Origin of the sequence: Acidimangrovimonas sediminis, assembly GCF_002871005.1 — a bacterium.
Classification (GTDB): Bacteria; Pseudomonadota; Alphaproteobacteria; order Rhodobacterales; family Rhodobacteraceae; genus Acidimangrovimonas; species Acidimangrovimonas sediminis.
Map to the genome: position 1 here is coordinate 56402 of NZ_PHSN01000013.1, position 112589 is coordinate 168990.

Annotated in this window: 106 protein-coding genes (2 of these 106 running past the window's edge); 38 read left to right on the forward strand and 68 right to left on the reverse strand. The window is 69.0% G+C overall.

Annotated elements, in window-relative coordinates; translation table 11 throughout:
- On the forward strand, positions 1-277 hold the final stretch of the coding sequence (gene murJ, locus CVV76_RS12690) for a murein biosynthesis integral membrane protein MurJ (RefSeq protein ID WP_102225031.1). The gene continues 1265 nt to the left of window position 1, outside the view; only the last 277 of its 1542 coding nucleotides appear in the window; its start codon lies off the left edge, out of view; it ends in the stop codon at positions 275-277.
- Positions 278-294: 17 nt separating this feature from the next.
- Here the strand turns inward: murJ and CVV76_RS12695 are convergent, their stop codons facing one another.
- On the reverse strand, positions 295-993 hold the full coding sequence (locus CVV76_RS12695) for a rhomboid family intramembrane serine protease (RefSeq protein WP_102225032.1): 699 nt from the start codon (positions 991-993) through the stop codon (positions 295-297).
- 122 nt (positions 994-1115) lie between these two features.
- Between CVV76_RS12695 and trpS the strand changes: the two genes are divergently transcribed.
- Positions 1116-2165, forward strand: coding sequence for a tryptophan--tRNA ligase (gene trpS, locus CVV76_RS12700; RefSeq protein ID WP_102225033.1), 1050 nt, complete (start codon positions 1116-1118; stop codon positions 2163-2165).
- Between the two features lie 60 nt (positions 2166-2225).
- On the opposite strand, the gene CVV76_RS12705 is transcribed toward trpS, so the two are convergent.
- Positions 2226-2780 carry a L,D-transpeptidase gene (locus CVV76_RS12705; protein WP_102225034.1) on the reverse strand — a complete coding sequence of 185 codons (555 nt, stop codon included), beginning with the start codon at positions 2778-2780 and terminating at the stop codon, positions 2226-2228.
- Between the two features lie 470 nt (positions 2781-3250).
- Here CVV76_RS12705 and CVV76_RS12710 point away from each other — a divergent pair, with 470 nt between their 5' ends.
- The 3 genes from CVV76_RS12710 to CVV76_RS12720 all read left to right on the forward strand — a co-directional run bounded on the left by CVV76_RS12710 (position 3251) and on the right by CVV76_RS12720 (position 5896).
- Positions 3251-4129, forward strand: a complete 879-nt coding sequence (locus tag CVV76_RS12710) for a branched-chain amino acid aminotransferase (protein WP_102225035.1) — start codon at positions 3251-3253, stop codon at positions 4127-4129.
- A gap of 178 nt (positions 4130-4307) precedes the next feature.
- Positions 4308-4763 carry a universal stress protein gene (locus CVV76_RS12715; RefSeq protein ID WP_102225036.1) on the forward strand — a complete coding sequence of 152 codons (456 nt, stop codon included), beginning with the start codon at positions 4308-4310 and terminating at the stop codon, positions 4761-4763.
- A 149-nt stretch (positions 4764-4912) separates the two neighbouring features.
- Positions 4913-5896 (forward strand): aldo/keto reductase, encoded by a 984-nt coding sequence (locus CVV76_RS12720; protein ID WP_102225037.1) that lies wholly within the window; start codon positions 4913-4915, stop codon positions 5894-5896.
- Between the two features lie 111 nt (positions 5897-6007).
- Here the strand turns inward: CVV76_RS12720 and CVV76_RS12725 are convergent, their stop codons facing one another.
- The 8 genes from CVV76_RS12725 to CVV76_RS12760 all read right to left on the reverse strand — a co-directional run bounded on the left by CVV76_RS12725 (position 6008) and on the right by CVV76_RS12760 (position 14789).
- Positions 6008-6535 carry a copper chaperone PCu(A)C gene (locus CVV76_RS12725; RefSeq protein WP_102225038.1) on the reverse strand — a complete coding sequence of 176 codons (528 nt, stop codon included), beginning with the start codon at positions 6533-6535 and terminating at the stop codon, positions 6008-6010.
- Positions 6536-6571: 36 nt separating this feature from the next.
- Positions 6572-6943: a hypothetical protein gene (locus tag CVV76_RS12730; RefSeq protein WP_146010289.1), complete on the reverse strand. Its 372-nt coding sequence runs from the start codon at positions 6941-6943 to the stop codon at positions 6572-6574.
- A 231-nt stretch (positions 6944-7174) separates the two neighbouring features.
- The gene (rpmB, locus tag CVV76_RS12735) at positions 7175-7462 is read right to left on the reverse strand and encodes a 50S ribosomal protein L28 (RefSeq protein WP_102225040.1); all 288 of its coding nucleotides are present in this window, start codon (positions 7460-7462) and stop codon (positions 7175-7177) included.
- A gap of 298 nt (positions 7463-7760) precedes the next feature.
- The gene (gene meaB, locus CVV76_RS12740; RefSeq protein WP_102225041.1) at positions 7761-8741 is read right to left on the reverse strand and encodes a methylmalonyl Co-A mutase-associated GTPase MeaB; all 981 of its coding nucleotides are present in this window, start codon (positions 8739-8741) and stop codon (positions 7761-7763) included.
- A 95-nt stretch (positions 8742-8836) separates the two neighbouring features.
- Positions 8837-9562, reverse strand: coding sequence for a 4'-phosphopantetheinyl transferase family protein (locus CVV76_RS12745; RefSeq protein ID WP_102225042.1), 726 nt, complete (start codon positions 9560-9562; stop codon positions 8837-8839).
- Positions 9559-10749 carry a glycosyltransferase gene (locus tag CVV76_RS12750; RefSeq protein WP_233192847.1) on the reverse strand — a complete coding sequence of 397 codons (1191 nt, stop codon included), beginning with the start codon at positions 10747-10749 and terminating at the stop codon, positions 9559-9561. The genes CVV76_RS12745 and CVV76_RS12750 overlap by 4 nt, the downstream gene beginning before the upstream one ends.
- Positions 10727-13078 carry a GumC family protein gene (locus CVV76_RS12755; RefSeq protein ID WP_158243148.1) on the reverse strand — a complete coding sequence of 784 codons (2352 nt, stop codon included), beginning with the start codon at positions 13076-13078 and terminating at the stop codon, positions 10727-10729. The genes CVV76_RS12750 and CVV76_RS12755 overlap by 23 nt, the downstream gene beginning before the upstream one ends.
- A 259-nt stretch (positions 13079-13337) precedes the next feature.
- Entirely contained in the window at positions 13338-14789 is a 1452-nt protein-coding gene (locus tag CVV76_RS12760; protein ID WP_146010290.1) for a hypothetical protein, read from the reverse strand.
- Positions 14790-15051: 262 nt separating this feature from the next.
- Between CVV76_RS12760 and CVV76_RS12765 the strand changes: the two genes are divergently transcribed.
- Entirely contained in the window at positions 15052-16776 is a 1725-nt protein-coding gene (locus CVV76_RS12765; protein WP_102225046.1) for a hypothetical protein, read from the forward strand.
- A gap of 6 nt (positions 16777-16782) precedes the next feature.
- Here the strand turns inward: CVV76_RS12765 and CVV76_RS12770 are convergent, their stop codons facing one another.
- Positions 16783-17979 (reverse strand): polysaccharide pyruvyl transferase family protein, encoded by a 1197-nt coding sequence (locus tag CVV76_RS12770; protein ID WP_158243149.1) that lies wholly within the window; start codon positions 17977-17979, stop codon positions 16783-16785.
- A gap of 124 nt (positions 17980-18103) precedes the next feature.
- Here CVV76_RS12770 and CVV76_RS12775 point away from each other — a divergent pair, with 124 nt between their 5' ends.
- Positions 18104-19348 carry a glycosyltransferase family 4 protein gene (locus tag CVV76_RS12775; protein ID WP_102225048.1) on the forward strand — a complete coding sequence of 415 codons (1245 nt, stop codon included), beginning with the start codon at positions 18104-18106 and terminating at the stop codon, positions 19346-19348.
- Between the two features lie 73 nt (positions 19349-19421).
- On the opposite strand, the gene CVV76_RS12780 is transcribed toward CVV76_RS12775, so the two are convergent.
- The 5 genes from CVV76_RS12780 to CVV76_RS12800 all read right to left on the reverse strand — a co-directional run bounded on the left by CVV76_RS12780 (position 19422) and on the right by CVV76_RS12800 (position 24984).
- Positions 19422-19667 (reverse strand): MoaD/ThiS family protein, encoded by a 246-nt coding sequence (locus tag CVV76_RS12780; protein WP_102225049.1) that lies wholly within the window; start codon positions 19665-19667, stop codon positions 19422-19424.
- A 17-nt stretch (positions 19668-19684) separates the two neighbouring features.
- Positions 19685-21925: a xanthine dehydrogenase family protein molybdopterin-binding subunit gene (locus CVV76_RS12785; RefSeq protein ID WP_102225050.1), complete on the reverse strand. Its 2241-nt coding sequence runs from the start codon at positions 21923-21925 to the stop codon at positions 19685-19687.
- A 1-nt stretch (position 21926) separates the two neighbouring features.
- Positions 21927-22403: a (2Fe-2S)-binding protein gene (locus CVV76_RS12790; RefSeq protein ID WP_102225051.1), complete on the reverse strand. Its 477-nt coding sequence runs from the start codon at positions 22401-22403 to the stop codon at positions 21927-21929.
- Positions 22400-23257 (reverse strand): FAD binding domain-containing protein, encoded by an 858-nt coding sequence (locus CVV76_RS12795; RefSeq protein ID WP_102225052.1) that lies wholly within the window; start codon positions 23255-23257, stop codon positions 22400-22402. Before CVV76_RS12795 ends, CVV76_RS12790 begins: the two co-directional genes overlap by 4 nt.
- Before the next feature lie 362 nt (positions 23258-23619).
- Complete coding sequence (locus CVV76_RS12800; protein ID WP_102225053.1) at positions 23620-24984, reverse strand: phosphohexomutase domain-containing protein; 1365 nt, start codon at positions 24982-24984, stop codon at positions 23620-23622.
- Positions 24985-25244: 260 nt separating this feature from the next.
- Between CVV76_RS12800 and CVV76_RS12805 the strand changes: the two genes are divergently transcribed.
- Both CVV76_RS12805 and CVV76_RS12810 read left to right on the forward strand, forming a co-directional pair.
- A complete protein-coding gene (locus CVV76_RS12805; RefSeq protein ID WP_102225054.1) occupies positions 25245-26183 on the forward strand; it encodes an alpha/beta hydrolase in 939 nt (312 codons plus the stop codon).
- Entirely contained in the window at positions 26180-26947 is a 768-nt protein-coding gene (locus CVV76_RS12810) for a class II aldolase and adducin N-terminal domain-containing protein (RefSeq protein WP_102225055.1), read from the forward strand. Before CVV76_RS12805 ends, CVV76_RS12810 begins: the two co-directional genes overlap by 4 nt.
- 279 nt (positions 26948-27226) lie before the next feature.
- On the opposite strand, the gene CVV76_RS12815 is transcribed toward CVV76_RS12810, so the two are convergent.
- From CVV76_RS12815 to CVV76_RS12835, 5 genes are all read right to left on the reverse strand, one after another.
- Positions 27227-28864, reverse strand: a complete 1638-nt coding sequence (locus CVV76_RS12815; RefSeq protein ID WP_102225056.1) for an ABC transporter ATP-binding protein — start codon at positions 28862-28864, stop codon at positions 27227-27229.
- Entirely contained in the window at positions 28857-29675 is an 819-nt protein-coding gene (locus CVV76_RS12820; protein WP_102225057.1) for an ABC transporter permease, read from the reverse strand. The genes CVV76_RS12815 and CVV76_RS12820 overlap by 8 nt, the downstream gene beginning before the upstream one ends.
- Complete coding sequence (locus tag CVV76_RS12825) at positions 29672-30628, reverse strand: ABC transporter permease (RefSeq protein WP_102225058.1); 957 nt, start codon at positions 30626-30628, stop codon at positions 29672-29674. The genes CVV76_RS12820 and CVV76_RS12825 overlap by 4 nt, the downstream gene beginning before the upstream one ends.
- A 4-nt stretch (positions 30629-30632) precedes the next feature.
- On the reverse strand, positions 30633-32222 hold the full coding sequence (locus CVV76_RS12830) for an ABC transporter substrate-binding protein (RefSeq protein ID WP_102225059.1): 1590 nt from the start codon (positions 32220-32222) through the stop codon (positions 30633-30635).
- Between the two features lie 303 nt (positions 32223-32525).
- Complete coding sequence (locus CVV76_RS12835; RefSeq protein WP_102225060.1) at positions 32526-34532, reverse strand: CocE/NonD family hydrolase; 2007 nt, start codon at positions 34530-34532, stop codon at positions 32526-32528.
- A gap of 266 nt (positions 34533-34798) precedes the next feature.
- Here CVV76_RS12835 and betC point away from each other — a divergent pair, with 266 nt between their 5' ends.
- On the forward strand, positions 34799-36310 hold the full coding sequence (gene betC / locus CVV76_RS12840) for a choline-sulfatase (RefSeq protein ID WP_102225061.1): 1512 nt from the start codon (positions 34799-34801) through the stop codon (positions 36308-36310).
- 105 nt (positions 36311-36415) lie between these two features.
- On the opposite strand, the gene CVV76_RS12845 is transcribed toward betC, so the two are convergent.
- Positions 36416-36988: an NADPH-dependent FMN reductase gene (locus CVV76_RS12845; RefSeq protein WP_102225062.1), complete on the reverse strand. Its 573-nt coding sequence runs from the start codon at positions 36986-36988 to the stop codon at positions 36416-36418.
- Between the two features lie 313 nt (positions 36989-37301).
- Between CVV76_RS12845 and CVV76_RS12850 the strand changes: the two genes are divergently transcribed.
- From CVV76_RS12850 to CVV76_RS12860, 3 genes are read left to right on the forward strand one after another with little or no spacing between them, the layout of a single operon-like run.
- Positions 37302-38297: an ABC transporter substrate-binding protein gene (locus CVV76_RS12850; RefSeq protein ID WP_102225063.1), complete on the forward strand. Its 996-nt coding sequence runs from the start codon at positions 37302-37304 to the stop codon at positions 38295-38297.
- Positions 38298-38313: 16 nt separating this feature from the next.
- Positions 38314-39108: an ABC transporter permease gene (locus CVV76_RS12855; protein WP_102225064.1), complete on the forward strand. Its 795-nt coding sequence runs from the start codon at positions 38314-38316 to the stop codon at positions 39106-39108.
- A gap of 10 nt (positions 39109-39118) precedes the next feature.
- A complete protein-coding gene (locus tag CVV76_RS12860; protein WP_102225065.1) occupies positions 39119-39889 on the forward strand; it encodes an ABC transporter ATP-binding protein in 771 nt (256 codons plus the stop codon).
- A 208-nt stretch (positions 39890-40097) separates the two neighbouring features.
- Here CVV76_RS12860 and CVV76_RS12865 read toward each other — a convergent pair whose 3' ends face one another.
- A complete protein-coding gene (locus tag CVV76_RS12865; RefSeq protein ID WP_102225066.1) occupies positions 40098-40502 on the reverse strand; it encodes a c-type cytochrome in 405 nt (134 codons plus the stop codon).
- Between the two features lie 169 nt (positions 40503-40671).
- On the opposite strand from CVV76_RS12865, the gene CVV76_RS12870 reads away from it, so the two are divergent.
- From CVV76_RS12870 to CVV76_RS12880, 3 genes are all read left to right on the forward strand, one after another.
- Positions 40672-41094, forward strand: a complete 423-nt coding sequence (locus CVV76_RS12870) for an OsmC family protein (protein ID WP_102225067.1) — start codon at positions 40672-40674, stop codon at positions 41092-41094.
- A 43-nt stretch (positions 41095-41137) separates the two neighbouring features.
- A complete protein-coding gene (eno, locus tag CVV76_RS12875) occupies positions 41138-42412 on the forward strand; it encodes a phosphopyruvate hydratase (RefSeq protein ID WP_102225068.1) in 1275 nt (424 codons plus the stop codon).
- A 342-nt stretch (positions 42413-42754) separates the two neighbouring features.
- Entirely contained in the window at positions 42755-43435 is a 681-nt protein-coding gene (locus CVV76_RS12880; protein WP_102225196.1) for a haloacid dehalogenase type II, read from the forward strand.
- Between the two features lie 6 nt (positions 43436-43441).
- Here CVV76_RS12880 and CVV76_RS12885 read toward each other — a convergent pair whose 3' ends face one another.
- A complete protein-coding gene (locus tag CVV76_RS12885; protein ID WP_158243150.1) occupies positions 43442-43852 on the reverse strand; it encodes a globin domain-containing protein in 411 nt (136 codons plus the stop codon).
- A gap of 154 nt (positions 43853-44006) precedes the next feature.
- On the opposite strand from CVV76_RS12885, the gene CVV76_RS12890 reads away from it, so the two are divergent.
- The 3 genes from CVV76_RS12890 to CVV76_RS12900 all read left to right on the forward strand — a co-directional run bounded on the left by CVV76_RS12890 (position 44007) and on the right by CVV76_RS12900 (position 45970).
- Positions 44007-44459 carry a cupin domain-containing protein gene (locus CVV76_RS12890; RefSeq protein ID WP_102225070.1) on the forward strand — a complete coding sequence of 151 codons (453 nt, stop codon included), beginning with the start codon at positions 44007-44009 and terminating at the stop codon, positions 44457-44459.
- A gap of 228 nt (positions 44460-44687) precedes the next feature.
- Complete coding sequence (locus CVV76_RS12895; protein WP_102225071.1) at positions 44688-45266, forward strand: nitroreductase family protein; 579 nt, start codon at positions 44688-44690, stop codon at positions 45264-45266.
- Complete coding sequence (locus CVV76_RS12900) at positions 45263-45970, forward strand: EI24 domain-containing protein (protein ID WP_102225072.1); 708 nt, start codon at positions 45263-45265, stop codon at positions 45968-45970. The genes CVV76_RS12895 and CVV76_RS12900 overlap by 4 nt, the downstream gene beginning before the upstream one ends.
- On the opposite strand, the gene CVV76_RS12905 is transcribed toward CVV76_RS12900, so the two are convergent.
- Together CVV76_RS12905 and mce are read right to left on the reverse strand one after the other, a co-directional pair.
- On the reverse strand, positions 45939-46235 hold the full coding sequence (locus tag CVV76_RS12905) for a DUF1467 family protein (RefSeq protein WP_102225073.1): 297 nt from the start codon (positions 46233-46235) through the stop codon (positions 45939-45941). The two genes, CVV76_RS12900 and CVV76_RS12905, sit on opposite strands and share 32 nt — an antisense overlap.
- A gap of 84 nt (positions 46236-46319) precedes the next feature.
- Positions 46320-46724 (reverse strand): methylmalonyl-CoA epimerase, encoded by a 405-nt coding sequence (gene mce / locus CVV76_RS12910; RefSeq protein WP_102225074.1) that lies wholly within the window; start codon positions 46722-46724, stop codon positions 46320-46322.
- A gap of 261 nt (positions 46725-46985) precedes the next feature.
- On the opposite strand from mce, the gene CVV76_RS12915 reads away from it, so the two are divergent.
- The gene (locus CVV76_RS12915) at positions 46986-47759 is read left to right on the forward strand and encodes a response regulator (RefSeq protein ID WP_102225075.1); all 774 of its coding nucleotides are present in this window, start codon (positions 46986-46988) and stop codon (positions 47757-47759) included.
- A gap of 52 nt (positions 47760-47811) precedes the next feature.
- Here CVV76_RS12915 and CVV76_RS12920 read toward each other — a convergent pair whose 3' ends face one another.
- Complete coding sequence (locus CVV76_RS12920; RefSeq protein WP_233192854.1) at positions 47812-48312, reverse strand: L,D-transpeptidase family protein; 501 nt, start codon at positions 48310-48312, stop codon at positions 47812-47814.
- Between the two features lie 8 nt (positions 48313-48320).
- Positions 48321-49412: a GTP cyclohydrolase II gene (gene ribA / locus CVV76_RS12925; protein WP_102225076.1), complete on the reverse strand. Its 1092-nt coding sequence runs from the start codon at positions 49410-49412 to the stop codon at positions 48321-48323.
- Between the two features lie 185 nt (positions 49413-49597).
- Here ribA and CVV76_RS12930 point away from each other — a divergent pair, with 185 nt between their 5' ends.
- Positions 49598-50284, forward strand: coding sequence for a response regulator transcription factor (locus tag CVV76_RS12930; RefSeq protein ID WP_102225077.1), 687 nt, complete (start codon positions 49598-49600; stop codon positions 50282-50284).
- Between the two features lie 463 nt (positions 50285-50747).
- The gene (locus CVV76_RS12935) at positions 50748-54341 is read left to right on the forward strand and encodes a hydantoinase B/oxoprolinase family protein (RefSeq protein ID WP_102225078.1); all 3594 of its coding nucleotides are present in this window, start codon (positions 50748-50750) and stop codon (positions 54339-54341) included.
- A 137-nt stretch (positions 54342-54478) separates the two neighbouring features.
- Here CVV76_RS12935 and CVV76_RS12940 read toward each other — a convergent pair whose 3' ends face one another.
- Positions 54479-55174, reverse strand: a complete 696-nt coding sequence (locus CVV76_RS12940; protein ID WP_102225079.1) for an ABC transporter ATP-binding protein — start codon at positions 55172-55174, stop codon at positions 54479-54481.
- Entirely contained in the window at positions 55167-56453 is a 1287-nt protein-coding gene (locus tag CVV76_RS12945; RefSeq protein WP_199178596.1) for a lipoprotein-releasing ABC transporter permease subunit, read from the reverse strand. The genes CVV76_RS12940 and CVV76_RS12945 overlap by 8 nt, the downstream gene beginning before the upstream one ends.
- Before the next feature lie 251 nt (positions 56454-56704).
- Here CVV76_RS12945 and CVV76_RS12950 point away from each other — a divergent pair, with 251 nt between their 5' ends.
- Positions 56705-57517 (forward strand): hypothetical protein, encoded by an 813-nt coding sequence (locus CVV76_RS12950; protein ID WP_102225080.1) that lies wholly within the window; start codon positions 56705-56707, stop codon positions 57515-57517.
- Here the strand turns inward: CVV76_RS12950 and CVV76_RS12955 are convergent.
- From CVV76_RS12955 to CVV76_RS12975, 5 genes are all read right to left on the reverse strand, one after another.
- Entirely contained in the window at positions 57507-58706 is a 1200-nt protein-coding gene (locus tag CVV76_RS12955; RefSeq protein ID WP_102225081.1) for a PQQ-dependent sugar dehydrogenase, read from the reverse strand. The two genes, CVV76_RS12950 and CVV76_RS12955, sit on opposite strands and share 11 nt — an antisense overlap.
- 192 nt (positions 58707-58898) lie before the next feature.
- A complete protein-coding gene (proS, locus tag CVV76_RS12960) occupies positions 58899-60236 on the reverse strand; it encodes a proline--tRNA ligase (protein ID WP_102225082.1) in 1338 nt (445 codons plus the stop codon).
- Positions 60237-60412: 176 nt separating this feature from the next.
- On the reverse strand, positions 60413-60973 hold the full coding sequence (locus CVV76_RS12965; RefSeq protein WP_102225083.1) for a helix-turn-helix transcriptional regulator: 561 nt from the start codon (positions 60971-60973) through the stop codon (positions 60413-60415).
- The gene (locus CVV76_RS12970) at positions 60973-61662 is read right to left on the reverse strand and encodes a cytochrome b/b6 domain-containing protein (RefSeq protein ID WP_102225084.1); all 690 of its coding nucleotides are present in this window, start codon (positions 61660-61662) and stop codon (positions 60973-60975) included. The genes CVV76_RS12965 and CVV76_RS12970 overlap by 1 nt, the downstream gene beginning before the upstream one ends.
- A 1-nt stretch (position 61663) precedes the next feature.
- The gene (locus CVV76_RS12975; RefSeq protein ID WP_102225085.1) at positions 61664-61939 is read right to left on the reverse strand and encodes a PepSY domain-containing protein; all 276 of its coding nucleotides are present in this window, start codon (positions 61937-61939) and stop codon (positions 61664-61666) included.
- A gap of 252 nt (positions 61940-62191) precedes the next feature.
- Between CVV76_RS12975 and CVV76_RS12980 the strand changes: the two genes are divergently transcribed.
- The 4 genes from CVV76_RS12980 to CVV76_RS12995 all read left to right on the forward strand — a co-directional run bounded on the left by CVV76_RS12980 (position 62192) and on the right by CVV76_RS12995 (position 68070).
- Entirely contained in the window at positions 62192-63364 is a 1173-nt protein-coding gene (locus CVV76_RS12980) for an AI-2E family transporter (protein ID WP_102225199.1), read from the forward strand.
- A 2-nt stretch (positions 63365-63366) separates the two neighbouring features.
- Positions 63367-64038, forward strand: coding sequence for a P-loop NTPase family protein (locus tag CVV76_RS12985; protein WP_102225086.1), 672 nt, complete (start codon positions 63367-63369; stop codon positions 64036-64038).
- Between the two features lie 151 nt (positions 64039-64189).
- The gene (locus CVV76_RS12990; protein WP_102225087.1) at positions 64190-66364 is read left to right on the forward strand and encodes an RNA degradosome polyphosphate kinase; all 2175 of its coding nucleotides are present in this window, start codon (positions 64190-64192) and stop codon (positions 66362-66364) included.
- 137 nt (positions 66365-66501) lie between these two features.
- Complete coding sequence (locus tag CVV76_RS12995; protein WP_102225088.1) at positions 66502-68070, forward strand: Ppx/GppA family phosphatase; 1569 nt, start codon at positions 66502-66504, stop codon at positions 68068-68070.
- A gap of 4 nt (positions 68071-68074) precedes the next feature.
- On the opposite strand, the gene CVV76_RS13000 is transcribed toward CVV76_RS12995, so the two are convergent.
- The 26 genes from CVV76_RS13000 to htpX form a co-directional block, all read right to left on the reverse strand.
- Positions 68075-68494 carry a hypothetical protein gene (locus CVV76_RS13000; protein ID WP_146010291.1) on the reverse strand — a complete coding sequence of 140 codons (420 nt, stop codon included), beginning with the start codon at positions 68492-68494 and terminating at the stop codon, positions 68075-68077.
- 46 nt (positions 68495-68540) lie between these two features.
- On the reverse strand, positions 68541-69590 hold the full coding sequence (locus CVV76_RS13005; protein ID WP_102225090.1) for an endonuclease/exonuclease/phosphatase family protein: 1050 nt from the start codon (positions 69588-69590) through the stop codon (positions 68541-68543).
- 100 nt (positions 69591-69690) lie between these two features.
- A complete protein-coding gene (locus CVV76_RS13010; RefSeq protein WP_102225091.1) occupies positions 69691-70374 on the reverse strand; it encodes a molecular chaperone DjiA in 684 nt (227 codons plus the stop codon).
- 31 nt (positions 70375-70405) lie between these two features.
- Positions 70406-70894 carry a GNAT family N-acetyltransferase gene (locus tag CVV76_RS13015; RefSeq protein ID WP_102225200.1) on the reverse strand — a complete coding sequence of 163 codons (489 nt, stop codon included), beginning with the start codon at positions 70892-70894 and terminating at the stop codon, positions 70406-70408.
- Between the two features lie 2 nt (positions 70895-70896).
- Positions 70897-71520 carry a VOC family protein gene (locus tag CVV76_RS13020; RefSeq protein ID WP_102225092.1) on the reverse strand — a complete coding sequence of 208 codons (624 nt, stop codon included), beginning with the start codon at positions 71518-71520 and terminating at the stop codon, positions 70897-70899.
- A gap of 118 nt (positions 71521-71638) precedes the next feature.
- Entirely contained in the window at positions 71639-72334 is a 696-nt protein-coding gene (locus CVV76_RS13025) for an ABC transporter ATP-binding protein (protein ID WP_102225093.1), read from the reverse strand.
- Positions 72334-73050 carry an ABC transporter ATP-binding protein gene (locus tag CVV76_RS13030; protein ID WP_102225094.1) on the reverse strand — a complete coding sequence of 239 codons (717 nt, stop codon included), beginning with the start codon at positions 73048-73050 and terminating at the stop codon, positions 72334-72336. The genes CVV76_RS13025 and CVV76_RS13030 overlap by 1 nt, the downstream gene beginning before the upstream one ends.
- Before the next feature lie 10 nt (positions 73051-73060).
- Positions 73061-73996 (reverse strand): branched-chain amino acid ABC transporter permease, encoded by a 936-nt coding sequence (locus CVV76_RS13035; protein WP_102225095.1) that lies wholly within the window; start codon positions 73994-73996, stop codon positions 73061-73063.
- Positions 73993-74916, reverse strand: coding sequence for a branched-chain amino acid ABC transporter permease (locus CVV76_RS13040; protein WP_102225096.1), 924 nt, complete (start codon positions 74914-74916; stop codon positions 73993-73995). Before CVV76_RS13040 ends, CVV76_RS13035 begins: the two co-directional genes overlap by 4 nt.
- An 11-nt stretch (positions 74917-74927) precedes the next feature.
- Complete coding sequence (locus tag CVV76_RS13045) at positions 74928-76238, reverse strand: ABC transporter substrate-binding protein (RefSeq protein WP_102225097.1); 1311 nt, start codon at positions 76236-76238, stop codon at positions 74928-74930.
- A gap of 103 nt (positions 76239-76341) precedes the next feature.
- Positions 76342-77730, reverse strand: a complete 1389-nt coding sequence (locus tag CVV76_RS13050) for a hypothetical protein (protein ID WP_102225201.1) — start codon at positions 77728-77730, stop codon at positions 76342-76344.
- A gap of 40 nt (positions 77731-77770) precedes the next feature.
- Positions 77771-78370, reverse strand: coding sequence for an MOSC domain-containing protein (locus CVV76_RS13055; RefSeq protein ID WP_102225098.1), 600 nt, complete (start codon positions 78368-78370; stop codon positions 77771-77773).
- 21 nt (positions 78371-78391) lie between these two features.
- The gene (locus tag CVV76_RS13060; protein ID WP_102225099.1) at positions 78392-79168 is read right to left on the reverse strand and encodes a methyltransferase domain-containing protein; all 777 of its coding nucleotides are present in this window, start codon (positions 79166-79168) and stop codon (positions 78392-78394) included.
- 183 nt (positions 79169-79351) lie between these two features.
- Positions 79352-81259 carry an ATP-dependent zinc metalloprotease FtsH gene (gene ftsH, locus CVV76_RS13065; RefSeq protein WP_102225100.1) on the reverse strand — a complete coding sequence of 636 codons (1908 nt, stop codon included), beginning with the start codon at positions 81257-81259 and terminating at the stop codon, positions 79352-79354.
- 88 nt (positions 81260-81347) lie between these two features.
- A complete protein-coding gene (tilS, locus tag CVV76_RS13070) occupies positions 81348-82625 on the reverse strand; it encodes a tRNA lysidine(34) synthetase TilS (RefSeq protein ID WP_233192859.1) in 1278 nt (425 codons plus the stop codon).
- Positions 82622-83578, reverse strand: coding sequence for a tol-pal system protein YbgF (ybgF, locus tag CVV76_RS13075; protein WP_102225101.1), 957 nt, complete (start codon positions 83576-83578; stop codon positions 82622-82624). Before ybgF ends, tilS begins: the two co-directional genes overlap by 4 nt.
- Before the next feature lie 29 nt (positions 83579-83607).
- On the reverse strand, positions 83608-84150 hold the full coding sequence (pal, locus tag CVV76_RS13080) for a peptidoglycan-associated lipoprotein Pal (RefSeq protein ID WP_102225102.1): 543 nt from the start codon (positions 84148-84150) through the stop codon (positions 83608-83610).
- Positions 84151-84262: 112 nt separating this feature from the next.
- On the reverse strand, positions 84263-85612 hold the full coding sequence (tolB, locus tag CVV76_RS13085) for a Tol-Pal system beta propeller repeat protein TolB (protein ID WP_102225103.1): 1350 nt from the start codon (positions 85610-85612) through the stop codon (positions 84263-84265).
- Positions 85613-85696: 84 nt separating this feature from the next.
- Positions 85697-86935, reverse strand: coding sequence for a cell envelope biogenesis protein TolA (locus CVV76_RS13090; protein WP_102225104.1), 1239 nt, complete (start codon positions 86933-86935; stop codon positions 85697-85699).
- A gap of 11 nt (positions 86936-86946) precedes the next feature.
- Positions 86947-87486, reverse strand: a complete 540-nt coding sequence (gene tolR, locus CVV76_RS13095; RefSeq protein ID WP_102225105.1) for a protein TolR — start codon at positions 87484-87486, stop codon at positions 86947-86949.
- A 1-nt stretch (position 87487) separates the two neighbouring features.
- On the reverse strand, positions 87488-88186 hold the full coding sequence (tolQ, locus tag CVV76_RS13100) for a protein TolQ (protein ID WP_102225106.1): 699 nt from the start codon (positions 88184-88186) through the stop codon (positions 87488-87490).
- Positions 88187-88280: 94 nt separating this feature from the next.
- A complete protein-coding gene (gene ybgC / locus CVV76_RS13105; protein ID WP_102225107.1) occupies positions 88281-88694 on the reverse strand; it encodes a tol-pal system-associated acyl-CoA thioesterase in 414 nt (137 codons plus the stop codon).
- Complete coding sequence (argC, locus tag CVV76_RS13110; protein ID WP_102225108.1) at positions 88691-89620, reverse strand: N-acetyl-gamma-glutamyl-phosphate reductase; 930 nt, start codon at positions 89618-89620, stop codon at positions 88691-88693. Before argC ends, ybgC begins: the two co-directional genes overlap by 4 nt.
- Before the next feature lie 60 nt (positions 89621-89680).
- The gene (locus CVV76_RS13115) at positions 89681-90325 is read right to left on the reverse strand and encodes a hypothetical protein (protein WP_102225109.1); all 645 of its coding nucleotides are present in this window, start codon (positions 90323-90325) and stop codon (positions 89681-89683) included.
- A gap of 202 nt (positions 90326-90527) precedes the next feature.
- Positions 90528-91553: a Holliday junction branch migration DNA helicase RuvB gene (gene ruvB, locus CVV76_RS13120; protein ID WP_102225110.1), complete on the reverse strand. Its 1026-nt coding sequence runs from the start codon at positions 91551-91553 to the stop codon at positions 90528-90530.
- 161 nt (positions 91554-91714) lie between these two features.
- Entirely contained in the window at positions 91715-92698 is a 984-nt protein-coding gene (gene htpX / locus CVV76_RS13125; protein WP_102225111.1) for a zinc metalloprotease HtpX, read from the reverse strand.
- 268 nt (positions 92699-92966) lie between these two features.
- Here htpX and CVV76_RS13130 point away from each other — a divergent pair, with 268 nt between their 5' ends.
- The 3 genes from CVV76_RS13130 to CVV76_RS13140 all read left to right on the forward strand — a co-directional run bounded on the left by CVV76_RS13130 (position 92967) and on the right by CVV76_RS13140 (position 99103).
- On the forward strand, positions 92967-95246 hold the full coding sequence (locus CVV76_RS13130) for an NADP-dependent malic enzyme (RefSeq protein ID WP_102225112.1): 2280 nt from the start codon (positions 92967-92969) through the stop codon (positions 95244-95246).
- A gap of 264 nt (positions 95247-95510) precedes the next feature.
- Positions 95511-97403 (forward strand): propionate-CoA ligase PrpE, encoded by a 1893-nt coding sequence (gene prpE, locus CVV76_RS13135; protein ID WP_102225113.1) that lies wholly within the window; start codon positions 95511-95513, stop codon positions 97401-97403.
- 314 nt (positions 97404-97717) lie between these two features.
- Complete coding sequence (locus CVV76_RS13140) at positions 97718-99103, forward strand: sigma-54-dependent transcriptional regulator (protein ID WP_102225114.1); 1386 nt, start codon at positions 97718-97720, stop codon at positions 99101-99103.
- Between the two features lie 38 nt (positions 99104-99141).
- On the opposite strand, the gene CVV76_RS13145 is transcribed toward CVV76_RS13140, so the two are convergent.
- Positions 99142-99903, reverse strand: coding sequence for an NAD kinase (locus tag CVV76_RS13145; RefSeq protein WP_102225115.1), 762 nt, complete (start codon positions 99901-99903; stop codon positions 99142-99144).
- A 223-nt stretch (positions 99904-100126) separates the two neighbouring features.
- Here CVV76_RS13145 and glyA point away from each other — a divergent pair, with 223 nt between their 5' ends.
- Both glyA and CVV76_RS13155 read left to right on the forward strand, forming a co-directional pair.
- A complete protein-coding gene (gene glyA / locus CVV76_RS13150; RefSeq protein ID WP_102225116.1) occupies positions 100127-101425 on the forward strand; it encodes a serine hydroxymethyltransferase in 1299 nt (432 codons plus the stop codon).
- Between the two features lie 255 nt (positions 101426-101680).
- Positions 101681-102313, forward strand: a complete 633-nt coding sequence (locus CVV76_RS13155) for a 50S ribosomal protein L25/general stress protein Ctc (protein WP_102225117.1) — start codon at positions 101681-101683, stop codon at positions 102311-102313.
- A gap of 73 nt (positions 102314-102386) precedes the next feature.
- Here CVV76_RS13155 and CVV76_RS13160 read toward each other — a convergent pair whose 3' ends face one another.
- Positions 102387-102809 (reverse strand): carboxymuconolactone decarboxylase family protein, encoded by a 423-nt coding sequence (locus tag CVV76_RS13160; RefSeq protein WP_233192861.1) that lies wholly within the window; start codon positions 102807-102809, stop codon positions 102387-102389.
- A complete protein-coding gene (locus tag CVV76_RS13165; RefSeq protein WP_102225118.1) occupies positions 102766-103173 on the reverse strand; it encodes a MerR family transcriptional regulator in 408 nt (135 codons plus the stop codon). The genes CVV76_RS13160 and CVV76_RS13165 overlap by 44 nt, the downstream gene beginning before the upstream one ends.
- Positions 103174-103339: 166 nt before the next feature.
- On the opposite strand from CVV76_RS13165, the gene pth reads away from it, so the two are divergent.
- Complete coding sequence (pth, locus tag CVV76_RS13170) at positions 103340-104047, forward strand: aminoacyl-tRNA hydrolase (RefSeq protein ID WP_102225119.1); 708 nt, start codon at positions 103340-103342, stop codon at positions 104045-104047.
- Positions 104044-105090 (forward strand): DUF2332 domain-containing protein, encoded by a 1047-nt coding sequence (locus CVV76_RS13175; RefSeq protein ID WP_102225120.1) that lies wholly within the window; start codon positions 104044-104046, stop codon positions 105088-105090. The genes pth and CVV76_RS13175 overlap by 4 nt, the downstream gene beginning before the upstream one ends.
- A gap of 49 nt (positions 105091-105139) precedes the next feature.
- Here the strand turns inward: CVV76_RS13175 and hisG are convergent, their stop codons facing one another.
- The 3 genes from hisG to hisS are packed head-to-tail and all read right to left on the reverse strand — an operon-like array spanning position 105140 to position 108514.
- Positions 105140-105862 carry an ATP phosphoribosyltransferase gene (gene hisG, locus CVV76_RS13180; RefSeq protein ID WP_102225121.1) on the reverse strand — a complete coding sequence of 241 codons (723 nt, stop codon included), beginning with the start codon at positions 105860-105862 and terminating at the stop codon, positions 105140-105142.
- Positions 105859-107001, reverse strand: coding sequence for an ATP phosphoribosyltransferase regulatory subunit (locus CVV76_RS13185; protein WP_233192863.1), 1143 nt, complete (start codon positions 106999-107001; stop codon positions 105859-105861). Before CVV76_RS13185 ends, hisG begins: the two co-directional genes overlap by 4 nt.
- Position 107002: 1 nt before the next feature.
- Positions 107003-108514 carry a histidine--tRNA ligase gene (hisS, locus tag CVV76_RS13190; protein ID WP_102225122.1) on the reverse strand — a complete coding sequence of 504 codons (1512 nt, stop codon included), beginning with the start codon at positions 108512-108514 and terminating at the stop codon, positions 107003-107005.
- 126 nt (positions 108515-108640) lie between these two features.
- On the opposite strand from hisS, the gene CVV76_RS13195 reads away from it, so the two are divergent.
- The 3 genes from CVV76_RS13195 (at position 108641) to trpB (ending at position 111138) form a co-directional block, all read left to right on the forward strand.
- The gene (locus CVV76_RS13195) at positions 108641-108844 is read left to right on the forward strand and encodes a SlyX family protein (protein WP_332888544.1); all 204 of its coding nucleotides are present in this window, start codon (positions 108641-108643) and stop codon (positions 108842-108844) included.
- A 296-nt stretch (positions 108845-109140) separates the two neighbouring features.
- The gene (locus CVV76_RS13200; RefSeq protein WP_102225123.1) at positions 109141-109779 is read left to right on the forward strand and encodes a phosphoribosylanthranilate isomerase; all 639 of its coding nucleotides are present in this window, start codon (positions 109141-109143) and stop codon (positions 109777-109779) included.
- A gap of 126 nt (positions 109780-109905) precedes the next feature.
- Positions 109906-111138: a tryptophan synthase subunit beta gene (gene trpB / locus CVV76_RS13205; protein ID WP_102225124.1), complete on the forward strand. Its 1233-nt coding sequence runs from the start codon at positions 109906-109908 to the stop codon at positions 111136-111138.
- 166 nt (positions 111139-111304) lie between these two features.
- On the opposite strand, the gene CVV76_RS13210 is transcribed toward trpB, so the two are convergent.
- On the reverse strand, positions 111305-111679 hold the full coding sequence (locus tag CVV76_RS13210; RefSeq protein ID WP_102225125.1) for a DUF2237 family protein: 375 nt from the start codon (positions 111677-111679) through the stop codon (positions 111305-111307).
- Positions 111680-111926: 247 nt separating this feature from the next.
- Here CVV76_RS13210 and CVV76_RS13215 point away from each other — a divergent pair, with 247 nt between their 5' ends.
- Positions 111927-112589, forward strand: the 5' portion of a protein-coding gene (locus tag CVV76_RS13215; RefSeq protein WP_146010292.1) for an AbrB family transcriptional regulator. It continues 471 nt past the right edge of the window; 663 of the gene's 1134 nt are visible here — the first part of the coding sequence; the start codon lies at positions 111927-111929; its stop codon lies beyond the right edge, outside the window.

Here is a 112589-nt window from a genome sequence, read left to right on the forward strand (position 1 = left end):
GCTGCTGATGGCGGGCGCCCGCGGCATGGGCCCCGCCGCCAGCTTCGACGAGAGGTTCCGCGCCCGCGCACCGCGCATCGTGCTGGCCTCGGGGGCGATGGGCCTGTGCCTGTTCCTGGCCGAGATGGTGATGCGCGATCTCTTCGTGATGGCGGGGATCAAGTACCTCGCCCTGATCGCCCTGATCTGCGTGGGGGCGGTCAGCTACTTCGCCGCCGGCGCGGTGATCGGCGCCTTCAAGCTGGCCGACTTCCGCTCCGCCCTGCGGCGGGGCTGAGGCCCCGCCCGCCGCCCTCAGCGGCGGCGCAGCCGGTTCAGCGCCCGTTGCCAGCCTCCGGGCACCAGGACGAACGAGATCAGGAAGCCGGTGGCAAAGCCAGCAAGGTCGGCGATCCAGTCCTGCCCGGCGCCGAAGAACACGCCGAAGATCAGCTGGATCCCCATCAGCATCCCGATCAGCGAGAACGCCCCCCATTGCGACTGGCCCTGCGCGCCGAGGCGGGTCCAGAGCAGGAAGGTGAAGGCCCCGATCAGCCCGTAATCGGCCGGGTATCCCCCGATCAGCGGCATCGGCGACGCGGCGAAAAGCGGCGCGGCGAAACCATAGACGACGGCGGCCACGATGGCCGAGGCGAAGAACACCACGAGGACAGCCCAGGGGCGGAACACCTCGCCGACGAACTTGCCGAGCGCCAGCAGGAACACGGCGACAAAGATCGTGTGGGTGGGGCTTGCATGGACGAAGGGATAGGTCACGTAGCGCGCCATCGCCTCGAACGGGAACTGCCCGGCCGAGAGCATTGCGTGCTGCAGCTGCGCGAAGAACGAGAAATCCTGGATCGCCTGAAGCCGCCAGCCCACGCCGTCGGGCCCGCCCGCCATGCCGCTGGCACCGAGGTCGACGACGACCTCCATCGCGGCGATCGGCAGCAGAAGCAGCCAGACCGACCAGGGGACCGGGTTGAACGGCGCGGCGTTATGATCGTGATGCATGGGCTTCCCTGCTCTGTTGGCCGGGGTTCGTTCCCCCCTGCGCTTCTTTGGTGCGTGTGTTGACGCCTGTCGGCCCCGGAGATATGCGAAACGGGCGCAAAATTCCAGACGGAGATACACGAATGACGGATGCGGTCCAGGCGCCCGGCGCCGAAAGCCGGTTCACGCCGCGGGTGTTCTCGGGGATCCAGCCCTCGGGCGGGCTGACCCTTGGCAACTACCTCGGCGCGCTGAAGCGCTTCGTGGAGATGCAGGACGAGGGGACCGAGACGGTCTATTGCCTCGTCGATCTGCATGCGATCACCGTCTGGCAAGACCCTGACAAGCTGCGCCATCAGACGCGCGAGGCCGCGGCGGCCTTCATCGCGGCGGGGATCGACCCCACCCGCTCGATCCTCTTCAACCAGTCCCAGGTCTCGGCCCATGCCGAACTTGCCTGGATCTTCAACTGCATCACGCGGCTGGGCTGGATGAACCGGATGACCCAGTTCAAGGACAAGACCGCGGGGAAGAACGCCGAGAACTCGTCGCTGGGGCTTTATGCCTACCCGTCGCTGATGGCGGCGGACATCCTGCTTTACCACGCGACGCATGTCCCGGTGGGCGAGGACCAGAAGCAGCACGTGGAGCTGACCCGCGACATCGCGGCCAAGTTCAACCACGACTACAAGGTCGATTTCTTCCCGATCACCGAGCCGGTGATCGAAGGCGCCGCCACCCGGGTGATGAGCCTGCGCGACGGCACCAAGAAGATGTCCAAGTCCGATCCGTCGGACATGAGCCGGATCAACCTGACCGACGATGCCGACACCATCGCGCAAAAGCTGCGCAAGGCCCGGACCGACGCCGAACCCCTGCCGTCGGAGGCCGCGGGGCTGAAGGACCGGCCCGAGGCGCGCAACCTGGTCAACATCTTCTCGGCACTGTCGGGGCAGAGCGTGGACGCGGTGCTGCAGGAATTCGGCGGCCAGGGCTTCGGCGCGTTCAAGCCGGCGCTGGCCGAGCTGGCGGTGGCGAAACTCGCACCGATCTCGACCGAGATGACGCGGCTGATGGCCGACCCGGCCGAAATCGACCGCATCCTCGGCCAGGGCGCTGACCGTGCCGACGCCATCGCCCAGCCGATCCTGGCGAAGACGCTGGACATCGTGGGGATGATCCGGTCCCGCTGATCCCCCCGGGCGGTGCGTTCGTAGGGTGCGTTTGAACGCACCCTACCCCGGGCCCGGCGGTCAGAGCACCTTCACCGGCATGCCGATCCGCGCCAGCGGAAACAGCTCGGCTATATGGGCATTGCTGAGCGAGATCCCCGTGCCGACCTGCGGCAGCTGCGCGCTTTCGCCCCGGCCGTGGATCCTGACGCCCTGCCAGTCGAGATAGAGCGCGTGACTGCCCAGCGGGTTGTCCGGCCCGGGTGGCACGATCCCCGCGCGGCCCGCGACGCTCCCGCCCGGGCCGCCGGCCGTGGCACCACCAGCACCCGCCGAGGGGCGCCAGGTCGGCCCCTCGACCTTGCGCACCACCTGCGCCACGCCCCGGCGCAGCGCACCGCCCCCGTCCGCCGCGATCGGGTAGAGCCGGTGCACCGCCCCCTCGGCCGTCCAGAAATGCAGCGCGCCGCCGCGGGTATCGGCCAGGATCGCCCCGTTGGCGAGCGAATCGAAATGGTCCTGCCAGTGCACCGGGCCCGTCACGGCCCCCGCCTTGTAAGGCGTCGCCAGTGCGGCGAAACCCGTCGCCACCATGCCGAGAAGCCCCCGGCGGCCGAACTTGCGTCTGCCTGTCATCACCCGCTCCTTTCGCTTCGGGTCAAGTTGCCGCACCAAGAAGTGGGGGTGCGCCCGATCCGTGCAAGTCACGCCCTCGCGCCGCATCGCGGCATGGGCGGGAGAGCGCCGGCCCTGCCCCCTGCATGCGCGGCGCACCGCCCGGATCGGCCCGGATCGGCCCGTCGCATGCCCCCCACATCCCTTTGCGCCGCCGCGATAAGGAATTGTCACGAAACGGAATCCATTCTGTCATCCCGGGGATTCCCGGCCACGCAAAGCTGGGGCCGGTCCGCCGCCAGACCTGCCGGCGAACCGCCTGTCCCCTCCGGCGGCGCCCGTTCCCCGCGTCCGCCGATTGCCCCCGGCCCGCTGCCAGTCAAGCCGCCGGGGGCGCTTTTTCCGCCTTGGCGCCACGGCGTCCGCGCGCTCTGGACCCCCGGCGCCTGCAGTGATTAACTCCGCCCGTTCGCGAGAGAGGGAGACACGCCATGGCCACCGGAGCCAATATCCGCACCTATTTCCAGGGCACCTGGCACGAGGGCGACGTCGCCGTGATGCGCGCGGGCGACCACGGCGCCTGGCTCGGCACCACCGTATTCGACGGCGCACGCATGTTCGAGGGCGTGACCCCCGACCTCGACCTCCACCTCGCCCGCATCAACCGCTCGGCCAGCGCGCTGAAGATCAAGCCGACCGTCGAGACCGGGAAGATGATCGAGATCGTCAAGGAAGGGCTCGCCCTCTACGCACCCGGCACGCCGGTCTATATCCGCCCGATGTACTGGGCGATCAACGGCGACGAAAGCGGCATCGTGCCGACCCAGGACGCAACCGGCTTCTGCATCTGCCTCGAGGAGATCCCGCTGGCCCCGGCCGACGCCTCGACGACGCTGACCACGACGAGCTTTCGCCGCCCCGTGATGGCCGACAACGTCACCAACGCCAAGGCAGGCTGCCTTTACCCGAACAACGCCCGGATGCTGGCCGAGGCCCGCTCCAAGGGCTTCGGCAACGCGCTGGTGGCCGACGCGATGGGCAACGTCGCGGAAACCGCCTCGGCCAATGTCTTCATGGTGAAGGACGGGGAACTCTTCACCCCGATCGCCAACGGCACCTTCCTCGCCGGCATCACGCGGGCACGGCACATGGCGAACTTCCGCGCCGACGGCTACAAGGTGCACGAGGCGGTGCTGACCTTCGCCGACTTCCACGATGCGGATGAGGTCTTCCTGTCGGGCAACATGTCCAAGGTGACCCCGGTCACCCGCTTCGACGACACGGAATACGGGATCGGGCCGGTCACGCGCCATGCGCGCGCGCTCTACTGGGACTGGGCGCTGAGCGCGAAGGCCGCCGAACCGGCCTGATCCGCCGCGGGAACGCCCCCTCCTCGTGCGCCCCCGGCGCCTCGTCGTCCGACGAGCAGCAAAGCGCCCGAGGAGGCATCCGCCCACCACCGGTCCGCCACGGGCCCACCAGGGGATCGACACTTGTCACGCGACCGGGCCTGCGCGATGATCGCGCGGTCCAAGGAGAGAGACCAGAATGCGCAAGTTCCTCGTCGTGCTCGACGACAGCCGCGAGTGCCTCAACGCGATGCGTTTCGCGGCGCTCCGGGCCAACCACACCGGCGCAGGTGTCCAGATCCTGTCAATCATCCCGCCCGAGGAATTCCAGCACTGGCTCGGCGTGGGCGAAGTCATGCGCGCCGAGGCCCGCGAGCGGATAGAAGCGCATTTCGAAGTCTTCGCCAAGTGGATGCGCACCAAGCAGGGCATAGAGCCCGAACTCGCGATCCGCGAGGGTGAGCCGGTGGGCGAGATCCTCGCCCAGATCAAGGACGATCCCGAGATCGGCGTCCTGGTGCTCGGCGCCGGCACCGACAAGAGCGGCCCGGGCAAGCTTGTCACCTCGCTCAGCCGGCAGGCCGGGTCCCTGCCGATCCCGATCACCATCGTGCCCGGCGAGATGTCCAAGGAACGGCTCGAGGCGATCACCTGACGCCCGCTGCCACCCGCCCTTGCGGCGCGCGGGCCCCGCGCCCGCCATGCCTCGTCTCCCCTCTCCGTCGCCCGACCTCTCCGTCGCACGGGCCCTTGACCTCGGCTTGCCGCGGGCCATCCTTCGTCCGGGCGACAGAAGGAACAGAGATGAAAAAGCGGAAACTGGGCGCGCAGGGCCCCGAGGTCTCGGCGATCGGGCTGGGCTGCATGAGCTTCGCGGGATTCTTCGGCGCGACGGATGAGGCCGCCAGCCTGCGCTGCCTCGACGCGGCGCACGAGGCCGGGATCGACGTCCTCGACACCTCGAACATCTACGGCATGGGCCTGTCGGAAAGCGTGATCGGCACCTGGCGCAAGCGCACCAGCAAGGATGCGGTGATCGCCACCAAAGGCGGTATCGTCCCCGGCCCGCCGCGCCATTTCGACAATTCCGAGGCCCACCTGAGGGCCGAGCTGGAGGGTTCGCTCAAGCGCCTGGGCCGCGATCACGTGGAGCTTTACTATATCCACCGCCGCGACCAGAGCATCCCGATCGAGGACGTCGTGGGCACGCTCAGCCGGCTGATCGAGGACGGCAAGATCGGCGGCTATGGCCTGTCCGAGGTGGCGCCCTCGACCCTGCGCCGGGCGCATGCCGTGCATCCCTGCACCGCCGTGCAGAACGAATACTCGCTCTGGAGCCGCCTGCCCGAGCTGGGTCTGATCGACGCCTGCGCCGCGCTGGGGGTGGCCTTCGTGCCGTTCTCGCCGCTGGCACGCGGAATGTTCGGCGACGTGGCGCCCGACCCCTCGACCTTCGCCGACAAGGACTTTCGCAAGTCGAACCCCCGGTTCACCGAGCCGAATTTCGGCTACAATGCCGCCGCCATCGCACCCTTCCGCGATTTCGCGCGCGAAAGGGGATGGAGCGTCAGCACCGCCGCACTCGCCTGGGTGCTGTCGCGCGGCGATCACCTGATACCGATCCCCGGCACCCGGACCGCCGAGCATCTGGCCGAATGGGCCCGGGCCGACGAGATCGTGCTGAGCGACGACGACATGGCGGAGATCGCCCGGCTCCTGCCTGCAGGCTTTGCCCACGGCGATCGCTACAGCGATGCGCAGGCCGTGGGGCCCGAACGCTACAGCTGACGCGCGCAACCGACGGCCGGCGCGCGACCGACGGCCCCGGCTCCCCCTCGCCGGCGCGACAGGGCATCCCGGGGCATGGCGCACGAGACGCAAGCAGTACGGGGGTCGTTTTCAGTTCCCCGTCTTCATGCCGACCGCCTCCATCTGCCCGCCCATCGGCCCGGCCCCGGCCATCGGCCCCTTGCGCTCAAGATCGACGGGCACGTCCACGGCCACCTTGCCCGCATGCTCGAATTCAAGCGTCACATGCACCACATCGCCCTGCTTCAGCGGATGCTTCAGCCCCATCAGCATGAGGTGATCGCCCCCGCGGGCAAGCATCGCGACGCCGTCGGCCGGCACCGCGATCGCGTCGACCCTGAGCATCGACATCACCCCGTTCGCGCCTTCCTTGTGGGTATGCAGTTCGGTCACGGCGGCGGCGTCGGCGGTCGCGCCGACAAGTCGGTCGGGGGTGGTCGCGGCGTTGCGGATCTCCATGAAGGCGGCGCCGGATTTCGACATAGGGGTCGAGACCCGGGCATAGGCATCGGTCACGATGATCTCGCCCGCAAAGGCGGGCAGAACACCCGAGGCCGTCGCGATGACGGCCGCAAGAACGGCCGCAGGCGCGGCCAGGATCGGCTTGGGGAAGGTCATTCTCTCTCTCCTCCGGAAGGGGTCGTCCTTGGGCTGTCAGGCAGGGACGGGTGCCGGAGGGCCGCGCGCCTGGGGGCCGGGCCGGGGCCGGGAGCCGCCGGCAACGGCGCCGGCCGGTGCAATCCGGCGGCCGCGCAGGATGGGGCGGAGAAGCTGCGGCGGATCGGCCCAGACCGCGGCGACCAGCGCCGGTACGCAATCGGGACAGATATGAACGTGCGGCACCTTGCGGCCATGCTCGTCCATGTAGACGGTGCTCAACCCGGTGCCGGAGCAGATGACGAGGCGGTCCCCGGGGCCGCGCACCTGCCCCCGCGCCCCGCCAATCGTCATGGCGGCAAGGGCGAGGACGAGCGCAAGGCTCAGCGACATCAGGATCGCGGGAAGGGGGCGGAGGCGCCGGGTCATGGCGCCCAATCTAGGCGCCCGGCCCCGCGCCGCAAAGCGGCATTTTCACGCGGACGTGAAGACCACACCGCCCGGGCCGCCCGTCTTGGCCGGCAACGCCGGCATCCCGTCCGGCCGCAGGTTCTGCCGCGGCCTCGAGGCGCCGCCGCGCACCACGCTTTGCCAGTGAAGGGCGCAAACGCAAAACGGCCCCGCCGAAGGCAGGGCCGGTCATGCGCTTACGCGAAAGGATCAGGCCGCGACCGAAGCCTTGGCGATCTCTTTCTTGATCTTCAGCGCCTTCGCCGACAGATCCGCATCCTTCGCCTTGGCGAGGAAAGCATCGAGGCCACCACGGTGGTCGACCGTACGCAGCGCCGCCGCCGACACGCGCAGCGAGAAGCTGCGGCCAAGCGTGTCCGAGATCAGCGTCACCTCGTTGAGGTTCGGCAGAAACCGGCGCCGGGTCTTGTTGTTGGCATGGCTGACGTTGTTGCCCGTCATCGGGCCCTTACCGCTCAGTTCGCAGACGCGCGACATCGTCCTGATCCTTGTCCTGTCCCGGCGCCTGGACGCCGAATCGTCGATACCAAAAGGCGCCGCCCCCGGGCAGCGCGCCGAATTCATCCGCGCGTCCTAGAGGGAATCCCCGCGGGCGTCAAGCGATTCACCCTGTGTGAGCGGTGTTTTTGCAGTGCCCGGCGGCGTGGCGGCCTTGCTGCAAGAGGCGTATTTGCAGAACAATGAAAGGGCAAGGGGGGAAAGGGAAAAGGGGACGGTGCCGAACGCCGTACGGATGAGGCCGTACGGATGAGGCCCATGCCAAGCGATGGCGCGCTCAGCGGCGACCCAGCAGCGCGAGCATCTCCTGCGCGGCTGCGGTGGCGCTGGTCTCGCCGGCCTGGACCCTGGCACCGAGGCGCGCCAGCGCGTCGCGCGCGGGACCGGGGCGGCGCAGTTCGGCCAGAAGGCCCTCGCGGACCTCTTCCTCGAACCAGCCGCGGGCCTGCTCGGCGCGATTGCGGTCGAAATACCCCTCGGCGCGGCGCCAGTCGGCCAGCACGGTCATCGCGTCCCACGCGGCCTGAAGGCCGGTCTCCTCGACCGCCGAGACGGTCATCGCCCGGGGGTAGCCCTCGGGGTCCTGCGCGCGCTTGCGCAGCAGCCGCAGCGCCCCCGCGTAATCGGCGCAGGTGCGGGTGGCGGTGGATTTCAGCTCTCCGTCCGCCTTGTTGATCAGGATCAGGTCGGCCATCTCCATGATGCCGCGCTTGACGCCTTGCAATTCGTCCCCGCCGGCCGGCGCCAGCAGCAGCACGAAGAGGTCGGCCATCCCCGCGACCATGGTCTCGGACTGGCCCACCCCCACCGTCTCGATCAGGATCACGTCGTAGCCGGCGGCCTCGCACAGCAGGATCGCCTCGCGCGAGCGGCGGGCGACACCCCCCATCTGGGCCTGGCTGGGCGAGGGGCGAATGAAGGCGTTGGGATCGCGCGAGAGGCGTTCCATCCGCGTCTTGTCGCCCAGGATCGAGCCCCCCGAGCGGGCCGAGGACGGGTCCACCGCCAGCACCGCGACCTTCAGGCCCTGTGCCGTGAGCATCATTCCGAAGGCCTCGATGAAGGTCGACTTGCCGACGCCGGGGGTGCCGGAAAGGCCGATCCGCAAGGCCTGCCGCCCTTCGCGGACCAGCCGGTCGGTCAGCGTGGTCGCCTGCGCGCGGTGATCCGCGCGGCCGCTTTCGATCAGCGTGATCGCCCGCGCGAGCGCCCTGCGGTCGCCTGCAAGGATCCGGTCGGCCATCTCGTCGGTCTGCATCGGGGGCTCCGTCCAGGGGTCGGGCCGTTGTCCCAAGTGTGACCGCGGGTGTCCAGCCCCCGGCGCAGGGCCGGGGCGAAGAACCCGGGCGCGGATCAGTTGGCAGCCGTCAGTGGCAGGGTACCCGCGCGCAGGCAAAGCCGCACCGGCCGGCCGGCCGTGCGCAGCGCCAGCGCGCCCTGCAACCCCGCCCCCGGCGCGAGGTCGGTCAACGTCCAGGCCGCCGCATCGTCATGGTCGAGTCGCAGAAGCCGCGCCGCCGCGTCGACCGTGACCGCGAAACTGTCGAGCGGCAGCGACAGCCCCTGCCCCACCGCCTTTACCAGCGCCTCCTTGCGGGTCCAGAGCCGGAAGAAGGCGGTCTCGCGCGCAGGCCCCCGAAGGCCGCGTAGCGCCGCCGCCTCGGCGGGGGCGAAGAAGCGCTCTGCAACCTCGGGTTCCACCGCACGGTGCGCCTCGATGTCGAGGCCGAGGGGCAGATCCGCGTCGCAGACGGCCAGCGCGGCCCAGCCGCCCGCATGCGACAGGTTGAACGCCGGACCGCCGGGAAGCGACGGCTTCCCCTGCGGACCATAATGGAACGTCAGCGCGGCGGGATCCGACCCGAGATAGCCCGCCAGCACCCGGCGCAACCCGGCGCGGGCGGCGCGAAAGGCCATGGCATCGGGGGCACGAACGAAGCGCGCGGCGCGGGCTTCCTCGTCGGCCGAAAGGGGGCCGGCGGGCGCCGCGGGGTCCAGCCGCCAGAACCAGAGGTCCACCCCAACCGCCGCGCCCTGCGCCGCCGCACGCGCGCGATCGCCGGGCAGCGCGCGGATCACTCGCCCGCCATCCGCAGCGCGGCGCTGCCGGTGTCGTCGAAGCCGATGCCGGCCAGCGCAGCGCCGATGCCGCGGCGGAACGCGCCCTCGTCGAAGCGCCGCGCCCGCGCCACCAGCAGCGCGGGGTCGGGATCGGCGACCGGGGCGCGTTCGAACCGCGACACCGCGTCGATCAGCGCCTCGACCGATTGTTCGTGGAAGAAGAGGCCGGTCGCACCCTCCTCCACTGTGTCGAGTACGCCACCGCGGCCATAGGCGATCACCGGGCGGCCCGAGGCGATGGCCTCGACCGGGACGATGCCGAAATCCTCCTCTCCCGGGAACACCAGTGCCTTGCAGCGCGCGAGGTGGCGGCGGAGTTCATCGAACGGCACCTTGCCGAGAAAGGTGACATTGTCGCCCGCCCGGGCCCGCAGCTGCCGCACCGTCTTGTCGGGGCCGCCGATGACCAGCAGCTTGCGGCCCATGCGGGTGAAGGCCTCGACCGCCAGGTCGGGGCGCTTGTAGGGGGCCAGTTCTCCCGCCCAGAGGTAGTAATCGCCCAGCTCGGCCCGCGGCGCGGGGGCGAAATCGCCGACCGCCACCGGCGGGGCCACCACCTCGGCCTCGCGGCGCCAGTATTTCGCGATCCGCTGGGCGACATGGCCGGAATTGGCGACGAAGCCGTCGACCCGCGCGGCCGAAGTCACATCCCATTGCCGCAGGCGGTGCGCCATCATCGGCATCAGCGCCCGCGTCACCACGCCCGCCCCGCCGCGGTAGGTGTGGTACTGGTCCCAGAGGTAGCGCATGGGCGAGTGGCAATAGCACAGATGGGGCGCGTCGGGCGGCGCGATCACCCCCTTCGCCGGCCCCGCCTCGGACGAGATGATCAGGTCGTAGCCGCCGAGGTCGAGCTCCTCCAGCGCGCGGGGCATCAGCGGCAGGTACCTCTGGTACATCCGCGCGGCCATCGGCAGGCGGCCGATCCGGGTCTCGACGATCCGGTGCGCGCCGATGACCGGGCCGACGGCACCCGGCACGTGGACATGGGTGTAGATATCGGCCTGCGGGAACATCCGGCAGAGCGATTCCAGCACTTTCTCGCCGCCGCGCATCCCCACCAGCCAGTAATGGATCAGCGCGACGCGCGGGGCAGAGGCGGAGGCAGCGTCGAACATCCGCTCAAGCCGAATATTCGTAGCCATGGGCGTAGACGTCCGGGCTCATCCGCGGATCGACCCGGGTGAAAACGGTGCCCGCCATGTGAAGCCCCGCCTCCTCGCAATCGCCAAGGCCCTTGGCCACCGCCTGCCGCGCCGTCGCATTCCAGCGCACGAGGTAGAGGCTGGCATCCACCGCCTGCCCGATCACCAGCGCATCCGACACCGCGAGCATCGCCGGCGCGTCGACCAGCACCAGATCGTACTTGCGCTTGAGCGTCTCGAACATCGGTTCAAGCCACTCGGCCGCCAGCTCGTCCGCCACGTCGGGGCGTCCTCGGGCCGCCGCGAGCACGTCGAAGCCGAGATCCTCGTCATGGTGGATCGCCTCGCCCAGCCCGCAATCGTTGGCGATGAACGAGGCGAAGTCCCGCTCGTCCTGCCAACCGAACAGCTTGTAGAGCATCGAGCGCCGCAGGTCGCAATCGACGACGATCACCTTCTTGCCGGCGAGCGAGGCCATCCGCGCCAGCGCCAGCACCGTCGTCGTCTTGCCCTCGCCCGGGGTCGAGGAGGCCAGCATCACCGACCGCGACCCATCGCGCCCGCCCTGTGTCAGAAGCGCAGTACGCAGGTGGCGGATCCGCTCGGCATAAAGGCCATAGGGGTTCTGGGCCAGCTCGCGCCAGGCCCCCAGCGGCGATTTCCACCCGCCTTCGGGGATCGCGGCCATCACCGGCAGCCCGGTTTCCTGCTCGAGATCGGGCAGACTGCGGAAGGCGGACCCGGTAAGCTCGAGAAAGAAGATCAGGCCGGTGCCGAACAGCAGGCCCAGGAACCCGCCCATGATCACCAGAAGCTTGGTGCGCGGCGAGGACGGCGAGGTGGTGAATTCCGCCTGCTGGATGATCCGCGCGTCGGGGCGCTGCATCTGCTCCTGCGTCTGCGTGTCGGTCAGTCGCGAGAGAAGCTGCTGATAGGCCGACTGCGCCGCACTCGCCTGACGCTCCAGCGCACGCAGCCCGATCGTCGATTTGGACAGCGACACCACCCGCGCCTCCATCGTCTTGATCGACTTCTCCAGCGACGTCTCGCGGATCGAGGCGATGTCGGCATCGTTCTTGCGCTGCGCGATGAGCTTCTGCACCTCCTCGTTGAGGTCGTGCTGCACGCCCTTGATCTCCGCCGCAAGGCGAACTCGCTCAGGGTGCTCGGGGCCGTAGTGCTGGGCCCAGATCGCATCCTGGCGTTGCAGGTCCATCAGCTTGGAGGTCAGCGAATCCAGCGTGGTCGAGGTGACGATCGAGGTCACCGCCTGCAACCCCTGCGACTTCACCACCTGCTGGATACGGTCGTAGCGGGCCTGCGCCGCGATCTGGTCGGCCCGGGCCGTGACCAGCTGGTTGTTCAGCTGCCCCAGCTGCTGGCGTGCGGCATCCAGCGTGCCGCCGTCGACCAGCAGGTTCTCGGCCCGGAACTTCTCGACCTTCGCCTCGGCCTGCGCCACCTGGTTCTGGAGCTCCTTCACACGGTCGGACAGGAACCTGGTCGCATTCTGGGCCGAAGCGGTGCGGCCGGCGACCTGCAGCTTGATGTACTGGTCGGCCAGCGTGTTCGCCAGAAGCTGCGCCAGCACCGGGTCGGGGTTAGAGATCGCGATGTCGAGGACATAGGATTGGCCCTCGCGGCTGACGCTCAGCTGCTTGTCGATGGCCCAGACAAGGCGCTGCATCTTCATCTGCTCGGGCGTCAGCACCGGCGCGCCGGGGATCGGCTTGTCGCTGCCGCCCTTGCCCAGAAGCCCCTTTACCGCGCTGATCGCGCGCGAGATCGGCGACGGCGCATGATTGGCGGGGTCCATCGACGAGAGCCGGTCCATGCCGATCGCCCGGATCGCGTTCTGGACCAGCACGTTCGACTGCAGTACCGCGACCTCGCTCAGCACCACCTGGTCGTTGAGCTGAAGATCCTGCTGCGGCTGCGAGGATTGCGCCTGGCCGGTGACCTGGGCCTGACGGGTCTCCAGCATGACCTTGGCCAGACCGGTGTAGGTGGGGGTCATCAGCCGGGTCGCGCCGAAGGCCAGCACGGCGCCGATCAGCAGCCCGGCGATCGCCACCCGCCGCCGGCGCCACAGCATCCGCAGAAGCTCGCGAACGTCGACGCGGTCGGGTTCGTGCGGTGTCGGGCCGTTGCCCCTGCGCCGCGGGCCGCCGCCGCTGCCGCGACCTCCACCGTAGCCGCCCCCATCGCGGCCACCGTCGTCACGCAGCGTATCATAGCCACGATTGCGCCCGCGCCCCGGTCCACCCGGCGCCCCGTCCAGCACCCGCCCCAACGGCCCCGTCTCGAAGGGCAGCACCCTGCTGTTCATTCCGTCACTCTCCCACGAGGCAACAAGCCTCGGCACCGCCCGGGACATGGCGGAACGCCCGGGCTGACGGCGTACGGAGCGGAGGGCCCCCGCCCCCGCGCCCGCGCGCACCCCGCCCGTCGGCACCCACTGCCGCACCCCGGTCCGCCCATAGTCGCAGGATCGGCGGCTTCGTCAAATTTTTGCTTTATTTCCCTCGATCTAGTCGACTCTCAGACCACAATACCGCAACCCTTGCGGGATTGGCCCGTATGCGGGGTCAATCGGCGACGCGGCGCCACATTTCCGCCTTGGATGATTCTCTTGCCGCACCGCGGCTGAGGCCGGTGGCAAGCCCGGCCATCGCAAAGAACAACATGCCCAGATCCGGCGTCGGCGCCGTCAGCATCGCCGAGACGAAAAGCGCGAGGCAGCCGGACTTCAGCGCCCCGATCACCGCCGCGCGCCCGGCATCCGTCTCGGCCCGCGCCGGCAGCCAGGCCATCGCCGCCACCAACGCAAGAAAGATCGAGGTACCGATGAAACCGATGCTGCCCAGGCTCGCCAGCACCCAGTTCGAGGCCCGCATCGACCCCAGCCCCGCGCCGACCCCCCAGGTGTCGATGAAATTGGCCCAGGCCTGTGTGTTCCAGCTCATCCGCTCCACGCCCGAGGAGGTGCCCATCTTGTCGAAGAGCGCCCGGTCGAGGAAGGCCGTGACAGGCGGCAGGACGGCGTAGCAGACCGCTAGCGCGACCCCGGCCATCAGCACCGCCCCCACCGCCGCGACCGACACGCCCACGGCGCGGCGGCTGACCGTGCGCCCACCGCCGCTGGCGATCCGCACCGCGGCATAGCCCACGAGGAACACCACCGCCGAGACATAGGCCGAGGACGAGGTCGACCTGAGCAGCGCGACCGTGGTCAGGAACAGCGCCCACCCGGTCCGCCGCGACCGCCCCTGCACAAGCCACATGTGCAGCCAGAACCCGAACAGCCCCAGCGTGTAATAGCCGAAGGCCGAGGCCTCGGGGAAACCGCCCACCATGCGCTTGATGCCGACCATCTTGTCGCCGGCGAGGATCGCGTAATTCGCGGTCCGGATGACGTCGAGCGCCTTCGGCTGCCCCGCCGCCGCGGTCAGCACGTCGAGCCAGCCGAGCCCCACGTTGACGAAGGTCGCCACCGCGATCGCCGTCAGCACCCGGTCGCCATCGGGCCGCAGCCGGAACACCGTCGCCAGCGCGAAGAACGCCGCCGCGTCGAGCATGATGCGGAACAATTGCGTGAGGTTGCCGTTGGTCGCGTGCAGCGGCACCTCGACGATGCCGGTGGCGTTGTTCACCCGGCTCAGGCCGAAGACGCTGGTCGCGCCCTGGAACAGCCGCGGGTAGAACAGCGCCGAGACGACGCAGACCACCACCAGAAGCAGCATCCAGAACCCCGGCTGATAGGCGCGCATCGTGCCCACAAGGCGGTTGGGCGCGTCCGGCTGCACCCAGAGCAGCGCGAACAGCATCAGCGCGCCGAGGTCGCTTACCAGGATCGAGGCCCCGCCCGCCGCCGGCAGGTTGAACGCCGCCGCCGCGCCGAAGGGGGTTGCCGCGAGGAACACCCACAGCCCCCGGTAGGGTCCCTTGATCGCCAGCATCAGCAGCATCAGGAAGGCAAGCGCGGTGGAGGGGACGATCTGCATCTGGATCCGGGCTGGTCTGACGGTCGGCGCCAGCATAGCGGCGCCGCCACGAAAGGCGAGAGCGCGACCGGAGAACAGTCTTTCCCCGGCCCAGGACCGAACGGTCCGCCCCACAGCCCCCGGACAGGTGGACCGGGAATGGCATTCGGCGCGGCGGGCCAGCTCCGCGGCGCGTCCGGTTCCCCGCCCTGCACGCGCGGGGCATCAGATGGTAGGCCCGACCCACTCGCACGATAGCGCGTTGCCTCCGGCGGCGCGGCATGTCTAACTTCCGGTTCGACGTTCGATGACGAGACCGATGCCGCGCACCCCCTTTCAGCCCCGCGTCCGCGGGACCGCCCCGGCCTTCGGGAACCTGACCTTTGGGGCCCGGACCTTTGGAGCACTGGCTTTCGGGGCACTGACCCTCGGGTTCGCGCTGACCGCCACCGCGGCGCAGGCCGATATCGCGGGCCGTGGCCCGACGCTGGGCGCCGCGTCGAATTTCGGTCAGCACTGGCAGCCGAAGATGATGGACGCGGCCAAGGCGCTTGGCGTGCGCAACTTCCGCGACGCGGTCTACTGGTCCGAGGTCGAGAAGGGCGGCAAGTTCGCCTTCGACACCCCCGATACAGGCTGGCCCGGCCACCTGGGCCCCGACGCCGCGACCAGCCTGACCTTCAACAACGGCCACCCCGGCTACGACGACGGCAAGACGCCCTACACTCCCGGCGCGCTGGCCGCCTTCGGCCATGACGCGGCAGAGACGGTGCTACATTTCCCGCGCGTCACCGCGGTCGAGGTGGGCAACGAGATGAATGCGGCCAATTTCGTCTCGGGCAAGGTCAAGGACGACGGGCTGGAAAAGCGGCCCGAACATTACCTCGCGCTCCTCAAGGCGACCTACACCGCGGTCAAGGCCGCCCGCCCCGAGGTCGCGGTGCTGGGGGGTGCCCTGCACTCGATCCCGGTGGGCTATGTCCGGAAGCTGTTTGCGCTGGGGGCGGCCAAGTACATGGACGCGCTCGCCTTTCACCCCTACACAACCGCGCCCGAACAGCTGGCGCGCCAGATCGCCGTGCTGCGCGGCGTGCCGGGGCTCGAAACGATGCCGCTGGAAGCGACCGAGTTCGGCGACCCCAACCCCGACACCGCCGCCGGCACACTGCTGCGCTATTACTGCCAGATGTCGCTTTCGGGGGTCAGCCGCGCGGTTTGGTATCCGCTCAACCCGCGTGGCGATGGCCTGACCCCGCTGATCGGCCCCGACCTGAAGCCCACGGCGGTGGGCGAGACCTACGCCACGATCGCCCGGCTGATGGAACACCGCGCCGCCACCGATGCCTCGCCCGACCCCTTCACCTACGCCTGCCACTTCGACCCCGACACGCTGGTGATCTGGGGTGCACCCCGCAGCCTGACCCCCGCCGCCGGGCAGACCGCGCTCGGCCCCGGGGGGCGCAAGCTGCTGGGTCCGATCCGCCTGTCGCGCGACACGCCGGTGATCCTCACCGGTCCCGGCACGCCCGATCTCGGGCCGCAGATGGTGCTCGCCGACAGTTTCGACCAGTTCTCCTATTCGCGCGGCAGGGTGCACGACGGGTTCGACCGCTACGTCCTCGACCGAGGACGCAGGGTGCCGCTGGTGCTGATGCCGGGTCAGGACAAATCCGGCCGGCCCTGGACGCCCTACCTTGCCGAGAAGGACAACCCCGACGTCCGGCTCCAGCCCGACACCCTGCTGCCCGGCGGCACCGCGGCCCGGCCGATCGAGATCGTGCAGGACTGGCGCGCGCCGTCGAAGATGAAGGTGGTGGCCGAGGTGTCGCTGATGCCCGCCGCACGCTCGGCCGACGGGGTGACGCTGCGCGTCGCACTGAACGGCAAGACCCTGACCAGATCGGACGTCAACACCCCCGAAAAGTGGCAAAGCGCGCCACTCTCGGTCGCGCCCGGCGCGGTGCTGTCGATCGTGGTGGGCCCCGGCAAGACCGCGAAGGGGGACGTGACCCACTACCGCATCACCATCCGCCGGGCGGAGTAGGCGCGCTCAACCCTCCCCCGCACCCGCGACCTCGCCCCCGACCCCGCAGGCTGCAAGCGCCGCCTGCACGGCGGCGCGCGCCTCGTCCAGCGCGCGGCCGTGGACGGTCGCGTCCACCCCCGAGGCCAGCGCCCCGGCAACGGTGGCCGCCACCGCCTCGGGCCGCGCAGCGGGATCGGTGACGCAGAAACGCTCCGCCTCGACCGAGGCGAAGAAGCTTTCCACCTTGCGATCCCAGCCGAGGCCCACCACCGGCCGCCCGTAGGCATAGCCCAGGATGCAGGCATGCAGCCGGTGCGCCACCAGCCCGTCCAGCCCGCCCACCAGATGCGCGAGTTCTGCCGGGCGCGTGGACACCGGTGCGATCCGCACCTGCCCCGCCGCGATCAGGTCGCCCAGCGGATCGGCCAGCGCCTCGAGCGCGGCGCGGTCCTCCTCGGCCCCGTTGCAGAACAGCAGCACCCGCTGTCCCCCGGCCACAAGCGCCCGGGCCAGCGCCTCGGTAAAACCCGCACCGCGCCCAGCGACCTCGGCATCGGCGTGGTAGCCAAGAAGCGCGGGATCCGTGACGCCGAGGCCGACCCAGCCCTCCTGCCGTGGGGCGGGGCCATAACAGGCGGCCGCCAGCAGCCCCGGGTCTCGGGCGGATACCGGCACAGGAGAGGCGCCTGCCACCTGCGCCTTCCACGCCGCGATCGAGGGCGCGTCCCGGATCGCGACACGGCGCAGATCGGCGGCGAAGACCCGCGAGAACAGCCGCGCACCAGCAGCGCTCCAGTTACGGCTGACCCCCACGGCATGGATCGCCACCGGCACCCCCGCCGTCCCGGCGATCCCCGCCGCCCGCGCGATCTTCAGCGGAAAGTTCAGATCGGCATCGGAAAAGAGCTGGCCACCGCCGATCAATACCGCCCCCGCCCCTTCGACCGCGGCGCGCCAGCGCGGCTCTGCCGCGTCGAGCATGCGCCCCAGCTTCCATGTCACCAGCGCGTGGCGTGCGGGCCGGGGCAAGGCGCCCAGAAGCTTCAGCACGGCAGAGCGGTTGCGCACCGTCACCTGGCCGAAACCCTCGCGCCCCGACAGGTCGACCGTCACCACCTCGGCTCCGGGAACGAGGTCGCGCAGCGCATGGGCAAGACACTCCGCGATCACCCCGTCGCCCAGATTGGGGCTGTAGGGCAGCCCGAAGAGAACCAGTTTCATGCGCATCCCCTGCCCGGGCACCCGGCGTGCCCCGGGTGCACTCTGCCGGGAAAAACTTCGTGGGGCCATAGGCTTCGGGTCAAAGCCGCGCTAGCCTGCCGCGAAGCTTCGCCAGGATCCGCGCATGACCGACGCCTCCCCCGCCACGGCCGCCCGCGTGGTCATCGTGAACGATGCGAGCCTTGCGCGGGGCGGGGCCACCGCGCTCGCCCTGCTCTCCGCACGCCTGATCGCCGCACGCGGCATCGCGGTGACCTATGTCACCGGCGACGCGGGCGACAGCCCGGCGGCCAGGGCGCTCCGCGCCGGCGGGGTCGAGGTGGTGGCGCTTGGGGGGGCTCGCCTGCTCGAGCAATCAGCGCTGAAATCGGCGACGGCCGGGGTCTGGAACGGCGCCACCCGCGCGATGATCTCCCGGGTCCTCGCGCAGGACACGCCCGACACGGTGTATCATGTCCACGGCTGGGCGCAGATCCTTTCGCCCGCGCTGTTCGCGGCGCTTGCGCCGGTGGCGCGGCGCACGGTGATCCATGCCCACGACCTGTTCCTTGCCTGCCCGAACGGCGTCTACCACGATTACCGCGCCGACAGGCCCTGCACCCGCACGCCACTGGGCGCGGCCTGCCTGACGACGAATTGTGACAAGCAGAGCTATCCGCGCAAGCTCTGGCGCGTGGCCCGGCAGGCGGCACTGCGCCGCGCCCTCGATCCGCGCGCGCCCTGGGGGCGGATCGCGATGATCCATCCGAAGATGGCGCCGGTGCTGGAACGGGTGGGCCACCCGGCGGCCCGCCTCGTCACCCTGCGCAACCCGGCCGAGGCCTGGGCCGACACCCGGATCCCGGCCGAGGCGAACCGCGAGATCCTGTTCGTCGGACGGGTCGCGCGGGAAAAGAGCGTGGACGACCTCTGCGCCGCCGCCCGTCAGGCCGGGGTCTCCTTGACCGTGGTCGGCGACGGGCCGCTGCGTGAAAGCCTGAGCGCGGCCTATCCGGAGGTCACCTTTGCCGGCTGGCAGGACCGCGCGGGGATCGCCGCCCATGCGGCCCGCGCGCGCGGGCTGATCATGCCGACCCGGGCGCCGGAACCGTTCGGGTTGGTGGCCGCCGAGGCCTCGCTCAGCGGGTTGCCGGTGCTGGTCGCCGACCGCGCGCTGATCGCCGAGGAGGTCTCCTCCGGCGGCCTCGGCCTTGCCTTCGGCAGCGGCGGAACACCGGCGCTGGCCGCCGCGATGACGCAGCTGATCGGGATGCCCGACGAGAAGGTCCACCAGATCAGCGACCGCGGATTTTCCCGCACGGCGCCGCTCGCGCAGACGCCGGAGGCCTGGACCGACGCGCTCATCGACCTCTACGGCAACCTCCTCTGATCTTCTTCTGAGCGAAAATATCCTCGGGGGGGTGCAGGGGGGCAGACAGCCCCCCGCTCCACCATCGCCGCCTTCACCCGCCCTTCATGTAGGGCATCAGCACGACTTCCCGCGCCTCGCCGATCGGTGTCAGCCAGGCCTCGCGGTAGATCCTGCCATCGACCGCGAGGGACACCCCGCGGTCGATCTGGGGCTTCAGCCCGGGATACTCGGCCGAGAGCTTGTCGATCAGCTCCTTGAAGGTCGAGGCCTCCACCTCGACCTCCGCCTTGCCGTCGATGGCGTGGCGCAGGGCGCCCATGATCGTCACCTTGACCATGTCAGCCCCCGTCCCGCTCAGCCCTTGGCCATCAGCGCCGAGAGCACCCGCGGCGGCGACATCGGCAGCTGCGTCAGCCGCACCCCCGCCCCGCGCGACATGGCGTTGGCGATCGCGGCCAGCGGCGGCACGATCGAGGTCTCGCCCACGCCGCGCACGCCGTAGGGATGGCCCGGGTTCGGCACCTCGAGGATCACCGTGTCGATCGGCGGCAGGTCGGACGCCACCGGAACGCGGTAGTCGAGGAAGCCCGGGTTCTGCAGGATCCCGTCCTCGCCGTAGATGTATTCCTCGTTCAGCGCCCAACCGATGCCCTGCACGGCACCGCCCTGCAGCTGGCCCTCGACGTAATCGGGGTGGATCGCCTTGCCCGCGTCCTGGAACACGGTGTAGCGCACCACCTTCGACGCGCCGGTCTCCGGGTCGACCTCGATGTCGCAGAGGTGGACGCCGAAGCTGACCCCCGCGCCGTCGGCGTTCGACTCGTGGTGACCGGCGATCGGCCCCCCGGTCTGGAAGCTGACGGCGGCGATCTCGGCCAGGCTCATCGGCGGGAATTTCCCGGCGTTCGGGCCCGAGGGCTGCGCCGCCCCGTCGACCCATTCCACCGCTTCCGGGTCGATCCCCCAGAGCGCGGCGGCCCGGGCGCACATCTTCGTCTTGGCATCCCGCGCAGCCTTGATCGTGGCCAGACCGACGGTGAAGGTCACCCGGCTGCCGTCGGTCGTGTCGGAATGGCCGATGCTGGTGGTGTCGGCGACGATGGTGCGGACGCGGTCATATCCGATCCCCAGCTCCTCGGCCGCGATCATCGAGATCGAGGCGCGCGAGCCGCCGATATCGGGGTTGCCCTCGGTCACGTTCACCGTGCCGTCGGTGTTGACCGACAGCGTGACCGACGCGTTGCCGCCGAAGTTGAACCAGAACCCGCACGACAACCCCCGCCCCTGGTTCGGACCCAGCGGCGCGGTGTAATGCGGGTGGGCCTTGGCGGCCTCCAGCGTGGCCTTCAGGCCGATATCCTCGAAGGTCACGCCGTAGGAGGACTTCGTGCCCTTGTCGGCGGCGTTCTTCAGACGCACGTCGACCGGGTCGAGGCCCAGCTTCTGGCACATCTCGTCGACCACGCTTTCCACCGCGTAGATCGCCGTCGGCGCGCCGGGCGCGCGATAGCTGATCTCCTTCGGGCGGTTGGTCAGCGCGTTCCAGCCATAGGTGCGCACTGCCTTCAGGTCATAGGGCGCAAAGGCCGCCTGGGCGCCCATCTCGCAGGTCCCGTTGGGGTAGCAGCCGCCGGAATAGCGCAGGTCGGCCCGTGCGGCGGTGATGGTGCCGTCCTTGGTCATACCGATCTTCACGTCGGTCGAGGAATGGATCGTCGGCCCCGAGGCGCGAAACACCTCTTCGCGCGTCATCACCAGCTTGACCGGACGCCCCGCCTTGCGGCTGAGCGCCAGCGCGACCGGCTCGATGAACACCGTGGTCTTGCCGCCGAAGCCGCCGCCGATCTCCGACGGGGTGACCTTCAGCTGGCTCGCCTCGATCTCCATGATCCCGGCGCAGACCTCGCGGACCATGTACTGACCCTGGGTGCAGCACCACAGCTCGCCCCGCCCGTCCGGGCCCATCGAGGCAAGGCAGGCGTGGGGCTCGATATAGCCCTGGTGCGTCGCCCCGGTCTTGAAGCTGCGCTCGACGATCAGGTCGGCACGCGCAAAGCCGTCGTCCAGATCGCCGTGGCCGAACTCGCAATAGTTCGTCACGTTCTGCGACCAGCCCTCGGGCACGGTCTCCAGCGCGCGGCCTTCCAGCACCAGCGGCGCGTCGCCCTTCATCGCGTCGTCGACGTCGATGACGTGGGGAAGCTTTTCGTACTCCACCTCGATCGCCTTCAGCGCGGCCTTGGCCACCTGCGCATTGATCGCGGCGACGGCGGCGACGGCGTGGCCGTCATAGAGAACCTTGTCGCGCGCCATGCAGTTGTCCTGCGTGTCGCGCAGGTCCTGATCCTCGGGCAGGCCGAAATCCCTGGAGGTCACGACCGCCTTCACGCCGGCCATAGCCTCGGCCTTCGAGGTGTCGATCTTCACGATCTTCGCATGCGCATGGGGGCTGCGCAGGATCGCGGCGGTCAGCATGCCCGGCGCGCTCAGGTCGGCGCCGTAAAGCGCACGGCCCGTCACCTTGTCGATCCCGTCCGGGCGGACGGGCCGCGTGCCGATCACCTTGTAGTCGTGCTTGGTCTCGTCGAAAGCCATGTTACGCACTCCTCATCTTGGCGGCAGCGTCCTGCACCGCGCGCACGATCTTGTCGTAGCCCGTGCACCGGCACAGGTTGCCGGCGAGCCAGTAGCGCACTTCCTCGTCCGTGGGCTCTGGGTTCTCCTCCAGCAGCGCCTTGGACGCCACGAGGATGCCCGGCGTGCAGATCCCGCATTGCAGGGCCGCATGGTCGAGAAAGCTTTGCTGCAGCACGTGCAGCTTGTCATGATCGGCCATGCCCTCGACAGTGCCGACCTCGGCGCCCTCGGCCTCGGCCGCGAGCACGAGACAGGAACAGACCAGGCGACCGTTCAGCGTGACCGAGCAGGCCCCGCAATCGCCGGTGCCGCAGCCTTCCTTGGCGCCGGTCAGCGACAGGCGGTTGCGCAGCGCATCGAGAAGGGTTTCGCCCGGCGCGCAGACGAAATCGACCGCGTCGCCGTTGACGGTGGTGGAAACGGGAATGGATTTCATGCCTGGCCTCCTGCGCGGGCGAACGCGATGCGGGCCGCGCGCTTGGCCAGCACGCCCGCCACATGGGTGCGGAACTCGACCGTTCCGCGCTTGTCGTCGATGGGTTTGCAGGCGGCGCGCACGGCGTCCACCATCGCCTCGATCGCCGGATCCTCCAGCTTGGAGCCCGTCAGCGCCGCACCGGCCTCGGGCACCTCCATCGCGGTCGGCGCAACGGCCCCCAGCGCCACGCGCGCCTCGGCCACGGTGCCGTCGGCCCCGAGGACGAGGTTCACCGCGGCGCCCGCGACGGCGATGTCCATCTCGGTCCGCGGGATGAAACGCAGGTAGGCATCACCCGACCGCTCGGGACGCGCGGGAAGGAAGATAGAGGTCACGAACTCGCCCCGCTTGAGCGAGGTCTTGCCGGGGCCGGTCGGGATCTCGGCGACTGGCACGTCGCGCGTGCCCTCGGGGCCTTCCAGCCGCGCCACGGCGCCGGCGGCGATCTGCGCCGGCACGCCATCGGCCGCGGGCGAGCCGTTGCACAGGTTGCCCGCCATGGTCGCACGGCCCTGCACTTGGGTCGAGCCGATCAGGTTCACCCCCTCCACGACGCCCGGCCATGCGGCCACGAGGTCGGTGTGTTCGCCCATCTCGGCGCCCGAGACGGCGGCGCCGATACGGAACCCGCCGTCTTCGCGGGTGATGTCCCTGAGGCCGGGCAGATGTTTGATGTCGACGATCGTCTCAGGCGCCAGGCGGCCCGATTTCATCTGCACCAGCAGGTCGGTTCCGCCCGCGAGAACGCGCGCCGCGTCCTCCATGAGCAACGACGCGGCTTCGGCCGCGGTCTTGGGTGTGGCGTATCGCATGGGTCTCTTCCTTCTTGCCCCCGCCTTGGATCGCGGGGCCGGGATGGCCGGAGCCTAGCAGCGCCCCGGCAGAGAGTGCAACCGCACTCGGCGACAGAAGATGTGGCCGAGGCGACATGCGGCACAGAGCCGGCAGCGACGCCCCCGGAGGAGCCAGGGCGCATCTTCGGCCCGGTGCGCGCCCGCCTTGGCGGGCGCAGGGCCAGCGCCGGCCCGTCCCAGCGGGCTGGCGCTCTGTCACCCGCGCGCGCCGCTCATTCGGTGGAGGGGCGTGGCGGGCATGAAGCACCGCCGTTCGCAGGTCGGGCTGCGCCACCCCCCGGTCCGGCGCTGGCCCTGCCTCGCGGTCACCCCGGACGCCCTCAGCCCTCCAAGAGCGCCCGGATCTCGGCCACTTTGGCGGTCACCAGCGCCCGGTCGCCGCGCGACTCGACGTTGAGGCGCACCACCGGCTCGGTGTTCGACGACCGCAGGTTGAACCGCCAGTCGGCAAAGCTGAGGCCCACCCCGTCCATGTCGTCGCGCGCCACGGCGTCGCCCTCGTAGGCCGCCACCACCCGCGCGATCGCGGCCTTGGGGTCCTCGAGGCGAAAATTGATCTCACCCGAGGACGGATAGGCCGCCATCCGCTCCTCGACCAGCGCGGCGAGCGGCTGGCCGCGGCGCCCCATAAGTTCGGCCACCAGCAGCCAGGGGATCATGCCGCTATCGCAATAGACGAAGTCGCGGAAGTAATGGTGCGCCGACATCTCGCCGCCGTAGATCGCGCCCTCGTCGCGCATCGCCTGCTTGATGAAGGCATGCCCGGTGCGCGACTGCACCGCGCGCCCGCCGGCATCGGCCACCATGGCCTGAGTGTTCCAGATGATGCGCGGATCGTGGATCACGGTTTCGCCCGGGCTCTTCTCCAGGAAGGCCGCGGCCAGAAGGCCCACGATGTATTCCCCGTCGATGAACCGCCCCGAGGCGTCGAAGAAGAAGCAGCGGTCGAAATCGCCGTCCCACGCCACGCCCATGTCGGCCCCCGCCGCGCGCACGGCTTCGGCCGTCACCGGCTGGTTCTCGGGCAAAAGCGGGTTCGGGATGCCGTTCGGGAACGACCCGTCGGGCTCATGGTGCAGGCGGACGAATTCCAGCGGCGCGCCCTTGGCGGCCAGCGCCTCGGCGATCGCGTCGAAGGTGGGGCCGGCGGCGCCGTTGCCCGCGTTCACCACGATCTTCAGCGGACGCAGCGCCGAGATGTCGACGAAGCTCAGGCAGCGTTCGACATAGGCCGCGCGCGCGCCCTCGGCGGGGCGGCGGGTGCCCTGCTTCGCCGGCCCGAAATCGGCGGCCTCGGCGGCTGTCTTGATCGCGGCCAGCCCGCTTTCCGCCCCCAGCGGGGCCGAGCCTTCGCGCACCATCTTCATCCCGTTGTAATCCATCGGGTTGTGCGAGGCGGTCACCTCGATCCCGCCATCCGCCCCGAAATGGGTGGTCGCGAAATACATCTCCTCGGTGCCGCAGAGGCCGAGATCGAGCACCTCGGTCCCGGCGGCCAGCAAGCCCTTCACCGCGGCTTCGGTCAGCGCCTCGGACGAGGCCCGGCAATCGCGCCCGATCACCACGCGCCGCGCCCCCAGAACCTCGGCGAACGCCCTGCCGATGCGTTCGGCGATCGCCTCATCGAGGTCGACGCCGAGGCGCCCGCGGATGTCGTAAGCCTTGAAACAGGTGAGGTCTGTCATCGTCCATGATCCCTTGCCGGAGGTCTGCCCCGGTTTTCGCACGACGCGCAGGGAGGTGCCAGCCTCTTGTCCCGCAATGGGCAGAGCCGGGCTGTCCCGCCGGTCAACCTCGCCAGCCTCCCCCCACCTGCCTCCCCCGGGCATGCCCCCCGACACGCCCTCATCCGACCCGGGGCCGCGCCCGACACCGCCACCGGCGCCCGCTGCCCCTTGCAGCCCGGGCGCGTGGCGCCCATCATGCCGCCGAAAGGACCCCCCGGATGCCCGACTACACCCGCCTCATCGACGAAGAGACCCGCGCCTTCATCCACGACACCGAGGCGTGGTATCCACCCGACGCCATCGACCTGACGATCGCCGAGCAGCGCGAGATCTATGACCGGATGTGCCGCAACTTCCACCGCGGCTACCCCGAAGGGGTCCGGACCGAGGACCGTGCCCTGGGCGGCGTCCCCTGCCGGATCTACGAGGTGGCGGCGCCGATCGCGACGGTCGTCTACTTCCATGGCGGGGGTTTCGTCGTCGGCGGGCTGGAAAGCCATGACGACGTCTGCGCCGAGATCGCCGTGACGGTCCGGGCGCGCGTCGTATCCGTCGATTACCGGCTGGCCCCCGAACACCGCCACCCCGCCGCCTATGACGATGCCTGCGCTGCCACCCGCGCCGCGGCCGGGGCCTTCACAGGCCCCCTCCTCCTTGCCGGCGACAGCGCGGGCGGCAACCTCGCCGCCGCGGTCGCCGCGACCTTTTCCGGGGACCCGGGCGCGCCGCCGATCGCGGGGCAGGTGCTGATCTATCCGGGCCTTGGTGGCGACACCGGGAAGGGCAGCTATATCAAGCATGCCGATGCGCCGATGCTGACCCGCGACGACGTGATCTTCTACCAGGACATTCGCCGGCCCGAGGGTGCCGCCGACGGCGGGGCGGAAGCCGACCCGACCGCGGCCCCCCTTGGCGCCGCGAGCTTCGCGGGCCTCCCGCCCACCGTCACCTTTGCGGCGGAATGCGACCCGCTGGCCGACGACGCCCGCAGCTATGCCGCCCGGATCGCCGCAGACGGCGGACAGGCCACCTGCATCGACGAACCCGGCCTCGTCCACGGATACCTTCGCGCGCGCACCACCGTGCCGCGCGCACGGGCAAGCTTTGCCCGGATCACTGCGGCCCTTGCCGCTCTCGCCAAAGGAGAAATGCCATGAACGCGCCTTCCCGGCCGCCCGAGACCCCCAACATCAGCCATTGGGAGGAGCGCTGCGACCTGGCCGCCGCCTTCCGCTGGACCGCCCGGATGAACATGCACGAGGCGGTGGCGAACCACTTCAGCCTTGCCGTCAATGACAGCGGCACGAAGTTCCTGATGAACCCCAACCTGCGGCACTTCTCGCTGATCCGCGCCTCGGACCTGCTGGAGATCGACGCCGAGGATCCCGAGACCCTGTCGCGCCCGGACGCGCCCGATCCGACCGCCTGGGGCCTGCACGGCGGCGTCCACCGCGCCTGCCCGCACGCGCGTTGCGTCATGCATGTGCATTCGATCCATGCGACCGTGCTGGCCAGCCTCGCCGACAGCCGGCTGCCCCCGATCGACCAGAACAGCGCGACCTTCTTCAACCGCACCGTGGTCGACGACGGCTACGGCGGGCTGGCCTTCGAGGACGAGGGCGCGCGCTGCGCCCGCCTGCTGACTGACCCGAAGGTGCAGGTGATGATCATGGGCAATCACGGCGTGCTGGTGATCGGCCAGACCGTGGCGGAAACCTTCAACCGGCTCTATTATTTCGAGCGCGCGGCCGAGACCTACATCCGCGCCTTGCAGACCGGTCAGCCGCTTCGGGTGCTTTCGGACGAGATCGCCGAAAAGACCGCGCGCGAGATGGAGGAATACCCGGTCGACAGCGCCGGCGCCTACCTGCGCGACCTGCGCCAGATCCTCGACACCGAGGGCAGCAACTACGCGAGCTGACCGCATTTCCCGGCGATAAGGGAAGCGCCCCACCCTCGGCTGGGCGCGTTTCCGGCCCGGTGCGCGGTCGCTTGCGACCGCAGGGCCAGCGCCGGCCCGTTACGCCGCAGGCGTGCCTCTGGCACGACCCGGCTGGCGCTTTGTCACTCGCGCGCGCCACTCATTCAACGGAAGTTCGGGGCGGGCATACGGAAGTTCGGGGCGGGCATAAAGCGCCCGCTTCACAGGTCGGACAGCGCCATCCCACGGGCCGGCGCTGTCCCTGCCCGGGTTCGCCCTTCAGTTGCCGGCGCTTTCCATCCGGCGATGCTCGATCACCTCTTCCAGCCAGCCCAGCTTCATCTCTGGCACCGACGACAGCAAGAGGTCGGTGTAATCGTCGAAGGGGGGCGAGAGCACCTCGGATTTCGATCCGTAGCGCACCACCTTGCCCTGATACATCACGGCGATCGAATCCGCGATGGCGCGCACCGTGGCAAGGTCGTGGGTGATGAACAGATACGCCACGTGCTCGATCTTCTGGAGATTGAGCAGGAGCTTCAGGATCCCGTCCGCCACCAGCGGGTCGAGGGCCGATGTCACCTCGTCACAGATGATCATCTTGGGCTTGGCCGCCAGCGCCCGCGCGATGCAGACCCGCTGTTTCTGACCGCCCGAAAGCTCGGCCGGGTAGCGGTCGATGAAGCCCTGCCCCATCTCGATCTCGTCCAGAAGCTCCTGGATCCGCTTGCGCTTCGCCTCGCCCTTCAGGCCGAAGTAGAACTCCAGCGGCCGGCCGATGATCGTGCCCACCGTGTGGCGCGGGTTCATCGCCACGTCGGCCATCTGGTAGATCATCTGCAATTCGCGCAGATCGTCGCGCTTGCGCGAGGCCATGTCGGGCGACAGTTCCCGCCCGGCAAAGGTGATCGTGCCCTCCTTGGGCGGCAGAAGCCCGGTGATCACCCGCGCCAGCGTCGACTTGCCCGACCCGGATTCCCCCACCACCGCCAGCGTCTGGCCCGGCGAGAGATCGACCGAGATGTTCTTGAGCACGTCGAAATTGGTGCCCCTGTAGCGCGCAGTGACATTGTCGACGCGCAGCACCGGTTCGGCCGCGGGCTTCTTCTCCTCGTGCTCGATCTCGCGGACCGACACCAGAGCCCGGGTATACTCCTCGCGCGGGGCCTCGATGATCTGGCGCACGTCGCCGTATTCCACCGTCTTGCCGCCGCGCAGCACCATGATGTCGTCCGACACCTGCGCCACCACCGCCAGGTCGTGGGTGATGTAGAGCGCGGCCACGCCGGTATCGGCGATCGCCTCCTTGATCGCGGCCAGCACGTCTATCTGCGTGGTCACATCGAGCGCGGTCGTGGGTTCGTCGAAGATCACCAGATCCGGCTTGGGGCAAAGCGCCATCGCCGTCATCGCCCGCTGCAACTGCCCGCCCGACACCTGGTGCGGAAAGCGCCGCCCGAAGGTTTCGGGGTTGGGCAGGCCCAGCTTGCCGAACAGCATCACGGCGCGCTGCTCGGCCTCGGATTTCGACATCTCGCCGCGCTGAAGGGTGGTCTCGATGACCTGGTCCATCAGCTTCTTGGCCGGGTTGAAGGCCGCCGCCGCCGATTGCGCGACATAGGTGACCTCACCGCCCCGGACACGGCGCAGCGCGCCCGGCTTCAACTGGCGGATGTCGCGTCCGTTGAGGACGATCTCGCCCCCGGTGATGCGCACACCGCCGCGGCCGTAACACATCGCGGACAGGCCGATGGTGGATTTGCCAGCGCCGGATTCGCCGATCAGCCCCAGCACCTTGCCCTTTTCCAGCTGGAACGAGACGTCGTCGACGATGGTGATGTCGCGCGGCTTCTCGCCCGGCGGATAGGCGGTGGCCTCGATCTTCAGGTTGCGGACTTCGAGCAGTTTGTCAGCCACCGCGTCCCCCTTTCAGGCTTGTCGTGCGGTTCAGGATCCAGTCCGCCACGAGGTTGACCGAGATCGCCAGCGAGGCAATCGCGATGGCCGGGTAAAGCGCCGCGGCGATGCCATAGACGAGGCCCTCCTTGTTCTCCTTCACGATGCCGCCCCAGTCCGCCATCGGCGGCTGAACGCCAAGGCCCAGGAACGACAGCGTCGACAGCAGGAGCACCTGGAAGATGAAGCGAAGCCCCATCTCGGCGACCAGCGGCGAGAGGGCGTTGGGCAGAACCTCGCGGAAGATCACCCAGGTCCGGCCCTCGCCGCGCAGCTGCGCCGCCTCGACGAAGTCCATCACCACGATGTCCGAGGCGACGGAGCGCGACACCCGGTAGGGCCGCGTCGCGTCCAGAAGGCCCATGACGAGGATCAGCACCCACAGGTTGACCGGGACGACCGACAGCACCACGAGGGCGAAGATCAGCGTCGGGATCGACATGATCAGATCGACGAAGCGCGACAGCACCTGGTCGACCCATCCGCCGATCGTCGCCGCCGTCATCCCCAGCGAGGCGCCGAGGCCGAAGCTGAGGATCGTCGCCGCGGTGGCGATGAAGATGGTGGTGCGCCCGCCCCAGATCATCCGGCTGAGCAGGTCGCGCCCGATGGAATCGGTGCCCAGCCAATGGGCCGCCGACGGCGCGGCCCAGCTGTCGCCGACCACTTCGGCCATGCCGTAGGGGGCGATCCAGGGGGCAAGGATGGCGGCCAGGAAATAGGCGCCGGTGATCACGAAGCCGATGATGGCTGCAATGGGAAGTCTGGTCATTTCGGATGCCTCAGCCGCGGGTTGGCGAGGATCGAGATCACGTCCGCCAGCATGTTGAGCCCGATGTACACCGCGGCGAAGATCAGGCCGCAGGCCTGCACCACCGGGACGTCACGCTTGGATACGTGGTCGACGAGGTACTGCCCCATGCCGGGGTAGACAAAGACCACCTCGGTCACGACGATGCCGACGACGAGATAGGCGAGGTTGATCATCACCACGTTGATGACGGGCGAGATCGCGTTCGGAAAGGCGTGCCGCGCGATGATCAGGAAGGGGCGCAGGCCCTTCAGCTCGGCTGTCTCGATATAGGCCGATTGCATCAGGTTCAGCACCGCCGCGCGGGTCATCCGCATCATCTGGCCCTGCACGACCAGCACCAGCACGATGACCGGCAGGGTGATCGCGTGCAGCTTGGCCCAGAAGCTCATCCCCGGGTAGATGGTGGAGACGGAGGGCGCGATGTGGAACTGCACCGCAAGGAAATACATCAGGATGTAGCCCAGCAGGAATTCCGGCACCGAGACCGAGGCCAGCGTGACCGCCGAGATCACCTTGTCGGGCCAGCGGTCGCGGTAGCGCACCGCGATCAGGCCCAGCGTGATCGCCAGCGGCACCGCGATGATCGCCGAGACGGCAGCAAGGAACAGCGTGTTCGACAGCCGCTGTCCGATGGCTGCCGCGATGTCCTGGCCGTTGGTCAGGGATTTGCCCAGATCGCCGTGCAGAACGCCGGCGAGCCATTCGAAATACCGGATATAGGCGGGCTGATCCAATCCCAGCTCGGCCCGAAGGTTGGCCAGAGCCTGGGGCGTGGCCGACTGGCCCAGCACCGCCTGCGCGACGTCGCCGGGCAGGATGTTGGTGCCGACGAAGATCAGGATCGACGCCGCGAACAACAGGAGGATGCCCAGCGCGACGCGCTGGACAACCAGTTTCAGCAAGGTGTTCATCCGGTCACGCCTGCCAGCAGAGCACGCCGGCAAGGCCGTTCATCAGGTCCTGGTTCGGGTATTCGAACCACCCCGCGACCTTGGACTTGTCGTGAGCGTTGACGAACTGGTTGAACATCGGGTTGATGAGGCCGCCCTGGTCGCGCATCATCATCCCCGCCTCGTGGTACAGCTGTTCACGCTTGGACTTGTCCAGCTCGCCCCGCGCCTCGACGATGATCTTGTCGAACTTCGGATCCTTGAACCGCGTGTCGTTCCAGTCCGCCGACGAGATGTAGGCGGTGGAATACATCTGGTCCTGGGTCGGGCGCCCGCCCCAGTACGAGGCCGAGAACGGCTTCTTGTTCCAGACGTCCGTCCAGTAGCCGTCGTTCGGCTGGCGCTTCACGTCGATGGTGATGCCGGCCTTGGCCGCGCTCTGCTGGAACAGCTGCGCCGCATCCACCGCCCCGGCGAAGGCGCCGTCGGCCGTCAGCAGGGTGATCGGCCCGTCGTGGCCCGACTTCTTGAAGTGGTGCTTGGCCTTGTCCGGATCGTAGCTGCGCTGCGGGATGTCGGTCGGGAACAGCGGATAGGCCTTGTTCACCGGCATGTCGTTGCCGACCGAGCCATAGCCTGCAAGGATCTTCTTCACCAGCTCCTCGCGGTCGATGGCAAGCTTGAGCGCCATCCGCAGGTCGTTGTTCTCGAACGGCTTGGTGTCGCAGAACATGTTGAAGCAGTAGAAGCCCCGGCCCGAGGCCGCCGTCACGTCGACGTTCTTGGCCACGCGCTTGAGCAGGTTCGCGGTCTTCGGGTCGACCGAGTTGACCATCTGCACCTGGCCCGACTGCAGCGCCGCGTTGCGTGCGGTCGCGTCGTTGATCACCAGCATGACGATGTTGTCGTAGTGCCCGACCTTCTCGTTCCAGTAATCCTTGTTCTTCGAGAAGGTGATGCGCACGCCCGGCTCGAAGTTGTCGATCTTGTAGGGGCCGGTGAAGATGCCCGCATCCGGCTTGTCCATGCCGCCGTTCGGCTGGATGATCAGGTGGTAATCCGCCATCAGGAACGGCAGGTCGGCGTTGGGCGAATGCAGCGTCACGACGAAGTTGTCGCCGTCGACCTTCATCGACTCGATGCCCTTCATGATACCCAGCGCGCCCGACTTCGAATCCTTGTCGGAATGGCGCAGCATCGTCTTGTGCACGTCGTCCGGCGTCAGATCCTTGCCGTTGTGGAACTTGACGCCCTTGCGGATCTTGAAGGTCCAGGTCTTGGCCTCCTTGTCCGAACTGACCTCTTCGGCGAGGTTCATGACGATCTCGTTCTTCGGCCCGACGTCGGTCAGGCGGTCGCCCGCGGTCATCAGGTAGACGAAGGGCACCTGGCTGGCCGCCAGCGCCGGGTCGAGCGTGTCGGTGGAGTTGCCGCCACCGAGGCCCATGGTCAGCGAGCCGCCCTTCTTGGGCTCTGCCGCGCGGGCGGCATCGGAAAGCATGGTGCCGGCGGCGATCGTGGTCACGCCCAGCGCGGCGGCACGGCCGAGAAAGGCCCGGCGGCTGAGACCGCCCGTGGCGGCGCGCGCGGCGAGGTAACGCAGTTCGTCGTTCATCTGGAAATGGCTCCCTGTTGGTCCGTCAGTTTTTGTTGATTGCCGAATCAATAACCCGCAAACGGGCCTCGCGGCAACGGTTTCGTCGGTTTCCTTCCCGTTTTCGGACGCGATTGCCGCGCCGTTGGGCACAGTTTCACGCGATCCGGCGATCAACAACTCCGGGCCGCAGTATCGGTGCCGCGCCCCGCTATGTCCACAGCTGTACAGGAAAATCCCGCCGGGCGCGCTCCGGTCGCGCCCCCGAAGGGCACCCCCACCCCGGGCGCGCCCCTCGCCCAGGCGCGCCCGGATACGGCCCGTTCAGGTTCCGTCGCGGGGGATCTCCTCGGAATGCTCGCGAAGCCAGACAAGGTCATCCCCCTCCCAGGCCTCGATCCGCGCCGTCAGGTAGAAGTTCTGCGCATCCGACCACATCTCGGCATGGGTTTCGGTGCGCACCTTCCAGTCGCCGCGCCCCAGCTCCTCGGTCCAGTGGGTGCGGCCGCGGGCGGAAAGCGGGTCATCGGGGCGGATCTGCCACCATTCCCGCGCCACCCCGCCCGAGATCAGCCCGTGGTCCAGGTTCTCGGCCAGCCCGAAATCGTCCTCGATCACCAGCGTGGTGCAGCCGGTCCACTGGTCGGTTTCGGACCGGCGGACATGGGCCTCGGGGCGGATCACCCGGGTCTCCTGCGCCGGGGCCCCCTGAGGCGGGGCAAACACCCACTCGTCCCCATTCGCCCCCGGCCGAAGCGGCAGCCCGAGCGTGCCCTCGTGCAGGATGAGCGTGGCGGCTTCGGGCACCGGCCAGATCAGCGGCCAGTAGGCCGAGGAGACCGCGACCCGCAGCTTGTGCCCGGCGGGCAGCCGGTAGGCGATCTGGTCGAGGGTCACCTCGACCTCGATCTCCTCGCCCGGGGCGAGCGGCACCACCGCCTCCTGATCTCCGGGCCGCGCGAGGTTCAGCACGCCATAGGTAATCCGGGTCGAGGCGCCATCGGGATGGACGTGGTTGAGCCTGACCGCCAGCTGCGCAAGAGGCTTGTCCGGCGTCAGCCGCAGGGTGACCTTCGGCGCACCGACGATGTCCATGTCGGCCTCCGCCGGCGCGCTGTCGAAACAGACCGACAGCGCGTCGTCCCGGCGCTGGTCGCCGGGCATCTCGGGCCCCAGCCAGATCGCGCAATATTCGCCGCCGTCGGCCCCGCAGGTCTGCGGCGACGCCACGGGCCGCGCGAACCGCGCGCCCTTGTCGGGGTCCAGCCCTCCTGCCCCGGTCAGGTGCAGCACCTCGTCCCGGATTCCCGGCGCGGGCCATTCCTGATCGGCGATCCAGCGGCCGGGGCGATGTTCGTACCACGCGGCGGGACGCACCCCGTCCATCAGGTAGCACCGCATCGCCGGATCGTCCTCGACCCCGGTGTCCGCGTCCTTGAGCCAGTGATCCCACCAGCGCAGCGCCTCCTGCAGGAACCCGATGCGCGGCTCGGGCACCGCGAAATGCGGATACTTGTGCACCCAGGGCCCGATGATCGCCTTGGCCGGCGCGCTCAGGTTCGACACCAGCGCATCGGGCGTGTTCTTGTAGCTGTCGCCCCAGCCGCCGACCGCCAGCACCGCGGCCTCGATCGCCCCGAAATCCTCGCAGACAGATCCGTGGCGCCAGTAATCGTCGCGCCCCTGGTGGCGCAGCCATGTCGCGGGCAGGAAGGGCTCCGCCTCCAGTCGCTTGATCCACAGTTCGCGCCAGTCGTCGGGGCGCAGTGCCGGATCCGGCGGCCGCGACGAATAGGCCCACATCGTCGCCCCCCACCCGAGGTTCTCGTTCAACAGGCAGCCGCCTTTGTAGTGGATGTCGTCGTTGTAGCGATCGGCGGTCGAGCACAGCGTGATGATCGCCTTCAGCGCCTCGGGCTTCAGCGCCGCCACCTGGAGCGAGTTGAACCCGCCCCACGAGATCCCCATCATCCCCACGCGCCCCGTGCACCAGGGCTGCGCCGCGATCCAGGCGATCACCTCGCAGGCATCCGACAGCTCCTGCGCGGTGTACTCGTCCTCCATCAGCCCTTCGCTGTCGCCATTGCCGCGCATGTCGACGCGCAGGCAGGCGTAGCCATGGCCCGCGAAATAGGGATGGGTCAGCGCATCGCGCGCCACCGTCCCGTCGCGCTTGCGATACGGCAGGAATTCCAGCACCGCCGGCACCGGGTCCCCGCCCGCATCCTCCGGCATCCAGACCCGCGCCGACAGCCGCGTGCCATCGGCCAGCACGATCCCCATGTCGGGCGTCTCGACAACCTCGCGGGGAAACTCCGTCATCGTGTCCATTCCGGTCACCCTCCTGTTCAAATCGCGGCAAAGCCATCCGCGCGGCCGGCAAGAGTCAACCCTTGCCCTTTCATTGTTCCCCAAATACGCATCCCCCGGCACTGGCCCGCGCCAAGCCTCCGAATGCCGCGCCCGATGGCGTTCCATGGCGGAAGTGGTCGCCACTGGAACAGCGCGCACCCCGGCGCCGGGCCAGCCTGCGCCCGAATCCGCCCACAAGAAACGCGGCGCCCGCACCCGGCGCCGGACACCGACAGGAGCCCCCGATGACCGACCGCCCCAACATCCTGATCCTCATGGTGGACCAGCTGAACGGGACGCTCTTTCCCGACGGCCCGGCCGACTGGCTCCATGCCCCGAACCTCAAGGCGCTGGCCGAACGCTCGGTGCGCTTCGCCAACACCTATACCGGCTCGCCGCTCTGCGCGCCGGGGCGGGCCTCGTTCATGTCGGGTCAGCTTCCGCGCCGCACCCGGGTCTACGACAACGCGGCCGAGTTCACCTCCGACATCCCGACCTTCGCCCACCACCTGCGCCGCGCAGGATACCAGACCACGCTCTCGGGCAAGATGCATTTCGTGGGCCCCGACCAGCTCCACGGCTTCGAGGAACGCCTGACCACCGACATCTACCCCGCCGATTTCGGCTGGACCCCGGATTACCGCAAGCCCGGCGAGCGGATCGACTGGTGGTACCACAACCTCGGCTCGGTCACCGGCGCGGGCGTGGCCGAGATCACCAACCAGATGGAATACGACGACGAGGTCGCCTTCAACGCGGTGCAGAAGATCTATGACCTGTCGCGCGGCCAGGACGCCCGGCCCTGGTGCCTGACCGTCAGCTTCACCCACCCGCACGACCCCTATGTCGCGCGCCGCAAGTACTGGGATCTCTACGAGGATTGCGACCACCTCGCCCCCGCCGACCCGGCCCTGCCCTATGAAGAGCTCGACCCGCATTCGCGCCGCCTGATGGATGCGAACGACTACACAAAGTTCGACATCACCGAAGACAACGTCCGCCGCTCGCGCCAGGCCTATTTCGCCAACATCTCCTATCTCGACGACAAGGTGGGCGAGATCCTCGACACGCTGGAACGCACCCGGCAGGAGGCGGTGATCGTCTTCGTCTCGGATCACGGCGACATGCTGGGCGCCAAGGGCCTGTGGTTCAAGATGAGCTTCTACGAAGGATCTGCCCGCGTGCCCCTGATGATCGCGGCCCCGGGGCTCACGCCGCAGCGCATCGACACACCCGTCTCCACCATCGACACCACGCCCACGCTCTGCGACCTCGCCGGGATCTCGATGCAGGAGGTGATGCCCTGGACCGACGGCGAAAGCCTCCTGCCGCTGGCCAGGGGCACCCCGCGCACCGCGCCCGTCGCGATCGAATACGCGGCCGAGGGCAGTCAGGCGCCGCTCGTCTGCCTGCGCGCGGGGCGCTGGAAATACACCGCCTGCGCGCTCGACCCCGAACAGCTCTTCGACCTCGAGGCCGATCCGCTGGAAACCGTGAACCGCGCCGCAGATCCCGATTGCGCGGAAACCCTCGCGGGCTTCCGCGCCGAGGCCCGTGACCGCTGGGACCTTGCCGCCTATGATGCCGAGGTGCGCGAAAGCCAGGCCCGCCGCTGGGTGGTCTACGAGGCGCTCCGCAACGGCGATTATTTCCCGTGGGACTTCCAGCCGCTCAAGCTCGCCTCGGAGCGCTACATGCGCAACCACATGGACCTCAACGTTCTCGAGGAGAACAAGCGCTTCCCCCGCGGCGAATAGGCGGACCGGAGACGGAAGCGCAGGGCCGCCTGTTCGGCCGCCCTCTTCTTCTGAGCGGAAATATCCCGGGGGGTGCAGGGGGGCAGCGCCCCCCGCCCTGTTGCGTCAGCCGGGATTGCGCAGCGTATGCAGCGGCCCGGCCCACTTGTGCAGCTCGTCGAGCATGCCGGCCAGCCCCTGGGTCATCGGCTCGTTCGGGGCGAAGGTTCCATCCTCGCCCATGAACTGCGCCACCATCGGCACCGGCACCGTCTGCGGGATCGCGTGCATGTTGACGACACCCAGAAGCGACCGCAGCGCCTCGCTCGACCGCAGACCGCCCGAGATGCCGCCGTAGCTGACCACGCCCGCGGGCTTGTAGCCCCACTCGACCGACAGCACCTGCACCGCGTTCACCAGCGAAGCCGGCGGAAAGTAATCGTATTCCGGCGTGACGAAGACGAAGGCGTCGGCGGCCGCGATGGTCGCGCTCCAGCGCTTGGTGTGATCGTGCTCGTATTTCTGCATCCGCGGATGCGCGGCCTCGTCCAGAAGCGGCAGAGCGAAATCGTGCAGGTCGACGGTCACGACCTCGAACAGGCCATGGTCGGCCGCGGCGTCGGCCACCCATTTCGCGACCTTGGGGCCGACACGCCCAGGCCGCGTCGATCCGGTGATGACGTTCAGTTTCAGCGCCATGAGACAGTCCCTTTCCTTCGTCGATGACAGGCTGGCCCGAGAGGGGCCGGCCGGCCCGGATCTGTCCCCACCGCCCGGGGATTGGCAAGCGCCCCGGGCGCGCAGGCCCTGTGTGCACTACGACACAGCCGGCTCCGGGCACCTTGCGCGCGAGCGGCGCGCCCCGTACCGCCCGAAATCCCCGCAGGACTGCCCGCTTTCAGGGCAGATGCCCAATGCCAAGTCGAAATGGATTGCCTTCGGGTGGCGTCGCTGCTTACGACTCGGGACACAAGAACGGAAAACCGTTCGCATACCAACAAGGGAGATTTCGATGGAACGTTTCTGGAAGGGTCTCGCCCTCAAAGGCCTGGCCCGGACCGCCGCCGCGGCGGTCTTCGTGGCTGCGGCGGGCGCCGCGCATGCCGAGGACAAGATCTCGATCGGGCTGAGCACCTGGGTCGGCTATGGCCCGCTCTACATCGCGCAGGACCAGGGCTTCTTCAAGGACGAGGGGCTGAGCGTCGACCTCGTGAAGATGGAAGACCCCAAGACCCGCATGCCCGCGATGATCGCCGGTCGGATCGACATGGCGGTGACCACAATCGACACCGTGCTGAACTTCTATTCGCCCAAGCACCCGCTGACCTATCTCTTCGCGCTGGATGAAAGCACCGGCGGCGACGGCATCGTGGCCGACAAGGACATCAAGACGATCAAGGATCTGAAGGGCAAGAAGGTGGCCTTTGCCGAAGGGTCGGTATCGCAGTTCTTCCTCGGCGCGCTGCTGCACAAGGAAGGGATGAAGCTGTCCGACGTCGACGCCGTGAACATGACCGCGGGCGACGCGGGCGCGGCCTTCGTCGCCGGCCGCGTGCAGGCCGCCGTGACGTGGGAGCCCTGGCTGACCCGCGGCAAGGAGACCGACCACGGCCACCTGCTGATCGACAGCTCCAAGGCGCCCGGGCTGATCGTCGACATCGCGACGACGACCGACGCCTATGCCAAGGCGCACCAGGCCGACATCAAGAAACTCTACAAGGCCTGGGCCAAGGCCGTCGCCTGGCAGAAGGCGAACCCGGAAAAGGCCAATGCGATCATGGCCAAGGGCGTGGGCGGCTGGCTGTCGAAGCCCGACGTCTTTGCCGAGACCCTGTCGGGCGTGACCTATTTCGGGGCTGACAAGAACGCCTCGTTCATCGGCACGGCGGACAAGCCCGGCGCGATGATCGGCACGATCGAGCAGGCCGTGACCATCGGCAAGGAGACCGGCCAGTTCGACCAGAAGGTCGATCCGGCCAAGATGGTCGACTATTCGGTCGTCAACTGAGCGCTTGGAAGGCACCATGGCGACACGTTCCCTCCTCGCCCCCAAGGTCGATATCCCGAAGCCGGTCTATTCCGGCCTCGGCATCGCCTCGGTCGCGGTGATCCTGGCGCTCTGGTGCCTTCTGTCCTACGGCGGCCTCGTGCGGTCGGATTTCCTTGCCACGCCGGGCGAAGTTCTCGCCGCGGGGTGGGAGCGGATCCTCGACGGCTCGCTGTGGGAAAACACGCGGGCAAGCCTCACGGTGATCCTGCTCGGCTTTCTCTTCGCCTCGATCCTTGCCGTGCCGCTGGGCATCCTGATGGGCAGCTTCAAGGCGATCGAGGCGGTGGTGGAGCCGATCACCGGCTTCATGCGATACATCCCCGTCTCGGCACTGATCCCGCTTCTGATCCTGTGGATCGGGATCGGCATCGAGCAGAAGATCATGGTGATCTTCCTCGGCACCTTCTTCCAGCAGCTGATCCTGATCTCGGACGTCTCGTCGCGGGTATCGAAGGATCTGATCGACTGCTCGTACACCCTTGGCGCGACTCGCCGGCAGGTGGTGTGGCGCGTACTTCTGCCCGCCTGCATGCCCGGCGTGATGGACAACCTGCGCGTCACCATGGGCTGGGCCTGGACCTACCTCGTGGTGGCAGAGCTGGTCGCCGCGAACTCAGGCCTCGGCTACATGATCCTGAACGCCATGCGCGGGCTTTTCACCGACGTGATCCTGCTCGGCGTCTTCACCATCGGCATCCTCGGGCTGCTGACCGACACGATCTTCAAGCTCCTGCGCCGCTGGCTTCTGCCGTGGTCGGCCGATTTCTGAAAGGCGCGAGATGCTGGAACTGACAGACCTCACCGTCCGCTTCACCCCGAAACGCAAGCCCGCCGTGCTGGCGCTCGACAATGTCTCGCTCACCGTCGAGGACAACCAGTTCTCGGTGATCGTCGGCCCCTCGGGCTGCGGCAAGTCCACCCTCCTGCGCCTCGTCGCGGGTCTGCAGGAACAGACCTCGGGCACCATGCTGCTTGACGGCCAGCCGATCGAGGGGCCATCGGCCGAGCGCGGCATGGTGTTCCAGAGCTATACCCTGTTCCCCTGGCTCACCGTGCGCGACAACGTGATGTTCGGGCCGAAGCTCAAGGGGCTGGGCGCGAAGGAGGCCGGGCGGATTGCCGACGACCTGCTCGACTCGGTGGGGCTTGCGCAATTCGCGGCCTCCTACCCGAAGGAACTGTCGGGCGGGATGCGCCAACGGGTGGCACTGGCGCGCGCGCTGGCGAACGATCCGAAGATCCTTCTGATGGACGAGCCCTTCGGCGCGCTCGACAGCCAAACCCGGCAACTGATGCAGGAACTGCTGCTGGACATCTGGCAGAAGCACCGCAAGACCGTGCTCTTCATCACCCACGACATCGACGAGGCAATCTTTCTCGGCGACGTGGTCCACGTGATGAGCGCACGCCCCGGGCGGTTCAAGGAATCCCTCCCCGTCGATATCCCCCGCCCCCGCACCATGGAGGCCCTGACGTCGGAGGCCTTCATGGGGCTGAAACGCCGGATCCTCGGCCTGATGCACGAAGAGGCGGTGAAGGCCGCGGGGTAAGCGCCTATCGCGCTAGGGAGAGCGGAGAGGACAGCGCCCGACCTTTGGTGGGCGCGGTTACCCCGCTCGCGGTTTTCACTTTATCGCGCCACACACCCTCGACGATTGAACTCGTGACGATGTTGTCATGCGCCCTGCCATGGGGAGGGCCTGGCGCGGCCCGGGCTGGTCGCCCGGGCGGCGGGAAAGTGGCGAAACGGACGCCCCCTCACCCCTTCGACTGCAACGTCTGGATATAGTCGGCCAGATCCACCAGCCGCGCGGGCGTCGGCGTCTCGACCCCGTCTCCGGTGTCGATCAGGACCGTCGGCCCCTGCAGCAGCGGGTCGAACACGGGCATCATCCCGCCATGCCCCTTGGCCCGGTTGTAGCCGTCGATCATCGACATCACGTAGACGCGCGGGAAAGTGCCCCCGTGGCGCGCGCTCAATGTCGTCAGGTTGGCCGGCTTCACCTTCAGTTGGGCCGCCATCGGCCCGTCGCCGCGGCCGTCCACGCCGTGGCAACTGGCGCAGAGATCGGAGTAAAGCGCCCGTCCCGCCTCGGGCTGTGGCCCCTGCATCGCGCAGGCGGCGGCGGCAAGAACCGGCAGGATGGCAAGCAGCGTCTTCATGGCATTCTCCCCTGTCACGCGGGTTCAACCTTTCACACCCGGGCGCCCCGTTCCTTGACCTGGATCATCCCTGCCGGCCGCGGAAGCCCCGGTTTTCCCGCGTCTTGCCCATTGTCATCCGCTGCGACGCGGCATATCCCGGAGGCGCACAATCAGGGAGGCACCTGTCATGAAAGCCCGCGTCACATGGGTTCAGGACCGCACCTTCATCGGGACCGCCGAAAGCGGCCATTCCATCGCCTTCGGCGGCGCCCACGGCGACAGCGCCAAGCCCGGCCCCTCTCCGATGGAGCTTCTGCTTCTGGGCACCGGCGGCTGCTCCGCCTTTGACGTCGTGATGATCCTGGAAAAGGGCCGCGAGCAGGTCGAGGACGTGATCGTCGAGCTCGACGCCGACCGTGCCGAGACCGAACCCAAGGTCTACACCCGCATCCACATGCATTTCATCGTCAAGGGACATGCGTTGAAGCCCGAGAAGGTGGAACGCGCGATCCAGCTGTCGATCGAGAAATACTGTTCGGCCTCGGCGATGATGGCCGCGACCGCCACCCTGACCCACGATTTCGAGATCGTCGAGACCACGCCCGCCTGACCCGAAGCCTTTCCAATCGGCAGACCCCCCGGAGGAGAACGCCATGAGCACCATCATCGACATCACCGCCCGAGAGATCCTCGACAGCCGCGGCAACCCGACCGTCGAGGTCGACGTCTACCTCGAGGACGGCGAGATGGGTCGCGCCGCGGTGCCCTCGGGCGCCTCGACCGGCGCGCACGAGGCGCATGAACGTCGCGACGGCGACAAGTCGCGCTATCTCGGCAAGGGCGTGCTGGACGCCGTCGCCGCCGTGAACGGCGAGATCGCCGAGGAAATCGTGGGCTACGACGCCGACGAGCAGATCACCATCGACAAGCTGATGTGCGAACTGGACGGCACGCCGAACAAGGGCCGCCTCGGCGCCAACGCCATCCTCGGCGTGTCGCTGGCCGTCGCCAAGGCCGGCGCGCAGCTCTACGACCAGCAGCTTTACCGCTACATCGGCGGCGTGGGCGCGCGGGTCCTGCCGGTGCCGATGATGAATATCATCAACGGCGGTGAGCATGCCGACAACCCGATCGACATCCAGGAATTCATGATCATGCCGGTCGGCGCGGGCAACATCCGCGAGGCCGTGCGCTGGGGTTCCGAGGTGTTCCACACGCTGAAAAAGGAACTCTCGGCCGCCGGCATGTCCACGGGCATCGGCGACGAGGGCGGCTTTGCCCCCATGCTGAACTCCACCCGCGACGCGCTGGATTTCATCCTCAAGTCGATCGAGAAGGCGGGCTACAAGCCGGGTGAGGACATATACCTCGCGCTCGACTGCGCCTCGACCGAATACTTCAAGGACGGCAAGTACGTCATGGCGGGCGAAGGCAAGACCTTCACCACCGAGGAACACACCGACTACCTGGCCAAGCTCTGCGCCGATTACCCGATCATCTCGATCGAGGACGGCTGCGCCGAGGATGACTGGGACGGCTGGAAGCACCAGACCGAGGTTCTGGGCTCCAAGGTGCAGCTGGTGGGCGACGACCTGTTCGTGACCAACCCGACCCGCCTGAAGCGCGGGATCGAGGCGGGCTGCGCCAACTCGCTGCTGGTCAAGGTCAACCAGATCGGCACCCTGACCGAGACGTTGGACGCCGTGCGCATGGCCGACCGCGCGACCTATACCAGCGTGATGAGCCACCGCTCGGGCGAGACCGAGGACAGCACCATCGCCGATCTCGCGGTGGCCACCAACTGCGGCCAGATCAAGACCGGCTCGCTGGCGCGCTCGGACCGGCTGGCGAAGTACAACCAGCTGATCCGCATCGAAGAGGCGCTGGGGCCGACCGCCGAATTCGCCGGGCGTTCGATCCTGAAATAAGCCGTCCCGCAAGGTGACATGACCGGCCCGCTGCCTTCGCGCAGCGGGCCGTTTTCTTCGGGGCCCTCCCACAAGAGTGACATGCACACGGGCCCAGGCCTTCCCCCTCTCACTCCTGCATCCAGAAAATGCGCGGTCGCCTGACGACCGCCGGGCGAGGGCCTGCCCGTTCATCGTGGCCGGCGCTTCGGGCCCCGCGCGCACCGCTGGCAGCACGCCACCCGGCCCCACATGAAGCGCCAGGCCTAGACGTCGGGCCGCCCCACCCCACAGACAGGCATACCCCGGCTCGCCTCGCGCGCCCCCTTGCCCTTCGCGCCACCCCGCCCCATCCTCTCCCCCATGGTCCAGGCCCTGATCTTCGATGTCTTCGGCACCTGCGTCGACTGGCGCGGCTCCGTCGCGCGCGAAGTGGCCCGCCACCTGCCCGACGTTGACGCCACCGCCTTCGCCACCGCCTGGCGCGCGGAATACGATCCGGCCATGGCACGGATCCGCGAGGGCGGGCGCGGTTATGTCCCGCTCGATGACCTGCACCTCGAGAACCTCGCCCGCACCGCCGCGGCCTTTGGCGTCACCCCGTCCGATCCGCAACTCCTCAACCGTGCCTGGGAGAAACTGGATCCCTGGCCCGACACCGTGCCCGGCCTGAACGCGATGAAACCCCATGCCCTTCTCGCACCCTGCTCGAACGGCTCCATCGCCCTGATGGCCCGCCTCGCCCGCCATGCCGGCCTGCCGTGGGATTGCATCCTTGGCGCCGATCTCGCGCGCGATTACAAGCCCCGGCCCGGCGTCTACCGCGCCGCCTGTGCCGCGCTTCGCCTGCCACCGTCCGACGTGATGATGGTCGCGGCCCACAACGGCGACCTCGCCGCCGCCCGCGCCGAGGGGCTGAAGACCGCCTTCGTCGCCCGCCCCACGGAACACGGGCCCGGCCAGACGACCGACCTCGCCCCCACTGCCGACTGGGACGCCGTGGCCGGCGATTTCCCGTCACTCGCCCGGGCGCTCTTCGGCTAGGGGCCCTTAGCCCTTGCCCGCCAACATCCTGCCCGCCACCTCGTCATAAGCCTTGCGCCAGGCCGCGTCGGCCTCCGCGGTCCAGCCCTCGCCCACGTACTTCCGCAAGGTCTCGATCAGCGCCTCGCCCATCGGCACGAAATGCTCGGCCTTCACCCCCAGCGCCGCATGGGAATGACCCAGCTCCTCCATCCGGTCGGCGATCGCCTCGGGGCTTTCCAGGCTGTCGACCACCGCCTCAAGCGTCGACATGAACTTCATCCCCTGCCCGGTCAGATCCTCCCGGAACATCGGGCGCAGATCCGGACGGCGGCGGAACAGCGCCTCGTAGAATTCCAGCGAGGCAGGAACGATCCGGTCCTGCACCGCACGGAAATTGTCTCGGATCACTTGGACTTCGCGAGCGGAGAGTTTCATGGCGATTCCTTTGCACGTATCGGGTCCGTTCACCTTGCGAAGCCCGGCACGGCTCACCATGATCTGCCTCAAACCGGCAGGTCGCACGGCGGAAGGCGGCCCCGGATGCCCGCAAAACCGGCAATCGCCCGAACCGAGCATGAAAGGCCAGCACATGACCGCAGAGGAGATCGTCGCCCGGCTGAACCTCGCCCCCCACCCCGAAGGCGGCTGGTACCGCGAAACCTGGCGCGCCGACCTGGCCGAAAGCGGCGGAGATGCCGGCCCGCTGGATGCGCCCCGCCCCACAGGGACCGCGATCCTGTTCCTGCTGGCCGGCGGCCGCCCCAGCCACTGGCATCGGGTCGACGCAACCGAGATCTGGCACTTCCACGCCGGCGCGCCGCTGATCCTGTCGACCGCCGCCACCGCCGAGGGCCCCGCGACCGACCTCACCCTCGGCACCGATCTCGCCGCGGGACAGATGCCTCAGGGCATCGTCCCCACCCAGCACTGGCAGGCCGCCCGCACCACCGGCGACTGGACACTGGTCGGCTGCACCGTCAGTCCCGGCTTCCGCTTCGAAGGGTTCGAACTGGCCCCGCCCGGCTTCGACATCCCGCGGTGACCCTTGCCTTCTTCTGAGCGGAAATATCCCGGGGGAGCCGCCTCCGCCCGATCTTCGGGCGGAGGCGGCGGGGGCAGCGCCCCCCGAAGCATCGGCTTGCGTGCCCCCGGCACGCTCCGCCGGATCCCCCGTCCGCCAGGGCCCGCCTGCACCCGCCCCCTGCCGCAATCCCTTGAAGCCCCGCCCCGAGACCCCAGATCGATCCCGCACACCCGCGAAAGGACAGACATGCCGACCCCGAACCAGGCCGCCCTCGACTTCCTGCTCAGCCGCCGCTCGCGCCCGTTCCAGACGCTCCACGCCCCTGCCCCCACGCATGAGGAGCTGACGCCGATCCTCACCGCCGCGCTGCGCAGCCCCGACCACGGCAAGATCGAGCCGTGGCGAATCGAAGTGCTGGAGGGCAAGGCCCTGACCCGTCTCGCAGCACTCGCGGAAGCCCGCGGCACCGCGCTCGGCCTTGATGCCGACAAGATCGCCAAGGGCGTCGACATGTTCGCCCACACTCCGCTTTGCGTCGCCGTGATCGCCTCGCCCGCCCCGTCCGAGAAAGTGCCCGAGATCGAGCAGGTCCTGTCGGCCGGTGCGGTCTGCACCGCGCTCCTGAACGCCGCGCTGGCCGCCGGGTGGGGGGCGCAATGGCTCACCCGCTGGGTCTCGCACGACCGGGATTTCGTCGAGGAGGGGTTCGGCCTCGCCCCGCATGAATTCGTCGCGGGCCTCGTCCATATCGGCACCGAAAGCGCCACGCCCCCCGACCGGCCGCGCCCCGACCTCGCCCGCGCCGTGCGCTGGATCAGCGAATGATCCTGGGCGATTTCCTGCTGGCTGTCGGCCAGATGGGCGATCCGCGGTTCCAGCGCGTGCTCTGGCTCGGGCTGGGGCTGACGGTCCTTCTTCTCATCGCGGTCTATGGCGGGTTCGTCTGGCTGATCGCGCTGTTCGTGCCCGGCTCGATCACCCTGCCCTGGGTCGGCTGGACGCTGCACCCCGATTTCGCGCTGTCGCTGGCAGCGGGCGTCCTGATGATGGTCGCCTCGGTCTTCCTGATGGTCCCCGTGGCCTCCGCCTTCTCCGGCCTCTTCCTCGACCAGGTCGCCGAGGCGGTCGAGGACGTGCATTACCCCGCACTGCCCCCGGCCCCGGCGCTGCCCTGGTCCGAGATGCTGGGCGATGCGCTGCGCTTCTTTGTCGTGCTGGTGCTGGTGAACGCAGTCGCGCTGACGCTGGGGCTTCTGCTCGGGCCGCTGGCACCGGTGCTGTTCTGGGCGGTGAACGGATACCTGCTCGGGCGGGAATATTTCCAGATGGCGGCGATGCGCCGGGTGGGCCGCAAGGGCGCCACGGCGCTGCGCCGCCGCCACGGGGTGGAGATCTGGGCCGCGGGCGTGCTGATGGCGCTGCCGCTGACAGTGCCGGTGCTGAACCTGCTGGTGCCGATCCTGGGGGCCGCCACCTTCACCCACCTCTTCCACCGTCTCAGCGGCCTGCGCCCGGCCCGAAACGTCTGACGATATCGAGATCCTCGAACGTGATCGCGCCCGAGGTGACGACCCACATCACCCCTGCCCAGAGGATCAGCGCGACCAGCGTCGTGATCCGCAACCTGCGCCCGAACCGCACCCGGGTCGGGGCCGAGGCCGGCGTGCCCGGCACCACCTCGCCCGCCTCCTCCTGCGTGACCTCGCCCGAGGCCTGCGGACGGATCTGGATGGCGACGAGGAAGACCAGAACCCAGATCAACACCAGGATCAGCAGGGCCGAGGCGATGTCCATTCCCTGTCCTCCCTCTCAGCCCTGCCCCTCGGTCCTCGTGCAAACCCTGTGGACCGGAACGGGCGGCCGGCGCGCGGGCCCGGGTCAGACCTGCTCAAGCTCGATCAGGCAACCGTTGAAATCCTTCGGGTGCAGGAAAAGCACCGGCTTTCCATGCGCACCGATCTTCGGGTCACCCGTGCCCAGCACCCGCGCCCCCTCGGCCTTCAGCCGGTCACGCGCGGCAAGTATGTCGTCGACCTCGAAACACATGTGGTGGATCCCGCCAGAGGGGTTCTTTTCCAGAAAGCCCGCGATCGGCGACCCCTCCCCCAGCGGGTAGAGCAGCTCGATCTTGGTGTTCGGCAGTTCGATGAAGACGACGGTGACGCCGTGGTCGGGCTCATCCTGCGGCGCGCCGACCTTGGCGCCCAGCGTGTCGCGGTACTGCGCCGCGGCGGCGTCAAGGTCGGGGACGGCGATCGCGACATGGTTCAGGCGGCCGATCATGCAAGGCTCCTCCGGATCAGACGGGTCTGGCGACAGGTTATCCCGCGCCCGGGCCCCACACGCAAGCATCGCGACGCCTTCCCGCGGCGCAGCGGGGCGTCGGGCAGGAAATCGCGTCAAAGTGGTGCCGCTTAACGAGTCGTTAGGTCTGATGGAGTTTCCTGCGACTCGGCCGGACCGTGAACGACCGGCCAGCCCCGGGCCGGAAACGCGGCACGGGGGTTGCGGCGCCACCCGACGTGCCAGGAACAGGAGGCCGAAATGCCCGACACACCGCCGACAGGTCCGAAGGACCTGATGCCGCCGCGCCCTGCAGCGACGCCTGAACGGCCGCTGCAGGGACTGACCATCCTTCTGGTCGAGGATAGTCGCTTCGCCTCCGAGGCGTTGCGCCTGATGTGCCTGCGCTCGGGCGCCCGGCTCAGGCGGGCCGATTGCCTGGCCGCCGCCTGGCGCCACCTGCGCACCTACCGCCCCGATGTACTCATCGTCGACCTCGGCCTGCCCGACGGCCCCGGAACCGGGCTGATCGCCAGTCTCTCACACGGGCCGATGCGCCCGCATGCCGTCCTCGCCATCAGCGGCGAGGCGACGCGCGGCCCCGCGGCGCTTTCCGCCGGCGCCGACGGCTTCATCGAGAAACCCCTGTCCTCCCTCGCCGCCTTCCAGTCGGTGATCCTGCGCCACCTGCCCGAGGGGGTGACCGGCGCCCCGCTCGTGCCGGTCGACGACGCCGTGATCGAACCCGATCCGATCGCGCTCCGCGACGACCTGCAACTTGCCGCCGAAATGCTGGCGCAGGAACCCGATGGACCAACCCGCGCCTACCTTGCCAACTTCCTGGGCGGTATCGCGCGTACGGCCCACGACCCGGCGCTCGCCCGCGCAGTCGAAGGGATCGAGGAACAGGTGCGCGGCTACGACACTGGCCTTGGGGCCGAGCCTCTGGAACGGCTGTCGCGCCTCGTGCGGCGGCGGTTGAGTGCCACGGCCAAGGCCCCCCTCGGCACGCGCAAGGCCAGCCGGGTCGCCTGAGGTTGCGCGCGGGACGCCGCAGCCTGCCCCCCGCGCACGGAAGGCCGACCGCTCAGCCCCGAACCTCCAGCGGCGTTCCGGGCGCGATGCTGCGGGCGAGCCAGAGCAGATCCTGCGGCGCGAAGGCGACGCAGCCCGCCGTGGGATGCCGGGGCTTGCGCCAGCGATGCGCGAAGATCGCGGAGCCCCGGCCGGCCCGGGCAAAAGGATAGTTCCAGTCAGTCACGAGGATCAGGTCATAAAGCGGATCCGGCCTTCGCAGCGCCTCGTGGCTGGGCCGATAGGGCGCCCGGACAAGGGTGTTGTAGGCCAGGTCGTCCGGATCGTCCGACCACAGATCCCCGGGCCCGATCGGCTCCGCCCAGGCCGGCAGCGCCGCCGCGGCGATCCGGTCGGGGCGGTACAGCATGCCGACGATGTGGTGCCGGCCCCGCGGCGTGGCCCCATCGCCCTCGCGCTTGTCGCCGGTCAGCCCGCCGCGGCCGATCGCGCAGGGCAGCCGCCGCCCGAGATAGCGCGCGCCCCAGGGCGTCACCTCGATCGGCGGGAGCACCGGCCAACTCACAGGATGTGGCCCGACTTCGCCGCCTTGGTCGCAAGGTAGGCCGCGTTCTCCGGCGTGTGCCCCACCTGGAGCGGCACCCGCTCGGCCACCGCGATCCCGGTCTGCTCCATCATCCGCACCTTGCGCGGATTGTTGGTCATCAGCCGGATCCGGCCCACGCCCATCTCCTTCAGGATGGCGGCCCCGATGCGGAAATCGCGCTCGTCATCCTCGAACCCCAGTCGGTGATTGGCCTCCACCGTGTCGAACCCCTGATCCTGCAGCGAATAGGCCCGCATCTTGTTGGCCAGCCCGATTCCCCGCCCCTCCTGGTTCAGGTAAAGCAGAACCCCCGCGCCCTCGGTCCCCATCTGGGCCAGCGCCGCCCGCAGCTGCGGACCGCAATCGCATTTCAGCGACCCCAGGACATCGCCGGTGAAACAGGCCGAATGCAACCGCACGAGTACCGGCGCCTCGCGGTCCGGGCGCCCGATCTCGATCGCGTAATGCTCCTCGCCGCCATCCTCGGGGCGGAAGATGTGCACCCGCCCCGCCTGCGCCGCCTGCATTGGCAGCCGCGCCGAGACGACGGGATGCAGCGGTGAGGCGCGGAACAACTCCGCCGCCGCGGCCTCGATCGGGATCAGCGTCAGCTCGTCGCGCGCCGCCAGTGCCGGGCCGTCGGCCACCGGCAGCACCACCGCCGCCGGCAACAGCTGCGCCGATTTCGCCAGCGTGACGGCCGCGCGATGCAGGTCCGCCTCGCCCTCGCGCCGGGTCATGAGCGGGCCCTTCATCGGCCGGCTCAGGTCGTCGGCCGGGTCGGCCACCGCGCGGATCCACGAAAGCCCGGTGTCAGGCGGCACGAGGATGCGCGCCAGGTCGCCGTCATAGGCACGCGCCTTCAGCGTCTCGGCCCGCCGCGCCGTGACCGCAAGGACAAGGTCGCCCCCCATCACCCGAAGCTGCGCCAGCCGCCCCGCATCCAGCGTCTCGGCCGCCACGGCGACCACCGCCGCGCCCTCCCGGGTCAGCACCACCGGCACGCCAAGGCGCAGATCGGCCCGGGCGCGGGCAAGTTGTTCGACGATGGTGGGGCGCAGGCTCATGCTGGCAGGCTCATGCTGGGGTCGGTTCGATAGGCTGTAACCTTATCTAGGTCGCGACGCCGGAAATTGAAACATTTGCCGCGCAGGCGACACGTCCGCGTGAGACGGCGGAGCCAAATCTTGTCGGGCGGCGTTCCCTCACGCATCTGTTCTGCGACCCAAGCGGACAGAACGAGGACAAGACGATGGGAAACCTCAAGAAAATCCTGCTCGTCGATGACGACGACGACCTGCGCGAAGCGCTGAGCGAGCAGCTTGTGATGACCGAGGACTTCGACGTGTTCGAAGCGGCCAACGGCCACGACGCCACCGACCAGGTGAAGGCCGGGCATTACGACCTCGTCATCCTCGACGTCGGCCTGCCCGACACCGACGGGCGCGAGCTGTGCCGCCGGATGCGCAAGCAGGGCGTGAAATGCCCGATCCTGATGCTGACCGGACATGATACCGACGCCGACACCATCCTCGGCCTCGACGCGGGCGCCAACGATTACGTGTCGAAACCGTTCAAGTTCCCGGTCCTGCTCGCCCGGATCCGCGCCCAGCTGCGCCAGCACGAACAATCCGAAGACGCGGTGTTCCAGCTCGGGCCGTATACCTTCCGCCCGGCGCAGAAGATGCTGGTCGACGAGAAGGACAAGAAGATCCGTCTCACCGAGAAAGAGACGAACATCCTCAAGTTCCTCTATCGCGCGACCGAGGGTGTGGTGCCGCGCGACGTGCTGCTGCACGAGGTCTGGGGCTACAACGCTGGCGTCACCACCCACACGCTGGAAACCCACATTTATCGCCTGCGCCAGAAGATCGAGCCCGATCCCTCGAACGCGCGCCTGCTGGTCACCGAGAGCGGCGGATATCGGCTGGTCGCCTGACACGCCCTATTCTTGCCCGAATTGGCGACTATATATAATCGGGAGGGCGATTGTTTCGCCGCCCGAAAGGTTCCCCTGCCGTGTGGGGTTATACACGGCATCCTCCCTGTTGGACTTGGCCCGGGCTTCGGCCCGGGTCTTCTTTTTTCCGCCACTCTCGGCGCCCCCCAACCGGCGCGCCCCAATCCGCGCCCCCGATGGCGACGTCGCCTTTCAAGAACTTCGCCGGGACGGAAGGCGAAGCTCCCCCAAGCTCGGGCCCTCCCCGCCCACCTGCCGAACCGATCCCCCCCGGCCTGCCTTTCTTCTGAGCGGAAATATCCCACGGGGGTGCGGGGGTGTGAAATCCCCGCGGATGCGGTGGGTGCGGGGGTGTGCCCCCCGCGGCAGGCCGTCCCCACCTGCGCGCCGTTGACATTCCGTCCCCCATGCCGGACCTCAGGGGATGGCAAGGAGAGATGCGATGACGGCAAAGTGGGATTTCTGGATCGACCGGGGCGGCACCTTCACCGATGTGGTGGCGCGCCGTCCGGACGGTACGCTGCTGACCCACAAGCTCCTCTCCGAGAACCCCGAGCGCTACCGCGACGCCGCGGTGCAGGGCGTGCGTGAGTTGATGCAGCTCGGCCCCGACGACGCGCTTGCCGAGGGGGCGATCGGTGCGGTCAAGATGGGCACCACCGTCGCCACCAACGCGCTTCTGGAACGCAAGGGCGAGCGGGTGCTCCTGCTGATCACCGAAGGCTTCGGCGATCTCCTGCGCATCGGCTATCAGGCGCGGCCCCGGCTCTTCGATCTCGACATCCGGCGGCCGGACCTGCTCTACGAGGATGTGGCCGAGATTGCCGGCCGGCTGGACGCCGAGGGCGCCGAGATCGCCCCGCTTGACGAGGCGGCCGCGCGCCGCGCGCTCCGGGCGGCGCATGGCAGGGGGCTCCGCGCCGTCGCGATCGCCTTCCTGCACGCCTATCTCTCGCCCGGCCACGAGGCCCGGGTGGCCGAAATCGCGCGCGAGGAAGGCTTCACCCAGGTCTCGGCCAGCCACGAGGTTTCGCGCCTGGTCAAGCTGGTGGGGCGCGGCGACACGACTGTGGTCGATGCCTATCTCTCGCCGATCCTCGGGCGCTACGTCGCGCAGGTGGCCGAGGCGCTGGAGGTCGGGCAGGCCACCGGGCGGCTTCTGTTCATGCAATCGAACGGCGGGCTGACCGATGCGCGCCGGTTCCAGGGCAAGGATGCGATCCTGTCGGGGCCGGCGGGCGGCATCGTCGGCATGGTCAAGACCGCCAAGGCCGCGGGGTTCGACCGGTTGATCGGCTTCGACATGGGTGGCACTTCGACCGACGTGAGCCATTACGCCGGCGCCTACGAGCGCAGCTTCGAGACCGAGGTCGCGGGCGTGCGGATGCGCGCGCCGATGATGGACATCCACACGGTCGCGGCGGGCGGCGGCTCGGTCTGCGCCTTTCGCGACGGGCGCACCCAGGTCGGGCCCGACAGCGCCGGCGCCAACCCGGGCCCGGCCGCCTATCGCCGCGGCGGGCCGCTGACGGTGACCGATTGCAACGTCATGCTGGGCAAACTGTCGCCCGCGCATTTCCCCGCGGTCTTCGGCCCCGGGGGCGACCAGCCGCTCGACGCCGGGACGGTGCGCGAGGGCTTCGCCGCCCTCTCGCGCGAGATTGCCGAGGCGACCGGCGAAGACGCCCAGGCGCCCGAGGCGCTGGCCGAGGGCTTCCTGCGCGTGGCGGTCGACAACATGGCCAACGCGATCAAGAAGATCAGCGTGCAGCGCGGCCATGACGTCACCGGCTACACGCTGCAATGTTTCGGCGGCGCGGGCGGTCAGCATGCCTGCCTCGTGGCCGATGCGTTGGGGATGCGGCGGGTCTTCGTCCATCCCTTCGCCGGCGTCCTGTCGGCCTATGGCATGGGCCTGGCCGAGATCCGCGCCCTGCGCGAAACCCAGCTCGACGCACCGCTCGCCTCCGACGACGAGGCGGCGGCCGCGATCGCGGCCCTGGCCGAGGAGGCCCGCGCCGAGGTCGCGGCCCAGGGCGTCCCGGAGGAGGAGATCCGCACCGAGGCCATGGCGCATCTGCGCTACGAGGGCTCGCACCAGACGCTCGAGGTGCCCCACGGCTCCCCCGACCGCATGCAGGCCGATTTCGAGGAGATCCACCGCGCGCGCTTCGGCTTCACCTCGCCCGAGCGCGCACTCTATTACGACCTTGTCGCGGTCGAGGCGATTGGCCGCGCGGGCGAGGTGCCCGACGTCACCGCCCCCGAGGCCCCCGCGCCCTCTCCCGTCGACACGCTCCGCGTCTACATGGGCGGCGACTGGCGCGAGGTGCCGCTCTACGACCGCGCGGGCCTCGGCGCCGGCGCCACCCTCACCGGCCCCGCGATCATCACCGAACCGACCGGGACCAACGTCGTCGAACCCGGCTGGACGGTGCATCTCGACACCCGCGGCAACCTGATCCTCGAACGGACCGAGGCCGCCCGGCACGCCGAAGCGGCCGGAACAAGGGCGGATCCGGTGCTGCTCGAGGTCATGGGCAACCTCTTCATGTCGGTGGCCGACCAGATGGGCGCCACGCTCGCCAATACCTCGTGGTCGGTGAACATCAAGGAGCGGCTCGATTTCTCCTGCGCGATCTTCGACACGCGGGGCGATCTGGTCGCCAACGCACCGCATGTGCCGGTGCACCTGGGGTCGATGTCCGATTCCATCCGTACCGTGATGCGCGAGAATGCCGGGCGGATCGCGCCGGGCGATGCCTTCATGCTCAACGCGCCCTACAACGGCGGCACCCACCTGCCCGACGTGACAGTCGTCACCCCGGTCTTCATCGGCGCCGACATCGCCTTCTGGCTCGGCTCGCGCGGGCACCATGCCGATATCGGCGGGCGGACGCCCGGCTCCTCCCCGCCCGACTCGACGCGGATCGAGGAAGAGGGCGTGGTGATCGACAACTTCCGCCTGGTGTCCGAGGGCCGGTTCCGCGAAGAGGCCGCGCGGGAGCTTCTGCTGTCCGGCCCCTACCCTTGCCGCAACCCGACCCAGAACCTTGCCGACCTCAAGGCCCAGGTGGCCGCGAACGAGACCGGCCGGCGCGAGCTTCTGAAGGTGGTCGAGACCTACGGCGCCGAGGTGGTCACCGCCTACATGGGCCACGTGCAGGACAATGCCGAGGCCTCGGTCCGCGCCGTCATCGGCCGGCTGAAGGACGGCGAATTCACCTATCCGATGGACATCGGCACGGTGATCAAGGTGGCGGTCCGGGTGGACCGGGCGGCGGGGCGCGCGGTGATCGACTTCACCGGCACTTCCGATCAGCACCCGGGCAATTACAATGCCCCGGCGGCGGTGACGCGGGCGGTCGTGCTCTATGTCTTCCGCACCCTGGTGGGCAAGGAGATCCCGCTGAACGAGGGTTGCCTGAAACCGCTCGACATCGTGGTGCCCGAGGGGACGATGCTGAACCCCCGCCCCGGCGCGGCCGTGATCGCCGGCAATACCGAGGTCAGCCAGGCTGCCTGCAACGCGCTCTACGGCGCGCTGGGGGTGATCGCGGGCAGCCAGGCCACGATGAACAATTTCGTCTGGGGCAACGACAGTTTCCAGAACTACGAGACGATCGCCGGCGGCACCGGCGCGGGCCCCGATTTCGATGGCTGCGACGCGGTGCAAAGTCACATGACCAACACCCGCATGACCGACCCCGAGATCCTTGAAAAGCGCTTCCCGGTGCGGCTCGACCGCTTCGCGATCCGCAAGGGATCGGGTGGTGCGGGGGCGCATCGTGGCGGCGACGGGGTCGAGCGGGTGCTGACCTTCCTGGAACCAGTCACGGTGACGACGCTGTGTTCACACCGCATCGTGCCGCCCTTCGGCGTGGCCGGCGGCGCGCCGGGCAAGGTGGGCGAGAACCGGGTGATCTGGCCCGACGGCACGCGCGAGACGTTGCAGGGCAACGACGAACGCGCGCTTCCCGCCGGCGCGTCCTTCGAGATGCTGACCCCCGGGGGCGGTGGCTGGGGCAAGGGCTGAGCCGCCCGACCCTTCAGCCCCCCGGCGACCGACACGATGACGGGTGCGCGGCACGGGGACGGGCACGCGGCAGGGTGCGTTGAAACGCACCCTACGGGAGAGGCATCAAGGGGTGTGGCGTCAACGGGGGCGCGGCCTCAGTCGAGGATCCGCCCCTCCTCCAACCGCACAACGCGGTCCATCCGCGCGGCCAGCTCCATGTTGTGCGTCGCGATCAGGGCGGCAAGGCCGGTGCCGCGCACCAGCGTCATCAGCGCTTCGAACACCTGGTCCGAGGTCGCGGGGTCGAGGTTGCCCGTGGGTTCGTCCGCCAGCAGAAGCCCCGGCGCGTTCGCCAGCGCCCGGCAGAAGGCCACCCGCTGCTGCTCGCCCCCCGACAGTTCCGCCGGACGGTGCGACGCGCGATGCGCCACCCCCACGGTGCCCAGAAGCTCGATCGCACGCGCATCGGCCTCGGCCCGCTTCGCACCGTTGGCAAGCTGCGGCAGGACGATGTTCTCCTGCGCGGTAAACTCCGGCAGCAGGTGGTGGAACTGATAGATGAACCCCACCTCGCCGCGCCGGACCGCGGTGCGCCCGCGGTCGCCCAGCTTCGTCATATCCTCGCCCAGAATCCGAAGGCCGCCCGTGTCGGGCGTGTCCAGAAGCCCCGCGATGTGCAGAAGCGTCGATTTGCCCGCGCCCGAAGGCGCGACCATCGCCACCACCTCGCCGCGCCGCAGGGTCAAGGAAGCGCCGCGCAGCACGGCCACCTCGCCCGGCTTGCCCTTGTTGTAGGTTTTCTCGATCCCGTCGAGCTCCAGCACCGGGGCGGCCCCGTTCGATTCACTCATAGCGCAGGGCCTCCACCGGGTTCATCCGGGCCGCGCGCCGGGCCGGGAAGATGGTGATCACGAAGGACAGGATCAGCGATAGCGACGCCGCCTTGACCACGTCCTGCCATTCCAGTTTCGCGGGCAGCTGGTAGAGGCCGTAGATCTCGGGGTTCCAGACGCCGCCCCCGGCAATATAGTTCACCAGCGAGAAGATCGGGTCGATGTAGATCGCGAACAGGCAGCCGAGGACCACGCCAAGCAGCGTTCCCGCGATCCCCGTCGAGGCCCCGCAGATGAAGAACACCCGCAGCACCGATCCCTCGGACAGCCCCATGGTGCGCAGGATGCCGATGTCGCGCCCCTTGTTCTTGACCAGCATGATCAGCCCCGAAACGATGTTCATCGAGGCGATCAGCACGAGGATCGACAGGATCACGAACATCACGTTGTCCTCGACCGTCAGCGCCTTGAGAAAGGCGCCCGAGCTGTCCTTCCAGGTCCACAGCATCACGTTGCCGCCCGCCGCCTTCAGGATCGGCGCCTTCATCGCGTCGACCTGCTCGGGCTTCTTGAGCATCACCTCCACCTGGTCGGCCACGCCGTCACGGTTGAAGAAATCCTGCGCCGCCTTGAACGGCATGTAGATCCGGGCCTTGTCGATGTCGTAGCGCCCGGCGGTGAAGACGTAGACCACCTTGTAGGCGTTCACCCGGGGCGTCACGCCAAAGGGCGTCTTGGCCCCCTCGGGCGAGATGATCTTGACCGTGTCGCCCGGCACGACGCCCAGCTGCTCGGCCACGCCGGACCCCAGCGCGATGCCTTGCCCGAAATCGGCAAGGCTGCCCATCTCCTTCTTCGGGTGGGCGATCAGGGGGACCTTCTTCAGATCCTGGAGGGTGATCCCGTAGACCTGAACCCCCGCGTTGCGCCCGTTGGCCGAGGCCATCACCTCGCCATAGATCAGCGGCGAGGCCGAGGTCACGCCGGGCACCTTGGCGATACGGTCGGCCATGGCGTCGTAATCCTTGATCTCGCGCACCAGCTGGCCGTTCTGGCCCTCTTCCGTCACCGGGTAGACGGCGACATGGGCATTGGCGCCAAGGATCGTGTCAACGAATTGCGCGCGGTAGCCCGAGCGCACGGCCAGCGTGGCGACCAGGGCAAAGACGGCCAGCGTGATGCCGATCAGGCTGATCCAGGTCATCGTGCTGACGCCACCCTCGGCGCGGCGCGCGCGCAGGTAGCGCCAGGCGATCATCCATTCGAAGGCGGCGAAGGGGCGGGTTCGGTTGGCCAAGGGGGCTCCTAATGATGCGCCGGTGCGGCAGGCCGGGTCAGACAGGCCGGGTCGGGCGGACCATGGGGCGCGCACCCCGGGACGTCAAGCCACGCCCGGGCGACGCCGCCGTGACTTCGCCGCCTCCACCCTGCCCCGCGCGCCCGATCCTTCGAAGACGCACCGCCCACCCGTACCGGCGGCTTCACGCTCTCGTGGGTTGAGCGAAATCCCAGTTCGACGCAACGCTCACGAAAAGTGGAGTGACGAGTGTGCGACAGATCATCGGAACGACCCTGCGCTTCATGGCGTGCAACTGGTACTGGTACCTCGGCGCCGCGGCCATGGTCACCGTGATGCTCCTGCTGATACCGGGGCACCAGAGCGCGAGCGGCGGCCTTCTGATCGCCTACGGCTACCTGTGCCTGCCGGTCTACGAATCCTTTCTCGACCTGCTCGACGCGGGGGGGCCGGGCCGGGCCGCCCGGCGGTTCAAGAAGCCGCGGGGCTATGTGCGGGTGTCGCTTCTGCTGTTCTTCGTGCTGCCAATTGTCATGTCTATCGCCTTCGACGTCGTGTTCTCCGTCGCCGACAAGCCGCTGTTCAACTGGCTGATGGACCCCGGCCGCGTCGTCTGGATGACCCTGTTCGAGTTGGCGCTGAGCCTGCTGCTCCTGCTGCCGGTTTTCGGGACGGCACTGCCGGCCTCGGTGGCGGGTGACCTGATCGGCGTAAGGCCTACGCTGGCCCGCGCGCGGCGCAGCTTCCGGTCGGCATTCTGGCGGCTCGCCGTCCTGCCGCTCGGCTTCGCGCTGGTTGCCGCCTTGATCCTCATCGCGGCGAACGTCGGGGTACTGTTCCTGCGCGGCCCCGTCGAACGACTGCTGCCGGCACACGGGCCGGCAGTGGCTGTGCTGCAGCGCACCATGGCCGACGCAGAAATGTTCGGTGCGGTCCTCGTCTTCATGATCATGTCGACCGTCACCATCGCCGTGCTCTGCCGCGCCTATCTCGACGCGGCCGGGCAGCGTCCCGCGCCGGCCCCAGCCACACCGACCGCGCCGGGGGCGGCGGCTACTCCCTGACCAGCCGGATCAACTGCCCGTCCTCCTGATCGGTGAGGATCAGGATCGCCCCGTCGCGATCCACCGCCACGTCGCGCACCCGGTCGCGCCCGTAGAGGAACCGTTCCTCCCCCACCACGCGGTCGCCCTTCAGCTTCAGCCGCACCAGCCCTCCGGGAGAGAGCGACGCGGCCAGGATATCCCCCTTCCACCCGGGGAACATCGCACCCTCGTAGAAGGTGAAGCCCGAGGGCGCGATCACCGGGTCCCAGTAGTAGCGCGGCTCGATCATCCCCTTGGCATGTGCCTTGCCCGAACCGACCGGGCTGCCCGAGTAATTCTCGCCGTAGCTGACCACCGGCCAGCCGTAATTGCCGCCCTTGCGGATCAGGTTCAGCTCGTCCCCGCCGCGGGGGCCGTGCTCCATCTCCCACAGTTCCTCGGTGCCGGGGCGCAGGGCGAGACCCTGAGGATTGCGGTGGCCATAGCTCCAGACCTTGGGCCCGCGCCTGGGAAAGGGGTTGTCGGCGGGGGCGGCACCGTCGGCGCGGATCCGGATCACCTTGCCGTAGGTCTTGCCCGGATCCTGCGCGAACTGGCGCTGGCGCTCGGTGAAATGCTCACCCGTGGTGAGGTAGAGATAGGCGCCATCGGCCACGATACGGCTGCCGAAATGCGCCGTGGTCGGCGATGCCGGGCTTTGCACGAACAGGTCGCGCACCCCCACCAGCCGGGTCGCATCCGCCGACAGCACGGCGCGCGCGGCAGCGGTGGCGACGCCCCCCTTCACCCGCTTGGCATAGGTGAGATAGATCACCCGCGTCTGGTCGAAATCCGGGGCCAGCGCGACGTCGAGAAGCCCGCCCTGACCCTGGGCCACGACCGCGGGCACGCCCTTCACCGGCGCCCCCACCCGCCCCGAGGCCGAGACCGGCCGCAGCGCGCCGCTCCGCTCGGTCACGAGATAGCCGCCCTCCGGCAGCACCGCGATACCCCAGGGATGGGTCAGCCCGCGCGCCACGACCCGGCGCGCCACCCGAACCCCGCTGTCGAGCTTCGGCGCCCGGGTCTGGCCCGCGAAGGCCGGCTTGAAATCGGGAACGTTTCTCTGGCCGTAGGACCAGTCCTCGGCGACGGCAGGTGAAACGCCAAGCGACAGGGCAAGGCCCAGCGCCGCACCGGCGCCAAGGCGAAGACGGGCTGAGATCATGTGCGGATCCTCCTGCCCCCGATATAGGGGGCCGCCCTGCCCGCGCTGAGGGGCGTGCCCGGCAACCGGACGCAGCCCCCCGATTTTCGGCGAAAATCGGCCAACGCCGGACCATCGGGGCGCCGCCGGGCGGCTGGCACGATCCTTCACCGAAGGATCGCACCTCAGCTTTGCCCCGGCCCCGGAGGTCCGTCAGAGACCGGCGTAGATCCCTGCCACCCGTTCGACCGCCGCCTCGGGGCTCATGGTCTCGCTCTCGCCGGTGCGGCGCGACGTGAGTTCCACCTCGCCGTTGGCAAGGCCGCGCGGCCCCACCGTGATGCGCCACGGCAGGCCGATCAGGTCCATCGTCGCGAACTTGGCACCCGCGCGGTCTTCGGTGTCGTCGTAGAGCGGCTCCAGCCCCTTGGCGACCAGACCCGAATAGATCGCCTCGCAGGCCGCGTCGGTCGCGCCATCGCCCTGCTTGAGGTTGACGATGCCGCAGTGGAACGGCGTCACGCCCTCGGGCCAGATGATCCCCTTGTCGTCATGGCTTGCCTCGATGATCGCGCCGACCAGGCGCGAGACGCCGATGCCGTGGCTGCCCATGTGCACCGGCACGCGGGCGCCGTCCGGCGTGGTCACGGTGGCGCCCATCGGCTCGGAATACTTGGTGCCGAAGTAGAAGATCTGGCCCACCTCGATCCCGCGCGAGGATTTCTGCCGTTCCGCCGGGATCTCGTGGAAAAGCGACACGTCATGTGTCTCGTCGGTCCGCGCGTAGGGCGTGGTCCATTCCTTCACGATCGCCTCGAGGCCCGCGCGGTCGTCGAAATCCACCGCGCGGTCGCCGAATTTCAGGTCGGTGATGGCGCTGTCGTAGAACACCTCCGACTCGCCGGTCGAGGCGAGGACGAGGAATTCATGCGTATCGTCGCCGCCGATCGGGCCAGAATCGGCGCGCATCGGGATCGCCTGCAGACCCATCCGCTCGTAGGTGCGCAGGTAGCTCACCATGTGGCGGTTGTAGGCGTGCATCGCGTCCTCGTAGCTGAGGTCGAAGTTGTAGCCGTCCTTCATCAGGAACTCGCGCCCGCGCATCACGCCGAAGCGGGGCCGCACCTCGTCGCGGAATTTCCACTGGATCTGGTAGAGCGTCATCGGCAGCTGCTTGTAGCTTTCCACATGGGCCCGGAAGATGTCAGTGATCATCTCCTCGTTCGTGGGGCCGAACAGCATGTCACGCTCGTGCCGGTCGCGGATGCGCAGCATCTCGGGGCCGTAGGCGTCGTAACGGCCGCTTTCGCGCCACAGGTCCGCGGGCTGCATCGTCGGCATCAGCACCGGGATGTGCCCGGCGCGGCCCTGCTCCTCATGCACGATCCGCTCGATGTTGCGCAGGACCTTCAGCCCCAGCGGCAGCCACGAATAGATCCCCGCCTGCTGCTGCTTGATCATGCCGGCCCGCAGCATGTAGCGGTGGCTGACGATCTGGGCCTCGGCGGGGTTCTCCTTGAGAACGGGCAGGAAATAGCGGGACAGGCGCATGGCGGGGTCTCCGGTTTGGGTCGCCCGCGTTCCTAGCCGCAGAGCCGCGGTGAGGCAAGCGGGCCGCGCGACGGTATCGGCGATCGCATTGGCGCCCTGCGGGTCTCCGGCCCGCGTCTATCGGGGAAAGGCCGGCCCGCCCCGCCAAGGTTCGGCCGGGTCACGACCGGGGGGCGTCATTCGGCGGCGGCGCCGGGGTCGGCAGGGCCCGCGGCACCTTCGGCCGCCATGCCGTTCACGCCCCCCGCAAGAAGATCCTCGACGAAGAAGGCGGCAAACTGGGCCCGGCCCGAGGTGCCGGACTTGGCATAGATCGACGCCATCTGCGCCCGCACGGTGCCCGGCGCCGCGCCGCGCAGCCGGGCAATCTCGTTCAGATCGAACCCCTTGAGGGCGAACATGCCCACCTCGCGCTCCGCCGGGGTGAGGCGCCAGTCGGCGAACTGCGCCTCGATCACCTCGGCAAGTGCCCCCGACGCGGTCGCAAGCGCCTCTTCGTGGTGCATGAGAAGGACGTGGGCGCGGCGCATCTCGCGCACGCCGAAGGCCGCACCGATGCCGAGCCCCAGCGCGATCAGCGCCTCGGCCCAGGTCGCCGCGACCGCCTGGCCGGCCATCAGGTCGCCCATCGCGTCCGCGATGAAATAGACCGCGGCGGCGGCCTGGATCAGGGCGAAGAAGGCGAGGGCGGACTTGCGCCGCCGTCGCTCGTTCTCTGTGTCTGGTGACGAGACCATCACTCTCCCGGGGTGTCGGCGCCTTTCCGTTGCCCCAGGATCATAGGCCGCACCAGGTTGCGCCGCAACGCGACGCTTTCGACCAGAACCCCGCCGAGGTGCAGAACGGCGAGGATCAGGAGGAGGTTGGCCCCGGCTTCGTGAACGTCGCGAAGAAGCGTTGGCGCATGGTCACCGCCGCCCTCGCCCTGGTCCTCGCCGCCGCTACCCTGATCTCCGCTGCCCTGGTCGCCGCTACCTTGGTCGGGGGAAAGCTGCGACCAGTCGCCCTGGGCGATCACCTGCGCGCGGTTCTGGGCGTCGAACGGGGTTTCGCCACCGGTCATCAAGAGACCGGTCGCGATCACCACCGCCAGCATCGCCCAGAGCGCGTAGACCATCAGCGCCCCCGCCGGGTTGTGCGACCGGTATTCAGGCGGGCGGCCCTTCACGACCGTGCGCAGATGCGCGATCCCGTGGCGCGGGTTCGGCGGGAACGAGACGAAGCGCGCCTCGTGCGGGCCGACGAGGCCCCACAGCAACCGCAGCACGAGAAAGCCGAGGCCGATCCAGCCGAGCCAGACGTGAAGGACGCTGCCGCCCTGGGTGAGCAGACCGTTGCCCACCACCACGGCGGCAATCCCCCAGTGGCTGAGCCGCACGACCGGGTCCCAGACCCGCGGCGGCGCGCCCTGAAGATGCGCGGCCATGTCAGTCCCCCTTGGTGATGCGGACAACCTTGCCGGTCTTCGGGCTGATCCTGACCTCGTGCAGCGCCTTAGAACCGGCCTCGATGCAGCGGGCCTCGACCATGCCGCCCTCGGCCTCGAAACTCTTGACCTGACAGCCGGCCTTGGCGAGAGCCGCCTTCACGGTCTTGGCGCTGGTGCCGACCTTGTCGCCCACCTTGGGCATGGCCATGGTCGCGGCGGGCAGCATCGCCAGGGCGGCGGCGAGCAGCACGGGAGCGGCGTGGATGCGTTTCATGGAGAGTGCCTTTCTGTCTTGGGTAAGGAGGAGCATTCGCCGACGGCGGGGGCGTCTTGCCCCGGGGCCGGCGGGTCCGATCTGGCCACGCCCGCGCGGCACGTCGATCTGCGCGGCGCTTAGACCCCCGGGCATAAGCACATGCTGACGGCGGCCTTCCGCTGAGCCGTGCCTGAACCACGGCGCTTGAAAGCCCTTGCCGGACCTGCCATCTCGGTAACTGGCGAAATGCGGGACGAGGCGCGCGGCGATATGGCCCTGACGGTGCGGGATCAGCTGAAATACTGGGGGGCCGCGGCAGCGGTCTTCCTGCTGGCGCTTTGGTTCCTCGGCTCGGTGATGCTGCCATTCCTCGTGGGCGGCGCCATTGCCTATTTCCTCGATCCGGTCGCCGACCGGCTGGAGGCGCTGGGGCTGAGCCGGACGCTGGCGACCGTGGTGATCTCGGTCGTGGCCCTCATGATCTTCATCGTCGCGGGCCTCTTGATCGTGCCGCTGCTGGTGCAGCAGCTGGTCGCGCTGATCAACGAGGCGCCGCAGCTCTTCGACCAGTTGCAGAAGTTCCTCACCCACCGGTTCCCGCAACTCCTCGACCAGAATTCCGTCGTGCACCAGACGCTGATCTCGGTCGGAGAGACGATCAAGTCGCAGGGCGGGAAGCTGGCCAACTCCCTCCTGACCTCGGCGATGACAGTGATCAGCGCGGTGGTCTTCATCGTCGTCGTGCCAGTGGTGGCCTTCTACCTTCTGCTCGACTGGGATCGGATGGTCGCCCATATCGACTCGTGGCTCCCGCGGGAGCACCGCTCGGTCATCCGCCGGCTGGCCGGCGAGATCGACGACGTGCTGGCGGGGTTCGTGCGCGGGCAGCTGACCGTCTGCCTCATCCTCGGCACATATTACGCGCTGGGGCTGATGCTCGTGGGGCTGCAATTCGGCCTGATCGTCGGCGCGATCGCGGGCTTCATCACCTTCATCCCCTATCTCGGGGCGATCACCGGCGGTTCGATCGCCATCGGCCTGGCGCTGTTCCAGTACTGGGATCACCCGTGGTGGATCGCGGCCGTGGCCGGGATCTTCGCCGTCGGCCAGACGGTGGAGGGCAACTTCCTGACGCCCAAGCTGGTGGGCCATTCGGTCGGGCTGCATCCGGTGTGGCTGCTCTTCGCGCTGTCGGCCTTCGGCACGATCTTCGGCTTCGTCGGCATGCTCGTCGCCGTGCCGGTCGCCGCGACGCTGGGGGTCCTGGCCCGGTTCGGCGTGCGGCAATACATGAACTCGCTGCTCTACCGCGGCATCGACGCGGCCGAGGAGCCCGTCGCCTCGCCCGGCGAGGAACTGCCGCGGCCCGGCGGCGCCCCGCACGCAGCCCCGTCGCACTCCCCGGCCCCATCCCCGGCCGCGCAAGGGCCACAGGACGCCTGAGCATGATCCGGCAACTGACATTCGACCTGCCCGTGCGCGAGGCACTGGGGCGCGAGGATTTCTTCGTCTCGCGGGCGAATGCCGTGGCGCTGGCCGCCCTCGATACCTGGCCGCACTGGCCGCAGGGCAAGATGGCGCTGACCGGGCCGGCCGGCGCGGGCAAGACCCACCTCGCCCATGTCTGGGCGCGCGAGGCCGAGGCCCGTATCATCCGCGCCCAGGAGCTTGCGGCGACCGACCTGCCCGGCCTGGGGCTGCGCGTGGTGGTCGAGGACGCCGATGCGATGGCGGGCAATCGCCCGGCCGAGGAGGCGCTGTTTCACCTGCACAACCTCGTGCTCGCCTCGGGCGGGCGGCTTCTGGTCACCGCGCAGAGCGCGCCGAACCGCTGGCCGCTCACCCTGCCCGATCTCGCCAGCCGGCTGCAGGCGGCGGCGGTGGCGCGGCTCGACCCGCCCGACGACGCCCTGCTCGCCGCTGTGGTGATGAAGCTGTTCGCCGACCGCCAGATGGCGGTGGCGCCGCCCGTGATCTCCTATCTCGCGGCGCGGATCGACCGGTCCTTCGCCGCCGCCCGCGATGCCGTGGCACGGATCGACCGGCTCGCCCTCACCGCCGGGCGCACCGTCACCCGCCCGCTGGTGGCCGAGGCGATGGGCTGGGACGGCGCCTGACCCTCTTCGGTCGCCTGCCCCGCCACGGCACAGCCGACCACCACCGCCGCCCGCCCGGGTTCCAGCACCGCCGATGAGGGCTGGCCACACCGCTCCCCGCGCTGCATTATCACGTCACCCAACCGTCACGAAGAGTGCCCATAAGGCCCACATGACAAACGCCGATTACCTCTCTGCCCCGTTCCCCGACGCCGCCGAACTGCCCGAGTCCGAGGTCGGCGGCCCGAAGCGCTATTTCAACCGCGAACTGTCGTGGCTGGCCTTCAACTGGCGCGTGGTCGAAGAGGCGCGCAACCCGCGCGTCCCGCTGCTGGAACGGGTGCGGTTCCTGTCGATCTCGGCCACCAATCTTGACGAATTCTATACCGTCCGCGTCGCCGGCCTGCGCGAGCTGGCCCGCGCCGGCAACACCATGCCCGCCGCCGACGGCCGCAGCCCGACCGAACAGCTGGTGCTGATCAACGAGGACGCCCGCCGCCTTCTGCAATCGCAGCAGGGCATCTGGACCAAGCTGAAGAAGGAGCTGGAGGCCGAGGGCATCACCCTGCTGACACGGGCAAAGCTGACCCGGCGCGACCACCGCTTCCTCGAGGATTACTTCCTGAGCCAGGTCTTCCCGGTGCTGTCGCCGCTGGCGATCGACCCGGCGCACCCCTTTCCGTTCATCCCCAACACCGGCTTCTGCCTCGCGCTGCAACTCGAACGCGCCTCGGACCAGCGCGCGCTGCAGGCGCTTCTGCCGATCCCCGCGCAGGTCGCGCGCTTCGTGCCGCTGCCGGCCGAAGACGGAGAATTCCGCTTCCTGCCGCTGGAGGAGCTGCTGCTCCTGCACCTCGGCCTCATCTTCCCAGGCTACCGCGACGCCGGCCATTGCGCCTTCCGCGTGCTGCGCGACAGCGACCTGGAGGTCGAGGACGAGGCCGAGGACCTAGTACGCGAGTTCGAGGTCGCGCTGAAGCGCCGTCGCCGGGGCGAGGTCATCCGCATGACCATCACCTCGCATGCGCCCGACGACCTGCGCGAGACGGTAATGAAGGAGCTGGGCGTCTCGCCCGACGAGGTGATCGAGATGCGCGGCCTTCTGGGCGTGGCCGACCTCAAGGAACTGGTCCTCGACCAGCGGCGCGACCTGTTGTGGCCCAGCTTCACCCCGCGGGTGCCCGAGCGGGTTCAGGACCACGAGGGCGACATGTTCGCGGCGATCCGGCAGAAGGACATGCTGCTGCATCACCCCTACGAGACCTTCGACATGGTGATCCGCTTCCTCGACCAGGCGGCGCGCGATCCCAACGTCCTTGCGATCAAGCAGACGCTCTACCGCACCTCGCGCGACAGCCCGATCGTCTCGGCGCTGTGCGAGGCGGCCGAGGCCGGCAAGTCGGTGACCGCGCTGGTGGAGCTGAAGGCGCGGTTCGACGAGGCCGCGAACATCCGCCAGTCGCGCCGGCTGGAACGGGCGGGCGCGCATGTCGTCTATGGTTTCCTGCACCTCAAGACCCATGCCAAGATCAGTACCGTCGTGCGGCGCGAGGGCGACCAGCTGGTGACCTATACCCATTACGGCACCGGCAACTACCACCCGATCACGGCGCGGATCTACACCGACCTGAGCTTCTTCACCTGCGATGCCTCGCTCGGGCGCGACGCGACCAAGGTGTTCAACTACCTGTCGGGCTATGCACAGCCCGAGGGGCTGGAAAACCTCGCGATCTCGCCCATCAACCTGAAATCGCGGCTGATCTCGTCGATCGCGGCCGAGGCGGAACACGCCCGCGCGGGCCGGCCGGCCGAGATCTGGGCGAAGATGAACGCGCTGACAGAACCCGAGGTGATCGACGCGCTTTATGCCGCCTCGGGCGCGGGGGTGAAGATCAACCTGGTGATCCGAGGGATCTGCAACCTGCGGCCCGGGATCAAGGGGCTGTCGGACAACATCCGGGTCAAGTCGATCGTCGGGCGGTTCCTCGAACACAGCCGGATCGTATGCTTCGGCAACGGCCACGGCCTGCCGTCCGACCTCGCCCGGGTCTACATCTCGTCGGCAGACTGGATGGAACGCAATCTCAACCGGCGGGTCGAGACGCTGGTCGAGATCAAGAACCGCACCGTGAAGGAACAGATCGTCGGCCAGATCATGGCCGCCAACCTCGCCGACGAGGCGCAGAGCTTCCTGTTGCAGCCCGACGGGCACTACATCCGGCAGCTCAACCCCGCTGACGGCGCGCTGTTCAACTGCCACCGGTTCTTCATGGAGAATCCCTCGCTCTCGGGCCGCGGCAGCGCCGGGGCGGCGGACGTGCCGCAGCTGGCCCGCCTGAAGACCTGACCCCCGCCGCCTCCTCGCCCGCCTGACGGCGTCTCCTCGTCCCCGCGACGAAGCGCCGGCAGGCAGGCGAGGAGCGCCCCCATTGACGCCCCCCTTCGCACCCGGCACTCTCTGGGCGAACGAGCTGGGACCGCCCGATGAACGACACGACACCCCCGGGCGAAGATTGGGGCCCCTTCGGGCGCCCTATCTTCGAAGACCCCTCCGCCCGCGCCCTGTCGCGAATCGGCGTGGTGGACGTCGGCTCGAACTCGGTCCGCCTCGTCGTCTTCGACGGCGCCGCGCGCTCGCCTGCCTATTTCTACAACGAGAAAATCCTCTGCGGCCTCGGCCAGGGCCTCGCCGCCACCGGCCGGCTGAACCCGGAGGGGCGGATCCGTGCCCTCGCCGCGCTCAAGCGCTTTGTCGCGCTGGCGCGTTCGATGGGCATCCCCGTGCTGACCGCCGTCGCCACCGCCGCGATGCGCGAGGCCGAAGATGGCGACGATTTCCGCGCCGAGGTGCTGCGCGAGACCGGGTTGCGCCTTTGGGTCATCGACGGCCCGGAGGAGGCACGGCTGTCAGCGCAGGGTGTCCTTCTGGGCTGGCCCGAGGCCGAGGGCATCGTCTGCGACATCGGCGGTTCCTCGATGGAGCTGGCGGTCGTGGGCGAGGGCCGCATCGGCAAGCGCGTGACCTCGCCGCTGGGGCCCTTCCGCCTGCAGCAGATCGAGGGCGGGCCGAAGGACCGGCGCAAGCATATCGAGAAGATCATCGAGGAGTTGGCCGAGACGCTGAACACCGGCCACAAGCGGATCTACCTCGTCGGCGGCTCGTGGCGGGCGATCGCCAAGATCGACATGGTGCGCCGCGACTATCCCCTGTCGGTGCTGCACGAATACCGCATGACGCCGAAGCAGCTGACCCAGACGCTCGACCTGATCGCGGAAAACGACATGGCCGAGATGCGGTCGCGCACCGGCACCTCCTCGGCCCGGATGGACCTGGTGCCGCTGGCCGCCGAGGTGCTGCGCCAGCTGATCAGGACCTTCCGCCCGAAGGAGATCGACATCTCGGCCTACGGCATTCGCGAGGGGCTGCTTTACGAACAGATGCCGCAGCGCCTGCGCGCCCGCGACCCGCTGATCGAAAGCTGCCGCTTCGCCGAGGCGACGAGCGCGCGCCAGCCCGGGTTCGGCAAGAAGCTCTACACCTTCCTGCAACCGCTCTTTCGCAATGCAACGCCCCAGCACCACCGGCTGATCAAGGCGGCGTGCCTGCTGCACGACACGACCTGGCGCGCCCATCCCGACTATCGCGCCGAGGTCTGTTTCGACAACGCGACCCGGGCGAACCTCGGCGGGCTGAACCACCCGGAGCGGGTCTTCCTCGGCCTGTCTCTCCTGCACCGCTACAAGAACAGCCGGTCCGGCACGCCGTTCGAACCGCTCTTCAAGCTGCTGAGCGAGGATCAGCTGCTGGAGGCCGAGGTGCTGGGAAAGGCCATTCGCTTCGGCGCGATGATCGCGATGGACGACCCGACCCGGGTGGCCGAACTGCGCTACTTCCCTCGCAAGGAGGTGCTGGAGCTGCGCCTCAAGGAAGACGGAGAGGAGCTTTACGGCGAGGTCGCACAGGCGCGCTTTGCCTCGCTCTGCGCGGCACTGAAAGTCACCCCGCAGGTGCACGTCATGCGCGCCCACGCCCATCCCGAACGGCGGCGCTAAGGCGCTAGAGCTCCGTCTCGTTGCCCGAGTCGCCGGGTGGCACGGGCACCAGCGGCACCTTGCGGCGGATCAGGATGTCGCCGTTGGGCAGGACCTGCGGCGCCTCGTAGGCCGACAGATCCCCCATCAGCTGGACCAGCGTCGCCATCATCGCGCGCATCTTCGGCTCCATCTGCGCGGTCAGGCCACGCAGCATCAGCTTCGTCCCCTCCTGCATCAGATCGAAGCCCTTCGAGACATCGCCGGTGGACCCCTCACCCTTGCCGCTGTTACCCGTGCCACCACTGGCCGTGGCACCACCCTCGCCCATCGCACCCTCGCCCTTCGGCGGCGCGCCAGCCCCCGGCCCCGCCACGGGCGGAGCCTCCGCCAGCGCGGGGCAGGCGGCGAGCAGAAGGCACAGAAGCGGCACGATCGGTTTCATCCCCGGATCATAGCCCAGCCGCCCCGAGTCGCCCAAGCGTGCCCGCTCAGATCTGCAGATCCACGCTCACCGGGAAATGGTCCGACGCGGCCAGCAGCGCGTCGCGCAGCTCGGGCACCCGCCAACAGCCCGGATCGTCCAGCGGATGCCAGATCCGCCAGCGCGCGCCCTTCGCCGCAAGATCGGGGCTGAGCATGACGTAATCGAGCAGCGCCGAAAGATAGCGATGCTGGTCGGCCAGCCAGAACCTGGCCGAGGTGGGCTGGGCCGCAAGTTTCGACGACAGCGCAAGCCCCGCATGCGGTTCGATCAGTGCCCGCGCCGGATCGCTGCCCGCGCCGAGGCCCAGCACGATCTCAAGCCCCGAACGGCCGAACAGCTTTTCGTATTCGTCCAACCCCGGGCCGTCGTTGAAATCGCCCAGCACCACCAGCGGCGCGCCAAGGTCGAGGATCTCGTCCACCCGGGCACGCAGCCAGACGCATTGCGCCAGCTGCTTGCGGCGGTTCTCGATCGCGATACGCCGTGCCTCATGGGCGTTTCTGGCGCCATGGGGGGCCTTCGACTTGGCATGTACCCCGATCATGCGGAAGGCAAAGCCCTCGCGCGTGGTCACCGCCAGTTCCAGCGGCGGCTTGGAAAAGGTGATGATCTCGGGCGCCGCGTCGATATCCAGATCGTAGCGGAACGCCCCGTCGAAGCGTGGCGCCCCCGCCGGCCCCGCCGGCGCGCCCTTCTTGCCGGTCGGCGCCCCCATCGGGTCATGCACCGCCTCGATCACGTCGGGATCGTAAAGCAGCGCAATCTCCTGCTCGGTTTCCGACGGGAACCCCAACACCGCCCGCCGCGCCCGCAGGCCGAAATGCGCGGCGAAGGTTTCCAGCTGGCCCACGGTGGTGCGGCGGCGGTTCTGGTCGGGCGCTTCGATCACCATCACCGCGTCGGCGTCGAGCGCGGTGAAGACGATCCCCAGCGCGCCCAGCTGATCCGCCCGCGTCACTTCGTAGCGCGCCGACCATTCGCCATCGGCAAGCATCCTGCCCGTCGGGCCGAAGAGGTTGCCGAACCATTCGACGTTGTAGCTGGCAATCCGCATCCCCGCTCCCTCCCTGCCCCCAGATCGCATCCCGGGTCGCATGGCCGAGACGACGCCGCCCCATCACCGGATGCCGCGACGGACCCGCCCCCGGGCAGGCTCAGGCCGCGCGCTGGCCCGAGATCTCCTCCCAGGCCGCGTTGACCGCGATCAGCCGGTCGCCCGCCAGCGCCAGCGCCTCGTCCGGCACGCCGCGGGCACGCATTCGGTCGGGGTGGCATTCCATCACCGCCCGCCGCCAGGCCGCACGCACCTCGTCGATCGGGGTATCCTCGGTCACACCCAGCACGCTGTAGGGGTCGGGCTCGGCATCCTTGACGTTCCGTGCCCTCAGTCCGCGAAAGCACCGCTCCCCCAGTTCGAAGATCTCGGCCACCCGGCGCAGGAAGGCATCCTCGGCAGGATGGTATTCGCCATCCGCCAGCGCGATGTGAAAGAGCCCCTCCATCAGGTCGATCAGCACCTGGTCGTCGTCGCGGAACATCCGCTTGATTCGCCGCGCATATTCCTCGAACCCCGCGACGTCCTGACGGGCCAGGTTGAACACCCTCGCGGCGTTGGTCTCCTCCTCCGGCGGGATCTCGAACACCCGGCGGAAGGCCGACACCTCGTCGCGCGTCACCCGCCCGTCGGCCTTTGCCATCTTGGCCCCCAGCGCGATCACTGCGATGGTGAAGGCGACCGAACGTTCCGGCGGCGTGCGCAGCTGTTCGAACACGGCGCCGAGACCCTCGCCCTTGGCGAGTGCGGCGATGGCGGCGGAGATGCGGGCCCAGAGCGACATGCCCCCATTCTAGCGGCCCCGGCCGGCGCTGTCAGGAGAGCATTTTCTGCATCAGCACAAGATCCATCCAGCGCCCGAACTTGAACCCGACCTCGGGCACCACGGCAACCTCGCGATAGCCGATCGCCGCGTGGAAGGCCCGGCCCGCCGGGTTCTCGGCACTCACCCCCGCGATCATCGAATGCGCCCCGCCCGCGCGGGCATGGTCCTCGATCGCCGCCATCAGCGCCCGGCCCACACCCCGCCCCCGCGCCTCGGGTGCCAGAATGACGGTGTGCTCCATCGACCGTGCATAGCCCGCGCCGGCCCGGAACTGGCCATAGCTCGCAAAGCCCAGCACCGCCTCGCCCTCCACAGCCACGAGGAAGGCAAGCCCCGCCGCCGCCTTCTCGGCGAAGGTCCGGACAAGCTCCTCCACGGTCTTCTCGACCGGGTTGAAGGTGACCGCCGTGTCGCGGATCACCGGGTTCCAGAAGGCCGCGACGGCCGCGGCATCGCCCGCGACGGCGGGCCGGATCAGCGTCATAGCACGCACACTCCCCGAGGTGTCTCGATCTCCGCCCGCATCCCGGGCGCGGCACCGGGTACCACCGCGACCCGGGCATCCAGGATCAGAGGCGCCAGCGCGGCCTCCAGCTCCGCCGCCCGCGGATGCGCGATCTCCAGCCGTCGCAGACGACAGCCGGTCTCCTCCAGCCGCCGCGCGGGATGGCGCGCGCCCGCGGCCTCTCCCTCCCAGCGAATCATCGCCGGAAAGCAATTGTCGAAGGGCAGCACCCCGTCTTCCGGCACCGCCATCTGCCAGTGCAGCCCGTCGCGCTCGAACGCCACCGGCGCGCCGGCCCCCTCCGGCGCCAGCGTCAGCGCCGCACCCAGATCATCGCACCGCGCGATCCAGTTCGTCACCCGCGGCACGCCCGCGAACCGGTCCAGGTCGAACCAGCGCGCCCGCCCCGGCGCCGGCGCCGCCGGATCCACCGCGATCACCTCGAGATAGAGATCCCCAAGCCCCAGCAACCGGTTGTGCGTCCCCATCCGCGCGTGCCGCCCGCCCGGCCCCGGCGCCACGCCAAGCGCCGCCTCGACCGCCGCCACGCCCGCGTCCAGCCCCGCGGCCGAGACCGCCAGATGATCGAATGTCAGCATCCCGCCCTGCCCTTCATCTTGGCCCAAATACTCCGGGGTTCTGGGCAGCGCCCCGGGGCGCGCCGCCTCGTGCCGCCGCCTCTTCTTTCTTGCCCAAATACTCCCGCCGGAGGCGCCTTCACACCCCCAGCCGCCGCAACAGGCGCCCCGGATCGGCACGCAGCGCCTCGGCCGGCACCGTTTCCACCACCCGCCCGGTCTCGAGAAACACCACGTCGTCGGCGACCGACAGCACCGCCTCCACGCGCTGCTCGACCAGCAGCACCGCCACGCCCTCGGCGCGCATCCGCACCACCACCTGCCGGATCGCCTCGATCATCGAGGGCTGCAGCCCCTCGGTGGGTTCATCCAGCAGCAGGACCTTGGGACGGATGCACAGCGCCCGCGCCGTGGCCAGCATCTGCTGCTCGCCCCCCGAAAGCGTCTGGGCGGGCTGGTCCAGCCGTTCGCGCAGGCGGGGAAAGATCTCCAGCACCTCCTCGCGGACCGCGGCGCCCGAGGCCCGGGTCCGCAATCCCACCGCCAGGTTCTCGGCCACCGTCAGGTCGGCGAACAGCCGCCGCCCCTGCGGCACGTAGCCGATGCCCTGCTGCGCCACCCTGTGCTTCGGCAGCCGGCTCACCTCCACCCCGTCCAGCATGATCCGCCCGGCCTGCAAAGGCAGGATCCCCATGATCGCCTTCATGGTCGTGGTCTTGCCCGCCCCGTTGCGCCCCAGAAGGCAGGTGATCCGCCCCGGCTGCACCGCGAAGGACACGCCGCGCAGCACCGGCACCGGGCCATAGGCCACGTCGATCCCCTCGACCTGCAACATCAGCCCGCGGCCTCCGTCCCCAGATAGGCGGCCTGCACCGCCGGGCTGGCCTGCACCTCGGCCGGCGTGCCCTCGGCCAGCACCTCGCCGAAGTTCAGCACGGTCACCCGGTCCGCCAGCTCCATCACCACCGACATGTTGTGCTCGATCAGCAGGATCGCCGTCGTGGCCGAGATCTCGCGGATCAGCGCCTTGAACGCGGCGATCTCGCTGTCGGCCAGCCCCTGCGTCGGCTCGTCGAGGATCAGCAGGCGCGGCGCCTGCGCCAGCCCCATCGCGATCTCCAGAAGCCGCTGGTGACCGTAGGACAGATCGCCCGCCACCTCCCCCGCCCTCTCGGCCAGGCCCACGCGCGCCAGCGCCTCCTCCACCGCCGCATCGACCCCGCGCCGCAGCCGCCGCCGCGCCGCCAGCGCCACGTTCTCGCGCAGCGAGAGCCGCCCGAAGACCGAGGTGATCTGGAACGTGTAGGCCATCCCCAGCCGCACCCGCCGGTGCGCGGGCAGCGCCGTCACCTCGGCCCCATCGAAGAAGATCCGCCCCTCCGACGGCGCGATCCGGCCGATCAGCATCGACACGAAGGTGGTCTTGCCCGCCCCGTTCGGCCCGATCAGCGCCCGGATCTCACCGGGCGAAAGGTCGAAATCCACGGCGTTGACCGCGCGCAGCCCGGCAAAACTGCGCCCCAGCCCGCGGGTCGAGAGGATCGCGGTCATCGCGTCCCCCTCACGGCATCGCCCGCCACAGGCGGCGGCGCAGTTCTCCGCCGATGCCACCGGGCGCAAAGAGGGTGAGGAGGATCAGCACCACCCCCACGACCAGAAGGTAGGCGCTTGTCAGGTCCGAGGCCGTGTCGACGAGGTAATACATGAACAAAGTGCCGAGGAATGGCCCGAGGATCGTTCCCGCGCCGCCCAACAGGACCCACAGGAGCGGGTAGATCGAATATTGCACGGTGGCAAAACTTGCCCCCACGTAGCCGAAGAGGATGCCGTAGCCCGCCCCCGCGACACCCGCGAAGGTGCCCGACAGGGTCACCGCCATGAGCTTCATCGCGAAGGTGTCGTAGCCCAGAAGGCGGGCGCGTTCCTCGTTCTCTCGGATCGCGATCAGCACCCGGCCCCGGCGGCTGCGCATCAGCGCGAGCGAGGCAATCAGGCAGACCCCGAACAGCACCAGCGCGGCCAGGTAGCGCGGCCCCTCCGCGCTCAGGTCGATGCTCCAGAGCTGCCGCTGCGCCTGCGCGATCACGATCCCCTGGTCGCCCCCGGTCCAGCGCGAGGCCAGCAGCAGCGCCAGGTATCCCGCCTGCGCGAACATCAGCGTGACGATCATGAAGGCCACGCCCGCAGTGCGCAGCGCCAGCGCCCCCACCACCAGCGCGACCAGCGTCGCGGCCAGCACGCCCATCGCGAAGGCCGCGCCCGGGCCGGTGCCCCACAGGTGCATCGGCATCCCCGCGCCGTACATGCCCGCGGCGAAGAACAGCGCGTGGCCCAGCGACAGAAGGCCGGTGTAGCCGAACAGGACGTTGTAGCCGATGGCAAAGCACGCCAGCACCATGACCCGCGCCATGACCCCGTGATGATAGGCCGGCAACAGGAAATGCGCGACGAGGAGCGCAGCGAGGAGCGCCCCGTGCACGAGGTAATCCCGCCTCATCGCGCGGCCTTCCCGAACAGGCCCTGCGGCCGGAAGATCAGGACGAAGGCCACCAGAAGCGTCGCCAGGATCTTCGCCAGCGTCGGCGAGAAGAAGACCGAGATCACCCCCTCGCTCAGCCCGATCAGCACAGCGGCGACCAGCGTGCCGCCGAGGCTGCCCAGCCCGCCGATGATCACCACGATGAACGACATCAGCAGCGCATCGCCCCCCATCAGGTAATGCGCCTGGGTGATCGGCACGATCAGCACACCCGCCAGCGCGGCCAGCCCCGCGCCAAGGCCGAAGACCATGGCATAGACCCGTTCCACCGGAATGCCGAAGGCCGCGGCGATCTCGCCATCCGCCTGCGTCGCCCGCATCATCAGGCCCAGCCGCGTGTGCTTCATCACCAGCCCCAGGCCCACCAGCACCGCCACCGCCGCCGCGATCACGAACAGCCGGTAGCCGGTGGTATAAAGGCCCCAGGGCCAGAACAGCTGCAGCCCGTCCTTCCATTCCACCCATGGCAGGGCAATCCGTGCGGAGAACGGCTCGGCCACCGGACGGGCATCGGCGCCGTATGTCATGAGGGTCGCCTGCTGCAGAACATATAGTAGCCCGATGGTGGCGACGATCGTCCGCTCCGGGTCATAGGAAAGCCGCTTCAGCACGGTCACGTCCACCGCCGCCGCCAAAAGCCCCACAAGCACCGGCGCCACCACCAGCGCCGCGGCAAAGCCGAGTATCGGCGAGATGCCGAGGAAGCTGGTCACCCCCCAGGCCCCGACGGCGCCCAGCATATAGAACTCGCCATGCGCCACGTTGACCACGCGCATCACCCCGAAGACGAGGCTCAGCCCCGAGGCCATCAGCGCCAGCACGGCCGCCTGCAACGCACCTTCCAGCACGGCAAGCATCAGGTGGGGACCGAACTCCATCTTGCGGCGCGTCAGAAGCTCTGCGTCGTGTAATCCACCTCGTCGGGGTACATGCCGTCCTCGATCGTGCTGGTGTGCACGACGTCGAGCCGGCCCTTCGCCACCTTCGAGACGTACTGGTGACCGAAGACCTGGTGGGTCTTGCCGTTGAACACCTTGTCGCCCTGCGGATGCTGGTCCGACGCCGGGATCTTGCCGATCTCTTCCACCGCCTCGATCAGCTTCTGGCGGTCGCCCGCATCCTTGTAGCCCGCGGCCTCCATCCCCTGCTTGATGATATAGAGCGTCTCCCAGCAGCCGAACATGTGGGCATAGGTCGACACGTCCTTGGGGTCGGCGACCGAGGCGCCGTTGTCATCCACGCCCACGGCCTTGCGGTAGGCCTTGTCGAACGCGGTCTGGTCCTTCTGGGCGTAGCGCGGATTGCCCTCCCAGAAATAGGTGCCTTCGAGGAATTCGAGGCCCGGCGAGTTCAGGTCGACCGCCTCGATGGAATCGATGAAGCCGAAGATCTCGGGGCGCGACGGCCCGAAGAATTCGCCCATCTCCTTGACGAAGGTCAGCACGGCCGGACCCACGAGGACGTGGTAGATCACCTCGGTCTCGCGCGGGATCTTGGCAAAGTACTTGGTGAAGGACGTCTCGGTCGGCGGGATCGCGATCTGCGCGATCACCTCGCCGCCGTGGGCCTTCATCGCGGGCGGGAAGTTGTCGCGGTGATCGTAGCCGAAGGCGTAATCGGGGTAGATCATCGTCACCTTCTTGCCGAGATTGCCGGCCACGAAGGGCGCCATCGCCAGAACCTGGCTCTTCACGTCGGTGATGCCGGGCTGCACGGTCCAGCGGTTGAGCTTGCCGGACGCCACGTGATGGCCCTCGGACACCACGAAATAGGGCATCTTCAGCTCTCCCGCCCGGGGGGCAGCGGCCATCACCACGTTGGAAAAGAGCGTGCCGAACGCCAGGTCGACCTTGTGCTGCGTCGCGAATTTCTCGACCACCTCGGCGGCGCGCTTGGGATCGGTGCCGTCATCTTCGGTCACCATCACGACCTCGCGGCCGTTGATGCCGCCGGCCGCGTTGATCGCCTTGACCGCGGCGATCGAGGTCCGCTCGTACCAGCGGCCGTAGGCGGCGCCGATCCCCGTGGCGTGCATCTCGAACCCCAGCCGGATCGGCGCGGCGGATTGCGCCCCGGCATAGCGCGCCCAGAGCGGCAGCGTGGCGGCCGCGGCACCGCCCGCCCCCAGCGTCCTCAGCGCGGCACGGCGCGACGGCGAATGGATCGTGTCCTCGGGTCTCAGGATGGGGGTCTTCGGCATGGCACGTCTTCCCTGTTGATCTGGACCGGCGGTCTCGACACGCCGCCGTGATGGGTCAAGCTTGTATGCACACAAATGACTTGTCGAGTCTTTCCGCCCGGACTCACGCCCCCCTGGGCGAGGCGAGCAGCCAGAGCCCGAACAGCGTATAGGCGACCATGAAAGTTGCCAATGGAATCTGACTGATCGCCGCTTTCCTGTGCGACCGGTGAAGACCGACGGCCAGCGCATGCGACATCGCGATCGCCACTACGTGGCCGATCACGACGGCGCCAGCCTCCGCGAGGAAGATCACCCGCACCGTGTCGACCGTGTTGAAGAAGCCGGTGGTGACGTAGAGCCCTGCCGTGCCGAAAAGGTTCCAGCCAAGGCCCAGCGGATCGCTGGCGGTGCGGATCGTGTACTGAATGTCGACGAGAAAGCTCGGCATGTAGTGGGCGAAGTGATACCCCAGCGCGATCGGCAGGATCGCCGGGGCGAGGCGTCGGAAGGACGTGGCGAAGGTTCCAGGCGCCCCCGCCAGCTGCGCCCCCAGCCAGACCGTCGCGGCAAAGACGGCGGTCAGTGCCGCGCAGGCCCCCACCAACCCCCAGAGGTTCTGTGCCACCACGGCCGATCGTCCGCCGAATTCCAGCGGGTTCTGCCCGATCCAGCCAAGCCACAGGAAGGTCTCGTTCAGGCCGTCGAAGCTGCCGACCGCCAGCGCGACCAGCATGGTCACCGCCAGCGCCACGGGCGGCGGCGCGAACCGCAGGTAGCGCCAGCCGGGCAGGCCCAGCCGCCAGCGCCCCCGCGCCTTGGACACGGCGGCAAGGCGCGCGTAGTTCGTCATCAGCACCGTGAGCCCCTCGGCCCGGCGCCGCCATTTGGGCCCGAATACCACCATGCCGGCGAAGTGCACCGCCCAGTAGATCGCCACCATCGGGGCGAGCTGATCGGGATCGGCGGGCGCCGGATGGGCCAGCAGCACCGCCGCGAAGGCCAGGAAGCTGGCAAGCCCCGGCCAATGCCCCAGCCAGCGGGGATAGCGCAGCAACGGCCGGGCGCCCAGCCGCCGGACAAGTGCGTAGGGGCCGCTCCATGGGTTCACCCAGCGCCAGATATCGCCGACGATCCCCTGCCAAAGCACGATGGCGACCCAGAACACCGTCCAGACCGCCTGCGGCAGCGGGTTCCGGACCGGCGTCTCGGGGCCGATCTCGCCGATCACGCACAGAAGGCCCAGGGCAAGGAAGACGGCGGCCGAGGTCCACAGCGGCCCCGCGCCGCCGCGGCCACCACTGCGACCAAGGGCAAGCGGTCTGAACAGCGAAAGCGCCCAGCGGTCGGGCAGGACCGAAACCAAGAGCACGGTCAGCACGACGCTTGCCACGCCCCCCGCCACGTAGAACCCGGTCGGCAGCAACAGCACCACCGCCTGTTCCGAGGCATGCGCCGCCGCCCGCCCCGGCAGGGCGATCAGCGGCAGGAGGAGGCAGAGCACACGCGGCATGCCGCCGATGTTCGGCACGGTCCGCCCGATTGCAAGGATTTTAGCTGTTCCGCGCCTCGGGGAGATGCGTCCACGGCCGCTGGTCGGGGATGAACAGCCGCAAGGTGTCACCCGCCCGCAGCGTACCCGGGCGTTCGACCCAGGCTGTCACGCCCCGGCGCCCCGCCGCGGCGGTCTTGAACGTCTTGCCCACGCCCGGCATCAGTTTCTCGATCACCCGGGCCGGCAGGTTGCAGGGCCGGTTCTCCATGTCGACGATCAGCGTGCAGCCATCCGGCCCCTGCAAGCGCGACGAGGGCGGGAGACGGCTGAAATCCGGCAGCCCCTCCAGCACCATGCTCGCGCCCAGCCATTCCGGGTTCAGCGCGTCGATGCCCATGCGCTCCGCCGTCTCGGCCATCTCCTCGGCCGAGAGGACGGAAAGCTGCCGGACGTTGGCGATCTCGGTATCGCGGGGATGCAGGTCGAGCACGCGCGAATCCGAAGGCCGCGTGCGGCCGCCATGGGCCTCGCCCTCCGGTCCCGCGAAGCTTAGCGTCAACCTGTCGGCCGGGGCCGAATTCAGCGCCGCATCGCGGTCGGCGACCCGGCCGAGCCAGGTAATCCGGGCGGTGAACCCGGTGGCTTTCAGTGCAGGCATTGGTTCTCCCCTGTTGAGGGGTCAGACCGTAAGCGTGAAGAACACCCGCCGGAAGGGGAAAAGCACCCCGCCGTCGTCAAGCGGCGGATAGGCCACTGACAGCGCCTCTTCATAGGCCGCGACGAATTCGTCCTGCGCGTCGGGGTCGAGCCTTTCAAGGAACGGGCGCATCGCCGTGGATTCGGTGAAGTGCCGCACGGGATGCCCCGCACCCGCGGGCGCGAGGCGCTGGACATAGTCGCTTTCCCAGGCGGTCACGGCACCCAGCGGTGCCAGCATGCGCCAGTATTCCTCGGCCGGGGCGACCGGGGCGACCCAGTCGGTGAAATCGAAGATCTCGGGGAAGAGATGCACCGCGATGTCGCGCAGGAACCGGTGCGAAGGCGCCGCGTACTGGCGCGGCATCTGCACCGCCAGCACCCCGCCGGGGGCCAGCATACCCGCCAGCCGAGGCATCAGCGCCCCGTGATCCGGCAGCCAGTGCAGCGCGGCGTTGGAAAAGATCAACGCCGGCGCCTCGTCCGGCTGCCATGCCGCGATGTCGGCCTGCGTCAACTGGGCATAGACCCCACTTCCTTCCGCCTTCTCCAGCATCGCGGGAGAGGCGTCGACACCGATCAGCGGACGGTCGGAATAGCGGGCCGCCAGCACCGGCCCGACCACGCCCGCGCCGCAGCCCAGGTCGACCACCGGCCCCGGCGGCAGGCTGCCTACCTGCGCCACGAGATCCAGCGCGGGGCGCAGGCGCAACCCCTCGAACCGTGCATAGAGACCCGGATTCCAATCGCTGCCGGCCATCAGGCGCTCCCCTTGCGACAAATCTGTATACAGATGTATACCAAATGCAATTACGTCAATCCCCGTTCGGGGGCACGGATCCTACCAGAGATGGCACCACGGCTCTGGCCATGGCGGTTCGCCCCCGGACATGAAAAAGGGCCGGAACGGATCCGGCCCCCCTCTTGTGGATTTTCGAACGCGTCAGGTGGTCTTGGGTTCCATAGGCGCCGGCGCCTTCTTCGGCTTGGTCTTGGGGATCGAGGCCACCGACACCGAGGCGCCGCTGTCGCTCTCGTCCTCGTCCGGGCCTGATTGCGGCGGCTCGCCCCGCATCACGCGCTTGATCTCCTCGCCGGTCAGCGTCTCGTATTCCAGCAGGCCCTGGGCCAGGCGCTCCCATTCCTCCTGCTTGTCTGTCAGGATCGCATGGGCGCGGTCATAGGCCTCCTGGATGAAGCGCTTCACCTCTTCCTCGATCAGCTCCTTGGTATGGGCCGAGACCGAGAACCCGCCGGTGTTGCCCTGATAACCCTCGTGCGCCTCGGCATAGTCGATGTTGCCGACCTTGTCGGACATCCCCCAGCGCAGCGTCATCGCGCGCGCCAGTGCCGAGGCCTGCTGAATGTCGCCCGCAGGCCCGTTCGACACCTCGTCCGAGCCGTATTTCAGGATCTCGGCGGCCTTGCCGGCCATGGTCATCGCCAGCTTCTGCTCGCACTCGGACTTGTGCCAGTTCAGCCGGTCGATCTCGGGCAGCGACACGACCATCCCCAGCGCACCGCCGCGCGGGATGATCGTGGCCTTGTAGACCGGGTCGCATTTCGGCAGCGCAAGGCCCACGACGGCGTGCCCCGCCTCATGGTACGCGGTCTTTTCCTTCTGGTCGGCGGTAAGGACCATGGAGCGGCGCTCCGCCCCCATCATCACCTTGTCCTTGGCGTTCTCGAAATCTTCCATCGTGACGAAACGCCGGCCAACACGCGCGGCCATCAGCGCCGCCTCGTTCACGAGGTTCGCCAGATCCGCGCCCGAGAAGCCGGGGGTGCCGCGCGCGATGATGCGCATGTCGGCATCAGGGCCCAGCGGCACCTTGCGGGCATGGACCGAAAGGATCTTTTCACGGCCCTTGATGTCGGGGTTCGGGACCGTGACCTGACGGTCGAAGCGGCCGGGGCGCAGCAGCGCCGGGTCGAGCACGTCGCGGCGGTTGGTGGCGGCAAGGATGATGACACCCTCGTTCGCCTCGAAACCGTCCATCTCGACCAGCAGCTGGTTCAAGGTCTGTTCGCGCTCGTCGTTGCCCCCGCCGTAGCCCGCGCCACGATGGCGGCCAACGGCGTCGATCTCGTCGATGAAGACGATGCAGGGCGCGTTCTTCTTAGCCTGCTCGAACATGTCGCGCACGCGGCTGGCACCGACGCCCACGAACATCTCGACGAAGTCGGAGCCGGAGATGGTGAAGAACGGCACGCCCGCCTCGCCCGCGATGGCGCGTGCAAGCAGCGTCTTACCCGTGCCGGGCGGGCCCACCAGAAGCGCGCCCTTGGGGATCTTGCCCCCGAGGCGCGAGAACTTCTGCGGGTTGCGCAGGAACTCGACGATTTCCTCAAGCTCTTCCTTGGCCTCGTCGATGCCGGCCACGTCGTCGAAGGTCACGCGGCCCTGCTTCTCGGTCAGAAGCTTTGCGCGCGACTTGCCGAAACCCATGGCACCACCACGTCCCCCGCCCTGCATCCGGTTCATGAAGAAGATCCAGATGCCGATCAGGATGATGAACGGCAGATAAAGCGACAGCATCGACAGAAAGCCCGATTGCTGCTGCGGCGTCACGTCCACCGACACGTTCTTGGCCAGAAGCTTGTCAGCCACGTCCGCGCCCTGCGGCTGGATCGTGTAATAGCGGTGGTTGTCCTTGCCGGTGATATAGACCTTCTCGCCGTCGATCGTGGCGGACTGGACAGAACCGTTGTCGACCCGGCTGATGAAGTCGGAATAGCTGATCTGGCGCGACGCAGATGCAGTCTGGCCGTTGCTGAACAGGTTGAAGAGCGCAAGGATCAGCACGAACAGGACGACCCAGAATGCGATATTTCGCGCGTTGTTGCCCACGGAGGACCTCCTCTAGGGCAGGGGCGCGCGCGCCGCGCGGGGCCCCCGCCGGAAACTTTCCCATAAGATAGAGATTAGTCGGTGGGGTTCAATGCGATAAAAGCGTCGCAAGGAAATCTTCCCGTCCCTTTTCCGGCACCAGACGCCAGTCGCCGTGATCTCCCGGCGCGCCCGGCCCGGCCAGCGGCGCCGCGATCAGCGTCGTGCCGCGCCACAGTGCAGGCGCAGCGATCAGGCTGTCGCGCGGCAGCCCGGTCTCGCGCCAGCGCGGGCAGAGCGCCAGCCCGCCTTCCCCCAGCGCGGCAAGGTGCATGTCCTTGTCGGCGCTTCCTTCCAGCCGCCAGCGCCCATCCCAGGCGGCCCCGGGCGGGGCCGTCAGCCCGGCCACCGCGTGGGCTTCGCGGGTCAGGCGCAGGGTTTCGCCGCGGGGCAGCATCAGGCAACCCGAAAGGGTGGCCTTGCGCCCCTGCAGCGCGGCGCCGAGGGCCTCGGTCAACGCGGTCAGCCTGGGGCGGTAATCCGCCGAGGAAATCCAGCCCAGGGCATGCGCCACAAGCCGCAGCCGGGTCTCTTCCGGCGCCTGCACAAGCGCCGCGCGGTCGATCACGACGTCTCCCGCCTCGATCTGCACGGCATCTTCGGCCAGCCGCAGCGCCGCCGCCTCCAGCGCCGCCCGCGCCATCGCCATCCGCCCGGCAGTCGCGGCGAGGCCCCGGGCATCGACCCCCAGCGGCGCCAGGAGCGCCAGCGCCTGGCGCGCCCGCACCCGGTCATAGGCCGGGTCGTCGTTGGTCGGATCCTCGGCCCATTTCAGCCCCCGTGCCTCCAGCACCGCGCGCAGCCGCGCCCGGGTCACCCTGAGCAGCGGACGGAGCCAGAGCATGCGGCCGGAGCGCCGCACCGGCGCCATCGCCGACAGCCCGTCGACACCCGACCCGCGCGCCAGCCGCATCAGCACGGTCTCGGCCTGATCGTCGAGGGTATGCCCCAGCGCGACCGCCGCCGCCCCCTGACCCAGCGCCCAGCCGGCAAGCAGGGCATAGCGGCCCCGCCGGGCGGCGTCGGACAGGTTGCCCCGACCATCCCAGTCCCGCCACCGCAGCGTCTGGTGCGGGATGCCCAGCCCGGCGCAGACGCGGGCCACCATCGCCGCCTCCTCCGCCGCCTCTGGGCGCAATCCGTGGTCGACCGTGGCCACCGTCAGGGCGGTGCCGTGCGACGCGGCCCAGTCGTGCAGAAGATGAAGAAGGGCGAGGGAATCCCCCCCGCCCGAAACCGCGACGCCAAGGCACGCGGGCGCCCGATCAAAGGCCTCGGCCATGGCCGAGGCCAGCGCGACCCCGGGCGCGGCCGCGCCGTCGGTCACTGGCAGCCGAGGGTCTGGCGCGCCGCCGCCGCGTCGTTCACCGCCGACGAGGCCGGGTAGCGCACCTTGACCTGCCCCAGCGTGACGCAGGCGTCCTGGGTCTGGCCCAGCTTGCCCAGCGAGATCCCAAGCTTGGTCAGCGCATCGGGCGCGCGCACGCCGTCGGGCGAGCCCGAGAAACTGTTGAGATAGGCGCGCGCGGCATCGGCCGTCTTACCCATCGCGGTCAGCGCCTGGCCACGGTAGAAATGCGCCTGCCCGGTCAGCGGACCGGCGGTATAGGTCTGCGTGAAGGTGCCAAACAGGTTCGCGGCCTGCTGGTAGTCACCCTTGTCCAGCGCCGCCTTGGCCTTGTCGAAATCGGCCTGCTCGCCGACCGCGAGATCAGGGGCATTGCCGCTGTCGGCGGTCTCGTTCGGGCTGGTCCCGCTCGCACCGCCGGCCGCGGCACCGCCGCCGCCCTGGCTGTCGTCGCTGGCGGTCAGGCCCAGCTTCGGCTGTTTCTTGAGCTTGGCGATATCGCAGCCCTTCTCAAGCTCGCACAGACGAAAGTTCAGATCGTCGATGCGCCGGCTGCCGTCGGAGACCACGACCTGAAGCCGGTGCTGGATCTCTTCGGTCTGGTTCGTCAGCTGCTGAAGCTGCGCGGTGATCGCGTCCAGACGCTCCTGCGCGCTGCCCGAGGCGGGGGCCGGCTGGCCACCGGCGCCGCCGGAGTTCAGCTCGCGCTTCAGCCCCTCGATCTGGCCGTTGAGGCCGCTCAGCTCCTTGCGGATCGAGGCCAGCGTCTGGGCGCGGTCCGAGGCGGAGGGCGCCCCGCCCTGGCTCTGGGCCAGCACGGGACCAGCCACGACACCCGCCCCCGCCACGCCAAGAAGCGTGACGAGCGCGAGACCCGCAAGCCGGCCCGCACGGGTGCGGACAGGCGGCCGGGCCGACGGTTTCGGGGGCATCTGCCGGGTCCCGCTCATGGCCCTGCGCCTCAGCTGTTGCCGCCGTTCGACAGCACCGTCACGGCGCGACGGTTCTGGGCGTAGCAGCGCTCTTCCGCGCAAAGCGCGATCGGGCGTTCCTTGCCGTAGCTGATGGTCTTCATCCGGGCGGCCGGGATGCCGTGGGCGTTGAGGAATTCCTGCACCGCGCTGGCCCGGCGGGCGCCAAGCGCGAGGTTGTATTCCCGCGTGCCGCGTTCGTCGGCGTGACCTTCGACGATGATCCCGAAGTCCGAGTTCTCCTTCAGCCACTGCGCCTGGGCCGCGAGGATCTGCTGCGCCTCGGGGGTCAGGGTCGACTGGTCCTCGTTGAAGTGCACGGTGTCACCGACACGCTGATTGAAGAAGGCGACCGAATGCGGGTTGTTGACGTCGCCAAGCGCGGCGGACGAGATGCCGTTCGCGCCGTTCATCCCGTTCATGCCGTTGGCACCGCCGGGACCCATGCCGTTCTTGTAGCGGTCGGGGTTGTTACAGGCGGCAAGACCGAGCGCTGCGACAAGCAGCAGGGCGGTGGTGATCTGGCGTTTCATCTGGGAAAGTCCCTCTGACTGTTCGTGCCTCTTTGGCACCTTGATAGCAAATCCGCCGGGTCTTGGGAACGCGCCCCCGGCGGGCGCGTCGGTAAGGTGTCAGCGATCGGCCCTAGGGCAGCAGCGGCCCCCAAGATGGGTCGGAGGCATCGCCCGGCGTCGGCACCTTCTTGAGGTTCCGGCCCGAGATGTCGACGGAATAGACCGAGGGCGCGCCGTTTTCGCCCGCCGTCTCGCGGGTGAACATCAGGACGCGCCCGTTCGGCGCCCAGGTCGGCCCCTCGTCAAGGTAGGACGCGGTCAGCAGGCGTTCGTCGGAACCGTCGGTGCGCATTACGCCGATGTGGAACCGGCCCTCGTTCTGCTTTGTGAAGGCGATCAGGTCGCCGCGCGGCGACCACACCGGCGTGGAATAGCGCCCGGCGCCAAAGCTGATGCGCGTCGCCGGCCCGCCGGTCGCCGGCATGATATAGACCTGCTGGGTGCCCGAGCGGTCGCTCTCGAACACGATCTGGCGGCCGTCGGGGGAATAGGACGGGCCGGTGTCGATCGAGGGCGTATTGGTCAGCTGCGTGCGCTGCCCGGAATTGAGGTTGAGCGCGTAGAGATCGGTGTTGCCGCCCCGTTCGAGCGAGAACACGACCGTGTTTCCATCGGGTGAAAAACGCGGCGCGAAGGTCATCGTGCCCTGCTGGTCGTCCAGCACCTGGCTCTGCCCGGTGGCAAGGTTCATCACGTAGATCCTGGGCTCGCCGCTGGCGTAGGAGGTGTAGAGCACGCGCCGCCCGTCGGGCGAGAAGCGCGGCGCCAGAACGATCGTGTTGGCGGGCGTCAGGTACTGCAGGTTGGCGCCATCGTAATCCATGATCGCGAGGCGCTTCTTGCGGTCGGACCGCGGCCCGCTTTCCGAGACGAACACGACGCGGCTGTCGAAGTAGCCGCCTTCGCCAGTCACCCGGGAATAGACCGCGTCGGCCACCTTGTGCGCCATCCGCCGCCAGGTGCCTGTGGAGCCCGCGAATTGCAGGCCCTGCCCCAGCGGCTGGCCCGAGAAGACGTCGTAGAGGCGGAACTTGACGACGATCTGGTTGCCCTGGACCGTGACCGCCCCGGTCACCAGCGCCTGCGCGTTGATCGCCTTCCAGTCGGAATATTGCACCGGCGCGTCGAAGCTGGTGACGCGGCTGATGTAGGCGCTCGCCGGGATCTCGCGGAACAGGCCCGTGCCGGTCAGGTCGGCGCTGATCACCCGGGTGATCTGGCCCGCGTAATCCTGCGCCGCGCCGTTTTCGGCGATGAACGAGGGCATCGCGAAGGGGATGGGTTCGATCACACCCTGGGTGATCTCGATCTTGAGCGGGCCCTGCCCCGGCTTTTCCTGCGCCGATGCGGCGGCGCCGGTCAGCCCCAGGAAGGCGGCCGCCAGCGTGGCGGCAAGTCCGAGCGTTCTGAAAAGTCTCATCCTGACCTCATTGTCCCGGGGTTGAAGGATGCCCGAAGGCGGCGGCGACAGCGGGCGGCGTCCTGCGGGACCGGCGGGCGATCATCAGCGCGACCTCATCTGTGCGGGGTTGAAGGTGATCTCGACGTTCTTCCACTGGTCGTATTTCGCGGCCGGCAGGTCGAACCCGTCCGCCCCGCAGAGGAACACCGCGCGCCGGGCCGCGTCGTAGGCCGCGCGCTGCGCGTCCGGCGACCCCTGCGTGGCCGAGACCTTGTGGACCGAGCCGGACTGAACCGTGCCGTCGGCGTTGAGCGAGAAGCCCACCACGACGGTCACATCCGCCGCGGCCGACCCCACGTCGACATACCAGCATTTCTGAACCGCAAGCGTCAGCCCCTCTTTCTCTGCCGAGGTCAACGGAGGCCCTTCGGCAGCGGTTCCATTGCCCTGCTCGCCCTTGGTCTCTCCCTCGGCGCCCTTGGCGCCGCTGGCCAGCGCCGCCGCGACCGCGGCATCGACCGAATCCTCGACCTTCTTCTGAGGCTTCTTCTCGGCTTTCTTCGCGGGCTTTTTCTCGGGGGTCTTCTCCGGGGTCTTCTCCGCCGCCTTGGGTTTCTCCGGCGTCTTCTCAGGCGTCTTTTCCGGCGCCGGCTTGGCGGCCGGGCGCGGCCGGTTCTCGGGGCGCGGGCTCGCGGCAGGCGCGTGGTTGGCGGGGGCCGCGTTTTCCTTGGCGGTGTTCTCCTCGGTCGCGATGCGGCTCGCGGCCTCCTTCGGCGCCGCCTCTTCCTTGGGCTTCTGGGGCTTTTGCGGCGGGGCGTCGGCCTTCTTCTCGACCGCCTGCTGCTTCTTCGGCGCCTCCTTGGCGTCGGTCTTGGGCGCGGGCGTCGGCGCGACCCGGTCGACCTTGCGGGTCTCGGGCTTCTCGCTGACCTTGGGGGCGGGCGGCGTGGGCGGCGGCGCGGGCGCCTTGTCGGGCACCGGCGGCGCATCCGGCGCGGCGGGCGTCGCCTCGGGCTTGGGCTCGGGCTTCGGCGTGGGGACAGGCTTGGGCGCCGGCGCCGGCTTGGGCTCTGGTTTGGGTTCCGGCTTGGGCGCCGCCTTCGGTTTGGGTGAAGCGGTCGGCGCCAGCGCCTTCGGCGTCGCGACATCCGTCTTCGGCGTCGCCGGCGGCGCCGAGGAAGACGCGGTCAGCGCCTGGAACTGGTCCGGGCTGAGGAGCGACACGTTGGCCACGCTGACCGCCGGGTTTTCGTGCGACTGCCAGAACCAGCCGCCGAACAGCACCCAGAGGATCAGGACCACATGCCCGACACCCGAAATGATGTAGCCCTTGTTTTCCATTCTCCGCCGGCCTAGCCGCCGTTACTTCCGCTGCCCGCGGCGCCGGACGCGCCACCACCGTTCGCGCCGCCACCGTTCGGACCACCGCCGAAGCTGGGCCCGTTCGAGTCGGTCACGAGGCCGATGTCGTGGAAGCCCGCGGCGTTGAGCGCGCCCATCACCTGGGCGACCCGGTCATAGGTGATCTTGCCGTCGGCCCGCAGGTAAAGCTTGTCGTCCTTGCGCTCCGACGCGATCGACCTGAGCCGCGGGATCAGCTGGTCCTGCTGCACCTCGGTCTTCTGCACCATGATCTTGCCGTCCTCGGTGAGGGTCACCGTCAGCGGCTCTTCCTTCTCCGTCGGCAGCGCGGTGGCCGCCGTCTTGGGCAGCTGCACCGGCACGCCCACGGTCAGAAGCGGCGCCGAGACCATGAAGATGATCAGCAGCACCAGCATCACGTCGACCATCGGCGTGACGTTGATCTCGGCCATGGCGTGCGAACGGCCGGTGCGGCGCCTGCGTCCGCGCCGACCCGAGCCTCCGCCCCGGTTGACGACACCCCCGGCCATCTTATGCCGCGTCCAGCTGGCGCGACAGGATGGTGGCGAATTCGTCCGCGAAGGCCTCGTAATTGCCGATGATCGCGTCGCTGTCGGCCGAAAGCTTGTTGTAGAAGATCACGGCAGGCACGGCGGCCACGAGGCCGAGCGCCGTCGCCACCAGCGCCTCGGCGATGCCGGGCGCCACGACGGCGAGGTTCGTGTTCTGGCTCATCGCGATCTGTTCGAACGAATGCTTGATGCCCCAGACCGTGCCGAACAGGCCCACGAAGGGCGCGGTCGACCCGACGGTCGCCAGGAACGACAGCCCTTGGTTCAGCCCCGAGGCCTCCTTGGCGATCGCCACGTCCATCGACCGGTCGATCCGCGCCTGAGCGCCGGCGATCAGCTTGCCGTCCTTACGGTGGCTGCGCCGCCATTCCAGCATGCCGGCGGCGAAGATGCGCTCCGACGCGCCCTCCGGCTCATCGCCGATCTGGTCGTAAAGCTCATCCAGCGGCTCTCCCGACCAGAACGCCTCGTCGAACCCCGAGGAATGGGCACGGGCCCGACGGTAGGTCAGGTGTTTCTGGATGATGATCGCCCACGACCAGAACGAGGCGATGATCAGCAGGATCATCACCAGCTTGACGGTGATCGTGGCGCGCATGAACAGCGCCAGCATCGAAAAATCGACCGCATGCGCCGCAGCGAGTGTTTGGGTATCCATTTGCCTGCTCGTTATCCTTGAGCGACCGTTCTTGCGACGGCCCGATTACCACTGATTCTACCCTGTTTTGAGGCGGATTGCCAACACATGGCCGTTATGGGCGGGAAGTTTCCCGCGATTCGCCCAGAAGCTGGCGGATATCCGCCGGGATCCGCGCAGGCGCTCCGCCCGCGCCGAGGCAGACCAGCGTGACGTCCGCCCGGAAAAGCACTGCCCCCCCACGCGAAACAATCTGGCGCAACGAGATCCGCGCGCCGGTCAGCCCGGTCAGCACCGTCTCTACCGAAAGCAGATCATCGAAGAGCGCGGGCGACAGATAGTCCGCCTCGACCCGCCGGACGGCGAAGACGATCCCCTGCCCGGCTTTCAGCGCGCTTTGGTCGATACCCAGCGCGCGCACCCATTCACTGCGCGCGCGCTCGATGAATTTCAGGTAGTTCGCGTAATAGACGATTCCGGCAAGGTCGGTGTCCTCGTAATAGACCCTGACCTCGAAGCGATGGCTCACGATCCGGCACCTTCCAGCCCCGCATCCTCGGGCAGGCCGAACATCACGTTGAGGTTCTGCACCGCCGCCCCCGACGCCCCCTTCCCAAGGTTGTCGAGCACCGCGACCGCCGCCACCGCGCCGGTCCTGGCATTGCCGTGAACCGACAGCTCCAGCCGGTTGGTCCCGTTCAGGCGCTGCGGCATGACGCGGGGCTGATCGGTCTCGGCCGGCACGACGCGAACGAAGATCTCGCCCTCGTAGGCCTCGGCCAGCGCCTCTTCGGCCCGGGCGATGCCCTCGGGCCCCAATTGCAGGTGCACCGCCACCGCCATGCCCTGCGCATACTGCCCGACCGAGGGCACGAAGACCGGCGCGACCTCAAGCCCGCCGTGCAGCGTGATCTCGGGCAGGTGCTTGTGGCCCTGCGCCGTGGCGTAAAGGAACGATCCCTGCACCCCGCCGCCCTCATACTCGGCGATCATAGACTTGCCGCCCCCGGTATATCCCGACACGCCCGAGATCGCGGGCGGCGCCTTCGGATCGATCAGCCCGGCCACGACCAGCGGCCGGATCAGCGCGATCGCGCAGGTCGACCAGCAGCCCGGATTGGAGACGTAGCGCGCCGCGGCGATCCGTTCGCGCTGGCCCTTCGCCATCTCGGGAAAGCCAAAGGCCCAGTCCGGGTGCACCCGGTGCGCGGTCGAGGCGTCGATGATCCGGGTCTTCAGGTCCTTCGCCTCGGCCACGATCTCCCGCGCGGCGTCGTCGGGCAGGCACAGGATCGCGGCGTCGGCCTCGGCGTAGGCGTCGAGCCGTGCGGCCGGGTCCTTGCGCCGGGCCGGATCGACCGAGACCAGCGTGATGTCGTCGCGGCGCGCCAGACGCTCGCGGATCTGCAAACCCGTCGTCCCGGCTTCGCCATCGATGAACACCCTGACCGGCATCGTCGCACTCCCTTCATGCCTTTCCACCCCGAGCGGCGCGCCCGGGGCCCGCGTCCGGTCTTACCCGATTGCCAGCCGCGCCGCCAGACGGAGGGCATGCGATGGATCCCGCCCAACCGATGGCATCCGCGGATCGTAGGCGGCGCGCAGGATCCCCGCGATCTCGGGGTGCAGGATCACGCCCCCCGCACCGCCCCCCGCACCGCCCACCCCGGTCCGCGCCAGCGGAGAGCGCGCAGCAAAGGCCGGCTCGGACCACGAGAGCATCGCCTGTGCCGCCTGCGCCAGCGCGATTTCCTCAGCGGGGATCTCGGCCATCGGCCCCTTCATCGCGACGAAGGTGAAGACCGCCCGGATCGCCCCCTGCCCGTCGAACCGGAAGGTGCGGTACTGACTGGCCCCCTCGTCCGCCAGCCGCTGCACCAGCAGGTCGAGCCCTGGAATCATGTGGCCCAGGCCGGGCACCTCGGCCAGCTCGGCCCAGTCGCGCAGGAAGAAGACCATCAGGTTCGCGCCCAGCTCCGGGTCGGTCTCGGCCAGCGGGTGGCGCACCATCGCCGACACCGCCTCGAGCGCGCCCTTCACCGTGGCAAGCGTCGCATCCTGAACCCCGAAGACCACCGGCGCGATCGGCCGCCCCCACCGCGCGCAGAGGTAGCTGCCGTCGGTGCGAGTAAACAGCGGGGCGATATCCTCGGGGGTCATGGGATCCTCGGGAGGCATGGGGCGAAAGGTCCGGAGGTGGTGTGGAAGCGGTGGATGCGCCGTGAGTATTTGCACGGGAAAGACAGCACAAGCCTGTCGCGCCGAAACGGCGGAAAGAAGCCCGATCCAAACCGGCAGGTCCCGACCTACCAAGTCCCGCCCGGCCAAGTCCCGCCCGGCCAAGTCCCGCCGGGGCAGCCGTTCAACCGTCGAACAGCTCGCCCTGCCCCGGGGCGCGCGGCGGCGTCAGCCCCAGGTGGCGCCAGGCGCGCTGGGTCAGCATGCGCCCGCGCGGGGTGCGCGCGATCAGCCCCTGCTGCAGCAGATAGGGCTCGATCACCTCCTCGATCGCGTCGCGCGATTCCGACAGCGCGGCCGAGAGCGTCTCCACCCCCACCGGTCCGCCTCCGTAATGCTCGGCCATCAGCCCGAGGTAGCGCCGATCAGCCCCGTCGAGGCCCAGGTGATCGACCCCCAGCCGCGTCAATGCCCCGTCGGCCAGCTCGCGCGTCAACCGCCCGTCACCCTCGACCAGCGCGAAATCGACCACCCGGCGCAACAGCCGCCCGGCGATCCGCGGCGTGCCGCGCGCGCGCCGGGCGATCTCGGTGCAGCCCTCCGGATCCGAGGGCACGCCCAACAGCCGCGCGCCCCGCGTGACGATCTCGTTCAACTCCGCCTCGGTATAGAATTGCAGGCGGGTGGGAATGCCGAAGCGGTCTCGCAGCGGGGTGGTCAGAAGGCCAAGGCGGGTGGTGGCGCCGACAAGGGTGAAGGGCTGCAGGTCGATCCGCACGGTGCGCGCGGCGGGCCCCTCGCCGATCACGAGGTCCAGCGCGAAATCCTCCATCGCGGGGTATAGCACCTCCTCCACCGCCGGGTTGAGCCGGTGGATCTCGTCGATGAAAAGCACATCGCGGGGTTCGAGGTTGGTCAGGATCGCCGCCAGATCCCCCGCCTTGGCCAGCACCGGGCCGGAGGTCATGCGGAACCCCACCCCCAGCTCGCGCGCCATGATCTGCGCCAGCGTCGTCTTGCCCAGGCCGGGGGGGCCATGGAACAGGGTGTGGTCCATGGCCTCGCCGCGCATCTTGGCGCTTTCGATGAAGACCTTGAGGTTCGCCCGCGCCTCGGCCTGGCCGATGAACTCGTCAAGCTGCTGGGGCCGCAGCGCCCGATCGGCATCCTCGGGCAGGCGGTCGGGGCGAAGGGTCGGATCGGAGGTCATGGGCAGCCTGCTGATTGGTGCCAGACCATCGCCGTTCTGGCCGCCCGGTTCAAGGCCGCCCGGTTCAAGGCGACCGGCCGACGCCCTTGCCCCTCACTTCTTCTGAGCGGAAATATCCTCGGGGGGGGGTGCAGGGGGGCAGACGGCCCCCCGCTCCGACCTCACCCCCAGGGGCCACGCCGGGTGTCGGGCGCCTCGCCTCCCCACGGCCCTTCCGACACGGGCCCTTCCGACACGCCCCCACGCGATACAGGCCCCCGCGACACCGGCGGCGCCCGCCGGCCCGCCGCGCGCGGCGCCGCGGTCGTGCCCATGCGGCCGGCCTGCTCCCGCAACGCCTCGATCCGGTTCGCAGTCGCCGGATGGGTCGAGAACAGCTTGTCGCGCCCTAAGGCATGCAGCGGGTTGATGATGAACATGTGCGCGGTCGCGGGGTGCCGCTCGGCCGCCTCGTTCACGCTGTCCTGCGCATGCGCCTCGATCTTGCGCAGCGCCGAGGCAAGCCACAGCGGGTTGCGGCAGATCTCGCCCCCCTCGCGGTCGGCCTCGTATTCCCGCGCGCGAGAGATCGCCATCTGCACCAGGCCCGCGGCCATCGGCGCAAGGATCATCATGGCGAGCGAGCCGATCAGGCCCATGTTGTTGCGGTCCGTCCGGAACCAGAAGGCAAAGTTCGCCAGCATCGAGATCGCGCCCGCAAAGGTCGCCGTGACCGTCATCGTCAGGGTGTCGCGATGCTTGATATGGGCCAGCTCGTGCGCCATCACGCCGGCCAGTTCCTCGCGGCTGAGCCTGCGCATGAGGCCGGTCGAGGCCGCAACGGCGGCATGGTCGGGCGAGCGGCCTGTGGCGAAGGCGTTCGGCTGGTCGGTGTTCAAAAGGTAGACCCGCGGCATCGGCAGATCCGCGTTGCGCGCCATCTCCTCGACCACGGAATAAAGCTGTGGGGCGGTGGCGGAATTCACCTCCTGCGCATTGTGCATGCGCAGCACCATCTGGTCCGAATTCCAGAAGGTGAAGGCGTTCATCGCCGCCGCGACCACGAGGGCGATCAGCGCGCCGGCAGTCCCGCCGATCAGCGCACCAAGCCCCATGAACAGCGCGGTAAGAACCGCCATCAGGATGCCGGTCTTCAGGGTCGCCATCTTGTCCTCTCCGATGTTGTCGGCGCATCGGATATGGCGATCGCTGCCGCGCGGCTCAAGTCCCTCCACGACTCCAACGGCCGACCTTCCCGCGCGCCCGACCTGCTGCCGACTCGCCCCTGTCACGTCTCCCTGATTTGATCCGCGGCGAAACGCCTTGCCGGGGGGTGATTTGCAAGTTGTGCTTGAAACTCCTGCCAAGGCCGCTCAAATTGCACGCCGGACAGGATGGTTTAATATTAAACCAGATTCCAGGGAGGCTCTCACGATGGACGAGGCACGGAGCGACAACGCGCGTCAGGCGGCGCTCGACTACCACGAATTCCCGAAACCCGGGAAGCTCGAGATCCGGGCGACCAAGCCGCTCGCCAACGGCCGCGACCTGAGCCGCGCCTATTCACCCGGCGTGGCCGAGGCCTGCCTTGAGATCAAGGAAGACCCTTCGACCGCCAGCCGCTTCACCGCGCGCGGAAACCTCGTCGGCGTGGTGACCAACGGTTCGGCCGTGCTCGGCCTTGGCAACATCGGCGCGCTGGCGGCAAAGCCGGTGATGGAGGGCAAGGCCGTGCTCTTCAAGAAATTCGCCAATATCGACTGCTTCGACATCGAACTCGCCGAGAAGGACCCCGAGAAGCTGGCGGAGCTCGTCTGCGCCCTCGAACCCACCTTCGGCGCGATCAACCTCGAGGACATCAAGGCGCCCGACTGCTTCATCGTGGAAAAGATCTGCCGCGAGCGGATGAACATACCCGTCTTCCACGACGACCAGCACGGCACCGCGATCGTCGTGGGCGCCGCGGCGACCAACGCGCTGCGGGTCGCCGGCAAGAAGTTCGAGGACATCAAGGTGGTGTCGACCGGCGGCGGCGCCGCGGGGATCGCCTGCCTCAACATGCTGCTGAAGCTTGGCCTGAAACGCGAGAACGTCTGGCTCTGCGACGTGGCCGGCCTCGTCTACGAGGGCCGCGAGGAGGAGATGACCCCGCAGAAGGCCGCCTATGCGCAGAAATCCGACAAGCGCACGCTGGATGACGTGATCGACGACGCCGACCTGTTCCTCGGTCTTTCCGGCCCCAACGTCCTGACCCCCGAGATGGTGAAGAAGATGGCCCGGCGGCCGATCATCTTCGCCCTTGCCAACCCGCGCCCCGAGATCATGCCGGATGCCGCGCGCGAGGTGGCCCCCGACGCGATCATCGCGACCGGGCGGTCGGACTATCCCAACCAGGTCAACAACGTCCTGTGCTTCCCCTTCATCTTCCGCGGCGCGCTGGACGTCGGCGCGACGACGATCAACGACGAGATGCAGATCGCCTGCATCGAGGGGATCGCCGCGCTGGCCCGCGCGACCACCTCTGCCGAAGCCGCCGCCGCCTACCAGGGCGAGCAGATGAATTTCGGCGCCGACTACCTGATCCCGAAACCCTTCGACCCGCGGCTGATGGGCGTTGTCGCCTCGGCGGTGGCCAAGGCCGCGATGGATTCGGGCGTCGCCGCCCGTCCGTTCGACGATCTCGATGCCTATCGTGAAAAGCTGGACGGGTCGGTCTTCCGTTCGGCGCTGATCATGCGCCCGGTGTTCGAGGCCGCAAGCTCGGCCGCGCGCAAGATCGTCTTCGCAGAGGGTGAGGATGAGCGCGTGCTGCGCGCAGCCCAGGCGATGCTCGAGGAGACCACGGAACTGCCGATCCTGATCGGCCGCCCCGAGGTGATCGAGACCCGGCTGGAACGCGCCGGCCTGACGATCCGGCCCGGGAAGGATTTCGAGATCGTCAACCCCGAGGACGACCCGCGCTATCGCGATTACTGGGGCACCTACCATGAGCTGATGGCCCGACGCGGCGTGTCGCCCGACCTCGCCCGCGCGGTGCTGCGCACCAATACCACGGCGATCGGCGCGGTCATGGTGCACCGGGGCGAGGCCGACAGCCTGATCTGCGGCACCTTCGGGCAATACCTCTGGCACCTGCGTTATGTCCGCCAGGTGCTGGCCCGCGACGGGCTGCACCCGGTGGGCGCGCTCAGCCTGATGATCCTCGAGGACGGCCCGCTTTTCATCGCCGACACCCACGTGAACCAGGAGCCCACGCCGGCCCAGATCGCCCAGACGGTGATCGGCGCGGCGCGGCACGTCCGCCGCTTCGGCATCACGCCGAAGATCGCGCTCTGCTCGCATTCGCAATTCGGCAACCTCGAAAGCCTGTCGGGCACCAAGATGCGCGAAGCGCTGGAGCTTCTGGACGCACGCGAACCTGATTTCGATTACGAGGGCGAGATGAACATCGACGCCGCGCTGGATGCCACCGTGCGCGAGCGGATCTTCCCGGGCGGGCGCTTCACGGGGGCGGCGAACGTGCTCGTCTTCGCCAATGCCGATGCGGCCTCGGGGGTGCGCAACATCCTCAAGGCCAAGGCAGGCGGGCTTGAGGTCGGGCCGATCCTGATGGGCATGGGCAACCGCGCCCATATCGTGACCCCCTCGATCACGACCCGGGGCCTGCTGAACATGTCCGCGCTGGCGGGCACCCCGGTCGCGCATTACGGCTAAGACAGACACGCAGGGCGCCCGGCAAGGCGCCCTGCCCTGCACACGGAACTTTGCAAAGGTCGCCAGGTGTTGGCGATCGCCGGCATAATCTTCGCCGCTTTGCAAATTCCACCGCCCCCTCCCGGAAACTTTCTGCAAATTTCCCGCGACGTGAGCGGTAACGCCCCCGCAGCAAACTTGCGCGGGCGGCAAGGCCTTCCTAACAAGTATGCGCAGGCCCGGGCGAAGAGGAGTCGCCCGGCCGGCACGCAAGGAGGAGGCAGCATGAGTTACAAAGACGTCTACGCGCGCTGGAAGGCCGATCCGGAAGCCTTCTGGATGGAGCAGGCCGAGGCGATCGACTGGGTCGAGAAGCCCTCGAAAGCGCTCTGGGACGAGAACGCGCCCCTCTACGAATGGTTCAGGGACGGCAAGGTGAATGCCTGCTGGAACGCGGTCGACCGCCATGTCGAGGCGGGCCGTGGCCCGCAATACGCGCTGATCTACGACAGCCCGATCACCGGCCGCACCCACAAGATAACCTTCTCCGAGCTGCGCAATCGCGTGGCCACCCTTGCCGGCGCGTTGCGCGCCAAGGGCGTGGAAAAGGGTGATCGGGTGATCATCTACATGCCCATGGTGCCCGAGGCGATCGAGGCGATGCTGGCCTGCGCCCGGCTGGGCGCGATCCACTCGGTCGTGTTCGGCGGATTCGCCGCGCACGAGCTGGCCGTGCGGATCGACGACGCGAAACCAAAGGCCATCCTCGCCGCCTCCTGCGGGATCGAGCCGGGGCGCATCGTGCATTACAAGCCGCTCCTCGATGCCGCGATCGAGCAATCGCAACACAAGCCCGAGTTCTGCGTCATCCTGCAGCGCGAGCAGGAAGTGGCGAAGATGATCGAGGGCCGCGATTACGGCTGGCACACCTTCCAGTACGGCGCCACCCCGGCGGAATGCGTGCCGGTGGAGGGCGACCACCCGGCCTATATCCTCTACACCTCGGGCACGACAGGCCAGCCGAAGGGCGTGGTACGCCCCACCGCGGGCCACATCGTCGCACTGAACTGGACCATGAAGAACGTCTACGGCGTCGACCCGGGAGAGGTGTTCTGGGCCGCCTCGGACGTGGGCTGGGTCGTGGGACACAGCTACATCGCCTACGGGCCCCTGATTCACGGCAACACCACCATCGTGTTCGAGGGGAAACCCGTGGGCACGCCCGATGCCGGCACCTTCTGGCGCGTGATCCAGGACCACAAGGTCGCCAGCTTCTTCACCGCCCCCACCGCCTTTCGCGCCATCAAGCGCGAGGATCCCAAGGGCGAGCTGGTCGCGAAATACGATCTGTCCAGCCTCCGGGCGCTCTATCTCGCGGGCGAACGGGCCGATCCGGACACCGTCGTCTGGGCGCAGAACGTCCTCAAGGTCCCGGTGATCGACCATTGGTGGCAGACCGAGACCGGCTGGCCCATCGTCGCGAACCCGCTGGGGATCGAGGAACTTCCGGTCAAGCTCGGCTCGCCGTCGGTGCCGCTGCCGGGGTGGGACGTGCAGATCCTCGACGAGGGCGGCCAGCAGATGAAGACCGGAGAGCTGGGCGCGATCGCGATCAAGCTGCCGCTGCCGCCCGGCACCCTGCCCACGCTGTGGAACGCCGAGGCGCGGTTCCGCAAGGCGTATCTGGAGCACTTCCCGGGCTATTACGAGACTGGCGACGCGGGCTATATCGACGAGGACGGCTATCTCTACATCATGGCGCGCACCGACGACGTCATCAACGTGGCCGGCCACCGCCTGTCCACCGGCGCGATGGAGGAGGTTCTGGCCTCGCACCAGGACGTTGCCGAATGCGCGGTGATCGGCGTGGCCGACGATCTGAAGGGTCAGCTGCCGCTGGGGTTCCTGTGCCTCAACAAGGGGACCAACCGCCCCGAGGACGAGATCATCCGCGAATGCGTGGGCCTCGTGCGTCAGCAAATCGGCCCGGTGGCGGCGTTCAAGCTTGCCTGCGTGGTGGATCGGCTGCCCAAGACCCGCTCGGGCAAGATCCTGCGCGCGACCATGGTCAAGATCGCCGATTCGCAGCCGTTCAAGACCCCGGCGACGATCGACGATCCCGCCATCCTCGACGAGATCCGCAGCGCCTTGCAGGGGCTCGGCTACGCAAAGGCTTGACGTCCAAAGGTTTTCCCCACGGCACAAGTCCCCCGGTGACGACGGGGGCCAGGGTCAACCCTGACGCGATCACCATCTCCCCCGCGGTGCGAGTTGGCGCGCCCCGCGGTTTCGCGTATCCTCGCGGGAAACCAAGCAAAACCCGCCTGCCGGCCCTCCGGCACCGGCGGCCCAGCAGCCAGAGCCATGCCTCACGCGACGAACCGACAGGACAAGACCCCGAAACGCTCCAACCGGGGCGGCACGACGAAATCCCGGCTTGACCTTGCCGTGTCATACTGCGGATCCCTGTTCGCCGCGACAGAGGACAGAGCATGACCGCCCCCGCCCCCATCCTGCTGATCGAGGATACCCCGCCGCTGCAGCTTCTCTACGAGACGCTGCTGACGCTCGAGGGGCACAAGGTCACGGGGGCGGTGACGGCGGCGGACGGCTGGCAGGCTTTTCGCGCCACCCGGCCCCGCGTCGTCATCCTCGACCTCATGCTGCCCGACCGCGACGGGCTGGACCTGTTGCAGGACATGCTGCGCGAAGATCCGGCGGTTCGGGTGATCGTGATCACCGCCAACGGCTCGATCAGCAAGGCGGTGGCGGCGATGCGCGCCGGGGCGCAGGAATTCCTGGTCAAGCCGTTCGATGGAAAGCGCCTCGTGGCCGCGGTGTCGACCGCGCTGAGCCAGTTCCCCGCCCCCGTGACGGGGGCCGCCACGACGGCCGAGGTTCCCGGCCCGCCCGGCGACCTGATCGGCACCTCCCCGGCGATGGAACGGGTCTATGCCACCATCCGCTCGGTCGCGCCGTCGATGGCCACCGTCTTCATCACTGGCGAAAGCGGAACCGGCAAGGAGCTTTGCGCCCAGGCGATCCACGACCTGTCGGGCCGCGCTGCGGGCCCGTTCATCGCGCTGAACTGCGGCGCGATCCCGTCGGATCTGCTGGAAAGCGAGGTCTTCGGTCATCTCAAGGGTTCTTTCACCGGCGCCATCGCCGACAAGCCGGGGGCCGCGACGGCCGCCGACGGCGGTACGCTGTTCCTCGACGAGATCTGCGAGATGGATCTTGCACTTCAGACCAAGCTCCTGCGCTTCCTGCAAACCTCCACCGTCACGCCGGTGGGGGCGACCAAGCCGCGCAAGGTCGACGTGCGGATCGTCTGCGCCACAAACCGCGACCCGCTGGAGGCCGTCCGCGCCGGTCGTTTCCGCGAAGACCTGTACTACCGCCTCCATGTCGTGCCGATCCACATGCCGCCCCTGCGCGACCGCGGCGAGGACGTGATCACCATCGCCGAAACCGTTCTGGCGCGCTATTCCGTGGAAGAGGGGCGCGGCTTCACCGCCCTGTCGCCCGGGGTAAAATCGTGCTTTCGCGATCTTCCCTGGCCCGGCAACGTCCGCCAGCTTCTGAACGTACTGCGCAACGTCGTGGTGCTGAACGCCGAGGGCAGCGTGGTGACCGAGGCAATGCTGCCTGCCGACCTGCGCGGCATCGGGCCAAGCGGCGTGGCGCGCCCGGCGGAGTTGCACTCCGACGACCTGATCGGACGGCCGCTGGCAGAGATCGAGCAGATCGTGATCGAGGCGACGCTGGCGCGTTGCGACGGCTCGGTGCCCAAGGCTGCGCGCCTGCTCGAGGTGTCGCCCTCCACGCTCTACCGCAAGCTCGAGGGCTGGCGCCAGGAACGCGAGGCGGCGGAGTAGTTCGGGGGTTCCCTTGCGCCCGGGCGGCGCCACGGCCCTCAGACGAATTGTTCGCGCAGCAGGCGCTCTTCCAGCCCGTGCCCCGGGTCGAACAGGATGCGGTGACTGATCGTGGGTTCCGACCGGACCTCGACCCAGCGCACATCGCGCACGCTACGCCCGTCGCCCTCGGCCATCACCGGGCGTTTCTGCGGCTCCAGCACGTCGAAACGGACCACGGCGCGCTTGGGCAGGATCGCCCCGCGCCAGCGCCGGGGACGGAACGGCGCCACCGCGGTCAGCGCCAGCACCTCGGATCCGATCGGCAGGATCGGTCCGTGCGCCGAATAGTTGTAGGCGGTCGACCCGGCCGGCGTCGACACCAGCGCGCCGTCGCAGACCAGCGGTTCCAGCCGCACCTTGCCGTCGACGCTGATCCGCAGCTTCGCCGCCTGCGGCCCGCCCCGCAGCAAGGACACCTCGTTGATCGCCAGCAGGTCCCGGGTCGATCCGTCGGCGCAGGCCGCCGTCATGCGCAGCGGGTTGATCACCTCTTCCTCGGCCGCTTCCAGCCGGGCGTGCAGGTCGTCCTCGGAATATTCGTTCATCAGGAAGCCGACGGTGCCGCAGTTCATCCCGTAGACTGGCAGCGGAGAGGTTTCCGTCGCATGCAGCGTGTGCAGCATGAACCCGTCGCCGCCAAGCGCCACGATCACCTCGGCCTCGTCCTCGGGAACGGTACCATAGCGCGCCACCAGACGGGTAAGGGCCGCCTGCGCCACCTCTCCGTGGCTTGCCATGAAAGCGATCTTGCGCCGCATGCCGCCTGCCTCCTCTGCGCCCCTAGAACACCGCCGGGCGCATCACGGGGCCTGTTGTCACCCGCGACCGGGGGAAACACAAGCCCGCCCTGCCGGGCCCATGACCGCACCATTCGTGGCCCACCCGCCGCCCCGATGTGGAAACGCGTCGCTTACGGGCTTTTTCGGCGGCGACGGTTGGGCTAAACAGCCCTCGACCCGCACCCTGCCTCAGGAGATTGCCATGAACACCCAAGCCAAGCGTGACCCCGGCTTCTTCACCGAAGCCCTCTCGACCCGCGATGCCGAGATCTTCGGCGCCATCCGCCAGGAGCTGGGCCGCCAGCGTGACGAGATCGAGCTGATCGCGTCGGAGAACATCGTCTCCTCGGCCGTGCTCGAGGCGCAGGGTTCGGTCCTGACCAACAAGTATGCCGAGGGCTACCCGGGCAAGCGCTACTACGGCGGCTGCCAGTACGTGGACATCGTCGAGACGCTGGCGATCGAGCGTGCCAAGGAGCTGTTCGGCTGCGAATTCGCCAACGTGCAGCCGAACTCGGGCTCTCAGATGAACCAGGCGGTGTTCCTGGCGCTCCTGCAGCCGGGCGACACGTTCATGGGCCTCGATCTGAATTCGGGCGGGCACCTGACGCACGGCTCGCCGGTGAACATGTCGGGCAAGTGGTTCAACGTGGTGTCCTACGGCGTGCGCGCGCAGGACCAGCTGCTGGACATGGAAGAGATCCGCGCCAAGGCGCTTGAGCACAAGCCGAAGCTGATCCTTGCCGGTGGCACCGCCTACAGCCGGGTCTGGGACTGGAAGGCCTTCCGCGCCATCGCCGACGAGGTGGGGGCGTATCTGATGGTCGACATGGCCCATATCGCGGGCCTCGTGGCCGGCGGTGCGCATCCCTCGCCGCTGCCGCATGCCGACGTGGTGACCACGACCACGCACAAGTCGCTCCGCGGTCCGCGTGGGGGCATGGTGCTGACCAACAACCCCGACATCGCGAAAAAGATCAACTCGGCGGTCTTCCCGGGCCTGCAGGGCGGCCCGCTGATGCACGTGATCGCGGCCAAGGCCGTGGCCTTCAAGGAAGCGCTGGATCCGTCGTTCAAGGATTACGCCGCGCAAGTGGTGAAGAACGCTCAGGCGATGGCCGATCAACTGATGAAGGGCGGGATCGACATCGTGTCGGGCGGCACCGACAACCACCTGATGCTGGCCGACCTGCGCCCGAAGAAGGTCACCGGCAAGGCGACCGAGGCCGCCCTGGGCCGCGCCCACATCACCTGCAACAAGAACGGCGTGCCGTTCGACCCGGAAAAACCCTTCGTCACCTCGGGCATCCGTCTGGGCACCCCGGCGGGTACCACCCGCGGCTTCATGGAACCTGAGTTCCGCCAGATCGCCGACTGGATCGTCGAAGTGACCGACGGCCTTGCCGCCAACGGCGACGCGGGCAACGCCGAGGTCGAGGCGAAGGTCCGCGCCGAGGTGGCCGAACTCTGCGCGCGCTTCCCGCTCTATTCCGGGCTCTGACCCGGCAGCCGCCGACGCGGCGGCACCAGTACCGGAACACGAAAAGGGGCTCTCCGCGCGGGGGCCCCTTGGCTTTTCCCTGTGTCCCTTGGCTTTCTTCCGGGCCCTCCTTCAGGCGCCCCCATCGCGTCGCCCGCGCCCCGGCCGGCCACTGCGCTTTTCCTTTGCCTTCGGTGCGAATCTGCCCTATGGGGACGGCTTCGTGGCCATGCACCCTTGGAGGATGGCCATCATTTTGACCAATGGAGACCTCTTATGGCTGGCAAGATCCCTGATCTTAACGCCGAGGTACGGACGGGGACAGGCAAGGGGGCCGCTCGTCAAGCTCGTCGTGAGGGCTACGTACCCGGTATCGTTTATGGCGGCGGCACCGATCCGCTTCCGATCAACCTCGCATTTAACCCGCTGCTGACCCGCCTCAAGGCCGGCCGCTTCCTGTCGACGCTCTTCAACCTGAAGGTGCCGGGCCAGGACGACGTCCGCGTGATCTGCCGCGGCGTTCAGCGCGACGTGGTCAAGGACCTGCCGACGCATGTCGACTTCATGCGCCTGCACCGGACCTCGCGGATCAACCTGTTCATCCACGTGACCTTCGAGAACCACGAAGCGGCACCGGGCCTGAAGCGCGGCGGCACCCTCGTCGTGGTGCGCCCCGAAGTCGAGCTGGAAGTGACCGCGGGCGATATCCCGGATCACATCACCGTCGACCTGACCGGCAAGGTGATCGGCGACGTCATCCACATCGGCGACGTCAAGCTGCCGGAAGGCGCGAAGCCGACGATCGACCGCAACTTCGTGATCGCCAACATCGCGGCGCCTTCGGGCCTGCGCGCCTCGGATGCCGAGGAAGCCGGTGAAGGCGAAGAGACCGACGCCGCCGAGGGCTGAGCCCCGCGGCCCATAGGTCCGACCGATCGAGGCGCGGTCCCCGCAAGGGGGCCGCGCTTTTCGTTTGCGCCGGTCAGGGCGCCGTTCCGGGGTGGTGGGCAAAGATTTCCTTCGCCGCGAAAAGGCCGTTCAGCGCCGCGGGAAAGCCTGCGTAGACCGCCGTCTGCATCAGCACCTCGGTGATCTCATCCTTCGACAGCCCCACGTTCAGCGCCGCCTCCAGATGGACCTTCAGCTGCGGCTGGGCCGTGCCCATGGCCGCCAGCATCGCCACCGTGGCCAGTTCCCTGTCGCGCAGCGAAAGGCCGGGGCGGGAATAGATGTCGCCGAAGGGAAATTCGAACAGGTAGGTGGCGAAGTCCGGCGCGATGTCGTCCAGCGCGTCGATGACGTTCTGCCCGGCCTGCCCGTCGATCGCGGCCAGCGCGCGTTGGCCACGCGCCAGCCGGGTGTCACTCGGCGGCGTCCCGTCCGGTGTTTCGGGTGTCATGTTCATGGGTCTGCATCCTTTCCTCTGCCTCGACGTAACCGTCGATCTTGGTGTCGAGGACGAGAAGGCAGGCCTGCAGCTCGGCCACCCGGGCGCGCACCGCGTCGCGATGTGCCTCAAGCTGTTCCCGGCGGGCGGCCATCGTCGCATCGCCCGCCGCGCGCAGCGCGGCGTAGCGCAGCATATCGCGGATCGGCATGCCCGTGGTCTTCAGCCGGTCGAGGAATTCGATCCACGCAAGGATCTCCGCGTCGTAGTCGCGCCGCCCCCCGGCATCGCGATCGGCCACGGGCAGAAGCCCGATCCGCTCGTAATACCGGATGGTATGTGTCGACAATCCGCTGCGTTTCGCAAGTTCCCCGATCTTCATCCGGCCCGCTTTCTCATCAAGACGCCCCGGAGCCTAGGGGTTCGAGCGCACTCCAAGTCAAGCCCTGGAATCGGAGCTTCCGGCGCGCCTCTCTCCCCCTCCTCTGGCCTTTTCCCCCTGCTTGCGCCACACAGAGCGGCGACGGACATGGCACAGGAGCCCGCCCATGCGCCTTTTCGCAGGCCTCGGCAATCCCGGCGCGAAATACGCCGGCAACCGCCACAACATCGGTTTCATGGCCCTCGACCGGATCGCCGAAGACCACGGCTTCGCGCCCTGGCGCGCGCGATTCCAGGGTGAGGTGTCCGAGGGCCGGCTGGGCACGGAAAAGGTGATCCTGCTCAAGCCCGCGACCTTCATGAACCTCTCTGGCCAGTCGGTGGGCGAGGCGCTGCGCTTCTACAAGCTTACCCCAGCCGACCTCGTGGTGTTTCATGACGAGCTCGATCTGGCCCCCGGCAAGTGCCGGGTGAAGCAGGGTGGCGGGCATGCCGGACACAACGGGCTCCGCTCCATCCACCAGCACGTGGGCGAGGCTTATGGGCGGGTGCGCATGGGCATCGGCCATCCCGGCCACAAGGATCGGGTCGCAGGCTACGTGCTGCACGATTTCGCCAAGGCGGACGAGGGGTGGCTCGACGATCTCCTGCGCGGCATCTCGGACGGGGCGCCAGCGCTGGCCGAAGGCGATGCCGCGCGCTTCATGAACGCGGTCAGCCTGCGCACCGCGCCGCCACGCTCCTCCGGCGGCACGGGCGGCGGCAAGACGGCCGCCGCCCCGCAGGGCGTCCCGCAGGACACACCGAAGGCCGCGCCTGCCGCCACCGAAGATGCACGTAGCCCGCTTCAGAAGCTGAAGGATCACTTCAAATGATGGCCCTGCCGGAGGCGCTGCGCGATCAGGCCATGTCCTGCGATGCGCTCGGGTCGCCCTTCACCGCGCGGCTCCTGCGGCTGGCCGCCGACAGGCTGCGCCCCGGAACGCCGGTGACAGACCGGCTGTTCGCCTGGCAGGGCGACATCACATCGCGCGGGCATTCACTGCCGCTGCGCCTGGCCGGTGCCCTGCATGCCCTTGTGCTGAGCGGACAGGACGACCGACTCGCCGCCCAATACGCAGCCCCCGGCGATGACGGGGCACTCTGGGGTGCCGTGTCCGACGCGCTGACCCGCCACGAGGCGGCGGTGCAGCTCTGGCTCGACAGCCCGCCGCAAACCAACGAGGTGCGCCGCTCCGCCGTGCTGATCGCGGCGGGGGCGTGGCTGACGGCGCGGCTGGGGCTGCCGCTGGTGCTGTCGGAGCTGGGTGCCAGTGCCGGCCTCAACCTGATCTGGGACCGCTACGCACTGGTAGCGGGCAGCGTGCGGATCGCGCCGCCCGACCCGGTGCTGGAACTTGCGCCGGAATGGCGCGGCCGCCCCCCGGCCGAGGCCGCCCCGGAGATCGCGGCGCGGCGCGGGGTCGATCTCAACCCGCTCGACCCTGTGGCCGACCGGCTGCGGCTGATGGCCTACACCTGGGCCGACCAGGCCGACCGGCTGGCCCGGACCGACCTCGCCCTGGCCGAGGCCGCGCGGCTGAAACCGCAGGTCGACCGGGGCGACGCCGCCGCCTGGCTTGCGGACCGGCTGGCCGAGGTGCACCCCGGCCGGCTGCACCTCGTATGCCACACCATCGCCTGGCAGTACTTCCCGCAGGAGACGAAAGACCGCGCAAGCGCCGCGCTGGCCCGCGCCGGCGCGCGTGCCACGCCGGAGGCGCCGCTAGCGCATCTGGGGATGGAAGCGGACGCCGCCCAGCCCGGCGCCGGGGTCACCCTGACGCTCTGGGATGGCGCGACGCCCGACGGCACCACGATCGCGCTCGGGCGGGCGGATTTCCACGGCCGCTGGGTCGACTGGCAGCCCCCCGCCTGAGCGGCGGGCCTGCGGGGCAGACCGCGGCGGCGGCCCTGCCCTTCCCCGGTCACTCCCGTCCCGGCAGGTCCAGGTCGAGCCGGTCGGCCAGCGACGCGAGCACCGCCCGGGCGCCCCCGGTCTCGCCGGTGTCCCAATCGGCGCGGCGCGACATGTACAGCGTGGCCTGGCTGCGGTGGATCACCCCGTCCGACAGGATCTTCAGGTGGTTCGCGCGCAGCGTCTCGCCGGTCGAGGTGATGTCGGCGATCGCCTCGGCGGTAAGGTTCTTAACGGTGCCCTCGGTCGCGCCCTGGCTGTCGACCAGCTGATAATCGGCGACGCCCACATCGCGCAGGAACTCGCGCACCAGCCGGTGATACTTGGTCGCGATCCGAAGGCGATGGCCATGCGCCGCCCGGAAGGCCGAGGCCGCGCCGTCCAGATCCTCCAGCGTGTCGACGTCGATCCAGCAGGCCGGCACGGCAAGGATCAGGTCGGCATGGCCGAAGCCCAGCCGCGCCAGTTCCACCACCTCGCGGTCCCAGTCGGCCAGCTTCTCGCGCACCAGGTCCGACCCGGTGACGCCAAGGTGAATCCGCCCCGCCGCCAGTTCCCGCGGGATCTCGCCCGCCGACAGAAGGACCATCTCGACCCCCTCGGCGCCCTCGACCCGGGCGGCGTATTCCCGATCCGACCCCGTGCGCGCCATCTGCACGCCACGCGCCCCGAACCAGTCGAAGGTCTTCTCCATCAGCCGGCCCTTCGAGGGCACCCCGATCTTCAGGCTCATGCGATGCCCTCCCTGAGCGCCACGACGAGGCCGGGGCGGATCACGCCGCCGACCGCCGGGATCTCGCGGCCCTGCCCCAGCACCCGGGTCAGCGCGTCGTAGCGTCCGCCGGTGGCGACCGGCGGCAGGTCGGGCCGGGCCTCGGCGACGAACGAGAAGACGAAGCCGTCGTAATATTCGAGGGTGGAACGGCCGTGGCTGGCCTCGAATTCCAGCGTCTCGACGTCGATCCCGCGCGCGGCCAGCGCATCGAGTCGACGCGCAAGGCGTTCGACCGCGCCACCGATCGCCGGCAGGTCGACGGCCACGTCGCGCAGATGCGCCAGCGCCACCGGCGCCGTGCCGCGCAGCCCGAGCACATCGTCCAGCGTCTCGACCTCGGAACCCGAGAGCGGCGGCTCGGCGGCATCCTGGGCAAGCGCCCGTGCCCGCGCCGCGATCTCGCCCGGCTCGCGCAGGCCGATCATCGGCCCGGCCGAGGCCATCAGCTCCTCGGGCGTGGCATGGCCAAGGCTGGCGATCAGCCGCTTGCGGGTCTCGTTCGGCGGCACCCGTCCGCCGAAACGGTCAAGCAGCGCCCGGAACCGCCGCGGCCGCCAGATATGGCGCAGCAGCGCGGCCTTGCGCGCCGGGCTGGTCGACAGCCCCTCGACAGCCGCGCGCAGGATGCCGATGTCGCCGGTAGCCGCGCGCAGCCCCAGCGGCGCCAGCATCTCGGCGAAGAGGGCGAAGACCTCGGCATCCGCGGCTTCGGTATCGTCCCGGGCGAAAAGCTCGAACCCCGCCTGAAAGTATTCCCGGGCCCGGGCACCGTGATGTTCCTGCCGGCGAAACACCTCGCCGGCATAGGCATAGCGCGCGGGTTCGGCCCCGCCGGCCATGTGCATCTGCACCACCGGCACGGTGAAGTCGGGGCGCAGCATCATCTCGCCTTCCAGCGGATCGGCGGTGACATAGGCGCGGGCGCGGATATCCTCGCCGTAGAGATCGAGAAGCGTGCCGGCGGGCTGCAGGATCTCGGTCTCGACCGGCTGCGCCCCCGCGGCAAGGAAACGCTCCAGAAGGCGCGCGGCCTCGGCCCGGACGGCCGCCCTTTCGGGAAGGGTGTCGGCGGGGATGTCCATGTCGCGGGCGGGCATCTCAGCCCTCCAGCATGCGGCGGACGGTGGCAACCAGATCGGCGCGCGCCACCTCGGTCTGCGCCGGCTGGTCCTTCCATTCCTCCAGGCTGGCACTGGCCGCGATCTTCGCGCCGAGGACCAGATCCTTGACCTGCACCACGCCGCGCGCCGCCTCGTCCCCACCCTGGATCACGGCGACCGGCGCCCCGCGCTTGTCGGCATACTTGAGCTGGTTGCCGAAGTTCTTTGGGTTGCCCAGGTAGACCTCGGCCCGGATGCCCGCATTTCGCAGATCCGCAACCATGCCCATGTAATCGGCCATCCGATCGCGATCCATCACGGTCACGACGACCGGGCCCCGGGTTTCGCTGCCGATCCGGCCCTTGGCACGCAGGGCGGCAAGCAGCCGGTCGACGCCGATCGACACGCCGGTCGCCGGCACCGCCTGCCCGGTGAACCGCTTGACGAGATCGTCGTAGCGCCCCCCGCCCGCGACCGAGCCAAACTGCCGCGGCCGCCCCTTCTCGTCGAGGATCTCGAAGGTGAGCTCTGCCTCAAAGACCGGGCCGGTGTAATAGCCCAGGCCCCGCACGACCGAGGGGTCGATGACGATGCGGTCGGGGCCGTAGCCCTGGGCGTCCAGCAGCGCGGCAATGGTTTCAAGTTCGTCGACGCCCTCGGTCCCCATGGTCGATCCGGTGACCAGCTCGCGCAGCCGGGCACAGGTGGCCGCCCCGTCCGCGCGCTTGGCGTCCATGAAGCCCATGACCACATCAGCCTGCGCCTCCGAAAGCCCCGCGCCCTTGGTATAGTCGCCGCTGTCGTCCTTGCGCCCCTCGCCCAAGAGCGCACGGACGCCCGCGTCGCCCAGCCGGTCCAGCTTGTCGATGGCGCGCAGGACAATCCCGCGCTCGGCCTCGAACTTCGCCGGATCGGCAGGATCGAGGACGCCCGCCACTTCCATCACGCCGTTCAACACTTTCCGGTTGTTGATCCGCACGATGTAGTCGCCGCGCGGAATGCCGACCTCTTCCAGCGCGTCCGAGAGCATGGCGCAGATCTCGGCATCCGCAGCCACCGACGGCGCGCCCACGGTATCGGCATCGCATTGATAGAACTGGCGGAACCGGCCCGGGCCGGGTTTCTCGTTGCGCCAGACGGGGCCCATGGCGTAGCGCCGGTAGGGGTTCGGCAGATCGTTGCGGAACTGCGCGGCCACACGCGCCAGCGGCGCCGTCATGTCGTAGCGCAGCGCCAGCCAGTCGCCGGGCTTGTCGCTCTCGGCCTCTTCCTGCCAGGCAAAGACCCCCTCGTTCGGGCGGTCGACGTCGGGCAGGAACTTGCCCAGTGCCTCGACCGTCTCCACCGCCGAGGTTTCCAGCGGATCGAAGCCGTAGCGATGGTAGACGGCGGCGATCTTGTCGAGCATTTCCTTGCGTTCGGTCACATCCGCGCCGAAATAGTCGCGGAAGCCCTTGGGCGTCTCGGCCCGCGGGCGCCTTTGCCCCTTGGGCCCCTTGTCCTTCGCCATCGTCTCGTCTCGCCTACCTGGACAGTCGCGGGTGATCTAGCCGAAGGGGGGCTGCAGGGCAAGGCGGCGGCTTGGCTCTGCGGCTCGCGGCGGCTATGGTCCCGGCCCTGACACAGGAGGCCCGCGATGGCGACGATGGACGAGATCGAGGAACAGATGGCGTATCTCGCCCGCACGGTCGAGGACCTGTCGGAGGTCGTCGCCCGCCAGAGCCGCGAGATCGACCTGCTGACACGGCGCCTTGCCCTGATGATCGAGCGCGAGGCCGAGCGCGAGTACGAGGCGGGCGGAACCATCCCGCTGGCCGACCAGAAACCGCCGCATTACTGAGAGCGCCATAAGGTACGTTTCAACGCACCCTACGGCGCCGACCAGGCCCTGCCTTCTCTCTGAACGAAAGTGGGGTCAGCGCCGGTCCGGTCGTGCCGGAGGCACGCCTACGACCCGCCTGGACTGACCCGCGCTTGCCCTGCGGCTTCGCCGCGCCTCGAGCCGGGTCAGCTCGTCCTTCCACGGGGCTCGGCGCGGGCCTCGCGCTCTGGACTGAGAAGGCACTGGCCCTTCAAGCAGGAGGCCACAGCCGCCACCCCTTCCCAAACCCTCCCCCACGCCCTAAACCCCTTCCCATGAGCACCCGTGTCAAGATCTGCGGCCTGACCCGCCCCGAAGATGTCGCCGCCGTCCACGCCGCCGGCGCGGCCTACATGGGCCTTGTCTTCTTTGCCAAATCGCCGCGCAACATCGGCGCCGAGCTGGCCCGCGACATCGCGATCGAGGCCCCCCCGGGGCTGGCCAAGGTGGCGCTGACGGTGAACGCGACCGATGCCGAACTGGACGCGATCCTGAAGACGGTCCCCCTCGACATGTTGCAGCTTCACGGCACGGAACCCCCCGAGCGGGTGGCCGAGGTCCGCACCCGCTATGGCCTGCCGGTGATGAAGGCGGTGGGCATCGCCGAAGAGGCCGACCTCGCGAAACTGGAACTTTACGCCCCCGTGGCCGACCAGATCCTCGTCGATGCCAAGGCGCCGAAGGGGGCGCCCCTGCCCGGCGGCAACGGCGTGCCCTTCGACTGGCGGCTGATCGCGAACCGGCGCTGGCCGGTGCCGTGGATGCTGGCCGGCGGCCTGACCCCCGCGAACGTGGCCGAGGCGGTGCGCCTGACCGGCGCGCGGCAGGTCGACGTCTCCTCGGGCGTCGAAAGCGCGCCCGGGGTGAAGGACCCGGCCCTGATCGCGGCCTTCGGACTGGCGGCGCGCGCCTGAGCCAAGCCGTCGCTGCGCTGAAGTCGCCGAGCCAAAGATGTGCCCGGGCGCCCCTGCGTGACACGGCGCGGCTTTACCCACGCGCGCAAGGGCTATAAACGCACCCTGTAACGCGGGAGACGAACCATGGCCGACGACCTCATCAATTCCTTCATGTCCGGCCCCGACGAACAGGGCCGCTTCGGCATCTTCGGCGGGCGTTTCGTCAGCGAGACGCTGATGCCGCTGATCCTCGACCTAGAGGCCGAGTACGAACGCGCCAAGACGGACGAAAGCTTCTGGGCCGAGATGGACGACCTGTGGAAGCACTACGTCGGCCGCCCCTCGCCGCTCTATCACGCCTCGCGCCTGACCCAGCATCTGGGCGGGGCGAAGATCTACATGAAACGCGACGAGCTGAACCACACAGGCGCGCACAAGATCAACAACGTGCTGGGCCAGATCATCCTTGCCCGCCGCATGGGCAAGACCCGGATCATCGCCGAGACCGGCGCGGGCCAGCACGGCGTGGCAACCGCCACGGTCTGCGCCAAGTTCGGCCTGAAATGCGTGGTCTACATGGGCGCGCACGACGTCGAACGCCAGGCACCGAACGTCTTCCGGATGAAGCTCCTCGGCGCCGAGGTGATCCCCGTGACCTCCGGTCGCGGCACCCTGAAGGACGCGATGAACGACGCGCTGCGCGACTGGGTGACCAACGTGCGCGACACCTTCTACTGCATCGGCACGGTGGCCGGGCCGCACCCCTACCCGGCGATGGTGCGCGACTTCCAGTCGATCATCGGCAAGGAAGTCCGCTGGCAGCTGGCCGAGCAGGAGGGCGAGGGCCGCCTGCCCGACACGGTGATCGCGGCGATTGGCGGCGGGTCGAACGCCATGGGCCTGTTCTATCCCTTCCTCGACGACCCTGAGGTGAAGATCATCGGGGTCGAGGCCGGCGGCAAGGGCGTCGACGAGAAGATGGAACATTGCGCCTCGCTCACCGGCGGGCGGCCCGGCGTGCTGCACGGCAACCGGACCTACCTTCTGCAGGACGACGACGGCCAGATCCTCGAAGGCTTCTCGATCTCGGCGGGGCTGGATTACCCGGGGATCGGCCCGGAACACGCCTGGCTGCATGACACCGGCCGGGCCGAATACGTCTCGATCACCGATGCCGAGGCGCTGGAGGCGTTCCAGCTTTCGTGTTCGCTCGAGGGGATCATCCCGGCGCTGGAGCCGTCGCACGCCCTGGCCCATGTGATGAAGATCGCGCCCACCCTGCCTGCGGACCATATCATCGTGATGAACATGTGCGGCCGCGGCGACAAGGACATCTTCACCGTCGCGCGCCACCTGGGCGTTGAAATGAACGGCTGACCCGGGCGTCCCCCCCTCGGCGCCCGCCCGAACTCTCGCCACCCGCCGCCCCCCCCCCCGTGCGGCCTTCAGGCGGCCCTGCAGGTGTCAGGGGCCGCCCCTCCCCCTTTCATTGTTCTCCAAATACGCACCCCTGCCGCCTCAAACCCGGCCGGGCCCCACGCCCCTAATCCGCGTCCAGCGCATAGTGCCGCAGCACCTCCAGCGGCACGACGTCAAGCGTGCGGCGGTGAGTGCTCTTCAACCGCAGCTGCGGCGCCGCACCCTCCTCGTGCGCCTGCAGGAAACGCGCGGCACAAAGGCACCATTGGTCGCCCGGCCTGAGCCCGGCAAAGCCATATTGCGGCTGCGGCGTCGACAGGTCGTTGCCGAGGTATTTCGACAGTGCCAGGAACTCGGCCGTCATGACCGCGCAAACGGTATGCAGCCCCATGTCCTGCGGGCCGGTATCGCAGCAGCCGTTGCGAAAGAACCCGGTGACCGGCTCGGCCGAGCAGGGCTCGAGCGCCTCGCCCAGAACGTTCAGCGACGGCTCCATCATGGCCTGTCCTCCCTCGTCGCGGCACCATTCACGCCCAAAGCCTACACCCGTGCGGACCCGCTGGCCAGCGGCGCTCCTGACACCCCCATGGCGGGCCCCGCCTTTCGCCGGGCACACCGGACCACCCCGGTCTCATGCCGCACCGCGACCAGGGCGCGGCACCGTCCCCTGCCGGTGCCAGTGCCGGTGCCGGAGCAGCTTGTGCCCGTCTCGCGGCGGTGGCAGGATGCCGCCCGGAAACCCCACGATGCCTTTCAGCCTCCGCCTCCCGTCCCGCCGGACCCCAGTACCGCTGCCCGTCGTGGCGGCGACCCTTGCCGTCGGCGCGCTCGGTGCGGTGGTGGCGACCCTGCTGCACCTGCCCCTGCCCCTGCTGCTCGGACCGATCGTGTCGACCGCGGCCGCGGCCATCACCCGGGTGAAGCTGTTCGGCCAGGCCCCCGCCCTGCCCGGCGTCTTCCGCAGCTGGTCGATCCCGGTGATCGGCGTCTCGATCGGCGGGGCGTTCCACCCCGGGCTGCTGGAACAGGCGGTGCGCTGGTGGCCTTCGGTCATCGCGCTGGCACTGATCGTGCCGATAGCGCAGGCGATGGGCTACCTGATCTACCGCCGCCTCGGGGGCTTCGACCCGGCTACCAGCTTCTTCGGCGCGATCCCCGGCGGGCTGATCACCGCGATCGCCATGGGCGAAGAGGCCGGCGGCAACGTCGCGATGACGACGATGCTGCAATTCATGCGGCTGATCCTGACGATCACGCTGGTGCCCCTCGCCTTCACCATCATCACCGGCGGCGCGGTGGGCAGCGCGGCGGGCGCCTCCTTCGGCGGCACCGACCAGTCTGCAAGCGTCCTCGAGATTGCCCTCTTGCTGGCCCTCGCGGCCATCGGTGCGGTGGTGGGCGAGCGGCTG

Coding starts and splice junctions, on each gene's coding strand:
- CVV76_RS12695 (WP_102225032.1), bottom strand. CDS start 993: ATGCATCACGATCATAACGCCGCGCCGTTCAACCCGGTCCCCTGGTCG.
- trpS (WP_102225033.1), top strand. CDS start 1,116: ATGACGGATGCGGTCCAGGCGCCCGGCGCCGAAAGCCGGTTCACGCCG.
- CVV76_RS12705 (WP_102225034.1), bottom strand. CDS start 2,780: ATGACAGGCAGACGCAAGTTCGGCCGCCGGGGGCTTCTCGGCATGGTG.
- CVV76_RS12710 (WP_102225035.1), top strand. CDS start 3,251: ATGGCCACCGGAGCCAATATCCGCACCTATTTCCAGGGCACCTGGCAC.
- CVV76_RS12715 (WP_102225036.1), top strand. CDS start 4,308: ATGCGCAAGTTCCTCGTCGTGCTCGACGACAGCCGCGAGTGCCTCAAC.
- CVV76_RS12720 (WP_102225037.1), top strand. CDS start 4,913: ATGAAAAAGCGGAAACTGGGCGCGCAGGGCCCCGAGGTCTCGGCGATC.
- CVV76_RS12725 (WP_102225038.1), bottom strand. CDS start 6,535: ATGACCTTCCCCAAGCCGATCCTGGCCGCGCCTGCGGCCGTTCTTGCG.
- CVV76_RS12730 (WP_146010289.1), bottom strand. CDS start 6,943: ATGACCCGGCGCCTCCGCCCCCTTCCCGCGATCCTGATGTCGCTGAGC.
- rpmB (WP_102225040.1), bottom strand. CDS start 7,462: ATGTCGCGCGTCTGCGAACTGAGCGGTAAGGGCCCGATGACGGGCAAC.
- meaB (WP_102225041.1), bottom strand. CDS start 8,741: ATGCAGACCGACGAGATGGCCGACCGGATCCTTGCAGGCGACCGCAGG.
- CVV76_RS12750 (WP_233192847.1), bottom strand. CDS start 10,749: ATGGCTACGAATATTCGGCTTGAGCGGATGTTCGACGCTGCCTCCGCC.
- CVV76_RS12755 (WP_158243148.1), bottom strand. CDS start 13,078: ATGAACAGCAGGGTGCTGCCCTTCGAGACGGGGCCGTTGGGGCGGGTG.
- CVV76_RS12760 (WP_146010290.1), bottom strand. CDS start 14,789: ATGCTGGCGCCGACCGTCAGACCAGCCCGGATCCAGATGCAGATCGTC.
- CVV76_RS12765 (WP_102225046.1), top strand. CDS start 15,052: ATGCCGCGCACCCCCTTTCAGCCCCGCGTCCGCGGGACCGCCCCGGCC.
- CVV76_RS12770 (WP_158243149.1), bottom strand. CDS start 17,979: ATGAAACTGGTTCTCTTCGGGCTGCCCTACAGCCCCAATCTGGGCGAC.
- CVV76_RS12775 (WP_102225048.1), top strand. CDS start 18,104: ATGACCGACGCCTCCCCCGCCACGGCCGCCCGCGTGGTCATCGTGAAC.
- CVV76_RS12780 (WP_102225049.1), bottom strand. CDS start 19,667: ATGGTCAAGGTGACGATCATGGGCGCCCTGCGCCACGCCATCGACGGC.
- CVV76_RS12785 (WP_102225050.1), bottom strand. CDS start 21,925: ATGGCTTTCGACGAGACCAAGCACGACTACAAGGTGATCGGCACGCGG.
- CVV76_RS12790 (WP_102225051.1), bottom strand. CDS start 22,403: ATGAAATCCATTCCCGTTTCCACCACCGTCAACGGCGACGCGGTCGAT.
- CVV76_RS12795 (WP_102225052.1), bottom strand. CDS start 23,257: ATGCGATACGCCACACCCAAGACCGCGGCCGAAGCCGCGTCGTTGCTC.
- CVV76_RS12800 (WP_102225053.1), bottom strand. CDS start 24,984: ATGACAGACCTCACCTGTTTCAAGGCTTACGACATCCGCGGGCGCCTC.
- CVV76_RS12805 (WP_102225054.1), top strand. CDS start 25,245: ATGCCCGACTACACCCGCCTCATCGACGAAGAGACCCGCGCCTTCATC.
- CVV76_RS12810 (WP_102225055.1), top strand. CDS start 26,180: ATGAACGCGCCTTCCCGGCCGCCCGAGACCCCCAACATCAGCCATTGG.
- CVV76_RS12820 (WP_102225057.1), bottom strand. CDS start 29,675: ATGACCAGACTTCCCATTGCAGCCATCATCGGCTTCGTGATCACCGGC.
- CVV76_RS12825 (WP_102225058.1), bottom strand. CDS start 30,628: ATGAACACCTTGCTGAAACTGGTTGTCCAGCGCGTCGCGCTGGGCATC.
- CVV76_RS12830 (WP_102225059.1), bottom strand. CDS start 32,222: ATGAACGACGAACTGCGTTACCTCGCCGCGCGCGCCGCCACGGGCGGT.
- CVV76_RS12835 (WP_102225060.1), bottom strand. CDS start 34,532: ATGGACACGATGACGGAGTTTCCCCGCGAGGTTGTCGAGACGCCCGAC.
- betC (WP_102225061.1), top strand. CDS start 34,799: ATGACCGACCGCCCCAACATCCTGATCCTCATGGTGGACCAGCTGAAC.
- CVV76_RS12845 (WP_102225062.1), bottom strand. CDS start 36,988: ATGGCGCTGAAACTGAACGTCATCACCGGATCGACGCGGCCTGGGCGT.
- CVV76_RS12850 (WP_102225063.1), top strand. CDS start 37,302: ATGGAACGTTTCTGGAAGGGTCTCGCCCTCAAAGGCCTGGCCCGGACC.
- CVV76_RS12855 (WP_102225064.1), top strand. CDS start 38,314: ATGGCGACACGTTCCCTCCTCGCCCCCAAGGTCGATATCCCGAAGCCG.
- CVV76_RS12860 (WP_102225065.1), top strand. CDS start 39,119: ATGCTGGAACTGACAGACCTCACCGTCCGCTTCACCCCGAAACGCAAG.
- CVV76_RS12865 (WP_102225066.1), bottom strand. CDS start 40,502: ATGAAGACGCTGCTTGCCATCCTGCCGGTTCTTGCCGCCGCCGCCTGC.
- CVV76_RS12870 (WP_102225067.1), top strand. CDS start 40,672: ATGAAAGCCCGCGTCACATGGGTTCAGGACCGCACCTTCATCGGGACC.
- eno (WP_102225068.1), top strand. CDS start 41,138: ATGAGCACCATCATCGACATCACCGCCCGAGAGATCCTCGACAGCCGC.
- CVV76_RS12880 (WP_102225196.1), top strand. CDS start 42,755: ATGGTCCAGGCCCTGATCTTCGATGTCTTCGGCACCTGCGTCGACTGG.
- CVV76_RS12885 (WP_158243150.1), bottom strand. CDS start 43,852: ATGAAACTCTCCGCTCGCGAAGTCCAAGTGATCCGAGACAATTTCCGT.
- CVV76_RS12890 (WP_102225070.1), top strand. CDS start 44,007: ATGACCGCAGAGGAGATCGTCGCCCGGCTGAACCTCGCCCCCCACCCC.
- CVV76_RS12895 (WP_102225071.1), top strand. CDS start 44,688: ATGCCGACCCCGAACCAGGCCGCCCTCGACTTCCTGCTCAGCCGCCGC.
- CVV76_RS12900 (WP_102225072.1), top strand. CDS start 45,263: ATGATCCTGGGCGATTTCCTGCTGGCTGTCGGCCAGATGGGCGATCCG.
- CVV76_RS12905 (WP_102225073.1), bottom strand. CDS start 46,235: ATGGACATCGCCTCGGCCCTGCTGATCCTGGTGTTGATCTGGGTTCTG.
- mce (WP_102225074.1), bottom strand. CDS start 46,724: ATGATCGGCCGCCTGAACCATGTCGCGATCGCCGTCCCCGACCTTGAC.
- CVV76_RS12915 (WP_102225075.1), top strand. CDS start 46,986: ATGCCCGACACACCGCCGACAGGTCCGAAGGACCTGATGCCGCCGCGC.
- ribA (WP_102225076.1), bottom strand. CDS start 49,412: ATGAGCCTGCGCCCCACCATCGTCGAACAACTTGCCCGCGCCCGGGCC.
- CVV76_RS12930 (WP_102225077.1), top strand. CDS start 49,598: ATGGGAAACCTCAAGAAAATCCTGCTCGTCGATGACGACGACGACCTG.
- CVV76_RS12935 (WP_102225078.1), top strand. CDS start 50,748: ATGACGGCAAAGTGGGATTTCTGGATCGACCGGGGCGGCACCTTCACC.
- CVV76_RS12940 (WP_102225079.1), bottom strand. CDS start 55,174: ATGAGTGAATCGAACGGGGCCGCCCCGGTGCTGGAGCTCGACGGGATC.
- CVV76_RS12955 (WP_102225081.1), bottom strand. CDS start 58,706: ATGATCTCAGCCCGTCTTCGCCTTGGCGCCGGTGCGGCGCTGGGCCTT.
- proS (WP_102225082.1), bottom strand. CDS start 60,236: ATGCGCCTGTCCCGCTATTTCCTGCCCGTTCTCAAGGAGAACCCCGCC.
- CVV76_RS12965 (WP_102225083.1), bottom strand. CDS start 60,973: ATGGTCTCGTCACCAGACACAGAGAACGAGCGACGGCGGCGCAAGTCC.
- CVV76_RS12970 (WP_102225084.1), bottom strand. CDS start 61,662: ATGGCCGCGCATCTTCAGGGCGCGCCGCCGCGGGTCTGGGACCCGGTC.
- CVV76_RS12975 (WP_102225085.1), bottom strand. CDS start 61,939: ATGAAACGCATCCACGCCGCTCCCGTGCTGCTCGCCGCCGCCCTGGCG.
- CVV76_RS12980 (WP_102225199.1), top strand. CDS start 62,192: ATGGCCCTGACGGTGCGGGATCAGCTGAAATACTGGGGGGCCGCGGCA.
- CVV76_RS12985 (WP_102225086.1), top strand. CDS start 63,367: ATGATCCGGCAACTGACATTCGACCTGCCCGTGCGCGAGGCACTGGGG.
- CVV76_RS12990 (WP_102225087.1), top strand. CDS start 64,190: ATGACAAACGCCGATTACCTCTCTGCCCCGTTCCCCGACGCCGCCGAA.
- CVV76_RS12995 (WP_102225088.1), top strand. CDS start 66,502: ATGAACGACACGACACCCCCGGGCGAAGATTGGGGCCCCTTCGGGCGC.
- CVV76_RS13000 (WP_146010291.1), bottom strand. CDS start 68,494: ATGAAACCGATCGTGCCGCTTCTGTGCCTTCTGCTCGCCGCCTGCCCC.
- CVV76_RS13005 (WP_102225090.1), bottom strand. CDS start 69,590: ATGCGGATTGCCAGCTACAACGTCGAATGGTTCGGCAACCTCTTCGGC.
- CVV76_RS13010 (WP_102225091.1), bottom strand. CDS start 70,374: ATGTCGCTCTGGGCCCGCATCTCCGCCGCCATCGCCGCACTCGCCAAG.
- CVV76_RS13020 (WP_102225092.1), bottom strand. CDS start 71,520: ATGCTGACATTCGATCATCTGGCGGTCTCGGCCGCGGGGCTGGACGCG.
- CVV76_RS13025 (WP_102225093.1), bottom strand. CDS start 72,334: ATGTTGCAGGTCGAGGGGATCGACGTGGCCTATGGCCCGGTGCCGGTG.
- CVV76_RS13030 (WP_102225094.1), bottom strand. CDS start 73,050: ATGACCGCGATCCTCTCGACCCGCGGGCTGGGGCGCAGTTTTGCCGGG.
- CVV76_RS13035 (WP_102225095.1), bottom strand. CDS start 73,996: ATGAGGCGGGATTACCTCGTGCACGGGGCGCTCCTCGCTGCGCTCCTC.
- CVV76_RS13040 (WP_102225096.1), bottom strand. CDS start 74,916: ATGGAGTTCGGTCCCCACCTGATGCTTGCCGTGCTGGAAGGTGCGTTG.
- CVV76_RS13045 (WP_102225097.1), bottom strand. CDS start 76,238: ATGCCGAAGACCCCCATCCTGAGACCCGAGGACACGATCCATTCGCCG.
- CVV76_RS13050 (WP_102225201.1), bottom strand. CDS start 77,730: ATGCCGCGTGTGCTCTGCCTCCTCCTGCCGCTGATCGCCCTGCCGGGG.
- CVV76_RS13055 (WP_102225098.1), bottom strand. CDS start 78,370: ATGCCTGCACTGAAAGCCACCGGGTTCACCGCCCGGATTACCTGGCTC.
- CVV76_RS13060 (WP_102225099.1), bottom strand. CDS start 79,168: ATGGCCGGCAGCGATTGGAATCCGGGTCTCTATGCACGGTTCGAGGGG.
- ybgF (WP_102225101.1), bottom strand. CDS start 83,578: ATGCCCCCGAAACCGTCGGCCCGGCCGCCTGTCCGCACCCGTGCGGGC.
- pal (WP_102225102.1), bottom strand. CDS start 84,150: ATGAAACGCCAGATCACCACCGCCCTGCTGCTTGTCGCAGCGCTCGGT.
- tolB (WP_102225103.1), bottom strand. CDS start 85,612: ATGAGACTTTTCAGAACGCTCGGACTTGCCGCCACGCTGGCGGCCGCC.
- CVV76_RS13090 (WP_102225104.1), bottom strand. CDS start 86,935: ATGGAAAACAAGGGCTACATCATTTCGGGTGTCGGGCATGTGGTCCTG.
- tolR (WP_102225105.1), bottom strand. CDS start 87,486: ATGGCCGGGGGTGTCGTCAACCGGGGCGGAGGCTCGGGTCGGCGCGGA.
- tolQ (WP_102225106.1), bottom strand. CDS start 88,186: ATGGATACCCAAACACTCGCTGCGGCGCATGCGGTCGATTTTTCGATG.
- argC (WP_102225108.1), bottom strand. CDS start 89,620: ATGCCGGTCAGGGTGTTCATCGATGGCGAAGCCGGGACGACGGGTTTG.
- CVV76_RS13115 (WP_102225109.1), bottom strand. CDS start 90,325: ATGACCCCCGAGGATATCGCCCCGCTGTTTACTCGCACCGACGGCAGC.
- ruvB (WP_102225110.1), bottom strand. CDS start 91,553: ATGACCTCCGATCCGACCCTTCGCCCCGACCGCCTGCCCGAGGATGCC.
- htpX (WP_102225111.1), bottom strand. CDS start 92,698: ATGGCGACCCTGAAGACCGGCATCCTGATGGCGGTTCTTACCGCGCTG.
- CVV76_RS13130 (WP_102225112.1), top strand. CDS start 92,967: ATGGACGAGGCACGGAGCGACAACGCGCGTCAGGCGGCGCTCGACTAC.
- prpE (WP_102225113.1), top strand. CDS start 95,511: ATGAGTTACAAAGACGTCTACGCGCGCTGGAAGGCCGATCCGGAAGCC.
- CVV76_RS13140 (WP_102225114.1), top strand. CDS start 97,718: ATGACCGCCCCCGCCCCCATCCTGCTGATCGAGGATACCCCGCCGCTG.
- CVV76_RS13145 (WP_102225115.1), bottom strand. CDS start 99,903: ATGCGGCGCAAGATCGCTTTCATGGCAAGCCACGGAGAGGTGGCGCAG.
- glyA (WP_102225116.1), top strand. CDS start 100,127: ATGAACACCCAAGCCAAGCGTGACCCCGGCTTCTTCACCGAAGCCCTC.
- CVV76_RS13155 (WP_102225117.1), top strand. CDS start 101,681: ATGGCTGGCAAGATCCCTGATCTTAACGCCGAGGTACGGACGGGGACA.
- CVV76_RS13160 (WP_233192861.1), bottom strand. CDS start 102,809: ATGAACATGACACCCGAAACACCGGACGGGACGCCGCCGAGTGACACC.
- CVV76_RS13165 (WP_102225118.1), bottom strand. CDS start 103,173: ATGAAGATCGGGGAACTTGCGAAACGCAGCGGATTGTCGACACATACC.
- pth (WP_102225119.1), top strand. CDS start 103,340: ATGCGCCTTTTCGCAGGCCTCGGCAATCCCGGCGCGAAATACGCCGGC.
- CVV76_RS13175 (WP_102225120.1), top strand. CDS start 104,044: ATGATGGCCCTGCCGGAGGCGCTGCGCGATCAGGCCATGTCCTGCGAT.
- hisG (WP_102225121.1), bottom strand. CDS start 105,862: ATGAGCCTGAAGATCGGGGTGCCCTCGAAGGGCCGGCTGATGGAGAAG.
- CVV76_RS13185 (WP_233192863.1), bottom strand. CDS start 107,001: ATGCCCGCCCGCGACATGGACATCCCCGCCGACACCCTTCCCGAAAGG.
- hisS (WP_102225122.1), bottom strand. CDS start 108,514: ATGGCGAAGGACAAGGGGCCCAAGGGGCAAAGGCGCCCGCGGGCCGAG.
- CVV76_RS13195 (WP_332888544.1), top strand. CDS start 108,641: ATGGCGACGATGGACGAGATCGAGGAACAGATGGCGTATCTCGCCCGC.
- CVV76_RS13200 (WP_102225123.1), top strand. CDS start 109,141: ATGAGCACCCGTGTCAAGATCTGCGGCCTGACCCGCCCCGAAGATGTC.
- trpB (WP_102225124.1), top strand. CDS start 109,906: ATGGCCGACGACCTCATCAATTCCTTCATGTCCGGCCCCGACGAACAG.
- CVV76_RS13210 (WP_102225125.1), bottom strand. CDS start 111,679: ATGATGGAGCCGTCGCTGAACGTTCTGGGCGAGGCGCTCGAGCCCTGC.